This is a genomic window from Streptomyces sp. NPDC043952 (assembly GCF_056435325.1).
In genome coordinates this window covers 280,594-373,846 of sequence record NZ_JBWKES010000004.1, presented here as the reverse complement: position 1 = coordinate 373,846, position 93,253 = coordinate 280,594, and the positions used below count along the sequence as shown (strand labels likewise).

The following is a 93,253-nucleotide window of genomic DNA, read 5'->3' as shown; positions in this document are numbered from 1 at the left end:
GTCAACACCCGGCAGCAAAGGCGCTATCCGCTCCCACGCCGCATCCGTCAGCTCACCACGACCCACCATAAGATCGATTATCAGACAGGTCCTAGGGGGTCGGCGGGCGGACCGTCACAGCTCCGGCCCCTCCCCCGGTTCCTCCTGGTACGAGTAGCGCTGTTCCTTCCACGGGTCGCCCACGTTGTGGTACCCGCGCTCCTCCCAGAAGCCGCGCCGGTCGGCGGTCATGTACTCCACGCCCCGCACCCACTTGGGCCCCTTCCAGGCGTACAGATGGGGCACGATCAGGCGGACCGGGAAGCCGTGCTCGGCGGTCAGCAGTTCGCCGTCCTTGTGGGTGGCGAAGAGGGTGCGGTCGGAGAGGAAGTCCGCGAGGCGCAGGTTGGAGCTGAAGCCGTACTCCGCCCAGACCATCACATGGGTGACGTCCGGGGCCGGCGGTGCCAGCTCCACGATCGCGGCGGCGGGCACCCCGCCCCACTCCGCGCCGAGCATGCTGAACTTGGTCACGCAGTGCAGATCGGCCACCACGGTGGCGTACGGCAGGGCCGTGAACTCCTCGTGGCTCCAGCCGTGCTTGTCGCCGTCGGCGGTGGCGCCGAAGACCCGGAAGTCCCAGCGCTCGGGCCGGAACTTGGGCACGGGTCCGTAGTGCGTGACGGGCCAGCCGCGCTGGAGTCGCTGCCCCGGCGGAAGCTCGGACCCTGCCGCCGCTCCAGACTCTCGCTCCACCGGATGACCCATGTAACCATCCTGACAGACCTCGGGCAGTGCCCTTGACCGCCCCCCTCCGTAACGGGCAAAAGGCATCAAATCCCGGCACACTTACTAAGTACGCACTTACTGGACGATCTTCGCGTCCGGTGCAATCATGCGGCCCACACCCTCCCCCGATATCCGTGCGGGAGACATCCGTGTGGAAGGAGCCGCTGCGATGCAGGGCGACCCCGACGTCATCGAACTGCTCAACGAGCAGTTGACCGCCGAGCTGACGGCGATCAACCAGTACTTCCTGCACTCCAAGATCCAGGACCACCGGGGCTGGTCCAAGCTCGCGGAGTACACCCGGCGCGAGTCGTTCGACGAGATGCGGCACGCGGAGCTCCTGACCGACCGCATCCTGCTGCTCGACGGGCTGCCGAACTACCAGCGGCTCTCCCACATCGAGGTGGGGCAGACGGTGACCGAGATGTTCCGGGCCGACCGGCAGATCGAGGTCGAGGCGATCGACCGGCTGCGCCGGGGCGTACAGATCATGCGCGACAAGGACGACATCACGTCCGCGAACATCTTCGAGGCGATCCTGGCCGACGAGGAGCACCACATCGACTACCTGGACACCCAGCTGGAGCTGGTGGACAAGCTGGGCGAGGCGCTCTACATCTCGACGGTGATCGAGCAGAACCAGCCGGATCCGTCGGGACCGGGCACCGGCAGCTTCTAGCGGCGGGGCCTAGGCGGCGTCGTCCAGCCGGTCGAGGGTGGCCGGGGCGCGCTGTTCGATCAGTTCGCGGCGGGGGCAGGCGCCCCGGCCGAGCAGCGCCTGGATGCGTCGTACGCAGCGGCCGCAGTCCGTGCCCGCCTTGCAGGCGGAGGCGATCTGGCGCGGGGTGCAGGCGCCGTCCTCCGCGTGCTGCTGGACCTGGGCCTCGGTGATGCCGAAGCAGCTGCACACGTACACGCGGACTCACCTCCCGACGGGGTCGCCGTAGCTCTGCCACCCCGTTCCCGGTGAGGCAAACCTAACCTTACCTGTCGCTTCGCGACCGCAAAAGGCCGAGGGGCGCGGATCCCATGTGATCCGCGCCCCAGCGACACCGTCGGCGAACCGGTCGCCTACTGGTCCCGGTACATCTCCGCGACCAGGAACGCCAGGTCCAGGGACTGGCTGCGGTTGAGCCGCGGGTCGCAGGCCGTCTCGTAGCGCTGGTGCAGGTCGTCCACGAAGATCTCGTCGCCGCCGCCCACGCACTCGGTGACGTCGTCGCCGGTCAGCTCCACGTGGATGCCGCCCGGATGGGTGCCGAGGCCCTTGTGCACCTCGAAGAAGCCCTTGACCTCGTCGAGCACGTCGTCGAAGCGGCGGGTCTTGTGCCCGGAGGCCGCCTCGAAGGTGTTGCCGTGCATCGGGTCGGTCACCCAGGCCACCGTGGCGCCGGAGGCCGTGACCTTCTCGACCAGCTCGGGCAGCCGGTCGCGGATCTTGTCGGCGCCCATGCGGACGATGAAGGTCAGCCGGCCCGGCTCCCGGTCGGGGTCGAGGCGGTCGATGTACTTCAGCGCCTCCTCGGCCGTGGTGCTCGGGCCGAGCTTGATGCCGATCGGGTTGCGGATCTTCGAGGCGAACTCGATGTGCGCGTGGTCCAGCTGCCGGGTGCGCTCACCGATCCACACCATGTGCGCGGAGACGTCGTACAGCTTGCCGGTGCGGGAGTCGACGCGGGTCAGGGCCGACTCGTAGTCCAGCAGCAGCGCCTCGTGCGAGGAGAAGAACTCGACGGTCTTGAACTCCTCCGGGTCGGTGCCGCAGGCCCGCATGAAGTTCAGCGCGTTGTCGATCTCCCGCGCGAGCTGCTCGTAGCGCTGGCCGGAGGGGGAGGTCTTCACGAAGTCCTGGTTCCAGGCGTGCACCTGGCGCAGGTCGGCGTAGCCGCCGGTGGTGAAGGCGCGCACCAGGTTCAGCGTGGACGCCGAGGCGTGGTACATCCGCTTCAGCCGCTCGGGGTCCGGGACGCGGGCGGCCTCGGTGAACTCGAAGCCGTTGACGGAGTCGCCCCGGTAGGTCGGCAGCGTCACCCCGTCGCGGGTCTCGGTCGGCTTGGAGCGCGGCTTGGAGTACTGCCCGGCGATCCGGCCGACCTTCACCACGGGCACGGAGGCCGCGTAGGTGAGGACGGCGCCCATCTGGAGCAGCGTCTTGAGCTTCTGCCGGATCTGGTCGGCGGACACCGCGTCGAACGCCTCGGCGCAGTCGCCGCCCTGGAGGAGGAACGCCTCTCCCTTGGCGACGGCCGCCATCCGGGCACGCAGCTGGTCACACTCGCCGGCGAAAACCAGCGGCGGATACGACTCGAGGTCCGCGATCACTGCGCGCAGAGCCTCGGTGTCGGGGTACTCGGGCTGCTGCGCCGCGGGCAGGTCTCGCCAGGTGTTGCCAGCGCTCGCGCTGGACTTAGCGTTCACGGTCACCTCGTACACATTACGGGGTCGTGTCCCGTGTTCCACGAGTCGCCCGGAAAGTGAGACGCGGTGACTGAGTCGTGGACGGTCCGTGGTGCGGTAGGGTCTTTCGCATGTTCGCGCTTTCCAACCGGAACTGGTGGTGGACCGCTTCTTCGGCGGCCCACTGATTCGCGCGCACCCAGACTTCGCGAAGGCCGCCCGAGGGGCGGCCTTCGGCGTTTCCGCGGTCGTTCCTCTCCTTCAGCCGATTCCTCACCTGATCGAGTAGGAGCCCGACCCGTGGACCTCATGGACCTGCTGTCCGACCCCCGCCCCTTCGCGCTGCTGCGCCGCCGGCTGCCGGGCCGTGCCGAGCACCCGGTGGAGGTGCTGATCGGCCCGGTCGGCGGCCGGGACCGGCTCGCCGAGCTGCCGGACGAGGGCCTCGCCCTGGTGCCGTTCCGGCAGCTCCGCGAGCGCGGCTTCGACGTCCGCGACGACGGCACCCCGCTGCTGGTGCTGACGCCCGAGGAGTCGTACGAGATCCCGCTGGACGAGGCGCTGCGGCGGCTCCCGGCGCACGCGGTGCGGGTCGAGGGCGGCGGCTTCGACGTCGGCGACGAGGAGTACGCCGGGATCGTCGGGCGGGTGCTGGAGCGGGAGATCGGCGGGGGCGAGGGCGCGAACTTCGTGATCCGGCGGACGTACGAGGGGCGGATCCCGGAGTTCGGCCGGGCGGACGCGCTGGCGCTGTTCCGGCGGCTGCTGGAGGGCGAGCGCGGGGCGTACTGGACGTTCGTGGTGCACACCGGGGACCGCACCCTGGTCGGCGCCAGCCCCGAGGTGCATGTGCGGATGTCCGGCGGGACGGTCGTGATGAACCCGATCAGCGGCACCTACCGCTATCCCGCCGGGGGGCCGACGCCGGAGCACCTGCTGGACTTCCTCGCCGACGGCAAGGAGATCGAGGAGCTGTCGATGGTGGTCGACGAGGAGCTGAAGATGATGTGCACCGTCGGCGATATGGGCGGGGTCGTCGTCGGGCCGCGGCTGAAGGAGATGGCGCACCTCGCGCACACCGAGTACGAGCTGCGCGGCCGGTCCTCCCTGGACGCCCGCGAGGTGCTGCGGGAGACCATGTTCGCGGCGACGGTCACCGGGTCGCCGGTGCAGAACGCGTGCCGGGTGATCGAGCGGCACGAGGTCGGCGGGCGCGGCTACTACGCGGGTGCGCTGGCCCTGCTCGGGCGGGACGCGGGCGGCGCCCAGACCCTGGACTCCCCCATCCTGATCCGCACCGCCGACATCGGCGCGGACGGGCGGCTGCGGGTGCCGGTCGGGGCCACGCTGGTGCGCGGCTCGGAGCCGGCGGGCGAGGTCGCCGAGACCCATGCGAAGGCGGCGGGCGTGCTCGCGGCGCTCGGGGTGCGGCCCGGCCGGCCGCGCGCGGAGCGGGAGCTGCCCCGGCTGGCCGACGACCCGCGGGTGCGGGCCGCGCTGGACGGGCGGCGGGCCCGGCTCGCCCCGTTCTGGCTGCGGATGCGGCAGCCGTCCGGCGAGGCGCGCGGGCATGCCCTGGTGGTCGACGGCGAGGACACCTTCACCGCGATGCTGGCCCATCTGCTGCGCTCGACCGGCCTGGCGGTGACGGTACGGCGCTACGACGAGCCGGGGCTGCGGGCCGCGGCGCTCGCCCACGAGGGCCCGGTGGTGCTGGGCCCCGGCCCCGGCGACCCCGGCGACCTCACCGATCCCAAGATGCGCTTCCTGCGGGAGCTGACCCGGACCGTCGTGCGGGAGCACCGGCAGGGGGTGCTGGGCGTGTGCCTGGGCCATGAACTGCTCGCCGCGGAGCTGGGGTTGGACATCGTCCGCAAGGAAGTGCCGTACCAGGGGGCGCAGACGGAGATCGAGCTGTTCGGGCGCCGCGAGACGGTCGGTTTCTACAACAGCTTCACCGCCCGCTGCGACGAGGAGGCGGCACGGGAGCTGGCGGCGCACGGGATCGAGGTGAGCCGGTCGGCGGGCGGCGAGGTGCATGCCGTACGGGGGCCCGGTTTTGCGGGGGTGCAGTTCCACCCGGAGTCGGTGCTGACGCTCGACGGGGCGGGGATCGTCGGGAAGTTGATGGGGCGGCTGCGCGGCGCGAGCGCGTTCTGAGGCGGTCGGCCGGGGGCGGTCGGCCGATGACTGCGGGCCGGGGGTCGTGGACCGGTGGCTGTGGGCCGGGGGTCGTGGACCGGTGGCTGTGGGCCGGAGGCGGTCGGCCGGAGGCGGTCGGCCGGAGGCGGTCGGCCGGTGGCTGTGGGCCGGGTCGCGGCCCACAGCCCGGAGTGTCCGCCGGGGCTCTCAGCCGAAGAACACCCCGACCTCCTCGTACAGCTTCGGGTCGACGGTCTTCAGCTTGGCGGTCGCCTCCGCCAGGGGCACGCGGACGACGTCGGTGCCGCGCAGGGCGACCATCTTGCCGAAGTCGCCGTCGCGGACGCAGTCCACGGCGTGCAGTCCGAAGCGGGTGGCGAGCCAGCGGTCGAAGGCGCTGGGGGTGCCGCCGCGCTGGATGTGCCCGAGGACGGTGGTGCGGGCCTCCTTGCCGGTGCGCTTCTCGATCTCCTTGGCCAGCCACTCGCCGACCCCGGAGAGCCGCACATGCCCGAAGGAGTCCAGCGACTGGTCCTTGAGCACCAGCTCGCCGTCCCTGGGCATGGCGCCCTCGGCGACCACCACGATCGGGGCGTACGACGCCTTGAAGCGCGAGGTGATCCAGGCGCACACCTGGTCCAGGTCGAAGCGCTGCTCGGGGATGAGGATGACGTTGGCGCCGCCGGCGAGGCCCGAGTGCAGGGCGATCCAGCCGGCGTGCCGGCCCATCACCTCGCAGACCAGGACCCGCATATGGGACTCGGCGGTGGTGTGCAGCCGGTCGATGGCCTCGGTGGCGATGTTGACGGCGGTGTCGAAGCCGAAGGTGTAGTCGGTGGCGGACAGGTCGTTGTCGATGGTCTTGGGCACGCCGACGCAGGGCACGCCGTACTCGCCGGACAGTCGCGCGGCGACGCCGAGGGTGTCCTCGCCGCCGATCGCGATCAGGGCCTCGACCTCCTGCTTGGCGAGGTTGTCCTTGATCCGGCGGATGCCGTCCTCGATCTTGAGGGGGTTGGTCCTGGAGGAGCCGAGGATGGTGCCGCCGCGCGGCAGGATGCCGCGCACGGCGGGGATGTCGAGGGGGACGGCGCGGCCTTCGAGGGGGCCCCGCCAGCCATCCCGGAAACCGACGAACTGATAGTCGTACTCCTGCACGCCTTTGCGCACGATGCCTCGGATGACGGCGTTGAGTCCGGGGCAGTCGCCGCCTCCGGTCAGTACTCCGACCCGCATGGAAATTTCCCTTCACCCGCAGTGCCTGACGCTTCGTCACGCTAATGGTGATGCGTGTCACATCGGGAGAGGCGGTACGGGTGAATCGGGGGGATTGCGCCGGGAACCGGGGGCACGACCGCGGCACGGCCGCCGGAGCCGGGCAGCTACTCCTCGTCGAGGCCGCGTTCGATCGCGTACCTCACCAGCTCGACGCGGTTGTGGAGTTGCAGCTTGCCGAGGGTGTTCTGGACGTGGTTCTGCACGGTGCGGTGGGAGATGACGAGGCGTTCGGCGATCTGCTTGTAGCTCAGGCCCTTGGCGACCAGCCGCAGCACCTCCGTCTCCCGCTCGGTCAGCCGGGGCGCGCCCGGCCGCCCGGCGTCGGGCGCGGGCGCCGGTTCGGCGGCCAGCCGCCGGTACTCGCCGAGGACGAGGCCGGCGAGGCCCGGCGTGAACACCGCGTCGCCGACGGCCGTGCGGCGCACCGCGTCCAGCAGTTCGGCGGTGGACGCGGACTTCAGCAGATAGCCGGTCGCGCCGGACTTCACCGCCTCCAGGACATCGGCGTGCTCCCCGCTCGCGGACAGCACCAGGACGCGCAACGCCGGGTTGTGCGCGACGAGTTCCTTGCACACCTGGACGCCGGGCCTGGCGGGCAGGTTGAGGTCCAGGACCAGCACATCGGGGGCGGCGGCCTTGGCGCGGCGCACGGCCTGGTCGCCGTCGCCCGCGGTGGCGACCACCTCGAAGCCGGACTCGGCCAGGTCACGGGCGACCGCGTCGCACCACATGGGGTGGTCGTCCACCACCATGACCTTGATCGGGTCCTGCCGCTGTGTCATCGCCGCTCCGCCTTCTTCCCCCGCGCCGCGAGGGCGCCCTTCGGTACCTTCAGTTCGACCTCCGTGCCCTGGCCGGGCACCGAGATCAGCTCGGCGCTGCCGCCGAGGTCGCGCAGTCTGCCCCGGATGGACTGGGCGACGCCGAGCCGCCCCTCGCCCTCCGCCTCGGCGAGCCGGCCCTCGGGGATGCCGGGCCCGTCGTCCCGGACGGTGACGAGGATGTCCTCCGGTTCGTCCTCGACCAGGATCCAGGCCCGCGCCCCCTCGCCGGCGTGCCTGTGCACATTGTCCAGGGCGGCGCCGACGGCCGCGGCCAGCTCGCGGGCGGCGGCCGGAGGCAGCGGCACCGGGGCGCCGGGCTCGGCCAGGCTCACCCGGTCGCGGGCGAACGGGGCGAGGAGGGTGCGCAGATCGACCGGTCCGTCGTCGTCCGCCGCTGACGCCGTCCCGGCGACGGGTACGACGCCGTCCCCGGTGGTCGGGGAAGTCCGGGCGGACGGGTCGGTCGGGGCGGTCCGGGCAGCCGGCAGCAGGCCGCCGGAGACCAGGGTGCGCAGGGCCACCTCCTGCTCCCCGGCCAGCCTGCCCAGCTCGGCCGCCTCGCCGCCGAGGGCGGTGCCGCGCCGCTTCACCATCGCCAGCACCTGGAGCACGCTGTCGTGGATGTCCCGCGCCAGCCGCTCCCGCTCACGGGTCGCAGCCTCGATCTCCAGGGCGCGGGCGAGGGTGCGCTCGGAGGCGCGGGCCACCTCCACCACGTAGCCGATGCCGATGGAGGCCACCCAGACGAGGATCAGGCTGTGCACGGTGTCCCGCGCGAACTGGCCGCGCTCGACCAGGTTGGCGGCGGCCACCGCGGTGGAGGCGACGGCGGCCCAGCGCCAGCCGCCCTTGATCGCGAAGGCGAGGACCGCGCCGCCGGTCCATATCGTCGGCAGGGTGGGGCCGCCCGCGATCCGCTGGTGGCTGTCGGCGAACGCGGTGAGCAGGACGCCGGCGAGGCCGATGGTCAGGTCGGCGGCGAGGAAGCCCCTGGTGCAGTCGGCCGCGCCGCGCACGCGGGGCAGGGTGGCGAGGGTCCAGACGGCGAGGACGGCGTCGTAGCCGACCGCGATCCACGGACGGGTGAAGTGCTCGTACGAGGTGACGCACAGGCCGAGCGCGTACAGCATGGTCAGCACGCGGTAGCCGGCCAGCGCCCGCCACAGCGGCAGCTCCACCGACATCCTCAGCACACGCTCGCGCCCGGCCATCCCCCGTGCCCCCCCCCATGAACCCCGTAAGCCCGCCGCGGTTACTTGCTCTCCGCGTCCTTCGCCTTCTCCGCTTCCTTCTCCGCCTTCTCCGCTTCCTTGGCCGCCTTCGCCGCCTCCGCGATCTGCCGCTTGGCGGCGGTCGCGTACATGTCGACGTACTCCTGGCCGGAGAGCTTCATGATCTCGTACATGACCTCGTCGGTCAGCGCCCGCAGCACGAAGCGGTCGTGCTCCATGCCCTGGTAGCGGCTGAAGTCGAGGGGCTTGCCGATGCGGATGCCGGGCCGCATCAGCTTCGGCATCACCTTGCCGGGCGGCTGGATCTTCTCGGTGTCGATCATCGCCACCGGGATCACCGGGGCACCGGTCGCGAGCGCCACGCGGGCGAGACCGCCGGGCTTGCCCCGGTAGAGCCGGCCGTCGGGCGAGCGGGTGCCCTCCGGGTAGATGCCGAACAGCTCGCCGCGCTCCAGCACCTCGATGCCGCTCTTGATCGCGGCCTCACCGGCGCCGCGCGCGCCCGAGCGGTCCACCGGGAGCTGGCCGACGCCCTTGAAGAACGCGGCGGTGAGCCGGCCCTTCACACCGGGCGTGGTGAAGTACTCGGCCTTGGCGATGAAGGTGACCTTGCGGTCCAGCATCGTCGGCAGGAAGAAGGAGTCCGAGAAGGACAGGTGGTTGCTGGCCAGGATCGCCGGGCCTTCGGCCGGAATGTTCTCCAGCCCCTCCACCCAGGGCCTGAAGGCGAGCTTCAGCGGCCCTCCGATGGCGACCTTCATCGTGCCGTACAACACCCGTGTGCCTCCCGTTTCCGTCGGACAGACCATAACCCGCTGGACCGTCAAAGCACCCGACGGCCCTGGTCGGTGTCCGTGCGGTCGCGTACGGTGAAGCACATCCGCGTGTTCTCCACGCCCCGGCCAAACGGCGGCGGGGCCCTTCCCCAGGAACAGGAGCGTCGAAGGTGCCGGTTCTCCCTGGAGCCGAGCCGTACCGCCACTCCGGCGGCGAGGTGGGCGTCCTCTTCTGTCACGGCTTCACCGGCTCCCCGCAGTCGCTGCGTCCCTGGGCCGAACACCACGCCGCGCACGGCCTGACGGTGTCGCTGCCGCTGCTGCCGGGACACGGCACGCGCTGGCAGGACATGCAGCTCACCGGCTGGCAGGACTGGTACGCGGAGGTGGACCGCGAACTGCGGCTGCTGTCCGAGCGCTGCTCCCGAGTATTCGTCGCGGGCCTGTCGATGGGCGGCGCCCTCGCGCTGCGGCTGGCCGCCCTGCACGGCGAGCGGATCAGCGGCGTGGTCGTCGTCAACCCGGCGAACAAGGTCCACGGACTGTCGGCGTACGCCCTGCCCGTGGCCCGGCACCTGGTGCGCTCCACCCGGGGCATCGCCAGCGACATCGCCAAGGGCGGGGTGGCGGAGACGGGTTACGACCGGGTGCCGCTGCACGCGGCGCACTCGCTGCGCCGGTTCCTGCGCCGGCTGGACGGCGAGCTGCCCCGGATCTCCCAGCCGTTGCTGCTGCTGCGCAGCGCTCAGGATCATGTCGTACCGGCCGTCGACTCGGCGCGGGTGCTGAGCCGGATCTCGTCCGCGGACGTCCGGGAGATCGTGCTGGAACACAGCTACCACGTCGCGACGTTGGACGTGGACGCGGACCGGATCTTCGAGGAGAGCCTCGGTTTCATCGGCCGGCTCGCACCGATTCCGGGCAAGGAAGGGACGGCCGCAGTTGGCTGAGCACGACCCTGGTCCCGAGGGCCGCGAGGACCGGGAGCCGGAGGAGAACGGGCTGCGCTTCGACGAGGACGCCGCCTGGCGGGCCATCGTGGCCGGGTACGGCGAGGAGCCGCCGGACCCGCCGGGCAGCAGGCCCTTCAAGCCGGTGGAGGACCTCGCGCTGCTGGAGAAGGACGCGCTGCTGGAGAAGCTGGAGCAGGACGCGGCGGCGGACGAGGGCGGCGGCAAGAAGGAGGAGCCGCGGCCCGCCCGGCCTCCGCTGGGCAGCTCCGTGTCCTTCGCACCCGGCGTCGGCCCCCGCGACCACCGCCCGCCGGAGCCGTCCGAGGACGACTTCGACGAGGACGACGAGGGCCACTTCGTGCCGCCCGAGCCGCCCCCGCTGGACACCGGCGACACCACGTCGAGGTTCGCCTGGCTGGGCGTGATCGGCGGCCCGGTCCTGCTGCTCCTGGCGGTGCTGCTCGGCTGGGACATGACCTGGTGGCTGACGACCGCCGGCATCGGCGGCTTCCTCGGCGGCTTCGCGACACTGGTGGCGCGGATGCGGACGGACGAGGACGACGACGACGATCCGGGCCGGGGGGCCGTGGTCTAGCCGGCGGCCTGTGGTCTGCACGGCGGCCTGTGGTCTGCACGGCGGCCTCGGGACGGGCGGGGCCGTGGTCCGGTCGGTCGCCTTGAGGCCGGCGGGGCCGTGGTCTAGCGGCGCTGGCCGGGAGCGGGTTCCGCTCCGGTGGCCGGGACGCGCAGGGCGGCCAGGACCGGGCGGTGGTCCGTGGCGGCGGCCAGGTCGGCGCGGGTGACGCCCGGCTGGTCCTCGGGGACCCCGCAGCCGAGGACCTCGATGCCCTTGGTGGCGAACACCGCGTCGATACGGCGCCCCGGCGCGCTGTGCGTCCAGGTCTCCTCGCCGCCCCAGGGGGCCGCCGCCCGGCAGTCCTGGAGGGCGCCGGCGAGCAGGTGGAAGGTGCGGCCGTCGGGGCCCTCGTTCAGATCGCCGCCCACGAGCGCGTGCTCCACACCGAGTCCGTCGAGCCGGTCGAGGAGCAGACCGCCCTGGGCGTAGCGCTCGCTTGCGTCGAGGCTGAGGTGGCAGCTGATCACGCCGAGCCGGGCGCCGCCGAAGCGGACCACCGCGGTGGCCAGACCGCGCCGGTGCAGTCCGGGGGTGAGGGGCAGCAGGACGTCCTCGGTGCGCTCCACGGTGGCGCGCAGCGAGCACAGGATCGCGGGGCCCGCGCTGGTGCCGCCGCCGGTGAGGACGACCAGACCGCAGGCCCCGGCCAGCCGCGCGAGCTTCTTGCGCCAGCGGAAGAACCGGGGCGCCTCCTGGAGGAGGACCAGGTCGGGGGCGCAGGCGGTGATCACCCGGACGACGGCGTCGGTGTCGTCGCGCAGCGAGCGGATGTTGTAGCTCAGGACGCGGAGAACGGCTGAACCATCGGGCTCTGTGTGGGAGTTGGGGAGCGGCGCCATGTGGATCAATGTACGCCGCGCTGTCGGGAGCGGGCGACTGTGCCGGCCGGAGGGGCGCGGGGAACTGCGCGACGAGCCACGCTGGGCGGGCAGCCGCACACGAACCTCGCGCCCCGAGCTGTTCGCGTCCCGCTTACATGATCGGGTCGGGCTCGCGGGCCAGGTCCGCCGCGCCGACCATGCCCGCCTTGTTGCCGAGCTGCGCCGCGATCACGTCGGCGACGGGACGCCAGTTCCCGCCGACCAGCCACCGCTTGTACGACTTGCGGATCGGGTCGAGGACCAGCTCGCCCTCGTCGGAGAGGCCGCCGCCGACGATGAAGGCGGACGGGTCGAAGAGGGAGGCCAGGTCGGCGAGGCCGGCGCCGGCCCAGCGGGCCAGCTCGCGGTAGGAGTCGACGGCGACCGGGTCGCCCTGCCGGGCGGCCATGGAGATGTGCTTGCCCTCGATGCCGTCCGGGGTGCCGTCGCCGAGCGAGAGCAGCAGCTCCGCGTGCTCGGGGGTGGCGTTGGCGCGCTGCTTGGCGTAGCGGACCAGGGCGCGCCCGGAGGCGTACTGCTCCCAGCAGCCCTGCGAGCCGCAGCCGCACAGCAGGCCGTCCGGGACCATCCGGATGTGGCCGAACTCGGCGGCCACGCCGAAGTGTCCGCGGCGCAGTTTGTTGCCGATGATGATGCCGCCGCCGAGGCCGGTGCCGAGGGTGATGCAGATGACGTTGCGGTGGCCCTTGCCGGCGCCGAACTTGTACTCGCCCCAGGCGGCGGCGTTGGCGTCGTTCTCGACCACGACGGGGAGGCCGGTGCGGGCCTCGACCTTGTCCTTGAGCGGCTCGTTGCGCCAGTCGATGTTGGGCGCGAAGTAGACGGTGGAGCGCTGCCGGTTGACGTAACCGGCCGCACCGATGCCCACGCCGACGATCTCGTGCCCGGCACGCGCGCCCTCCACCGCGGAGGCGATGGCGTCCACGATGGCCTCGGGCGTGGTGGGGGTCGGCACCTTGAAGGTCGAGAGGATGTTGCCTTCCTCGTCGACCACGCCGGCCGCGATCTTCGTGCCGCCGATGTCGACGCCGATGGTGAGTCCCATGAATCCCTCAGTTTCGGTCGAGCCCCGCTACGGCCAACCGTACCCGAGGCCCTTGCGGGCGAGGGCTTCAGTCCAGGTCGATGCGCTCTCCCGAGCCGGTGCCCTCGCCCCGGTCGCGCCCCTTGCCGTCGCCCCGCTCCCCCCGCCACTCGTCGGCGACACCGGACGGGCCGGAGGTCCAGCGGCGCTCCTGGGACTGGACGGCCGAGCGGTAGGCGGCGAGCAGTTCGCTCCCGGCGGCGGCGAGGTGGTCGAAGACGCCGGGGTTGCGCTCGATGACGGGCTCGACGGCGGCCCTCGCCTGCTGGACGACCTGCTTGACCATCTGCTGGGCGGCGGGTCCGGCCAGGGTGCCGAGGGGGGACTGGAGGCCGGACAGCTTGTCGGCCACCGTGTCCACGAGCTTCTTCAGTTCCTCGGCGGCGGAGCCGGGGGGCGGGCCGTAGCCGGTGCGGCGGCGGGCCTTCTCGGCCTGAAGGTCCTCGGCGCAGGCCGTGGCCCAGGCGTCGGCGTCGCTCACCCGCGGCTCCTCGTGCGGCTCGGCGGGGCGCTCATCGCTCATGGCGGACTCCTGACTGCGGTACGCCCTTACGCCTACGACGGTACCCGAACGGGAGGGGGCCGTTCACCGTGCGGCGGCGGGCCACAGGCCGGGGTCGGGGGCGAAGCGCACCCGCAGCTCGCCCTCGCGCAGTCCGGCCCCGGAGACGGTGCAGCGGCGCAGGGCGGAGGGCAGGGAGACGATCCGCCGGAAGGAGCTCGCGGTGATCACGAGTTCGTCGCCGCGCCGGATGAGGTCGAGTTCCTCCCGTATGGCGCCGGGCAGCGGGATGTGCCAGACCAGCACCCCGTCCTCGGCGATCCGGTCGGCGACGGGCCACTCGACGGGGCGGGCCGCGTCGGCGACGGCGGGTACGGCGAGGGCGGCGAGGTCGTCCGGGCCGTGCGGGTCGCGGCCGAGGTGCGGCACGGGGTGCACGGCGCACTCCGCGTCGTCCTCCCATTCCCTGAGCGCCTTGCGCTGCTGGGCGGCCAGGGCGGCGAGCCAGGTGTCCGGGGTGGTGTCGGGCAGGACGCGGTTGGCGACGAGGGCCTCGGTGCGCAGACCGCGCAGGGCGAGGCCGAGGCGGGCGGTGCGCAGGGCGTCCACGGCGGCGGGGCCGGGTTCGGCGACGAGGCGCACGGCGGTGTCGCGGTCGGTGAGTACGGCCTCCACGGCGGCCAGCTCCACGTCCCAGCGGCCGGCCGTCTCGTACAGCCAGTCGGCGGGCATGGGGACGCCGGCGAGCCGGCCGAGCACCGGGCGCAGGGCGCGGGCGGCCTGGCGCTCGGGGGGCAGCAGGCGGCGCAGGTAGCGGCGCAGTTCCTCGGGGAGGGAGAGCAGGGCGAGGGCCTGCGGGAGGGGTGGCAGGTCGACGACGAGGAGGTCGTACTCCTCGCAGAGCGCGGCGTCGCGCAGTGCGCGCAGGAACGTCAGCTCCTCGGCGCCGGGCAGCGGGGTGACCTCCTCGGCGTCCAGGCGGGAGGCGCCGAGCAGGTCGAGGACGCCGGCGGCGCGGCGCTGGAACTCGGCGAGGTCCTCGCGGAAACCGGCGGCGGCGTCGGGGCGCCAGGCGGTGAGCCGGGGCGCGACCTCGACGGGCCGGGCCCCGGTGGGCACCCCCAGTACCGTGCCGGGGGTGTCCGCGCGCTCCGCGCTCAGCAACAGGGTCCGGCTGCCCTCACGGGCGGCACGCAGCGCGGTGGCGGCGCCGACGGTCGTCCGCCCGCTGCCACCGGGCCCCGTGATCAGGATGGTCCGCATAGGTCCGAACGGTAACGGACACTCCGTGCGGGGTGCGGCGGCGAGGGTCCGGGGTGGCCGGCGGCCCTGTGGTCCCGCCTCCCGGCCGAGCGAGCCGGGTGGGGAGGCGGGCGAAGGGTGGTCAGGGGGTTTCGACGCGCTTCTTCAGGCCGGCCAGGGCGCGGTCGATGATGACCTTCTCCGCCTTGCGCTTGATCATGCCGAGCATGGGGATCTTGACGTCGACGGTGAGCCGGTACGTGACCTCCGTGCCGCCCGTTCCCGCCGGCCGCAGCAGGTAGGACCCGTCGAGCGAGCGCAGCATCTGGGACTTGACCAGCGTCCAGGAGACCTCGTTGTCGCCGGCCCAGGTGTACGCCAGCGTCTGGTCGTCCTTGATCGCACCGGCGTCCATGACGAGCCGTACCTGCTCGGCACGCCCCCGCTCGTCGGTCTTGAGGACCTCCGCCTCCTTCACCTCGCCGGTCCAGTCCGGGTAGCGCTCGAAGTCGGCGATCACCGCCATGACGTCGGCCGGAGCCGCCTCGATCGTGATGCTCGAACTGGTGTGTTCCGCCATCGCCGTGGCTCCTCCAGATGCGGACCGAAGAGACTCTTGCCGTGCGCGACCTGCGCACGTCTGTGCAGCGTGAAGGCTACCGTGCGGCCGCCTCCCCCCGGCCCCCGCCCCGTCACCACTCCAGCGCCCAGGGCCTCCCGGCGCTCGCGAAGTGCCCCACGTTCACGCACTCGGTCGCCCCGATCCGCATCCTGCGCGCCAGCGGCTGGTGGACATGCCCGAACAGCGCGTACCGGGGCCGGGTGCGCCGGATGGCGTCCAGCAGCGCCCGGCTCCCCCGCTCGAAGCGGCGCGCGACGGTGTCGTACACCAGCTCCGGCACCTCCGGCGGGATGTGGGTGCACAGCACGTCCACCTCGCCCACCGCCTCGACCTTCGCGGCGTACTCCTCGTCGGAGATCTCGTACGGCGTCCGCATGGGCGTGCGCAGTCCCCCGCCGACGAAGCCGAACGTCCAGCCGCCGATCTCCACCCGCTGCGCGTCGAGCACGGTGGTACCGGGACGGGCGTATTCCGGCCACAGCTGCGGCATGTCGACATTGCCGTAGGTGGCGTACGTCGGAGTGGGGAACGCGGCGAAGAGTTCGGCGTACTGCTTGCGCACCGCCTTCTCGATGGCCGTGAACCGGTCGCCCTCGATCCCGCCCCACAGCCCGGCGCCGAACGCGCGGGCCTCCTCGAAGCGCCGGGCGGTGCGCAACTCCACGATGCGGTCGGCGTTCTCCTCGCCGAACAGGTCGGGGAAGATGCCGCGCGAGTGGTCGGCGTAGTCGAGGAACAGCACCAGGTCGCCCAGGCAGATCAGGGCATCGGCACCCTCGCCGGCCCGCGCCAGGTCCCGTGCGTTGCCGTGCACATCACTGACCACATGGACGCGGTGCCGGCTGCTTCGAGGGGGTGTGGATGCCATGGCGATCAAGCGTAGGCGTGTGTGCCGCAGGTGAACAGTCCCGGTCGTGGCCTGCGGTTACTCGCCCGTCGCGAAGGCCGTGGACTACTGTGCGCGAAGGAACGCCATCGCGTGTGACGCAGCGAACATCTGGCCGGGACCCCCTGTCGGGAACCGCATACCGACGGGTAACGTCCGGGCAGTCCAGTCGTGCTCTGGGTTTCAGCCACCGGTAGCCCCGAGCACCAGCCCGAGCCTTGGACCGCACCGTCGCAGCACACAACGTCGTGGCGCCGGCGCCCTATGAGGAGCAGCAGTCTTGCGCGAGTTCAGCCTTCCGGCCTTGTACGAGGTCCCTGCGGACGGAAACCTGACCGACATCGTCCGCAGAAACGCCGCGCAGCATCCCGACGTCGCCGTGATCGCCCGCAAGTCCGGCGGGGTGTGGCAGGACGTGACGGCCCGGCAGTTCCTGGCCGAGGTGCACGCCGCGGCCAAGGGGCTCATCGCCGCCGGGGTGCAGCCGGGCGACCGCGTGGGCCTGATGTCCCGGACGCGCTACGAGTGGACGCTCCTCGACTTCGCCATCTGGAGCGCGGGCGCGGTGACCGTGCCGGTGTACGAGACCAGCTCGCCCGAGCAGGTGCAGTGGATCCTCTCCGACTCGGGCGCGACCGCCTGCGTCGTGGAGCTGGACGCGCACGCGGCCGCGGTGGAGGCCGTGCGCGAGACGCTGCCCGCGCTGAAGCACGTCTGGCAGATCGAGGCCGGCGCCGTGGAGGAGCTGGAGCGGCTCGGGCAGGACGTGTCGGAGGAGACGGTGGACGAGCGGTCCTCGCTCGCCTGCGCCGACGACCCGGCCACCATCGTCTACACCAGCGGCACCACCGGCCGCCCCAAGGGCTGTGTGCTCACCCACCGCAGCTTCTTCGCGGAGTGCGGCAACATCGTGGAGCGGCTGCGTCCGCTGTTCCGCACCGGCGAGTGCTCGGTGCTGCTCTTCCTGCCGCTCGCCCATGTCTTCGGCCGGCTGGTGCAGATCGCGCCGATGATGGCGCCCATCAAGCTGGGCTGCGTCCCGGACATCAAGCACCTCACCGACGAACTGGCCGCGTTCCGGCCGACGTTGATCCTCGGTGTGCCGCGCGTCTTCGAGAAGGTCTACAACTCCGCGCGCGCCAAGGCGCAGGCCGACGGCAAGGGCGCCGTCTTCGACAAGGCGGCCGACACCGCGATCGCCTACAGCAGGGCCCAGGACACCGCGGCGGGACCGTCGCTGGGGCTGAAGATCAGGCACAAGGTCTTCGACAAGCTGGTCTACGGCAAGCTGCGCGCGGTCCTCGGCGGCCGGGGCGAGTACGCCATCTCCGGCGGCGCCCCGCTGGGCGAGCGGCTCGGCCACTTCTTCCGGGGCATCGGCTTCACGGTGCTGGAGGGGTACGGCCTCACCGAGTCCTGCGCGGCGACCGCGTTCAACCCGTGGGACCGGCAGAAGATCGGCACGGTGGGGCAGCCGCTGCCCGGCTCCGTGGTGCGGATCGCGGACGACGGCGAGGTGCTGCTGCACGGCGAGCACCTGTTCAAGGAGTACTGGAACAATCCGGGCGCGACGGCGGAGGCGCTGGCCGACGGGTGGTTCCACACCGGGGACATCGGCACCCTGGACGAGGACGGGTATCTGCGGATCACCGGCCGCAAGAAGGAGATCATCGTCACGGCGGGCGGCAAGAACGTCGCCCCGGCGGTGATCGAGGACCGCATCCGCGCGCACGCGCTGGTCGCGGAGTGCATGGTGGTCGGCGACGGGCGGCCGTTCGTCGGCGCGCTGATCACGCTGGACGAGGAGTTCCTGGCGCGCTGGGCCGCGGAGCACGGCAAGCCGGCGGGTTCCACGGCGTCGTCCCTGCGCGACGACCCGGACCTGAACGCGGCGATCCAGGACGCGGTGAACGACGGCAACGCGGCGGTGTCCAAGGCCGAGTCGGTGCGCAAGTTCCGCATCCTCACGGCCCAGTTCACGGAGGACTCGGGCCACCTCACCCCGTCGCTCAAGCTCAAGCGGAACGTGGTGGCGAAGGACTACGCCGACGACATCGAGGCGATCTACGCCAAGTAGCCCGCCGCGCCTTGCGGCTGACGACGCGTCAGTCGCAAGGCGGCCTTCACAGAAGGTCCTTCAGCCGCTCCGCCAGCAGGTCCCAGCGCCACTTCTCCTCCACCCACCGCCGGCCCCGCTCCCCCATCCGGCGGCGCAGCGCACAGTCGCCGAGCAGTGCGACGACGCGGTCGGCGGTGTCGAGCGCGTCGCCGCCGCGCACCACCCAGCCCGTCTCCCCGTCGAGGACCGCGTCCGGCGCGCCGCCGGAGTCACCCGCGATGACCGGCAGGCCGGTCGCGGACGCCTCCAGGTAGACGATGCCGAGGCCCTCGACGTCGAGGCCGCCGCGGCGGGTGCGGCAGGGCATGGCGAAGACGTCGCCCGCGCCGTAGTGGGCGGGCAGCTCGGACCAGGGGACGGCACCGGTGAAGCGGACCGAGGCGGCGACGCCGCTCTCGCGGGCGAGCCGGCGCAGGTCCTGCTCGTAGGGGCCGCCGCCGACGATCAGCAGCACGGCGTCCGGCTCGGCGGCGAGGATCCGGGGCATGGCCCGGATCAGCGTGTCCTGGCCCTTGCGCGGCACCAGCCGGGAGACGCAGACGACGACCGGGCGGTCGGTGAGGCCGAGCCGGGCGCGCACCTCGTCGCCGCCGGAGGCCGGGTGGAAGGTCTTCTCGTCGACGCCGGGCGGCAGTTGCACCATCCGCGCGGCCGCCTCGGGGGTGAGCGCGCCGGCGATCCGGGAGCGGGTGTACTCGCCCAGGTAGGTGATCGTGTCCGTGGCCTCGCCGATCCGGCGCAGCAGCTGCCGGGCGGCGGGCAGCTGGGCCCAGCCGGCCTCGTGCCCGTGGGTGGTGGCCACCAGGCGCTCGGCACCGGCCCGGCGCAGCGCGGGCGCCATCAGCCCGAGCGGTGCCGCGGCCCCGAACCACACCGAGGTGCAGCCGTGCTCGCGCAGCAGCCCGGCCGCGCGCCGGGTGGCGCCGGGGGTCGGCAGCAGCATGGTCGTACGGTCGCGTACGACGGGGAAGGGCTGCTCGGCGTCGAAGGCGGCCGTCGCCTCGATCCCCTCGCGGCCGCGCTTCCAGGTGGAGGCGTAGACGACCAGCCGGCCGGGGTCCAGGCGCAGCGCCATGTTGTGCAGGAAGGCCTGGATGCCGCCCGGCCGGGGCGGGAAGTCGTTGGTCACGATCAGGGTCTTGTGCATCGCCGCCGACCCTACCGAATCGGCCGCCCGGCGCCGGGCGGCGGCCGGTGCGTTGGCACGGTCCGGGGTGGTCGGGACATCATGGTCCCTCGGCACGGGACTCGGATCGGCATCGAACGGCAGGGGAAGACGTGGAGACCAAGGACGTCCGGCGCTCGCCGGCGTACCTGCTCGCGACCTGGTGCGTCACCCGTGTGGTGTTGCTGCTCTTTGTCCTCGGGGTGTACGTCCTGCCCGGCCCGGACGTCACCACGGACGTCTCGGTGATCTACCACAACTGGTACGAGGTGCTGCGCCAGGGCACGTTCCCGCTGGACGACGTCACCTGGCAGTACCCGCCCGCCGCCGCGCTGCCGATCCTCGCGCCCGCCCTGCTGCCGTTCCTCTCCTACCCGCACGCCTTCTTCGCGCTGGCGTGCTGCGCCGACCTGGCGGTGCTGGTGCTGCTGCTGCGGTCGGCCCGGCACCCCGGCCGGTCGCGGCGCGGGGCGTGGGTGTGGGTGGCGGGCGTCCCGCTGCTCGGGCCGACGGTGTACGCGCGCTACGACGTGATGGTGACCGCGGTGGCCGTGGCCGCGCTGCTCGCGGGGGTCCGGCATCCGCGGGTGATGGGCGCGCTGGCGGCCTTCGGGGCGCTGCTGAAGGTGTGGCCGGCACTGCTGCTGGCCGGGGCGGTGCGGCGCCGGGCCTGGGCGTCGGCTGCGGTGACCGGGGCGGTGCTCGCGGCGGTGTTCACGGCGACGATGCCGGGCGCGTTCGCCTTCCTGACCTTCCAGCGGGAGCGGGGCACGGAGGTGGAGTCGCTGGGCGCCCTGGTCTTCCATGTGGCCCGGCACTTCGGCTGGAGCGGGCAGGTGCTGCTGAACTACGGCTCGCTCGAATTCCTGGGCCCGTACGTGCCCGAGGTGAGCGCGGCGGCGCTGGCGCTGAGCGTGGGCGCCTTCGGCTGGCTGCTGCTGTGGCGGCTGCGGGCCCGCCGCTTCCCCCGGCACACCCTGGCGGACGCGGCGCTGACCGCCGTCCTCCTGTTCACCGTCACCAGCCGCGTGATCAGCCCCCAGTACCTGGTCTGGCTGATCGGCCTGGCCGCCGTCTGCCTCACCCACCGCGCGAGCCGCATGACCGCACCCGCCCTGCTGATCCTGGCCTCCTCCTTCCTGACCGTCCTGGAATTCCCCATCGGCTTCGTCCACGTGGTGACGAGCGACTGGTACGGCATCACCCTGATGCTCCTCCGCAACGCCCTGCTGACCACCGCCACCCTGCTGTCAGCCCACCGCCTGTGGCGTACGACCGTCTCCCGCGAGGGGCCCGTCACCGGCGAACCCGCCGAGCCGGAACTCAGCGCAGCTCGCTCCTGACGTACTTCTGCCAGCGGGTCGTGAAGGAGGCCGGGGTCAGGCCGAGGACCTGGTGGAGGGCGGTGGTGAGGGCGGTGGGGCCGGTGGGGTGGGTGCCGACGGCGCGGTAGAAGGCGGTCAGGCGGGCCGGGCCCCACTGGTCGGCGATCATGCGGCAGGCCAGCCAGCCGCCCTCGTAGGCGCGGGCCAGCTCGGTGGGGTCGCTGGTGAAGCCGAAGTCCTTGTCGGTGGGGAGCGCCGCGGGGACCTGGCCGGCGCCGACGGCGCGGGCCAGTTCGGGTGCGGCCTGGGCCGGGGTGCGGTCGGTGCCCAGGTAGCCGATCCAGTCGGCGTAGCCCTCGGAGAGCCAGAGCGGGGTGGCCGCGGTGGTGTGGGCGCGGGTGGCCACGTGGGTGGTCTCGTGGGTGAGGACGACCTGTTTGCCCATCGCGCCGAGGACCGCGTACGCGTCCGGGTTGATCACCACCCGGTCGGCCGGCGTCTGCCCCGCGCCTCCCCCAGCCTTCGGCCGGGGGGACCCCCAGTTCGCTTCGCTCACCTCCCCGGTGGTCACGGCGGCGATCCCCCGGTAGTTCGCGGCGGGCGAGCCGAGCAGAGCCGCCATGCCGGTCAGGGACTTGGGGACCAGGACGACCACCCGGCGCGTCCAGTCGGTGCCCCACTCCCTGGTCACCGCCGGGACCGCCTCGTCGGCCATCCTGGCGTACGTCCGCAGGTCGGCCGCCGGCTGCCCGGTGCCGAGCACCAGGCTGTGCGCGCCGGGTACGGCGGTCACGGTGCCCTGGTCCCACAGCTGCTGCCCGGACGTCCCGGCCGGCCGGTCCCCGGTGACGTACCAGGTGCCGGAGGTGGTGCGGGCCAGGATGAGGGTGCGCCGGGTGTCGACGGGGGCCCGGTCGTACCCGGCGACCCGGTAGCTGAGCTCGGCCTCGGCGGTGGCCCCCGCGGGGGTGCGGCGCAGGGTGGTGACCCGGTAGGCCCAGGAGGCCAGCGGCAGGGCACGCAGCCTGGTGTACTCGGCGCTCGCGCCCGTCGCGCCGTACGCCTCCGCGTCGTGTCGCAGCAGCGCCGCCGAGCGCAGGTCGAGGAGGTGCTGCACCTCGGCCTTCGCGGAGTCGGCCGCCGACCGCCCGGCGCACCCGGCCAGGGACAGCAGCAGACACAGGGCCATCGCCCCGACGCCTCTCACCCGCCTGCCACCGGCCATCACACGATCGTACGGCGCGCCGCGCGGGCGTCAGGGCCGGGTCACCGAGGAGATCGGCATCATCCCCACCGGGTCGTAGCGCACCGCCGCCCCCGGATGCGGGGCGTGGATGACCTGGCCGTGGCCGACGTACATGGCGACATGGCTGGCGTCGGAGCGGTAGACCACCAGGTCGCCGGGGCGGGCCTGGGAGAGCGGGACGCGCCGCCCGGCGTACCGCTGTTCCTGGGAGGTGCGCGGCAGCTGGATGCCGGCGTGCGCGTACGCCCACTGCATCAGGCCCGAACAGTCGAAGCCGGAGGGCCCGTTGGCGCCCCACACATAGGGGCGGCCGAGCGCGGAGCGGGCGGCGGCCAGGGCGGCGGCGGCGCGCGCGCCGGGGGCGCCGGCCGCGCCGGTCAGGGCGGGCAGGTCGAGGCGGTCGGGGCCGGCCGAGCGGGAGGCCCGGTCGTAGGCGGCGCGGTCGGCCGCGGACAGCGAGTTCAGCAGCTGCCGGGCCCGCGCGAGCTTGCCCTCCACCGTCCGCTTGTGCGCGGCGACCGCCCGGCGGCTGCGGTCCAGCGCGTCGAGTTCGGTGGCCGCCTCCGCCCGCTCCTGGTCCAGCTCGCGCAGCGCGGAGCGCAACTCCCGCAGCCGGCCCGCCTCCTGGGCGCTGATCCGGTCGAGGGTGGCGGCCTTGTCGAGGTAGTCGTCCGGGTCGTCGGAGAACAGCAGCGCGACGGCCGGGTCGATGCCGCCCGAGCGGTACTGCGCCCCGGCCAGCGAGCCCAGCTCCTCGCGCAGCGCGTTGACGTCCTGCTGGCGGCGGGCGACACGGTCCTGGGCGGCGCGGACCTCGCGGCGCAGCGCGTCCGTGCGTTCCTGCGCCTGGTCGTAGGCCTGGGTCGCCTGCTCGGCCTGGGTGTAGAGCCGGTCCACCTCGGCGCGGGCGTCGGGGTGTGGCGCGGCGTGCGCCGGTACCGCGCCGAGGGCCGCGGCGGCGGCCGACAGTGCGCACAGGGCTGCTGCGGCACCCCGGTCGAATCCGGCCGGTGCGCGGTGCTGACCGGACGGTGCAAGGCGGCGATGGGACCCCACGGGTTGCCGAACCCCTTCCACTGGCTGACACGGACGGCGTTCCCCGGCGCCTGGGGACGGGGAGGCCCCGGCGCCGGGGAAACGCGGCAGACAGTAGCCGTGCGGAAGGGCCGCGGCCAAAGACCGCGGCGGCGACAAAGAGTGACGCCCCGCCGCTGACGCAGGTCAACGGCGGGGCGTGGAGTCAGTTTCCGTCCCGTGGATTCGCCCGATCGGACGACCGCCTCCGGGAGCGTCGGGGGTTTAAACCCGGACGCCGAACTGGAAGGGCATGTCGGACATCGCCTCGTAGCGCACCACGGCACCGGTGTGCGGGGCGTGCAGCACCTGGCCGTTGCCCGCGTACAGACCGACGTGGTGGATGTCGCCGTAGAAGAACACCAGGTCGCCGACCTTGAGGTCGCTCTGGTTGTAGATCCGGGTGCCGATGTTGGCCTGCTCCTCGGAGGTGCGCGGGATGGAGACGCCGGCCTGCGCGTAGGCGTAGGAGGTCAGACCCGAGCAGTCGAAGGAGGAGGGGCCGGTGGCGCCGTAGACGTACGGCTTGCCCAGCTCGCCCTGGGCGGCGGCGAAGGCGGCCGCGGCCCTGCCGGAGGCGGGCGGGGCGTCCCCGAGGTTCACACGCTCGCTGGAGGAGCGGTCGGCGCGCTGCTGCTGGGCGGCGAGGTCGGCCTTCTCCTTGGCGGTGAGGCTGTTGAGGATCTTCTGGGCCGCGGCGAGCTTGGCCTGGACTTCCTTCTTCTTGTCGCCCAGTTCGGTGCGGGTGTCCGCAAGGTCCTTGAGCTTCTCGGTGGCCTCGGAGCGCTCCTGGGCCAGCTCGCGCTGCTTGGCCTGGATCTTGCGCAGCGCGTCGACCTGCTGGCTGCTCAGCTGGTCGAGGGTGGACGCCTTGTCGAGGAAGTCGTCCGGGTTGGAGGAGAGGAACAGCTGGACCGAGGGGTCGATACCGCCGGAGCGGTACTGGGCCGTGGCCAGCGAACCCAGGCCGTCGCGCAGCTTGTTGAGGTCTTCCTGACCCCGCGCGACGTTGTCCTGGATGGTGGAGATCTCCTTCTGGAGCTGCTGCTGCTTCTCCTTGGCGCCGTTGTACTTCTCGGTGGCCTGCTCGGCCTGCTCGTACAGCTTGTCGACCTTGGACTTGACCTGGTCCTTGCTGAGCTTCTCGCTCGGCGCGGCGTTCGCGGCGTTCGCGCTGAGCACGACCGCTGCGGCGGCTGCGGTGGTCAGCACGGTCACGCGTGCACGGCTCTGCTGTCTGGGTCGACGGTGGGACGCCACGGAGGACGAACTCCTTCTTGTGAGTGTTCACCCGTTCGGAGGTTCGAGCCCCGACCCTAGTGACCATGTTGTGATCATTCAAATCCTCACGGCAAAAATTCCCGTCACGCAATGCATTCTTTGCACACAAGCCACAAGCAGTGAGGGCCGCTTGACCCTACGTTGCGTGACCAGCTGGCCAATTCGGGCATTACGTATGCCCGTTGGGCCTTCAGGACAGTCGCTTCAGAAGTACCGCAGAGGCCACGGGGCGGGCACCGGCCCGCGCCACGCCGTCGGCCACCTCGCGGTCGGTGGAGGCGACGATGACCGGACGGCCCGGCGGCTCCGCGCGCACCAGCTGGCGGATCAGCTCGTCGGCCGTGACGCCCGGCTTGGAGAACAGCACCCGCACCCCGCGCGGCGGCGCGAGCAGCACCGGCGCGGCCAGCTCGGCGCCGTCGAAGACGCAGGTCACCTCGGCACCGGTCTGCGCGGCGAGCGCGGACAACTGGCCCAGCAGCCGCAGCCGCTGCTTTTCCAGCGGCATCTGCGGATAGCCGGTCTTGGTCACGTTGTAGCCGTCGACGACCAGATGCGCCTGCGGCAGCGCGAGCAACTGGTCGAGGATCGCCGGGTCGTGCTCGGACAGGGCGCGCGCCGCGATGTCCTTCGGTGTCATCCGGCCCGGCTCCACCGCGTCGACCGTCTCGGCCGGCCGCACGGACACCGGCGGCAGCGCCAGCTCGCGCCGCAGGCCCTGGGTGGCGTCCAGCAGGGTGTCCAGCAGCAGCCGCACCCGCATATCCTCCACGCTGCGCCCCTCGCGGGCGGCTCTGCGGGTGGCCTCCAGGGCCGCCTCCGCCTCACCGAGCCGCGTCTTGAGCCGCCGGGACTCGCTCTCCGCGGCCGACACCCGAGCGCCCGCCTCGGCGCGTACGGCGTCCATCTCGCCCTGCGCCTTGCGCAGCGCGGCCTCGCCCCGGCGCACATCGCTCTGCGCCGAGCGCAGCTTCCGGTTCAGCGACTCCAGGCCCCGCTTCGCCGACTCCAGCTCCGCGCGCAGCCGCTCGGTCTCGGCTCTGGTCTGTTCGCGGGCGCGGTCCAGTTCGGCGCGCAGCCGCTCCAGTTCGGCGCGGCTCTCCTCGTCGGCCCGCTCGGCGTCGGCGCGCTGGGCCTCCTCGCCGGCCGCGGTGACCAGCTTCACCCAGCCCGCCGGGCGCAGCACACAGGCCGCCGCCGCCACATCGAGCGGGTCGGCGGCCGCCGGCACCGAGCCGGCTTCCAGGGCGCCGGCCAGCTCCGGCTGCGCGGCGCGGAACTTCTCGCCGATCCGCTGCCGGAACAGCGTGTCGGTCTCCAGCGCCGCGGCCATCGCGTTCCCCGCGAACTTCGCGCGGCGATTCGGGGCGAACCGGGCGTACTGCCGCAGCTGTGCGGGCAGTTCGGCCACGGTCAGCTTGCCGAAGCACTCCGAGACGATCGCGACGACCCTGCGGCGCACCCCGTCGGGCAGCGGACGGTCAAGCACCTCGGCGGTGCCGTCGCCCGGCCCCCCGCTCGCGCTCTCCACCATCCGTCACACCCCACTACCTTGCCGACAATATGCCTCTCCGCGCCCGGCCCCGTCAGGAGCCGGTGCCCGGCCTGTCCACGAGTTCCACCTGGTCCACCGCGTTGCACCAGCGGCAGCGCACCGATTCGATGGTCTCATCGACCACCTCGCGCTCCTCCACCGTCGGCTCGCCCGCGAGGTCGAGGTGGACGTACTCCACGACCTTCGAGGAGCGCGTGACGTCGAAGCGGGTGAGGTTGCCGCACAGGGTGCAGCGCCATCGCGTCGTGGCGGTCGGCTGGGGAACCGTCATCGTGCCCTTCCCAGGGTCGGTCGGAGCGCGCCGGCGGGCCGACGCGTGTGGCTCGTAACCCTACGGCCTGGCGGCCTGTCGCCGCCCGTCCGTTCGCGGCGGCGAGGCGGTCTGTCAGCTTGCGTCCGGTTACGTCATGCTCTGTGTTCATGATCAGCGAGTGGAGCGCGGCGGCCGGCAGGACCTTCAGGACACTCCGGGACGCGCCGATGACGTACGGCCTGATCGCCCTGTGCTGCCTGATCTTCGTACTGGGCCCGGCCTCCGGAATCGTCCCCGGGTACGGCACCGGGTACGTGCTCCAGGACGCGCAGCGGGTGTACTTCCGGACCTGGGGGGTGGTCCCGGCCGAGCTGCTCGCCGCACCCCTGGCGCACGCGCTGACCCCGGTCACGGCGCTGTTCGTGCACGGCAACTGGGTGCATCTGCTCGGCAACATGCTCTTCCTCCTCGTCTTCGGCGTGCTGACCGAGGAGCGGATGGGCCGGGTGGAGTTCACCCTCTTCTACATCGGCTGCGGCTACCTGGCCCTGCTGGGGTACGCCGTCGCCAACGACACCTCCGAACAGTCGCTGGTGGGCGCGTCGGGCGCGATCTCGGCGGTGCTCGGGGCGTTTCTCTTCCTGTTCCCGCGCGCCCGTGTCACCAGTCTCCTGCCGTTCCTCTTCTTCCTGCCGCTGCGCTTTCCCGCGTGGGTCGTGCTGCCGTTCTGGGTGACGCTCCAGTGGCTGGCGGCGGGGCGCTCGGTACAGGGGCCGGGGGTGGCGTATCTGGCGCACCTGGTGGGGTTCGGGGCGGGGTTCGTCTACGCGTGGGTGCGGTACGGCAGGTCGAAGGGCCCGGAGGGCGGCCTTGGAGGGGCGGCGGCGGGAGACGGGCGGGCTAGAGTGAAATGCGCACCCGAACCGGCCCCCGAGGGAGAGAACCAGCCGTGATCACCGCGATCGTCCTCATCAAGACCAGCGTGGACCGGATCCCCGAGATCGCGGAGCGGATCGCCTCGCTGGAGTCGGTGAGCGAGGTCTTCTCCGTCACCGGCACGTACGACCTCATCGCCATGGTGCGGGTGCGGGAGCACGAGGACCTGGCCGATGTGATTCCGGGCCGGATCAGCAAGATTCCGGGCGTGGAGGCGACGGACACGCACGTGGCGTTCCGTACGTACTCGCAGCACGACCTGGAGGCGGCCTTCGCGATCGGCCTGGACTCCTGACCGTCCGCCGAAAGCCGCCCCACCAGCCCGTCCGGCCTTTTACGCCACCGGCACGCAGCGTCCCTCCTGCGTCCGGTACGTCCACTTCGCGCCCTCGGTCACCAGCTGTCGTACGGCCGTGACGAAGCGGTCCACATGCTCGTCCGGGGTGCCCGCGCCGAAGCTCACGCGGATGGCGTTCAGGGACGGGGCGCCGCACTCCGCCGGGGACTCGGGGGCCGTGCCGAGCAGGGTGCGCAGCAGCGGGTGGGCGCAGAAGAGGCCGTCGCGGACGCCGATGCCGTACTCGGCGGAGAGCGCGGCCGCGAAGTGGGAGCTGTTCCAGCCGTCCACCACGAAGGAGAGCACGCCGACCCGCGGGGCGTCGTCCCCGAACAGGGACAGGACCCTGACCTGCGGAATCCCGGCGAGGCCCGAGCGCACCCGGTCGATCAGGTACTGCTCGCGGGCGACCAGCGCGTCCCAGCCGGCCTCGGTGAGGGCCGTGCAAGCGGAGGCGATGGCGTAGGCGCCGATGACGTTCGGGGAGCCCGCCTCGTGCCGGGCGGCGCTCTCGTGCCACTCCACCTCCACTCCCCCGTCCGCGCGCCGGGCGACGCTGCGGCTGGCGCCGCCGCCCGCGAGGTACGGCTCGGCGGCCCGCAGCCAGTCGGCACGCCCGGCCAGCACGCCCGCGCCGAAGGGGGCGTACAGCTTGTGCCCGGAGAAGGCGACCCAGTCGACGTCCAGGTCGGCGAGGGAGACCGGGTGGTGGGGGGCCAGCTGGGCGGCGTCCAGGACGATCCGGGCGCCGTGGGCGTGCGCGGCGGCGGCCAGCTCGCGCACCGGCCACAGCTCCCCGGTGACGTTGGAGGCGCCGGTGACGCAGACCAGGGCCGGCCCGTACGGGTCGCGGTCGGCGAGGGCCCGCTCCAGCGTCTGCACGGCCTGCCGCGGGCTGCGCGGCGCGTCCAGGTAGGTGACCCGGTCGTCCCGCCAGGGCAGCAGCGAGGCGTGGTGCTCGGTCTCGAAGACGAAGACCCGGCAGTCGGCCGGGACCGCGCGGGCCAGCAGGTTCAGCGAGTCGGTGGTGGAGCGGGTGAAGACCACCTGGTCGCCGGCGCGGCAGCCGAGGAACTCCGCGACCGTCCGGCGGGCCTTCTCGAACAGGTCGGTGGAGATCTGGGAGAGGTACCCGGCGCCCCGGTGGACGCTGCCGTAGTACGGCGCGTAGGCGGCGACGTCGTCCCAGACGCGCTGGAGGGCGGGGGCGCTGGCCGCGTAGTCGAGGGCCGCGTAGGTGATGGTGCCGCCGGTGACGAGCGGAACGGTGACATCACGGCCCAGAACGGGCAGCGGGGTGCAGATCGACGGGTCGGCGGCAACGGTGGAGACAGACATGGGGAACTCCCGTGAGAACGCACGCCGCAGGGGGCGTACGGAAGAAAGGTGAAAGGGGTGCGCGGAGGCGGGGCTCGGCGGCCCTAACGCATTCGCTTGCTCACGGGAGGCTCCCTCGACCGACCAGGACCCCTGGCCCGGCGCTACCGAGAGCGCCCGAGGGGTCCGCGCTTGCCGTAGACCTCGCTGCCTACGACCTGGTCCTCACCCGGGGCACCCCGCCACGGACGGAGGGTTGCCGGACAGTCGGCCGGGGCCTCATGACTGTCACTCATGACCTGACAGGGAACGTACGCGAAAAGATCGATGCCCCGCAACCCGTGTCCGGATCGCGGGACGATCAACCATCGGATGGCGCGGTCAGGCGTTGCTGGCGGCCACCCAGCGCTCCAGCGTCCGCTTCGCCGCGCCCGAGTCGATGGAGTGCGCGGCCTTCGCCATCCCGGCCCGCAGCTGCTCGGTGAGCGGCGCGTCGGTCGGCTCCAGGGCCGTCAGCGCGGCGGCCGAGTTCAGCAGTACGGCATCCCGTACGGCGCCCCGCTCGCCGTCCAGCACCCGGCGGGCGACCTCCGCGTTGTACGCCGCGTCCGCGCCGCGCAGGGCCTCCAGGGGGACCGGCTCGATGCCGGCGTCCCGCGGGTCGAAGACCTCCTCGGTGACCTTGCCATCGCGCACCACCCACACCCGCGAGGTGCCGGTGACGGTCAGCTCGTCCAGCCCGTCGTCGCCGCGGAAGACCAGCGCGGAGTTGCCGCGCTCGGCGAAGGCCCCGGCCACCACGGGTGCCATCCGCGGGTCGGCGACGCCCACCGCCTGGGCGCGCACGTTCGCCGGGTTGGTCAGCGGGCCGAGCACATTGAAGGTCGTACGGATGCCCAACTGGCCGCGCGCGGCGGCGACATGACGCAGCGAGGGGTGGAACTTCACCGCGAAGCAGATGGTGATCCCGGCCTCCTCGGCGACCTCGGCGACCCGCTTCGGGGTCAGCTGAAGGTTGACGCCCAGCTTCTCCAGGACGTCGGAGGAGCCGGAGGCGGAGGAGGCGGCGCGGTTGCCGTGCTTGACGACCCTGGCGCCGGTGCCCGCGACCACGATCGAGGACATGGTGGAGATGTTCACCGTCTTGGCGCCGTCGCCGCCGGTGCCGACGATGTCCACGGCCGGGCCCGGCACCTCGATCACGTTCGCATGCGCGTACATGGTGCGCACGAGACCGGAGATCTCCTCGACGGTCTCGCCCTTGGCGCGCAGCGCGACCATGAAGCCGGCGATCTGGGCGTCGGTCGCCTCGCCCCGCATGATCAGGTCCATCGCCCAGGCGGTGTCGTCCGCGGACAGGTTCTGGCCGGTCAGCAGGCCGTTCAGCAGGGCGGGCCAGGAACGGCCCGCCGCGGTGTCGCCTCCAGCGGGGGTCACAGCGCTCATCAGCCGCTCCTCGGGAAAAGTCGTACTCGGTGGTGCTCAGCGGGGGAAACCCGTACCCACCCTATCGAGCCCCCGGCACGGCGAAGGGCCCCGTCCGGCTCGCGGACGGGGCCCCTCTGTGGCGTGGCGACGCGGGGATCAGTGGTGGCCGTGGCCGCTCGTGATCTCCTTGTACTCCTCGGAGGTCGGCTTCGGGATCTGGTTGTCCTCGCCGTAGTAGGCGTTGGACAGCTTCACCCGCAGCTTCTCGGACGCCTTCACCTTGCGCTCGACGCCGTTCTCGTCGACCGCGGGGCCGATCTCGGCCGGGGCGTACTGCGTGTGCGCGGTGAGCGTGTGCAGCTGCTCCTGGCTGAGCGGCTCGTGCACCTCGATGAACTCACCGTGCGGCAGCCGCTTGATGATGCCGGTCTCGCGGCCGTGCAGCACCTTGTCGCGGTCGCGGCGCTGGAGGCCGAGGCAGATCCGCTTGGTGGCGATGAACGCGATGACCGGGCCGACGAAGAAGAAGATCCGGACGAACCAGGTCACGGAGTTGATCGACAGGTGGAAGTGGGTGGCCCACAGGTCGTTGCCACCACCGACCAGCGTGATCATGTACATCGTCACCCAGGCGACACCGAGACCGGTACGGGTCGGGGCGTTGCGCGGGCGGTCCAGGATGTGGTGCTCGCTCTTGTCGCCGGTGATCCAGGACTCGATGAACGGGTAGACCGCCATCGCGCCGAGCACCACGCCGAACAGCACCAGCGGGATGAAGACGCCCAGGACCAGGGTGTGGCCCCAGAAGTTGATCTCCCAGCCCGGCATGAAGCGGATCAGACCCTCGGCGAAGCCCATGTACCAGTCGGGCTGGGCGCCGGTGGACACCTGGTCCGGACGGTAGGGGCCCATGGCCCAGATCGGGTTGATCTGCGCGACCGCGGCGATGGCCGCGATGACACCGAAGACCAGGAAGAAGAAGCCTCCGGCCTTGGCCATGTAGACCGGCAGCAGCGGCATGCCGACGACGTTGTTGTTGGTCTTGCCCGGACCCGCGAACTGCGTGTGCTTGTGGTAGAAGACCAGGATCAGGTGCGCCACCATCAGGCCGAGCATGATGCCCGGCAGCAGCAGGATGTGGATCGAGTAGAACCGGGCGACGAAGTCGTGGCCGGGGAACTGACCGCCGAAGAGGAAGTACGAGATGTACGTGCCGACGATCGGCATGGACAGGATCGCGCCCTCGGTGAAGCGCACACCGGTGCCGGAGAGCAGGTCGTCCGGGAGCGAGTAACCGGTGAAACCGGTGAACATGCCGAGGACGAACAGCAGGAAGCCGAACAGCCAGTTGATCTCACGCGGCTTGCGGAACGCGCCGGTGAAGAACACGCGCATCATGTGCACGAACATGCCGGCGAGGAAGATCAGCGCGGCCCAGTGGTGGATCTGCCGGACCAGCAGACCACCGCGCACGTCGAAGGAGATGTGCAGGGTCGAGTTGAAGGCCTCCGACATCATCTGCCCCTGGAGCGGGACATAGCTGCCGTGGTACACGACCTCGTTCATCGACGGGTGGAAGAACAGCGTCAGATAGACACCCGTCAGGATGATGATGATGAAGCTGTACATGCACACTTCGCCCAACATGAACGACCAGTGGTCGGGGAAGATCTTGCGCATGTTGGCCTTGGCCAGGGAGTAGATCCCCAGCCGGCCGTCGGCCCAGTCGGCGATCCGCTCGCCGGCCGGTGCCTTCCCGCGCGCGCGGGAGGTCTCGTTCGCTGTAGTACTCATCCGCGCTCCCAGAATGCAGGACCGACGGGCTCCTCGAAGTCGCCGAGCGCCTGGAGGTAACCCTCACTGTCCACACCGATGCGCAGCTGCGGCAGGGCGTGGCCGGCGGGGCCGAAGATCACTCGGGCGCCGTCGGAGAGGTCGAAGGTGGACTGGTGGCACGGGCACAGCACGTGGTGCGTCTGCTGCTCGTACAGCGAGATCGGGCAGCCGACGTGGGTGCAGATCTTGGAGAACGCGACGACGCCCTCGTGCGACCAGTCGAGCTCGCGCTTGTCCTTGATGTTGTCCGGCTGGAGCCGGACGATCATCAGGGCCGCCTTGGCCAGCTCGTCCTGGAACTCCTCGTCCGTCTCCTCCAGGCCGTCCGGCTTGGCGAAGGTGAGCGAGCCGACGGCGATGTCCTCGGGACGCAGCGGCTGGTTGGTGTTCATGTTGACCAGGCGCTTGCCCTTGGCCCACAGGGTGTGCCGCAGCGAGGTGCCGGGCAGCGGGCCGAGGTCGCGCAGCAGCATGACGCCGGAGAGCGGCACCAGGGCCAGCGCGCCGAACATCGTGTTGCGGATCAGCTTGCGGCGGCCGAGCGCCGACTCCTTGGCGCCCTGGCGGAAGTCCGCGTGGACCTTCGCCCGGACCTCCTCGGGGGCCGCGATCGCGTGCCGCTCGTCGGCGACCTCGACGTCGGACATCAGGGTGCGGGCCCAGTGGACCGCGCCCGCGCCGATGCAGAACAGCGCCACGCCGAGGGTCAGGCCCAGCGCGAAGTTCAGCGCGCTGATGTGACCGATCGGGAAGACGAAGATGTTCTTGTCGTGCGGGATCGTCACGTACGAGACGATGAAGCCGACGGTGGCCAGCATCGAGATCGTGAACAGCAGGGCGACCATACGCTCGGACCGCTTGGCGGCCCGCTCGTCGATGTCCTGGATGCGGTGCTCGTGGGGCGGCAGCCCCGGATCGGCGAACGGGTTCTCCTCGTCCGCGATCCCTACCGCGCCGCGCGCGTGGTCCTGCTCAGCGGGCAGGTTCTCTTCTGGAATGTCTTGGCTACTCATGACTTCTTGGCCTTTGCGGTCCGAGCGGCGACCCAGACGGCGACGGCGATCAGCGCGCCGAGACCGAAGATCCAGGCGAACAGGCCCTCACTGACCGGCCCGAGGCCGCCCAGCTCCAGACCGCCCGGGTTCGTCGTCTCGCTGCTGTCGATCGCGTGCAGGTACGCGATGATGTCCTTCTTGTTCTGGGAGGACATCGTGGTGTCCGGGAAGGACGGCATGTTCTGCGGGCCGGTCTGCATGGCCTCGTAGATGTGCTTCGGGTCGACACCCTCCAGCGTGGGCGCGAACTTGCCCTCGGTGAGGGCACCGCCCTTGCCGGTGAAGTTGTGGCACTGCGCGCAGTTGGTGCGGAACAGCTCGCCACCCTTGGCGACGTCCGCGCCGTCCGGACCGTACTGCTGCTTGGTCGGCACCACCGGACCGGCGCCCAGCGACGCGACGTACGCGGCGAGCTGGTCGATCTGGGTCTGGTTGTACACGGCCTTCTTGCGCGGGACCTGGGCGCCCTGCGAGGTCGCGGCCGGCATACGGCCGGTACCGACCTGGAAGTCGACGGCCGCGGCGCCCACGCCGACCAGGCTCGGCCCGTCGGAGGAGCCCTGCCCACCGGTGCCGTGGCAGCTGGCGCAGCCGACCTCGAAGAGCTTCCTACCCTCCTTGATGGTCAGGGACTGGGAGCCTGCGTCGGCCTGCGCCTTGCCCGCGGGCGCGAACGCGGCGTACAGCCCCCCCGTGGCCGCCAGCGCGAGGAGTAGGACGACGACCGCCGCCAGCGGATGGCGTCGTCGTGCGGAGAGCTTTTTCACGGATTACCCCGGTGTCAGGATCTTCTGCGTCGGTGCTTCTGGACTTAGCGGGAGCGGTCCCGGCTACTTGATCAAATAGATCGTGGCGAAGAGGCCGATCCAGACGACATCGACGAAGTGCCAGTAGTAGGACACGACGATGGCGGCCGTCGCCTGCTCGTGGGTGAACCTCTTGGCCATGTAGGTGCGGCCGAGGACCAGCAGGAAGGCGATGAGACCGCCCGTCACATGCAGGCCATGGAAGCCGGTGGTCAGGTAGAACACCGAGCCGTACGGGTCGGAGGAGAGCGAGAGGCCGTCCTCCTTCACCAGGCTCGTGTACTCGTAGATCTGACCGCCGATGAAGATCGCACCCATGATGAAGGTGAGGATGAACCAGCCACGGAGCTTCTTCACGTCGCCCCGCTCGGCCGCGAACACGCCGAGCTGACAGGTGAGCGACGAGAGCACCAGGATCGTGGTGTTCGTCGCGGAGAAAGGCACATTGAGGCTTGAAGCCATGTGCTTCCAGTGAGCCGGTCCGGTCACCGACCGGAGGGTGAAGTACATCGCGAAGAGGGCCGCGAAGAACATCAGCTCGGAACTCAGCCAGATGATGGTTCCGACGCTGGTGAGGTTCGGCCGGTTGACCGACGGGTGCGCGTGCCCGGTTTCTACTGTCGTTGCTGTCGCCACGACCGACATTATGTCGGTCGCTTATCTCGCCCTCACTCCGGGGGGTGCCGTTCGGAGTGTTGCTGCCCTCCGAAGCGGTGTTGACGTGGTGTTCATGGGAGTAACATCCGCCCAAACGGCCCCGTCCGTCCTGTCCGTACGACGCCGACGTCGACCCGGAGGAACAATGCAGCCGACCGCCACCGTGCTGGTCTACAGCGACGACTCCAACACCCGCGAGCAAGTACGGCTGGCCACCGGGCGGCGCCCCGCCCCCGACGTGCCCCCGGTGGAGTTCGTGGAGTGCGCCACGCCCGCGGCGGTGCTGCGCGAGCTGGACCGCGGGGGCATCGACGCCTGCGTGCTCGACGGCGAGGCCGTCCCGATGGGCGGCATGGGGATGTGCCGGCAGATCAAGGACGAGGTGTTCCAGTGCCCGCCCGTGCTGCTGCTCATCGGGCGCCCCCAGGACGCCTGGCTGGCCACCTGGAGCCGCGCGGACGCCGCGGTGACCCTGCCGGTGGACCCGGTGGAGTTCGCCGCCTCGCTGGCCGCCCTGCTGCGGAGCAAGAGGCTGGTGAGCGCCTAGCGCGAGGGGGCGCGGGCCGTGCGCCGGCACGGACCCGCGCCCCCTCGGGGCGCTGCTCACACGGCCGCTGGCTGGAGGCGGACCGTGTCCGCGGAGGACTGGCCGTTGGTCTGGGTGCCGGTCAGGGCGGAGCCCGTGCGCCACTTCTTCCAGGTGACGTTCCAGTCGCCGAAACCGTTGCCGAAGGGTTCCATCGGCCGGCCGTTGGAGTTGACGACCCGGACGATGTCCCCCGGATGGATGGTGTCGAAGAACCAGCGCGCGTTGGACGTACTCATGCCGGTGCAGCCGTGGCTGACGTTGGCGTACCCCTGTGAGCCGACCGACCAGGGCGCCGCGTGCACGTACTCGCCGGACCAGGTCACCCGAGTGGCGTAGTACACGGGCAGGTCGTAGTTGTCCCGGCTGCCCTCGGCGATGCCGACGGTGATGCCGCGCATGCGTACGAAGTACTGCTTCTCCAGGACCACCTTGACGCCGTTGCGGGTCTCGTAGCCGGGCTTGCCGGTGGTGACCGGGATGCTGTTGATCACAGCACCGTTCTTGAGCACCGTCATCTCGTGCGCGGAGGCGTCCGTGAGGGCCTCGATGCGGTCGCCCGTGGTCAGCTTCACCGGCTTCGACTTGCCGCCCCACAGCCGGTCGCCGATCTTCACGCCGTCCAGGTTGCTGTGCACCAGGATCGTGGCGTGGGCGGGCCAGTAGTCCTTGGGCCGGTAGTGGAGTTCCTTGTCGCTCACCCAGTACCAGGAGCCGGGCACGGCGGGCACGGAGTCCACCCGCAGGCCGCGCTCCACGACGGCCCGCTGCGCCTTGTCCTTGACCTCCTGGCCGAGTTGGGCGGTGATGATCTGCCCGACGCCGTACTGGCCCGTGTCCGGCCCGAAGGTGACGCCCAGCTGCTTCTTGGCGGTGGGCTGGGTGGTGTCGAAGCTGAGGACCTTGCGGCCGGGCGCCCCGTCCTCGTCCTCGGTGCTCACCGTGACCGTGTAGTGGGCGCTCGCGGCCAGCGGGGAGGTGCTGTGCCAGCGACTGCCGTCGGCGGTGAGTTCGCCCGCCACATAGCGCCCTGTGGAGTCCTGGGCGGTCACGTCGGTGATGCGCCCCTCGTCCTTGACGGTGACCTCCAGGGGCTTGTCCGGGTCGGCCCGCTTGCCCGCCTCGCTGGGCGCGTTGAAGGAGATCAGGCCCGCCGCGTCGTACGGCGTGGCGGACAGGGGATCGCCGTGCGAACCGCAGGCGGTGCTGCCCGCGCCCAGGGCGGTCACCAGCACGGCACAGCTGACGACGGTACGGGTCCGCGGAATGTGGTTCATACGATCACGCTATGAGATGGAGACCCTACTGGCGCGGTAGGTAACCCATACGAGGGAACGACACTCCCGCATCCGAGGGCGCCCCATTCGGACGCCCGAAAAGCCGGGAGCCCGGACCCTCCTGACGGGGGGTCCGGGCTCCCGGAGTGGAACTCGATGTCCTACTGGGTGCGGTTCTCACCGTGGTAGTACTCGAACACCCAGCCGAACAGACCGATCACGATGAACGGCGCGGAGAAGTAGATCAGCCACCAGCCGACCGCGATGCTGAGGAACGCGATCGCACCGCCGAAGCCCAGCATGAGCGGCTGCCAGCTGTGCGGGCTGAAGAAGCCCAGCTCGCCCGCGTCGTCCGCGACATCGGCCTCCTTGTCGTCCTGCGCACCGGCGTCCACCCGGCGGGCGGTGAAGCCCAGGTAGAAGCCGATCATGATCGACAGGCCGAAGGCCAGGAAGAGTGCCGTGGTACCGGCCGGCTCCTTCGACCACACGCCGTACACGACGGCCATGATCAGGATGAAGAAGCTCAGCCAGATGAACATCCGGCCCTGGATCTTCACTTGCCGGCCTCCTTGCTGTCCGCGACGGCAGGCGCGTGACCGGCGTACTCGAGCTGTTCGAGCGCGGCGATCTCGGGGTGGTGCAGGTCGAACGCCGGGGATTCACTGCGGATCCGCGGCAGGGTGGTGAAGTTGTGCCGCGGCGGCGGGCAGGAGGTCGCCCACTCCAGCGAGCGGCCGTAGCCCCACGGGTCGTCCACGTTGACCGGCTTGCCGTACTTGGCCGTCTTCCAGACGTTGTAGAGGAACGGCAGGATCGACAGGCCGAGCACGAACGAACCGATGGTGGAGACCGTGTTCAGCGCGGTGAAGCCGTCGGCCGCCAGGTAGTCGGCGTACCGCCGCGGCATGCCCTCGGCGCCCAGCCAGTGCTGGACGAGGAAGGTGGTGTGGAAGCCGATGAACAGCGTCCAGAAGGTGATCTTGCCGAGGCGTTCGTCCAGCATCTTGCCGGTGAACTTCGGCCACCAGAAGTGGAAGCCGGCGAACATGGCGAACACGACCGTGCCGAAGACCACGTAGTGGAAGTGGGCCACCACGAAGTACGAGTCGGACACGTGGAAGTCCAGCGGCGGCGCGGCCAGGATGACACCGGTCAGACCACCGAACGTGAAGGTGATCAGGAAGCCGGTCGCCCAGAGCATCGGCGTCTCGAAGGACAGCGAGCCCTTCCACATGGTGCCGATCCAGTTGAAGAACTTCACACCGGTCGGCACCGCGATCAGGAAGGTCATGAAGGAGAAGAACGGCAGCAGCACACCGCCGGTGACGTACATGTGGTGCGCCCACACGGTCACGGACAGACCGGCGATGGAGATGGTCGCGGCGATCAGGCCCATGTAGCCGAACATCGGCTTGCGGGAGAAGACCGGGATGATCTCGGAGATGATGCCGAAGAACGGCAGGGCGATGATGTACACCTCTGGGTGGCCGAAGAACCAGAAGAGGTGTTGCCACAGCAACGCGCCGCCATTTGCCGCGTCGAAGACATGCGCACCGAATTTGCGGTCCGCCTCCAGGGCGAACAGCGCGGCGGCCAGCACCGGGAAGGCCAGCAGGACCAGCACACCGGTCAGCAGCACGTTCCACACGAAGATCGGCATGCGGAACATCGTCATGCCCGGAGCGCGCATGCAGATGATCGTGGTGATGAAGTTGACCGAGCCGAGGATGGTACCGAAGCCGGACAGGGCCAGACCCATGATCCACATGTCGGCGCCGGCGCCCGGCGAGCGGACCGCGTCCGACAGCGGGGAGTAGGCGAACCAGCCGAAGTCGGCCGCGCCCTCGGGGGTGAGGAAGCCACCCACCGCGATCGTCGAGCCGAACAGGTACAGCCAGTAGGCGAACATGTTCAGCCGCGGGAACGCCACGTCCGGCGCGCCGATCTGGAGCGGCATGATCCAGTTCGCGAAACCCGCGAACAGCGGCGTCGCGAACATCAGCAGCATGATCGTGCCGTGCATCGTGAACGCCTGGTTGAACTGCTCGTTCGTCATGATCTGCAGGCCCGGACGGGCCAGCTCGGCGCGCATGAGCAGCGCCATGACGCCGCCGATCAGGAAGAACGCGAACGACGTGACGAGGTACATCGTCCCGATCGTCTTGTGGTCGGTGGTCGTCAGCCACTTCACCGCGGAACTGCCGGGCTGCTTGCGCCGAACCGGCTGCTCGTCCACATACGAGCCTTCAGCGGCCGCGGCACCCTGGGGTTCGTTGAGGATGCTCACAGGTTGTTCGTCTCCCGGTTCTTCTCGTGGCTCGTCTGCGCGATGCCGGCGGGAATGTAACCGGTCTGCCCCTTCTTGGCGAGGTCCTTGAGGTGCTGCTCGTACGCCGCCGGGGAGACGACCTTCACGTTGAACAGCATCCGGGAGTGGTCGACGCCGCAGAGCTCGGCGCACTTGCCGAGGAAGGTGCCCTCCTTGTCGGGGGTCACCTGGAAGGCATTGGTGTGGCCCGGAATGACGTCCTGCTTCATGAGGAACGGCACCACCCAGAAGGAGTGGATGACGTCACGCGAGGTCAGGACGAAGCGGACCGTCTTGCCCTTGGGGAGCCAGAGCGTCGGACCAGGGTTGCCGGTCTGCGGGTTGCGCGTGCCCGGAGTGCCGACGTCGTAGACGCCGCCGGCGTGCGCCGGGAAGGCGGCCTTGAACCGGTCGGGGATCGCGGACAGGTTGGTGTCCGTCTTCGCGTCGCCCGAGACACCGGGGACGTTCTCGATGTAGTTGAAGCCCCAGCTCCACTGGAAGCCGACCACGTTGACCGTGACGTCCGGCTTCTTGTCGAGGCTCATGAGCTTCGTCTCGTCCCGTGCCGTGAAGTAGAACAGCACCGAGATGATGATGATCGGGACCACCGTGTACAGGGCCTCGATCGGCATGTTGTACCGGGTCTGCGGAGGTACCTCGACCTTGGTGCGGCTGCGCCGGTGGAACATGGCGCTCCACAGGATCAGGCCCCACACCAGCACGCCGACGGCGAGCGCGGCAGCCCAGGATCCCTGCCACAGGGAGAGGATCCGCGGAGCCTCTTCCGTGGTCGGGGTGGGCATGCCAAGGCGGGGGAAGTCCTTGTATGTGCAACCGGTTGCGGTCGCCAGGACCAGGCCCGCGGTCAGTGCCTGCAGCAGCTTCCGCCGCATCGGGCGCCGCGGCGAGCGGTCGGAGCCGTTGGGACTCACGTAGCGCCTTCCCGAGAGTCTCGCCCGCGCGGTCGGCTGCGGCCTTCTCGCTGGTCGGTCGCCGCCCTGCGTCGGGCAGGGGTTTGGATGTTTATGCGGACCAAACCCTAGCCGACGCCCTCCGGGGGTTCGCGGGGAGGGGGGCATACGCGTCGCGCCTCACTCAGTTGGGGTGTGGATGGGCGCCCAATAGCTCGGGTTGTGGGGGTTTGGGGGGCGGGCGCGGGTGGGCCGCCCCGCGGCGGAGCCGCCCTCGGACGCAGCCCCGCGCCCCCCGGGTGAGGTCGGCTCACCAGCGCTTTAACGTTGGACTGTGGCCTATTTCGACGCGGCTTCCGCCGCTCCCCTCCATCCTGTCGCCCGTCAGGCCCTGTTGGCCGCCCTCGACGACGGGTGGGCGGACCCCGCGCGGCTGTACCGGGAGGGGCGCAAGGCGCGGATGCTGCTGGACGCGGCGCGGGAGGCGGCGGCGGAAGCGGTCGGGTGCCGGGCGGACGAACTGGTCTTCACCTCCTCGGGGACACGGGCCGTACATACGGGCGTCGCGGGGGCGTTGGCCGGAAGGCGGCGGGTGGGACGCCACCTGATCGTGTCAGCGGTCGAACACTCCTCTGTCCTCCATTCGGCGGAACTGTTCGAGGCGGAGGGCGGGTCGGTGAGCCGGGTGCCGGTGCACCGGACGGGCGCCGTCTCCCCCTCGGGCTACACGGACGCGCTGCGCGCCGACACCGCGCTCGCCGTGCTCCAGTCGGCCAACCACGAGGTGGGGACCGCCCAGCCGGTGGCCGAGGTGGCCGAGGTCTGCCGGGCGGCCGGGGTGCCGCTGCTGGTGGACGCGGCGCAGTCGCTGGGGTGGGGGCCGGTCGGGGGCGACTGGTCGCTGCTCGCGGCCAGCGCGCACAAGTGGGGCGGCCCTTCGGGGGTCGGACTGCTCGTCGTGCGCAAGGGGGTGCGGTTCGCCGCCCAAGGCCCGGCGGACGAGCGGGAGTCGGGGCGCGCGCCGGGATTCGAGAACATCCCGGCCGTCGTGGCGGCGGTCGCGTCCCTGCGCGCCGTACGGGCCGAGGCGGCGCGGGAGTCGGTACGGCTGCGGGAGCTGACGGAGCGGATCCGGGCGCGGGTGCCGCGGCTGGTGCCGGACGTGGAGGTGGTGGGCGACCCGGAACGGCGGCTGCCGGGGATCGTCACCTTCTCGTGTCTCTATGTCGACGGGGAGACCTTGCTGCACGAGCTGGACCGCGAGGGCTTCGCCGTCTCGTCCGGCTCCTCCTGCACCAGCAGCACCCTGACCCCGAGCCACGTCCTGAAGGCCATGGGCGTGCTCAGCGAGGGCAACGTCCGTGTGTCGCTGCCGCCGGGCACGGCGGAGGAGGACGTGGAGCGCTTCCTGGCCGTGCTGCCGGGTGTGGTCGCCGGGGTACGGGACAAGCTGGGCGCGCCCGCACCGGGCGCGGTCGCCGAGCCGGGCGCCCTGGTCGTGGACGCCCTCGGCAAGCGCTGCCCCATCCCGGTCATCGAGCTGGCCAGGGTGTTCCCCGGCGTCCCCGTGGGCGGCACCGTCCGCGTCCTCTCGGACGACGAGGCGGCCCGCCTGGACATCCCGGCGTGGTGCGAGATGAGGGGACAGGAGTACGCGGGCGAGGAACCGGCGGAGAAGGGTACGGCGTACCTGGTCCGCCGGCTCAGCTGAACGGCGTCGTCAGCGCAGGTGCTGACGGACCTCGTCGCCCGCCTCGTCGCCGTACGCCTTCACGAACCGCTCCATGAAGTGGCCGCGGCGCAGCTGGTACTCCTGCGTGCCCACGGTCTCGATGACCAGCGTCGCCAGCATGCAGCCCACCTGGGCGGCGCGCTCCAGCGAGACGCCCCAGGCGAGGCCCGACAGGAATCCGGCGCGGAAGGCGTCGCCGACACCGGTGGGGTCGGCCTTGCGCTCCTCCTCCGCGCAGCCGACCTCGATCGGGTCCGCGCCGGCCTGCTCGATGCGCACGCCCCGCGAGCCGAGCGTGGTCACCCGGTGGCCGACCTTCGCGAGGATCTCCTCGTCGGTGAGGCCGGTCTTGGTCTGGATGAGGCCCTTCTCGTACTCGTTCGAGAACAGGTACGTGGCGCCCTCCAGCAGTATCCGGATCTCCTCGCCCTCCATGCGGGCGATCTGCTGCGAGAAGTCGGCGGCGAACGGGATCGAACGGGACCGGCACTCCTCCGTGTGGCGGAGCATCGCCTCGGGGTCGTCGGCGCCGATCAGCACCAGGTCGAGGCCGCCCACCCGGTCGGCGACCGTCTTGAGCTCGATCAGCCGGGCCTCGCTCATCGCGCCCGTGTAGAAGGAGCCGATCTGGTTGTGGTCGGCGTCGGTGGTGCACACGAAGCGCGCGGTGTGCAGGGTGTCGGAGATGCGCACCGACTCGGTGTCGACGCCGTGCCGGTCGAGCCAGGCCCGGTACTCGTCGAAGTCGAAGCCGGCCGCGCCCACCAGGATCGGCCGGGTGCCGAGCTGGCCCATGCCGAAGGCGATGTTGGCGGCGACACCGCCGCGGCGCACGTCGAGGTTGTCGACGAGGAAGGAGAGCGAAACCGTGTGCAGCTGGTCCGCGACGAGCTGGTCGGCGAACCGGCCGGGGAAGGTCATGAGGTGGTCGGTGGCGATGGAGCCGGTGACTGCGATGCGCACGACGGGGATTCTCCTGCGGAATAAGAAGGTGCGCGCGAGAGCGCTCGTGGGAAGGGCGGCGGTAAGAGACAGAGGGCTTCGATGACAGTTCACGCTACCCGGTAAGGAGCGGGCGCTGTAGTTGACGAAACTACCCGATAGTAGATCTTTCTTCGCGACCTCGACCGTGCCTACGGTGCCCTCATGACGAACCTCAAGGGCTCCTCGTCCGCCGGCTCCGGCACTCCCGTCTCCCCCGCTCCCGGTGATCTCGAAGGCGGCCTCGACACCCTGCGCGGCGACTGCGCCCGGATGGCCGAGCGCTGGCCGGCGCCCGCACGCACCGCGCCCCGGCCGGTGCCGCCGTCCCGCATCCGCAAGGTCTCCGTGTCGCAGCGCTCCGTCCGGCTGCTCGACGGCATGTCCGACTACGGCGACTGACCCCCGAGCGATCCCGCTCACCCGAACGGCGTAAGCGCGGGAACCTCCCGCTCCCCTCCCTCGTCCCACCGTCGTCCCCTCACGCGGGGCACGCGGGACACGGACCGGCGAGGAGCGATGCGGTGAACACGGAGCGACCTGAGACCGAGGCACGGGACGGGCAAGAGGCGGTGCGGTCCGGGCGGCGGCGCTCGCGTGCCGTCGTCCTCTCCGTCGCGGCCGCAGTCCTGCTGGTCGGGGGCGGTGGCGCGTACGTCGCGGCGAGCGATGCCCCGAGCGGTCGTACGACCCCCACCGCGGCGGACTCCAGCACTCCCCCGCCGCTCGCCGTGGACGACCTCTCGGACCCGTACGGCGCCCACTACACCGCGTCCGGCGCGCTGCCGAAGGGGCCCGGCTCGGCAGCGGTGTACGGAGCGGGGGCGGGGGTCCGGGAGGAGCAGGTGGTCCGGCTGGCGAGGGCGCTCGGGGTGAGCGGGACGCCGGTGGCCGAGGGGTACGGCTGGCGGATCGGCGGCAAGGACGGCTCCGGGCCGAGTCTCCAGGTGAACCGGGACGCGCCGGGCAGCTGGACCTTCAGCCGGTACGCGCCGGGGACCGACGACTGCGGGAAGGGCCCCCTGTGCGCGCCCGGACCGGTGGGTCCGACCGGGGCGCCGGTGAGCGTGGCGGCGGCCGAGAAGGCGGCGGCGCCCGTGCTGCGGGCGGCCGGGCTGGACGGCGCGCGGACCGACGCGAGCCAGGTGATGGGCAAGCAGCGGGTGGTGACCGCCGATCCGGTGGTGGGCGGGCTGCCCACCACCGGCTGGGCGACGGGGCTGACGATCAGCAGGCAGGGCGAGGTGGTCGGCGGCCATGGCCTGCTGTCGACGCCGGTGAGGGGGGCGTCGTACCCCGTCCTGGACGCGGAGCGGACCCTCGCGCTGATGAACGCGGCACCGAAGGGCGACCACCGGATGGGGCCCGGCGGCTGTCCGGGCCCGGCGCGGTTCGCGACGCGGCTGGAGGGGCCGTGCCAGGCGGCGTCCCCGGCGTCCGGGGCCACGGTCACGGTGGACAAGGCGGTGTTCGGACTGGCCGCGCACCCGGTCGCCGGCCGGCCGGCCCTGGTGCCGTCCTGGCTGTTCGGGACGCGGGGGTCGGGGATGGTGTCGTACCCGGCGATCGACCCCCGCTACCTGACCCCGGCGTCGGCCGGGAACCCGGTCAAGATCACCGGGTACACGGCCGACGGCCGGAACCTCACCGTGAGCTTCTACGGCGGTCTGTGCGCCGACTACACGGCGGCGGCACGGGAGAGCGCCGACCGGGTGACGGTCACGGTCACCGAGCACCGGCAGGAGGGCAGGATCTGCCCGCTGATCGCCAAGGAGTTCAGCCGGACCGTGCGCCTGAAGGCGCCGGTGGACGGCCGGACGGTGGTCGGCGCGGACGGCGCGCGGATCCCGCAGGCCGAGCCGGGCGCGCTGCGGCCGTCGCCGTCCTCCTGAGGCCGCGGTCTCCGACCCGCCGGGTTCCGGCACCGGGCGCGTAGCACTGACGCGTACGACGAAGGCGGCGAGCCCCGCTCACGGGGGCTCGCCGCCTCATGTCTTCTGTTCTTGCTCTCTCCGCTTGAGCGACGGCTCAGCTGAAGGAGTCACCGCAGGCGCAGGAGCCGGTCGCGTTCGGGTTGTCGATCGTGAAGCCCTGCTTCTCGATCGTGTCCACGAAGTCGACGGTGGCGCCGCCCAGGTACGGGGCGCTCATGCGGTCGGTGACGACCTTGACCCCGCCGAAGTCCTTCTCCACGTCGCCGTCGAGCGAGCGCTCGTCGAAGAACAGCTGGTACCGCAGACCGGAGCAGCCGCCGGGCTGAACGGCGACGCGCAGCGCGAGGTCGTCACGGCCTTCCTGGTCGAGCAGGGCCTTGACCTTGGCCGCGGCGGCGTCGGTCAGGATGATGCCGTCGCTGACGGTTGTGGTCTCGTCCGATACGGACATCTACATCTCTCCCGGGTTGTACGGAGACTGCTTGCCGACGAGTGCAACCGGCGCTTCCGCGGATTCATTCCGGGCCGGGCGTCACGTGGTCGCGATTTTGCCTTCTGCCCCTTCATGCTCGCATACGCGCGCGAAGGCGCACAGCGTCCCCGTGGGGGATCCGTGGGGGATCCGTGACCCGTACGGCGGTTCGGGATTCACGTCACATGGACACTATGGCCATCGTCAAACTGACGTGAAGCGTTTATGATAGATAACGTCAGATAGACGAGAAATAGAAAGGGTGCGTGCCGTGACCACCGCCCAGACCCCGGAGCTCGACGTCCAGCCGACTCCGCTCGCCCTGTTGCTGCTCGGCCGCGAGGCCGATCCCAAGAGTGAGCGGGGTGTCGAGTGCCCCGGCGATCTGCCCTCGCCGTCCGACCCCGCCCTGGTCGAGCGCGCCCGCGCCGCCAAGGAGAAGCTCGGCGACAAGGTGTTCGTGCTCGGTCACCACTACCAGCGTGACGAGGTGATCCAGTTCGCCGACGTCACGGGCGACTCCTTCAAGCTGGCCCGCGACGCGGCCGCGCGCCCGGAGGCCGAGTACATCGTGTTCTGCGGTGTGCACTTCATGGCCGAGTCGGCGGACATCCTCACCTCCGACGACCAGAAGGTCGTCCTGCCCGACCTGGCGGCCGGCTGCTCCATGGCCGACATGGCGACGGCGGAGCAGGTCGCGGAGTGCTGGGACGTGCTGACCGAGGCCGGGATATCCGAGCAGGTCGTCCCGGTGTCGTACATGAACTCCTCGGCCGACATCAAGGCGTTCACCGGCAAGCACGGCGGCACCATCTGCACGTCCTCCAACGCCAAGCGCGCGCTGGACTGGGCGTTCGAGCAGGGCGAGAAGGTCCTCTTCCTGCCCGACCAGCACCTCGGCCGCAACACCGCGGTGCGGGACATGGGCATGTCCCTTCAGGACTGCGTCGTCTACAACCCGCACAAGCCGAACGGCGGCCTGACGGCGGACGAGCTGCGCGCCGCGAAGATGATCCTGTGGCGCGGCCACTGCTCGGTGCACGGCCGCTTCAGCCTCGACTCGGTCAACGATGTGCGCGCCCGCATCCCCGGTGTGAACGTGCTGGTCCACCCGGAGTGCAAGCACGAGGTCGTGGCCGCGGCGGACTACGTCGGCTCGACCGAGTACATCATCAAGGCGCTGGAGGCGGCCCCCGCCGGCTCCAAGTGGGCGATCGGCACGGAGCTGAACCTGGTCCGCCGCCTCGCCAACCGCTTCGCCCCCGAGGGCAAGGAGATCGTCTTCCTCGACCGCACGGTCTGCTTCTGCTCCACCATGAACCGCATCGACCTCCCCCACCTGGTCTGGACCCTGGAATCCCTCGCCGAGGGCAACCTGGTCAACCACATCCAGGTCGACAAGGAGACGGAATCCTTCGCGAAGCTGGCACTGGAACGGATGCTGGCGCTGCCGTAGCCGCTGACGGTACGACGCCCTGCGCCTGGTCTCGGCACCGGGGGTGGGGCGTCGCGGGGGGGGCGCTTGTCCGGGCCGGCTTGTTCGGTTGGGCTCGTTCGGTCCGGAGATCACGCGACTGAGGAGCTGCACTTCGGCGGCAGCGCGGCGCGGGGCCGTGACGGGCGGGCGGCGATCTGGTGTTGCAGTCAGTCCCTTTCGTCCGCGGCGACTGACTCCGGTCGACTGGACGCCTGGAACTGGCCTGTACGACTCGAAGTCTACGGGGTATGGCAACGCCGCTGGTCACGGAGCTCACGGCGAACGCGGCGCGGCACGGGCAGCGGCCGACGACACAAAAAGCGTGTCGTGCGAGCTCCTGCTCAAGCGACGCCGGCTGCGGCGCCGACTCGAACGCGTGGCGGCATACGGCGAGGGGGACGTCGGGCCTTCGCGGGGGATGAGGATGTCCCACACGACACCCAGCACGATGCTTCACTGCGCCCACGGACTCCACCGCAGCCTGACCGACCGACCAGTGCGGGGACTCCAACGCTGTGCGCCGGTACCTGCGGTACGACGCCCCCCAGTAACTGGACGCGATGGAACGGCTGTTGAGATGCGCCCTGCTCCCGACACGAACCAGGTCTAGCATCTACACAACACTGACCAAGCAACCCCGAAAAACCCGAAATGCCCCCTTCTCAAGAAGCAAACAATTCCCCCTCCCCCACCCACTAAAACCCCAGCTCACGCCCGTGCTCCCCGCGCCTGCGGGGGTGGTCCCTCGGCCCTCGCGCGCACCCTCGCGGGGCACGAGTGCTCCCCGCGCCTGCGGGGGTGGTCCCGACACCCAGAGGTCCCTGCGCGCCGGGCACCTGTGCTCCCCGCGCGTGCGGGGGTGGTTCCTTGCCCTCCCCGCGCAGGGCGGGGCCGCCCCGGTGCTCCCCGCGCGTGCGTGGGTGATCCCTGGTAGACGACACGGCGGGCCTGAAGACGATGTGGTCCCCGCGCCTACGGGACCCCGTAGTTCCGCAGATTCGCCCAAGTAGGCATGTCGCGCACGCCCCCACCCGCTAATTTCGGGTTTTGAGGAATGGCTGCACACCCTCCGAACGGCGTTGTAGCGTGGGGTCGTTCGGTCAAAACGTGGGGGTGGACGGGCCGGAGTGGTGCGTGTTCACAAATAGAACATAGGCCCGGCGCTTGCCAAGGACGGATACGGTCAGGGCAGGGACATCCTCATCTCACCAGTGAGTACGAAGAAAAGCCGCCGCTTCCCTGTCCCGACCGTAATCGGCAGCCGCTCGGTTCGCTCTGGCGGCTGCGGGAAACACCGGCCCGTACAGCCCCGCCTCGTACACACCCTGGGCTCGGCTCGGTGTCGTACTGATTGCGCTGGTCGGCCTGGCTGTATGCAAAAGCCGCCCCGACTAAGAGCCGACGCGCCAAATCCTCGGGCAATAGTTCGGCGTAGTTCGGCCATTCCACACAGGCAGGGAGAGCATGACCAACGCGGAATTCACTCCGCCCAGGGCGGAAATCGTATTCACCAGCGGTCAGTTATCCGCGCCCGCCCGATCCGCCTGGGCGAAACACGATCAGAAGTCCGGTGGTTGGCTTCCCCTGTGGCGGCACATGGCGGACAGCGCGGCTGTTGCCGGGCGGTTGTGGGAGCAGTGGGTGCCGCGGTCGATCAAGGAGTTGGTGGGGGAGGCGCTGCCCGCGGGGGACGCGGACGCGCGCAGGCTTGTGACGTTCCTCGCCGGTGTGCACGACGTCGGCAAGGCCACCCCGGCCTTCGCCTGTCAGGTCGAGGCCCTGGCCGGGCGGATGCGCGACGAGGGGCTCGACATGCCGACCGCCCGTGAGTTCGGGCAGGATCGGCGGATCGCGCCGCACGGGCTGGCCAGCCAGTTGCTGGTGCAGGAGTGGATGGCCGAGCGGTACGGGCTCCGCAGCCGGGTCTCCGGGCAGTTCGCGGTCGTCGTCGGCGGCCACCACGGCACGTACCCCGATCACCCGCACATCCACGATCTGCAACTGCGCCCGCATCTGCTGCGGCACCACGGCCCGAGCGAATCGGTCTGGCGCAAGGTCCAGTCCGAGTTGATGGATCTCTGTGCCGCCTCGGCGGGGGTGACGGACCGGCTGCCGCAGTGGGCCGGGGTCCGGCTGCCCCAGCCGGCGCAGGTCGCGCTGACGGCCGTCGTGATCCTCTCCGACTGGATCGCCAGCTCCGCCGAGTTGTTCCCCTACGATCCCGAGACCTGGCAGCCTCTCGGCCCGCGGGGCGAGCGGCGCCGGCTCACCGCGGCCTGGGCCGGGCTCGACCTGCCCCGGCCCTGGTCACCCCGTGAACCGGAAGGAACCGCCGAGGAGTTGTTCCAGCAGCGGTTCGCGGGACTGGAGGACGCGGTGATCCGGCCGGTCCAGAGCGAGGCCGTGCGGATGGCCCGCTCCATGCCCGCGCCGGGCATGCTGGTGATCGAGGCGCCCATGGGCGAGGGCAAGACCGAGGCGGCACTGGCCGCGGCAGAGATCCTGGCCGCCCGGTCGGGCGCCGGTGGTGTGCTTCTGGCGTTGCCCACACGGGCGACGGGGGACGCCATGTTCCCCCGGTTCCTGGACTGGCTGGAGCATCTGCCCGAGGGGGAAGAAGGCGGAGACGGCCGGCGTTCCGTCGTACTCGCGCATGCCAAAGCGGCTCTCAACCACGTCTGGGCGGGGCTGCTGCGGGAGGGGCGGCGGGCCATCGTCGCCGTCGAGCCCGACGGGCGTGAGGGAGAGGGAAGGGAGAGGGCCGGCGTCCGGGGGGACAAGGAGGCCGGGTTTCATGCTCACCAGTGGCTGCGGGGGCGCAAGAAGCAGCTGCTGGCCTCCTTCGCGGTAGGGACCATCGACCAAGTGCTGTTCGCCGGGCTGAAAAGCCGTCACCTGGCGCTGCGGCACCTCGCGGTGGCGGGCAAGGTCGTCGTGATCGACGAAGTGCACGCGTATGACGCGTACATGGGGCGGTACCTGGACCGAGTGCTGGAGTGGCTGGCGGCCTACCGGGTTCCGGTCGTCCTGCTGTCCGCGACGCTGCCGGCCGACCGCAGGCGCGCACTGGTGACCGCGTACGCCGGTGCCGCGGACGCCGGTGCCGCGGACGCCGGTGTCCCCGTCCCCGGTGCCCCGGACTCCGGCTCCCCCCACGGGGATTCCCCCACGAGCGACGACGGCTATCCCCTGATCACCGCCGCGGCCCCCGGCCACCCGGTACGTACCGCCTGCCCTCCCGCCGCCTCGGGCAGGCAGGTGGCGGTGGCCCTGGAGCGGATGGACGACGACGTGACCGCATTGGCCGACTGGCTGGATCGCGAACTGGCGGACGGTGGCTGCGCGTTGGTCGTGCGCAACACGGTGGACCGGGTACTGGAAGCCGCCGACGCGCTGCGCGCGCGGCTGGGCGGCGAGGTCACCGTCGCGCACTCCCGCTTCCTCGCCGCCGACCGCGCGGCCCTGGACGCGGACCTGGTACGGCGGTTCGGTCCCGACGGCGGTCGACGGCCGCACCGGCACGTCGTGGTCGCCAGTCAGGTGGCGGAGCAGTCGCTCGACATCGACTTCGATCTGCTGGTCACGGATCTGGCCCCGGTCGACCTCGTGTTGCAGCGGATGGGCCGCCTGCACCGGCACCCGCGGAGCCGGCCCGCCCACCTGACGCGGGCGCGCTGTCTCATCACCGGGGTGGAGTGGGGTTCGAATCCGCCACGTCCCGGTGACGGCACCCGCGCGGTCTACCGCAGTGAGTACATGCTGCTGCGCTCGCTGGCCGTGCTCGGCCCGTACCTCGACGGCCGGACGCTGGAGCTGCCCGGCGCCATCAGCTCACTGGTCCAAGCCGCCTACGGGCACGAGCCGGTCGGTCCGGTCGAGTGGGCAGCGCAGTTCGACACGGCGCGCGCCGAGCACGACCATCTGCTGGACCAGAAGCGGCACAAGGCGGAGGCCTTTCTGCTCGGCCCGGCCCGGCGCGCCGGGCGGCCGGTGTACGGGTGGCTCGCGGCTGGGGCCGGTGATGCGGACGACAGCCCGGCGGGGCGCGCGCAGGTGCGTGACGGCGAGGAGACGCTGGAGGTGCTGGTCGTCCAGCGGCAGACCGACGGCCGTCTGACGACCGTGCCCTGGCTGGACGACGGCCCGGACGGCCGGCGGGGCGGCCTGGACCTGCCGGTCGACTTCGTGCCCGGTCGCCGGGCCTGTGAGGCGGTGGCGGCGAGCGCACTCACGCTGCCGGGCCGTTTCAGCAAGCCGTGGACGATCGACCGGACCAAGTCGCACATGATCGACCGGACCATTGCCGAACTTGAGCAGTTCATGGTCCCTGCGTGGCAGGTAAAGGAATGTCCTTGGCTGGCTGGTGAGCTGATCCTCGTTCTGGACCCGAATTGTCAGACCCGTCTGGCAGGCTTCGTACTCACCTACAGCCGTGCCGACGGGCTGCGGGTCACGTCTGCTGACGCGCCCGCGCCCGCCCGGAGCGGCGAGGGGCGGCCGGCGATCGGTTCGGACGCGGGGCGTTCGGGCGCGGAACGTTCGGGCGCGGAACGTTCGGGTGCGGAACGTTCGGGTGCGGAACGTTCGGGTGCGGAACGTTCGGGCGCGGGACGTTCGGGTGCGGAACGTTCGGGCGCGGGACGGAGTTCCGGCGGGGGCCGGAAGGGGGAAGGGGGCGGCCAGGATGAGCGTGGTGGGCGGTCGGCCGGGGCGGTCGCGGTGGTGAGCGAGGAGACCACGGCGAGGCCGGGGCCGCCGTCGTTCGACCTGGTCGCCGAGCCGTGGCTCCCGGTGCAGCGCGGTGACGGCACGACCGGCGTGGTCTCCCTGCTCGGACTCTTCGAGCAGGCGGACTCCCTGCGGGGGCTGGTCGGTGATGTGCCCACCCAGGAGATGGCGCTGTTACGGCTGCTCCTCGCGATCCTGTACGACGCCCTGGACGGCCCGGCGGAGGTGGAGGACTGGGAGGATCTGTGGCTGTCGGCCGATCCCTTCGCCGCCGTGCCCGAGTACCTCGCGCGGTACCGGGACCGCTTCGACCTGTTCGCCGCGGACCGGCCCTTCTACCAGGTCGCGGGCCTGCGGACGGCGAAGGACGAGATCGCTCCGCTGAGCCGGATCGTCGCGGACGTCCCGGTGGGCGAGCCCCTGTTCGCGATGCGCCGTCCCGGTGTCGGCTCCCTGTCGTACGCGGAGGCCGCCCGGTGGCTGGTGCACGCGCACGCCTTCGACACCTCCGGCATCAAACCGGCCCTGCTGGGCGACGACCGGGGCAAGGCGGGAAAGGTCTACCCGCTGGGGGTGGGCTCGCTGGGCAGCCTCGGCGGGGTGTTCGCCGAGGGCGCCACGCTCCGGGAGACCCTGCTGCTCAACCTGATCGCCCTGGAAGAGGTGGAGGGCTGGGGGGCGGACGGCCCGGCCGGCCGGGACGTGCCGGTATGGCGGCGCGAGCACGCCCCCGGCGCCGGACCGCGCGAGGACGGCGGCAAAACCGCCTGCCCGCAAGGGCTCCGGGACCTGTACACCTGGCAGTCGCGCCGGATCCGGCTGCACGCGGAGAACGGCGCCGTGACGGGCGTGGTCCTCGGCTACGGCGACCCGCTCGCGATGAGCGCCCCCTGGAAGACCGAGCCGATGTCCAGTTGGCGGCGCAGTGAGACACAGGAGAAGAAGCAGGGCCGCGTCCCCGTCTACACGCCGCAGCGGCACCAGCCGGACAGAGCGGCCTGGCGGGGGCTGGCCGCCCTGCTCCCGGCCCGGCGGCAGTCCTCGGACGGGGAAAGGCGCGGCGAGCCCGAGCGCGAGCTGCCCTCCGGCATCGCCCGCTGGTTCACGCACATGATCACCGTCGGCGAGTTGCCCCTGGGAGCCCTGGTACGGCTGCGTCTCGTGGGCGCGGTGTACGGCACCCAGCAGTCGGTGGTGGACGAGATCGTGGACGACTCCGTGGTCCTGCCCGTGATCACCCTGCACGCGGCGAACCCGGTCTTCGGCGCGGCGGCGGTCGACGCCGTCGAGGACGCGGAGGGCGCCGTCAAAGCTCTCGGCGGTCTGGCCGGTGATCTGGCCCGCGCCGCCGGCACGGATCCCGCCACGCCGGTGTCCGCCGCCCGTGACCTGGGTTTCGGTGCCTTGGACGGACCGTACCGGGCCTGGCTGAAGGGTCTGCTGTCCTTCCCCGACCTGGAGACGGCACGGCGTGCGTGGCGGACCACGGTGCGCCGCCAACTGCTCAGGCTCGGCCGGCAGGTGCTCGACGACGCGGGTCCGGCCGCGGACGAGGGCCGTCCGATCACCGTTCCGGGCGGCGGTACGCGGCTGATGGACGCCGGTCGCGCCGAGCAGATCTTCCTCATCCGGCTCGACAGGGTGCTGGGGCCACCGAGGGAAGCGGGCACCGCCACGGCCGCGCGTCCGCTTCCGGCGGGCATGGGAGCCGACGGCCACGACCTCACCGGGAGCACATCATGACCAGCGGAACCGCAGGTACCGACCGCCCCGCGGGGCAGCGCGAGCAGCACGCCCCTTCTCTTGTCCGGTCGGCCACCGCACGCACGGTCAACCGTCTTCAGGGCGGTTACCGCAAGGACAGCCCGGCGGCCGTGGCCGCGGTGGCGCGGTTGCGGCGCGAGGCCGGCCGGGACGTCCACGCCTCGCCCACCGGCTGGGGGCTCGATCATCTGGAAGCGCTCACCGAGCTCCGCATGCGCAAGACCGCGGAGGGCGACGACCTTGCGCCTCATCTGGTGGCGGGAGGGACGCGGCACCAGGAGGCGCGCGAGGACCGTGAGGATCGCGCGGTCCATCTCGCCGTGACGCTCTGGGCGGTGCACCAGCAGTCGCTGCGGGACGAGCCGATGCACGTACCGGGCTGGTCGCTGGGCCGGGCCGTACGACGGCTGGCGGAGGCGAAGTCCTCGGGGGCCGGCCTGCCCGCACAACGAGCGGATGGCGAGGAGGGGCAGGGAGGCGCCGGGCACATCCCGGTCGAGGAGGTGAGTGCCGCCGTTCGCCAGCGGTTCGTGCGGATCGGCACGTCGTCCGATCTGGAGACGCTGGGCCGCCGGTTGCGCGAGATGGTGCTGCTGCTGCGCGACGCCCGCATTCCGCTGGACTACGGCGACCTCGCCGACCAGATCCACCGCTGGCAGTACGAGTCGGGCCGGGCCGAGGTCAGGCGTCGCTGGGGCCGGGACTTCCACCGGGTGCACCGGAGCGGCCGGCGTGCGGCGGAAGCCACCGGACCGGGCGACGGGGCGAGCCAGTCCGCCGACTCTTCCTTCTCCGTCCCCGAGTCCCCGGCCGTGGACGCGGACTGACCGCCCGCGCACCGCACCGCACACGCTTCGCCCGAGAAGATCGGAATCACCATGACCCGAACCATCCTCGACATCCATGTCCTTCAGGTCGTCCCGCCGAGCAATCTCAACCGCGACGACACGGGGACTCCCAAATCGGCCTACTACGGCGGCGTGCGGCGTGCGCGGGTGTCCAGTCAGGCCTGGAAGCGGGCCACGCGCACCGCGTTCGGGAAGCTGCTGCCGCCGGAGGCACTCGGCGTCCGCACCAAGAGGATCGCCGAGGCGCTGGCCGACCGCATCGTCGACCGGCGTGAGTCGCTGGCGCCCGTCGCGGTCCAGTTGGCCGCCGAGACGCTGAAGGTGGCGGCGGGGATCAAGGTCGAGGTGCCGAAGCGAAGGGCGAAGAACGAAGACGAAGAATCGGCCGCGCCCGAGTCGTCGTACCTGATGTTCCTGAGCAGCAGGCAGCTGGACGCCCTCGCCGAGGTGGCGATCGAGGGCAGCGGCCCCGAGGGGGATCCCAAGGTCTTGCAGACCTATCTGAAGGACAAGGAGAACAAGGCCAGGGCACGGCAGGCGGTGGACTCCCGGCACTCGGTGGACATCGCCCTCTTCGGACGCATGGTCGCCGACGCCGCCGACCTCAATGTGGAGGCGGCCGCGCAGGTGGCTCACGCGATCAGCGTGCACAAGTCGGAGATCGAGTCCGATTACTACACCGCCGTGGACGACCTCAGCGGCCCGGAGGAACCCGGCGCCGGCATGATCGGGACCATCGACTTCAACTCGGCGACTCTCTACCGCTACGCCGCCGTGGACGTGGACGAGCTGACCCGCAATCTGGGGCTCGGGCTGCGGGCGGACGACTCGCCCAGCGCCCCGGTGGAGAAGGCGGTCGCGGCCTTCCTCGACGCCTTCGTCACCTCCCTTCCCACCGGGAAGATCAACACCTTCGGGAACCACACCCTGCCCTCCGCGGTGATCGTGCGGCTGCGCGACCGCCGACCGGTGAGCTTCGTCGGCGCGTTCGAGAAGCCTGTGCCGCAGGGGCCGGAGGGCGGGTATCTCCAGGAGAGCTGCCGCAGGCTCGCCGCGTATGTGCCCGAACTGGAGGAGCAGTACGGCATCGAGGCGCCCGAGCACAGCTGGGTGTTCCGCGTGGGCGACGAGACGGAGGTGCTCGAACCGCTGGGCCGCCGGGTGTCGTTGGACGCCCTCGTGCGGGAGGTGCAGGAGGCGGTGGCGGCGCGGGTGACCGCCGGAGCGGGCGTATGACGGTGTTGCTGCTGCGGCTCGCCGGTCCGTTGCAGGCCTGGGGTTCGGCCGCCCGCTTCGCCCGCCGCAGCACGGAGAACGCCCCCACCAAGAGCGGTGTGCTCGGGCTGCTCGCCGCCGCCGAGGGCCGCCCTCGCGGTGCGGACCTCACCGACCTGGCCGCCCTGCGGTTCGGCGTGCGCGTCGACCAACCCGGCTCCCGGCTACGGGACTTCCACACCGCCCACCACGGGGACTCCGGCAAGTCGATGCCGTTGTCCGAGCGGTTCTATCTCGCCGACGCGGTCTTCGTCGCGGGGGTCGAGGGGGACCCCGCGCTGCTGGACCGCCTGTACGAGGCCGTGCGCGCCCCGCGTTTCCTGCCGTACCTCGGCCGGCGCTCCTGTCCCCCGGCCCGGCCACTCGACATGGGCCGGCCGTTGCCGGGGCCGGGCCTGGAGGAGGCGCTGCGCGGCGCGCCCTGGCAGGCGGCGCCCTGGTACCGCGAGCGCATCGGGCAGGCCACGCAGGAGCGCGGGCGGGCCGGGTGCGCAGTGCAGGACCCGGACGGTCCCCCGCCCCCGGTGGCCGTGGATCTCCTGCTCGACTGTCCGCCGGGCGAGGTCCCGCATCTGTCGCTCCGGGACACCCCGTTGAGCTTCGACCCCCGCCACCGGCGGTACGGGCCCCGCGGGGTGGTCACCTCCCTCACCGATCCGCGGGGGCGCCCCGCCGACGGCGCTCCCGTCCCCGAGCACGACCCGACCGTCCTCCTCCGCTCCCTCGATCCCACCGCGAGTACCAGCACGGCAGAGCACCGTCCGAGGAACCGCTGATGTACCTGACCCGCTTCCGTATCAACACCGCCCGGCCCGGCGCTCGTCGGCTGCTGGGGTCACCGCACTTCATGCACGGAGCCGTGAACATGTCCTTCCCGGAGGTTCCGCCTCGCGGCGAAGGCGGGCCACGGGTCCTGTGGCGCGTGGACCCGGCCGCCGGCGGACGCGCCGACCTGTTCATCGTCAGCCCGAGCCGGCCCGACCTCACGCACCTCGTGGAACAGGCGGGGTGGCCGCACGCCGGGGAACCGGGCTGGACGACCTTCGACTACCGGGGACTGCTCGACCGTCTCACCGTCGGCAGCACCTGGGCGTTCCGGCTCACCGCGAATCCGGTGCACTCCATCCGCAGGCCGCAGGACGCCAGGGAGACACCAACGAAAAGAGCCGCGCACGTCACCCCGCGTCACCAGATCGGCTGGCTGCTCGGCCGGCAGCAACGGGCCGGTTTCGAGGTGCTGCGCACGCCCGTCGGACGCCGGCTGACCGAACACGGCGACGAACACGAAGTCGTCGTGCACGACAAGACGCCCACTCGGTTCGGCAAGTCCGACGGTACGGCGCACGGCGGGCGGCGTCAGGTCGACTTCACCCGCGTCACCTTCGACGGCCGGCTGCGCGTCACGGACGCCGAGGTGTTCCGCCGTACGCTCACGCACGGGCTGGGCAAGGCCAAGGCGTACGGCTGCGGGCTGATGACCCTCGCGCCGGTGCGGGCGTCATGACCACCGTCAGCCGCCGCGGCGCGTCCACTCCACGGGAGCTCACCCGCGCCGGTGACCGGATCTCCTTCATCTACCTGGAGCGCTGCACGGTCCACCGGGAGGACAACGCGATCACCGCGACGGACGCGGACGGGGTCACCCACATCCCGTCCGCGACCATCGGGACGCTTCTCCTCGGCCCCGGCACCCGGCTGACCCATCAGGCGATGTCCGTGCTCGGGGAGTGCGGGGCCGGGGTGGTGTGGGTCGGCGAGCAGGGAGTGCGTTTCTACGCCGGCGGGCGGGCCCTCACCCGCTCCTCCCACCTCGTCGAGGCACAGGCGACGGCCTGGGCGAATCGCCGTACGCGGCTCGATGTCGCGCGGGCCATGTACCGGATGCGCTTCCCCGAGGACGATCCGTCCGGTCACACCCGGCAGGAACTCCTCAGCATGGAGGGGCGGCGGGTGAAGGAGTGTTACCGCCGCGAGTCGGCCCGTACGGGGGTGCCGTGGCGGCGGCGTGACTACCACCACGGGGACTTCGCGGCGGGCGATGCGGCCAATCAGGCCGTGACCGCGTCCGCGCAGTGCATGTACGGAGTGGCCCATGCCGTGGTGGCTGCGCTCGGCTGCGCACCGGGGCTGGGGTTCGTGCACTCCGGGCATGAGCGCTCGTTCGTCCTGGACATCGCCGATCTCTACAAGACGGAGATCGGGATTCCGGCCGCGTTCGACGCGGCGGCCGAGGGCGAGGAGGACGTGGCGACGCGCACCCGGCGGGCGCTGCGCGACCGCATCAACTCCGCGGGCCTGCTCGACCGTTGCGTACGGGATGTCAAGGACCTCCTCCTCGGTCAGACCGGCCTCTGCGAGCCCGAGGGGGCGGCCGACCGGGTGTGCCTCCAGTCGGACGGGGGCCGGCTGGTCGAGGCCGGCCGCAACTACGACGGTCCCGCCGGCGCCGGTGAGGAGCCCATCTGGTGACGGTCATCGTCCTCGCCAACTGCCCGGCAGGCCTGCGGGGTTTTCTGACCCGGTGGCTGCTGGAGGTCTCTCCCGGCGTCTTCCTTGGCTCACCCTCGGCGCGGGTGCGGGACATCCTGTGGGACGAGGTGCGCGAGTACCGGGGCAAGGGCCGCGCTCTGCTCGCGTACCAGACGGACAACGAACAGGGCTTCACCTTCGCGACCCACGAACACGCCTGGCACCCCACCGACCACGAAGGCCTCACCCTCCTCAAACGCCCCTCACCCCACTCCCCGACCACCGGCAACCCATCACCGCGCCAAGGCTGGAGCAAAGCCGCCAAAAGACGCCGCTTCGGAAACCCCTGACCGAAATGCCCGTTTCCCCAAAACCGAGGAACACGGCTCACCCCACCAACTAAACGCCCAGCTCACGAACTGTGATCCCCGCGCGTGCGGGGGTGGTCCCGTGATCGTGGCGTGGATTTTCCAACTGACCAGGTGATCCCCGCGCGTGCGGGGGTGGTCCCCAGCTGAGTGCGGACTCTGCTGGGGATGGGGTGTGATCCCCGCGCGTGCGGGGGTGGTCCCAGGGTCCCCGTGGCCAGTGCCACGGTGAGGCTGTGATCCCCGCGCGTGCGGGGGTGGTCCCTGATCCAGGTAAGGAGGTCGGCGCGGGTGGAGGTGATCCCCGCGCGTGCGGGGGTGGTCCTCCTGCGCGCCCTCTCCGTCGGCCTGTCCCTCCGTGATCCCCGCGCGTGCGGGGGTGGTCCCGCCAGCGCCCGAACCGTTCGGACGAAACTCCGGTGATCCCCGCGCGTGCGGGGGTGGTCCCTCCCAGCTCGTACAGGAGGCCAGGCAGGTGTGGTGATCCCCGCGCGTGCGGGGGTGGTCCCGACGCAGGCGGTGACGATCCGGTTCCGCTCCGGTGGTGGTCGCGCCGGGCGGGAGTGGTCCGCGTGGCTGCGGGGGCCAGGTGATGGATTCTTCGGTGGTGGGGCCGGGGGTCGTACTGTTCCTCTCGTGGGCACTCTCGAACGCGCTCGTTGCGAGCTCAAGGCGCACCCGCTCGCGCTCGACGCGGCGCTCGCCGCGGCCGTTCTCGTCTGTATGGTCGCCGGGTCCTTCGCCGCTCCGCAGGATGGTGACGGCGTCAGCTGGGGGGTCCGGGCGCCCGCTGCACTCAGTCTGCTGCTCATGCTGCTCGCCGCCGTCGCGCTCGTCTTCCGGCGCCGTGCCCCCCGTACCGTGCTCGCCCTCACCGGCACCCTCTCCGTCGTGGAGTGCGTCACCGGGGATCCGCGTGCGCCCGTCACGATGTCCGCCGTCGTCGCCCTCTACACCGTCGCCGCCACCACCGACCGCACCACCACCTTCCGCGTCGGCCTGCTCACCATGACCGTGCTGACCGGCGCCGCGATGCTCGCCGGCCCGCTGCCCTGGTACGCGCAGGAGAACCTGGGCGTCCTCGCCTGGACCGGCATCGGTGCCACCGCGGGGGACGCGGTCCGCAGTCGCAGAGCCGTCGTACGGGCCATCCGGGAACGCGCCGAACGCGCCGAGCGCACACGGGAGGAGGAGGCCCGTCGCCGGGTCGCCGAGGAGCGCCTGCGCATCGCCCGCGACCTGCACGACGTCGTCGCCCACCACATCGCCCTGGTCAATGTGCAGGCCGGCGTCGCCGCGCACGTCATGGACAAGCGCCCCGACCAGGCCAAGGAGGCCCTCGCCCACGTCCGCGAGGCCAGCCGCAGCGCGCTCAACGAGTTGCGCGCCACCGTCGGCCTGCTGCGTCAGTCCGGCGACCCGGAGGCGCCCACCGAACCCGCCCCCGGCCTCAGCCTCCTCGACGAGTTGGCCGGCACCTTCCGCAGCGCCGGGCTGCCCGTGCAGGTCGCCCGTGCCGACCAGGGGACCCGGCTCCCGGCGGCCGTGGACCTCGCGGCCTACCGGATCGTCCAGGAGGCGCTGACCAACGTCCGCAAACACGCGGGCGCGGACGCGCGGGCCGAGGTGAGCGTCGTACGCGTGGGAGGAGACATCGAGATCACGGTCGTGGACGACGGCACCGGCAGCCACGCCGAGAACCGCGAGCGCGCCCCCGAGTCCGGCGGTGGGCACGGACTCCTCGGCATGCGCGAGCGCGTCAGCGCCCTCGGCGGCACCCTCACCACCGGCCCCCGCTACGGCGGCGGCTTCCGCGTCCATGCGATCCTGCCGGTCAGCACCACCGACACCCGCATCGACGGCCGTACGACGGCACCGGGGGAGCCCGTATGACGATCCGTGTCCTGCTCGCCGACGACCAGGCCCTGCTGCGCAGCGCGTTCCGGGTGCTGGTCGACTCCGAGCCGGACATGGAGGTGGTGGGCGAGGCGTCCGACGGCGCGCAGGCGGTCCTGCTGGCCAGGGAGCGGCGCCCCGACGTCGTCCTCATGGACATCCGCATGCCCGGCACCGACGGGCTCGCCGCCACCCGGCTGATCAGCGAGGACGCCGAGCTGACGCACGTCCGCGTGGTCATCCTGACCACCTTCGAGGTGGACGACTACGTCGTCCAGTCGCTGCGCGCCGGCGCCTCCGGCTTCCTCGGCAAGGGCAGCGAACCCGAGGAACTGCTCAGCGCCATCCGGATCGCCGCGGCCGGCGACGCCCTGCTCTCCCCGGCCGCAACCAAGGGCCTGATCGCCCGCTTCCTCGCCCAGGGCGACGGCGACGACGGCCGCGCGCCCGTCGGCTCCGAGCGGCTCGGCACGCTCACCGTCCGCGAGCGCGAGGTCCTCGTCCAGGTCGCCGGCGGGCACTCCAACGACGAGATCGCCGAACGCCTCGCGGTCAGCCCGCTGACGGTGAAGACGCACGTCAACCGGGCCATGGCGAAGCTCGGCGCCCGCGACCGGGCCCAGCTCGTGGTCATCGCGTACGAGTCCGGGCTGGTCCGGCCGCGGGTGGACTGATCTCCACCCGCACACCCGCACGTCTCCACCCGCGCCCCCGTACGTCTCCACCCGCCTGTACTGCGCGCGGAGTAGGAGCCGGGTAAGGAAACGGGACCTGCGGCCTACGGACCGGGCCTCCCCGATGGCCGAGGGTGGTGGTGGGGTGGACGCCCACGGGCGTCCCGCCCTCGCTGTCCTGCCGCTTCCTTTGTGTCCTCCGTGAACGGAAGCGCTTCTGCCGCTCACAGAAGAGAGACCCACACCCATGTCCTGGCTGTCCAGATTCAGCCTCGCCCAGCGGGCCCTCATCGGCCTGGTCTCGATCGTCGCCCTGGTCTTCGGCGCGATCGCGATACCCCAGATCAAACAGCAGCTGCTGCCCACCATCGACCTGCCCATGGTGTCGGTGATCGCGCCGTACCAGGGTGCCGCGCCCGACGCGGTCGAGAAGCAGGTGGTCGAGCCGATCGAGGACGGCCTCCAGGGCGTCGACGGCGTCACCTCGGTCACCTCCACCGCGGGCGAGGGCAACGCCGTGATCATGGCGTCCTTCGACTACGGCAACGACACCAAGCAGATCGTCGCCGATGTGCAGCAGGCCGTGAACCGGGCCCGCAACCAGCTGCCGGCCGGGGTCGATCCGCAGGTGATCTCCGGTTCCACCGACGACATGCCGACCGTGGTGCTCGCCGCCACCTCCGACAAGGACCAGCAGGCGCTCGCCGACCAGCTCGACAAGACGGTCGTACCGGCGCTGAAGGACATCGACGGCGTCGGCCGCGTCCAGGTCACCGGCGTCCGCGACCTCCAGGTCACCGTCACCCCCGACAACGCCGAGCTGGCGCAGGCCGGCCTCACCCCCGCCGCCCTCGCCCAGGCGCTCCAGGCGGGCGGCGCGAGCGTCCCGGCCGGCTCCTTCGACGAGAACGGCGCCAACCGCACCGTCCAGGTCGGCGGCGGCTTCACCACGCTGGCGCAGATCAGGGACCTCCCCGTCACCGGCGCGGCCGGGCACAAGGCCGTACGCGTCGGTGAGGTGGCCACCGTGAAGGAGCAGCCGGCCCCGGCCGACTCCCTCACCCGCACCGACGGCAGGCCCAGCCTCGCCGTCAACGTGACCATGGACCACGACGGCAGCGCCGTGACCATCTCCAAGGCGGTCAAGGACAAGCTGCCCGGACTGCGCGCGCAGCTCGGCACCGGCGCGAAGCTGACCGTCGTCAGCGATCAGGGTCCGGCCGTCTCCAAGTCCATCAAGGGCCTGACCACCGAGGGCGCGCTCGGCCTGCTTTTCGCGGTGCTGGTCATCCTCCTCTTCCTGGCGTCGCTGCGCTCGACGCTGGTGACCGCGGTCTCCATCCCGCTGTCCGTCGTCCTCGCGCTGATCGTGCTGTGGGTCGGCGGCCTGTCCCTGAACATGCTCACGCTCGGCGCGCTGACCATCGCCATCGGCCGGGTCGTGGACGACTCGATCGTGGTCCTGGAGAACATCAAGCGGCATCTGGGCTACGGCGAGGAGCGCCGGTCGGCGATCATCGAGGCGGTGCGCGAGGTGGCCGGCGCGGTCACCTCCTCCACCCTGACCACGGTCGCGGTGTTCCTGCCGATCGGCCTGGTCGGCGGCATGGTGGGCGCGCTGTTCGGCTCGTTCAGCATCACGGTCACAGCGGCCCTGCTGGCCTCGCTGCTGGTCTCGCTGACCGTCGTACCGGTCCTGTCCTACTGGTTCCTGCGCGCCCCCAAGGGCACCCCCGAGGACGCGGCTCAGGCGCGCCGCAAGGCAGAGGAGAAGGAGAGCAACAGCCGTCTCCAGCGCGCCTATGTGCCCGTGCTGCGGTTCGCGACGCGCCGCCGGCTCACCAGTGTGCTGATCGCGATCGTCGTCCTGGTCGTCACGTTCGGCATGTCCGGACTGCTCAAGACGAACTTCTTCGACCAGGGCGAGCAGGAGGTCATCACGATCAAGCAGGAGCTGAAGCCCGGCACCAGCCTGGCGGCGACCGACGCGCAGGCGAAGCGGGTGGAGAAGCTCCTCGCCTCCACCGAGGGCGTCAAGGATTACCAGGTCACCGTCGGTTCCTCCGGCTTCATGGCGGCCTTCGGCGGCGGCACGGACACCAACCAGGCGTCGTACCAGGTGATGCTGAAGGACTCGAAGTCGTACGACAGTGTGCAGCGGCACCTGGAGAGCGGCCTGAAGGACCTCAAGGGCATCGGGACGACCACGGTGTCGGCCGGTGACGGCTTCGGCAGCCAGAACCTCAGCGTCGTGGTGAAGGCCGCGGACCCGGCGGCCCTGCGTACGGCGGCCGAGCGGGTCCGCTCCACGGTGGCCGGTCTGGACGGCGTCACCGACGTCACCAGCGACCTGTCCACCAGCGTGCCGCGGATCTCGGTGACGGCCAACGCCAGGGCGGCCGCGGCCGGTTTCGACAACCAGAAGCTCGGCGCGGCGGTGGCGCAGGCGGTGCGCGGTACGACGGCGGCGAAGGCGACGCTCGACGACACCGAGCGCGATGTCGTCATCAAGTCGGCCAAGCCCGCGACGACGGTGGCGCAGCTGAAGAACCTGCGGCTCGGGCCGGTCAGGCTCGGGGACATCGCCACGGTGAAGCTGGTGGACGGGCCGGTCTCGCTGACCCGGATCGACGGCCGGCGGGCCGCGACGATCACGGCGAAGCCGACCGGGGACAACACGGGTGCGGTCAGCACCCGGCTCCAGTCGAAGATCAAGGCCCTGAAGCTGCCGGCGGGTGCCGAGGCGCAGATCGGCGGGGTGACGTCCGACCAGAACGACGCCTTCAAGAACCTCGGCCTCGCGATGCTGGCCGCGATCGCGATCGTCTTCATGCTGCTGGTCGCGACGTTCCGCTCGCTGGCCCAGCCGCTGATCCTGCTGGTGTCCATCCCGTTCGCGGCGACGGGCGCGCTCGGGCTGCTGGTCGTCACGGGGACGCCGATGGGTGTCCCGGCCATGATCGGCATGCTGATGCTGATCGGCATCGTGGTGACGAATGCGATCGTGCTGATCGACCTGATCAACCAGTACCGGGCTCAGGGGTACGGCGTGGTCGAGGCCGTGATCGAGGGTGGCCGGCACCGGCTGCGTCCCATCCTGATGACGGCCCTGGCCACGATCTTCGCGCTGCTGCCGATGGCTCTGGGCGTCACGGGCGAGGGCGGCTTCATCGCCCAGCCGTTGGCGGTCGTGGTGATCGGTGGCCTGATCACGTCCACGCTGCTGACGCTCCTGCTGGTGCCGACCCTCTACGCGATGCTGGAGCTCCGCAAGGAACGCCGCGCGAAGAAGAAGTCGGCCAAGCACCAGCCCCCGACCCCGGCCGAACCGGACCTGGCCCGCGTCTGACAGGGTCCGCATCCCGAGAGGGGCATCTCCGAGTCGGGGAGGTGCCCCTCCGGACTTTCTCCGGCTCGCGGGGCCGGTCGCCTCGCGTTCCGGCCGGCCGCAATCCGCTTGTCCCGGCGAACCGCGTCGCCCTAAGGTGAGCTCACTTCACGAGACGTTCCCCGGAAGCACGCCGCAGAGCGGGCACGTCCCACCTCGCCGAGGTGCCGGAGGGGCGGCAGCCGTCTTTGTCGACCCTTCCCTTCGGAGGTCTCCGCCATGAACGTCGGTATCGGCCTGCCCATCGCCGACCCCGCCACCTTGCTCACCTGGGCGCAGCGCGCCGACGACGGGCCGTTCAGCACGGTCGGCCTGCTCGACCGGCTTGTCTACGACAACCCCGAACCCCTGGTCGCGCTCGCCGTCCTCGCGGGTGCCACCTCCCGCGTCCGCCTCCAGACCGAGGTGCTGCTCGCTCCCCTGCGCGACACCGCCCTCCTCGCCAAGCAGGCCGCCACCCTGGACCGGATGACCGGAGGCCGCCTGGTCCTCGGTCTGGGGGTCGGCGGCCGGGACGACGATCACCAGGCCGCGGGCGTCGACAAGCGCACCCGAGGCCGGCGCCTCGACGAGCAGATGGCGGTCATGCGCCGCCTGTGGTCCGGCGAGCCGTACGGAGACGGCGTCGGTCCGATCGGTCCCGCGCCGGCCCGGCCTGGCGGTCCCGAGGTGCTTTTCGGCGGCTTCAAGCCCGCCGCGATCGAACGCGTCGGGCGTTGGGGTGACGGCTTCCTCGCCGCCGCGGCGCCCTCCCGGGCGGGCGGCCTGTTCGACACCGCCCGCGGGTTCTGGAAGGAGTACGGCCGCGCCGGCGAACCGCGCATCGTCGCGCAGGTCAACGTCGCGCTCGGCCCCGCGGAGGTGGTCGACGACGCCCGAGCCGCCATGCACGCGTACTACGCGTTCACCGGCATGGCCGACCGGATGGTGGCCGGGATGCTCACCACGCCGGCCGGGATCCGCGAGGCGATCGCCGGCTTCGCGGACCTCGGTGCCGACGAGGTCATGCTCTACTGCCACGGCCTCGACCCCGACCAGGTGGACCGCCTCGCCGACGTCCTGTGACGGGGGCCCCGTCGGGGCCCCGTTCAGTCCGGGATCAGGCCGTCTTCGCCGAGTAGGGCGCGGACCTCGGGGAGGGAGGCGTCCGGGGAGGGGAGGATCAGGTCGGAGGGCTGGAGTTCGTCGTTTGCGAGCGGGGTGCCGAGGCGGCGGACCGCGGCGAGGAGGGCGCCCAGGGTGCGCCGGAAGCCCTCCTCGTCACCGCTCTCCGTCTCGGCCAGCAGTTCGTCGTCCAGCCTGTTCAGCTCGGCGAAGTGGGAGTCGTCCAGCCTGACCTGGCCCTCCCCCATGATCCGTACGATCACGTCGGCCTCCTCGGCTCGTCTCCCGGCGGCACCCCGCCACCGCCTGCTACTGCTTGTCGAAGCGCGGGGTGTCCTGCGGCTGCTGCTGGGGCTGCCCCTGTCCGGTGCCGCCCTCGATGGCCTGCTGCTGGCTGCCCCCGGCCAGCTCGGCCTTCATGCGCTGAAGCTCCAGCTCTACATCACTACCACCGGAGAGCCGGTCCAGCTCGGCCGCGATGTCGTCCTTGGCCATGCCGCTCGGGTCGTCCAGGGCACCGGAGGCGAGCAGCTCGTCGATCGCGCCGGCGCGCGCCTGGAGCTGCTGCGTCTTGTCCTCGGCCCGCTGGATCGCGAGGCCGACGTCGCCCATCTCCTCGGAGATGCCGGAGAAGGCCTCGCCGATGCGGGTCTGGGCCTGGGCGGCGGTGTAGGTGGCCTTGATGGTCTCCTTCTTCGTACGGAAGGCGTCCACCTTGGCCTGGAGGCGCTGGGCCGCCAGGGTGAGTTTTTCCTCCTCGCCCTGGAGGGTGGCGTGCTGGGTCTCCAGGTCGGTCACCTGCTGCTGGAGCGCGGCGCGCCGGGACAGCGCCTCGCGGGCCAGGTCCTCGCGGCCCAGCGCGAGCGCCTTGCGGCCCTGGTCCTCCAGCTTCCCGGACTGCTGCTGGAGCTGGTTGAGCTGGAGCTCCAGGCGCTTGCGGCTGGTCGCCACGTCGGCGACCCCGCGGCGCACCTTCTGGAGCAGCTCCAGCTGCTTCTGGTACGAGTAATCGAGGGTCTCGCGCGGGTCCTCGGCCCGGTCAAGGGCCTTGTTCGCTTTCGCGCGGAAGATCATCCCCATACGCTTCATGACACCGCTCATGGGCTTCGCGCGCCCCCTTCTGACGGACTCCAGCTCACCGATCCTGCGACAAGACCCACAGTACGGGCCCTGCCTCCATTACCGCACTGTCCGGGGCGTGATGCGCTCATCCCCGAGAACGACTGCGGAGAGTACCGCTCCGGCGCAGGGAGGAGGCCGCCCCTCACCTCGACCCGTGAGAACGCCCCCTCTGCGTCGTACAGACGCGCGGCGTTGCCGGATCGTTCCCGGCCGGGCGGCGGTCCATGCCCCGGATGCCCTTACCCTTGGTCTTTGTGTTCCGTAGCCGTGCCAAGGAAGAGAAGTCCCAGGCCGACAAGCCGGTGAACTTCTCCAAGCAGCCCCGTGACCCGCAGGCCCCCAAGGGCAGGCCCACGCCCAAGCGCAGTGAGGCCCAGTCCCAGCGCCGCAGCGTCGCCAATACCCCGACGACGCGCAAGGACGCCACCAAGCGCCAGCGCGAGGAGCGCCGCCTCGCGCTCCAGAGGCAGCGCGAGGCGCTGGCCAGCGGTGACGAGCGCTATCTGCCGGCCCGCGACAAGGGCCCGGTCCGCAGGTTCGCCCGTGACTGGGTGGACTCGCGGTTCAACGTGGCGGAGTTCTTCCTGCCGCTGGCGATCGTGATCCTCGTGCTCAGCGTGGTGCGGGTGCCCTCGATCCAGAACATCGCGCTGCTGCTGTGGGCCCTGGTGATCGTCCTGATCGTGGTGGACGCCGCGGTCAGCGGTCTGCGGCTGAAGAAGCGGCTCAAGGAGCGCTTCCCGGACGGCAACACGCGCGGCGCGGTGGCCTACGCGCTGATGCGCTCGCTCCAGATGCGCCGGCTCCGGCTGCCGAAGCCGCAGGTCAAGCGCGGAGAGCGGCCCTGAGCGCAGACGCTTTCGCCGGGGGTGCGGCGCACTCCTGGCTGGACAAGGTGGGCGGGCTCCGGAATGTCGTACGCCAGGAACTGGTGGCGCGGCAGCTCGACGAGCAGATAGCCGGGCGGTTCCCGGTCGGGCAGCGGCTGCGGGTGCTCGACGTGGGGATCGGGCAGGGCACCCAGGCCCTGCGCCTGGCCCGCCTCGGCCATCAGGTGACCGGGGTCGAGCAGGACCCGGTGATGGTCGCGGCGGCGCGCGAGGCGCTGGACCGGGAGCCGGTGGGCATCCGGGAGCGGGTGCGGCTGGTGCAGGGCGACGCACGGGACACCGGGGTGCACTTCCTGCCCGGCAGCTTCGACCTGGTGCTCTGCCACGGCGTGCTGATGTACGTCGCCGAGCCCGATCCGCTGGTGGCGGGGCTCGCGCGGGTGCTGGCGCCGGGCGGGCTGCTCTCGCTGCTGGTGCGCAACGGCGACGCGCTCGCCATGCGGCCCGGTCTCGCCGGTGACGCGGCGGGCGCGCTGACCGCCTTCGACACCACCGCCTACACCAACCGCCTCGGCCTGAACGTGCGGGCCGACCGGCTGTCCGAGCTGACCGCCACCCTCGCCGGCATCGCCGCCCCGCTGCACGCCTGGTACGGCGTGCGGGTCTTCACGGACCTGGCGGCCGACGACGCGCCGCTGCCGTACGACCTGGAGACGCTGCTCGCGGCCGAGGAGCGGGCGGGCCGCACGGACCCCTACCGGGGCGTCGCGGCGCTGCTGCATCTGTGCGGGGTACGGGGCTGAATCCGGGGGCGGGCGGCGCCGAGCCCGATCGGGGCGACCATCCCGTGGGCGTACGGCCCGGAGCCCGATCGGGGCAACACGGCGGGCCCGCCGATCGGCGCGCGGCCAGACTCGGTACATGGCCGCTTCCGCTCCCCGCACCCCCGTCCCGCGCCGCCTCCCGATGTTCCCGTGCCGCCTCCTGACGGCCGTCGTCCTGCTGTGCTGCGCGGTGCTCACCGCGGGCTGCGAGGGCCCCGGCGTCCCGAGCGCGGGGCGGCCGGACGCGGCGACGGCGAGCCCGGTGACCGTGCCGATGGCGGCGGGCGATCTCCAGAGCGCGTACCAGCGGGTGATCAGGCAGGTGCTGCCCTCGGTGGTGCAGATCGAGGCGAGCCGTGATCTGGGCTCCGGGATCGTGTACGACGACCGGGGGCACATCGTCACCAACGCGCACGTGGTCGGCGACGAGAAGACCTTCCGGGTGACCACGGCGGGCAACGAGGAGCCGCTCACCGCGAGCCTGGTCTACTCCTACCCCCAGCAGGACCTCGCCGTGATCAAGCTGGACCGGGTGCCGGACGGGCTGAAGCCCGCGGTGTTCGGGGACTCCGAGAAGGTGGAGGTCGGCCAGATCGTGCTGGCGATGGGTTCGCCGCTCGGGCTGTCGTCCAGCGTCACCCAGGGGATCGTCTCGGCGACCGGACGGACCGTCAGCGAGGGCAGCAGCGGCGGCGGCACGGGCGCCACCATCGCCAACATGGTGCAGACCTCGGCGGCCATCAATCCGGGCAACAGCGGCGGCGCCCTGGTCAACCTGGACGGGCAGGTCGTCGGCATCCCGACGCTGGCCGCGGCCGACCCCAACCTGGGCAGCGCGGCGGCCGGGATCGGCTTCGCCATCCCCGCGTCCATGGCGCGGACCATCGCCGGTCAGATCGTGCGCGAGGGCCGGGTCGTGGACTCGGGCCGGGCCGCGCTCGGCATCACCGGGCGGACCGTGGTGGACGACCGCCTCCAGCCGGCCGGGGTCGCCCTCGCGAGCGTCCACAGCGGGGGCCCCGCGGCGCGGGCCGGGCTGCGCACCGGCGACATCATCACCAGGGTCGGCGACCAGCCCATCACCACCATCACCTCGCTCCAGGAGGCCCTGGCCGCGGACAAGCCGGGCCAGCGGACGACGGTGACGTATCTGCGCGACGGGGCGCGGCGGACGGCGCAGGTGACGCTGGGCGAGCAGTGAGGGGGTGAGGAGGGGTACGGCCTTCCGGAGTACGCCTTCGGGGGTACGGCCGTCCAGGTGCCTCCGGGCCCCGGAGCGCGCCCCTCCTCACCGGGGGTCAGGAGGCGTCGGCGTGCAGGCTCATCGGGCCGTAGATCTCGGTGGTCTCCTCGAACAGCCGTACCTGGTCCGCGCCGCCCTCCAGCAGCGCCCGCCAGTGCTCCCCCACCCAGGACTCGGCGTCCCCCTGGGTGCTGAACTCCTCGGGCTGGACGGCCGGCTGGACCTCCGTGCCGTCGGCCTTCTCGAACCGCCACGTCCATGCCGTCATGTGGGCCTCCTAGTGATCCGACACCTGCTGGAAGAGTAGACGGAAGCGCAATACCCGATCGGACAGGCGAAAATCGTTCCGTGGAAGTGACTCTGCTCGGTACCGGCGCCCCCGCCGGCCTGCCCCGCCCCGACTGCCCCTGTGCCGCCTGCGCGACGGCGCTGGGTCCCGACGCGCGGGCGGCCACCGCGCTGCTGGTGGACGGCGTGCTGCTGCTCGACCTCACGCCGGGCGCGGCCTTCGCGGCGGCGCGGGCCGGGCACTCGCTCGGCGGGGTGCGCCAGGTGCTGCTGTCCCACCCGCACGACGGGCCGCCGGTGGAGGTGCCGGCCGGGCTGCCGCATCCGGTGCGGGTGCCGGACGGGCGGGAGCTGACGCTGCTGACGGGGCATCGGGTGCGGGCGGTGGCGATGGACGCGGGCGGCACAGGGTACGCGGTGACCGGTCCGGACGGGCAGCGGCTGCTGTATCTGCCGCCGGGCGGGGCGCCGGCGGGCCTGGAGGCGGCGACGGCGGAGTCGTACCACATGGTCCTCGCGGACGTCGTGGGCCGGCCCGACGCGCTGGCCCGGCTGCGGGCGGTGGGTTCGCTCGGGCCGACGACGGATGTGCTCGCGGTCCATCTCGACCACGATGTGCCGCCCGGCCGTGAGCTGCGGCGGCGGCTCGCGGCGGCGGGGGCGCGGGCGGTGCCCGACGGTACGACGCTGGTGGTCGGCGCGTACGAGGACGTACCGGACGTGCCGCGGCGCACGCTGGTGCTCGGCGGGGCGCGCTCCGGGAAATCGGTCGAGGCGGAGCGGCGGCTGGAGTCCTTCCCCGAGGTGCTGTACGTGGCGACGGGCGGGACGCGGGGCGGGGACACGGAGTGGGCGGCGCGGGTGGCGACGCACCGGGAGCGGCGGCCGGGGTCGTGGCGTACGTCCGAGACGACGGATCTGGTGCCGGTGCTCGCGGCGGACGGGCCGCCGGTGCTGATCGACTGTCTGTCGCTGTGGCTGACGGACGCGATGGACGCGGTGGGGGCGTGGGACGACGCGGAGTGGGCGGGCGGGGGTGAGAAGGCGCTGCGGGAGCGGGTGCGGGAGTTGGCACAGGCGGTGCGGTGTACGCGGCGAACGGTGGTGGCCGTGTCGAACGAGGTGGGCTCGGGGATCGTGCCGGCGACGGCGTCGGGGCGGCGCTACCGGGACGAACTGGGGCGGCTGAACGCGGCGTTCGCGGGGGAATGCGAGGAGGTACTGCTGGTGGTGGCGGGGCAGGCGGTGGTGTTGCGGGGGTGAGGGGCGCCGCCGCGCCCCGAAGGGGCGCGGGGAACTGCGCGGCCGGCCACGACGTGGCCGCGGCTAGACGACGTCCTTGCGGGCCACGATTCTGTGGTGGGAGAGGAACGGGATCCGGTGGATGCCGGTCAGCAGCGTGCGAGGCGGGATCTCCGCGGCGGTCGGTGACCAGCCCGCGCCCAGGACGATGTGGCCGCCGGGCCGCAGGACCAGGTACGCGCAGCGGAGGTCGGCCGGGTCGGTCGGCGGGCCGAGGAGGCTCACCACGTCGTAGCGGGAGTGCAGGCGGGGCGCCACGTCCGGCAGGCCGCCCCGGTACGCCTCCTCCACCCGGCCCTCCGCCAGCGCCCGCTCCACCCGGTCCGTGGGGTCGACGCCGTCGAAGCTCGTGTAGGGGAAGAACCGCTTCGCCGCCTCGGGGAAGCGGCCCTCCCCCGTGCCCACGTCCAGCCAGCTCTCCGGTTCGGGGAGCCGTGCCAGCGCGCGGGCCGTGAGGTGGTGCCGGATCCGGGCCAACTGGTGTTCGTAGAAGCCTCGTTGGAGGTCAGGCTCCAGCGTGCGGGGCGAGGGCGGCATGGACGGCGGCTCCCTGTGCGACATTTCGCTGCAAAACGGAACGTATGGGATGCCGATCTTGGACGCAATGACATCGCCGGGTCGTGGTGGCGATGTGGCGCGGAACCGTTCGCCCGCTGGCGGTACTGTTCGGCGAATGAGCAGGATTGATCTGGACGACTTCACCGAACTGATCGAGCGCCCGGACGGGGGCGTGCGCCGTGACGCCGAGGCCCGGCGGGAGCGCCAGATCGTGCCGCCCGGGGCGCTCGGGCGGCTCGACGAACTGGGCGAGTGGCTGGCCGCCGCGCAGGGCGCGGTACCGGTGCGGACCGTCGAACGGCCGCGGCTGATCCTCTTCGCCGGCGATCACGGCATCGCCGCGCGGGACGTCTCCGCGCGGCCCGCGGGCTCCACGCGGGAGCTGGTGCGGGACGTGCTGGAGGGCGTGAGCCCCGCCGCGGTGCTGGCGCGCCGGCTCCAGGTGCCGGTCCGGGTCGTGGACATGGCCGTGGACTGCGATCCGGCCGACTTCCCCGAGGAGGTCGGGCGGTACCGGGTGCGGCGCGGCAGCGGTCGTATCGACATCGAGGACGCGCTCACCGAGGAGGAGGCGGACGCCGCGCTGCGGGCCGGTATCGCGGTGGCCGACGAGGAGGCCGACTCGGGTACGGACCTGGTGGTGCTCGGCGACCTCAGCGTGGGCGGCACCACCGTGGCCGCGGTGCTGATCGCGGCGCTGTGCGGGACCGACGCGTCGGTGGTGACCGGGCGGGGCGGCGTCGCGATCGACGACCTCGCCTGGATGCGCAAGTGCGCGGCGATCCGGGACGCGCTGCGGCGGGCGCGGCCGGTGCTCGGCGACCAGGCGGAGCTGCTGGCGACGGTCGGCGGCGCGGACCTCGCGGCGATGACCGGGTTCCTGCTCCAGTGCGCGGTGCGCAAGCTGCCGGTGATCCTGGACGGCGTGGTGGGCGCGGCGTGCGCGCTGGTGGCGCAGCGGGTCGCGTTCCGGGCGCCGGACTGGTGGCTGGCGGCGCACGACAGCGGGGAGCCGGGGCAGACGAAGGCGCTGGACCGGATGGCCCTGGAGCCGCTGCTCCGGCAGGGCGTGAAGGCCGGCGAGGGCCTGGGCGGACTGCTGGCCCTCCCCCTGGTCCAGGCCGCGGCGGCACTGGCCGCACAGATGCCGGAACGCCCGGAGCCCGAGAAGGAACCGGAGGCCGAGACGGCACCGGAGACCGGGGAAGGACCGGAGACCGCGGAGGGGTGACCCCGACGGGAAACAGCCGGCCCAAAGGGCTGATAAGTGCTGTTCGTTCGGGCAACCCCCATATGATCCATCACCATGGGAGATGCCCGGATTGCCGTTCCGTCGCGGGTCGAGGCGGGGCGGGGAGGTGAGGTCGGGCGGCGGTCGGGCGGGGTGTCCTCCAGGGCCGCCGCCTTCGCCGTCTGGTATCTGCGGGTCATCGCGTTCGTCAACTTCCTCAGCGCGGTGTGGGTCTCGCTGTACCAGGACGTGCGCCGGCACAACCAGGACGACTTCTTCACCCCGTACCTGCTGACCGCCGGCTTCGCCTCCGGTGTGTTCACCGCGTTCCTGGCGATCACGATGCGGCGCCGCAAGCGCGCGGCCTGGATCCTCAACCTCGTGCTCAGCGGCGTCTTCCTCGCGCTGTTCGCGTTCGCCATGGCGTTCCCGGAGATCCACCGGTACGCGCAGAACTGGGTGTCGCTGGTGCTGACGGCCGCGTTCGTCGGAGCGCTGCTGGTGGGGCGGCGGGAGTTCTACGCGAAGGGCGACCGCGCCAACCCCCGGCTCGCGGCCACCGTCGCAGCCGGCGGCGGGCTGGCCGCCAGCCTGCTGGCCGGGCTGCTGGTGACGGTCACCAACCAGGCGCCGGACGCGGCCCGTTCGACGTTCTGGGAGCGCTGGCACTACGGCACCCTGCGCCTGATCTCGGTCTCCGCCGACGAGCGCCACTTCCCCGGCATCGCCCCGCCCACCTGGGCCGACGTCACCGTCAACGTGCTCAGCACGGCCCTGGTCCTCGCCGTGTTCTACGCCGCGTTCCGCTCCCGGCGCGCCGTCGACCCGCTCACCGCGGACGACGAGAAGCGGCTGCGGGAGCTGCTGGACCGGCACGGCGAGCGGGACTCGCTCGGCTACTTCGCGCTGCGCCGGGAGAAGAGCGTCATCTGGTCGCCGACCGGCAAGGCGGCCGTCGCCTACCGCGTGATCGGCGGGGTGAGCCTCGCCTCCGGGGATCCGCTCGGCGACCCGGAGGCCTGGCCCGGCGCGATCGTGCCGTGGCTGGAGGAGGCGCGGGCGCACGGCTGGATCCCGGCGGTGATGGGGGCGAGCGAGGAGGCGGGCACCGTCTACCGCCGGCACGGCCTGGACGCGCTGGAGCTCGGGGACGAGGCGATCGTGGAGGTCGCCGACTTCACCCTGGAGGGGCGGGCGATGCGCACCGTACGGCAGGCGTACAACCGGGTGCGGCGGGCCGGGTACCAGGTGCGGGTGCGGCGCCACGAGGACATCCCGGCGGCCGAGATGGCGCTGCTGGTGCAGCGCGCGCACGACTGGCGGGACGGGGCGACCGAGCGCGGGTTCAGCATGGCGCTGGGGCGGCTCGGGGACCCGCAGGACGGCCGGTGCGTGATGCTGGAGTGCACGGACGCCGACGGCCGGCCGCGCGCGCTGCTGTCCTTCGTGCCGTGGGGCCCCGGCGGGCTCTCGCTGGACCTGATGCGGCGCGACCGCGACGCCGAGAACGGGCTGATGGAGTTCATGGTCATCGAACTGCTGCGGCGCGCCGGGGAGATCGGGATCACACAGGTGTCGCTGAACTTCGCGATGTTCCGCTCGGTCTTCGAACGCGGGGCGCGGCTCGGCGCCGGACCGGTGCTGCGGCTGTGGCGCTCGCTGCTCAGCTTCTTCTCCCGCTGGTGGCAGATCGAGTCGCTGTACCGCGCCAACGCCAAGTACCGGCCCATCTGGGAGCCGCGGTTCCTGTGCTTCGAGAAAAGCGCAGACCTGCCGCGCATCGGCCTCGCCTCGGCCCGCGCGGAGGGCTTCCTGGAAGTGCCGGGACTGCCCGGGTGGCTGCACCGAGGACGGCTCGGCGCGCGCCGCTGACCGTACCGAGGTAGGGAATGTCGTATGGGATCGCTCGCCCGCTGGGCCCGTGCCGAGTGGGGGCCGCTGTACGGCACCGTGCGCGCAGCCCTGCGCGGACCGCGCCCGTGGGCGATGCCGGTGACCGCGCTGCCGATGACCGCGGTGGCGGTGCTCCTGACCGCGCTGCTCCAGTTCGCGCAGAACCGGCCGTGGGGCTTCCGGCTGGTGCAGGGCCTCGGCGCGGTCCGGGCCGAGGACCCGCTGTGGCTGAGCCTGCTGCGCACTCCCCTGTCGCTGTTCGTGCCCGCCCTCGACCTGCCGGTGTGGGGGGCGCTGGCGCAGATCCTGCTGGTGTTCGGGATCGCCGAGCTGTGCCTGGGCTGGCGGCGGGCGCTCGGCATCGCGTATCTCGCCACGCTCGCCGGGACCCTGTACGCGCGCCTGGGCATCACCCTCGGCGCGCACGCCCCCTTCGGGCTGCCCTGGACGGACGCGCAGGTGGTGGACACCGGTCCGTCGGCCGCCGTGGTGGGTCTCGCGGTGTTCGTGGCCTGGCGGCACGGGGCGTACGCCACGGCGGGCGCGGTGACCGTCGCGATGGTCGCGGAGGTGCTGGTCAAGGAGAACCTGGCGGGCAAGGAGCATCTGGCCGCGCTGATGGCGGTGGGCTCGCTGTGCCTGGCGGTGGCGGTACGGCACCACCCCCAGCGTCTGCTTCAGCGGCGGCCGTCGGGCAACCGGGCCGGGCCGGGGTCGGGCCTGCCGCCGATCCAGTCCTGAAGGGCGCGGCTGCGGGGGGTCCAGCGGCGGTCGTGGCGGTAGGCGCGCAGGGTGGCCCGCGCGCGGGCGCGGGGGCGGCGGCCGTAGAAGCGGCGGGCCCAGAAGGAGTCGGGGCGGGCCAGCCGGAGCGCGCCGACCAGCGCGACCAGCGGCACGATCGCGCCGAACACCGCGGTGCGGATCTTGCCCTTGCTCAGGGCGACCAGGGAGAGCAGGAAGTTGGCGGCGATGTTGGCGATGACGGTGCCGCGGTCGGCGAGTTCCCCCTGGCTCAGGTCGTTGACGCCGAACGGCGCGAATCCGGAGAGCAGCAGCCCCACCAGGGCGGCGGTGAGCACGACGGCCTCGACGCTCTTGCGGCCCTCCTCGGTCCAGTAGACGTCGTTCAGGTGCAGGATCAGCGCGAACTCGTCCAGGACCAGGCCCGCGCCGATCCCGAACACCACGGCGGCCACCGCCCCGCCGGTGCCGTGCCGGTCGCTGGCGACCGCGCCGAAGCCGCCGACGACGGTGAGCACCACTCCGGGGACCACGTGGTGGATGTGCAGCCCGCCCGCGCTGACATTGCGGAACGGGCCCTTGCCGGCCCGGATCAGACGGGTGATCACCCGCGTGACGACGAACGTCAGCAGGAAGGCGGCGAGGGCGAGCAGCAGCGGAAGCTTGCCCGGTTCGATGATGTTCCGCACCCACCAGTGCCCCATGTGCGCACTTTATCCCCGGCGCCCGGCCCGCGGCGGGCCCCGGTCGCGGGCAGCCCGCGGCGGGCCCCCGGTCGCCCGGTACCCTGCGCCGATGCGCACGTCCTCGCCGCCCACCGCCCTCGACGGCCTCCGGTTCGCCTTCGGCACGCTCACCGTGCTGCCCGTACGGGTGCGCCGCTGGGACCGCGGGGCCGCGCGCGGGGGCATGCTCGCCGCCGTCCTCGTGGGCCTGGTCGCCGGCGCCCTCGCGGCCGCCCTCGGGCTGCTCCTGCTCCTGCTGGGCGCGGGCCCGCCGCTCGCCGCCGTCGGCTCGGTCGCCGTACCCGCCGTCCTCACCCGCGGGCTGCACCTGGACGGGCTCGCCGACACCGCCGACGGGCTGGGCAGCGGCAAGCCGGCCGAGGAGGCGCTGCGCATCATGAAGCGCTCGGACATCGGCCCGTTCGGGGTGCTCACCCTGGTGCTCGCGCTGCTGGCCCAGGTGGCGGTGCTGGCGCAGTCGTACGGCGACTCGTGGTCGCGCGGCGCCGCGGCGGCGGTGATCTCCGCGGTGACCGCCCGGCTCGCGCTCACCCTGGCCGCCCGTACCGGGGTGCCGGCCGCGCGGCCCGAGGGGCTCGGCGCGGCCGTCGCCGGGGTGGTGCCGGTGCCGGCCGCGCTCGCCGTCACCGCGCTGTGCGCGGCGGGCGCTGCCTTCTGGGGCTCGGAGTGGGGCCCGCCCGGCGCGCTGCGCGCCGCGGTCGCCGTGCTGTTCGCGCTCACCGCCGCCGAACTCCTGCTGCGCCGCTGCCTGCGCCGCTTCGGCGGGGTGACCGGGGACGTGTTCGGCGCGCTCGCGGAGACGGCCGCGACGGCGTCCCTGGTGGTGCTGGCCTTCGGCCGCTGACGAACCGGGCGTCAACTCCCGTGCCCGAAGGGGTGCTTGACCACGAAAGGGGCGTCCCGCCGGGGGGCGGTGGCCGCCGCGCCACGTACGGGTGAACACCGCGGGCATGAGCGCGGGCGGGCGCGAGCGTACCCTCGTCCCGGGTGTTCGCCCACCAGGCGGGGACCCCGGTTGCCACCTGCCCCCGGACCTGGACCCAGGGTCGGCTGTCGGGCCCGGTCGACCCACCCCACCGCAACTTCACACCGGAAGCGAGAATTCACCACCGTGACTGCTCTGACTCTCAGCACCGCCGCGGCGCCCGGCCTGCGGGCCGACGCGATCGTGATCGGTGTCGCCAAGGGCGCCAAGGGCCCCGTCGTCGCGCCGGGCGCCGAGGCCGTGGACAAGGCGTACGACGGCAGGCTGGCCGGCGTCCTGGAGACCCTCGGCGCCTCGGGTGCCGAGGGCGAGCTGACGAAGCTGCCCGCTCCGGCGGGCTTCAAGGCCCCGCTCGTGGTAGCGGTGGGCCTGGGCGCGGAGCCCGGCACCGAGGACGGCTTCGACGCCGAGGCGCTGCGCAAGGCCGCGGGTACGGCGGCGCGGACGCTCGCCGGCGCCAGGAAGGCTGCGTTCGCGCTGCCCGTGGACGGCCCCGGCGCGCTGGAGGCGATCGGCGAGGGCGCGCTCCTCGGCGCGTACTCCTTCGACGTCTACAAGGAGGACAACGCCAAGGCCAAGGGCGCCCGCGCGAAGAACGGCAAGGCCCCGCTGGGCGAGGCCGTGCTGCTCGGCGGCAAGCCGCGCGACGCCGCCCACAAGGGTGCCCTCGCCCGCGCCGTCGCGGTCGGCGAGGAGCTGAACCGCGCCCGCGACCTGGTCAACACCCCGCCGAACGACCTCACCCCCGAGGTCTTCGCGGGCATCGTGCAGGCCGCGGCCAAGGAGCACGGCCTCAAGGTGCAGGTGCTCGACGAGAAGGCGCTGGTCAAGGGCGGCTACGGCGGCATCCTCGGCGTCGGCGGCGGTTCGGCCGCGGCCCCCCGCCTGGTCAAGATCGCGTACACGCACCCCAAGGCCGAGCGGAGCCTCGCCTTCGTCGGCAAGGGCATCACCTACGACTCGGGCGGCATCTCGCTGAAGCCGGCCGGTCACAACGAGACGATGAAGTGCGACATGGCCGGTGCCGCCGCCGTGTTCGCGGCCGTCGTCGCCGCGGCCCGGCTCGGCCTGGAGGCGAACGTCACCGGCTGGCTGGCGCTGGCCGAGAACATGCCGTCCGGCTCGGCGGTGCGTCCGGGTGACGTGCTGCGCATGTACAGCGGCAAGACGGTGGAGGTGCTCAATACCGACGCCGAGGGCCGGCTGGTGCTGGCCGACGCGCTGTGGGCGGCCTCGCAGGAGGAGCCGGACGCGATCGTGGACGTCGCGACGCTGACCGGCGCGATGATGGTGGCGCTGGGCAGCCGGACGCTGGGTGTCATCGCCAACGACGACGCGTTCCGCACCGCGGTGTACGAGGCGGCGGAGGAGACCGGCGAGCCGGCGTGGCCGATGCCGATGCCGGAGCACCTGGCCAAGGGCCTGGAGTCCCAGGTCGCCGACATGACCAACGTCGGCGAGCGGTGGGGCGGCGGGCTGCTGGCCGGCCTCTTCCTGCGCGAGTTCGTGGGCGAGGGCATCCCCTGGGCGCACCTCGACATCGCGGGCCCCGCCTTCAACGAGGGCGGCCCCTTCGGGTACACGCCCAAGGGCGGCACCGGCACGGCGGTGCGGACGCTGGTCCGCCTCGTGGAGCTGACCGCCGAGGGCGAGCTGGGCTGACGCCCGTCCACCGGCTCGGGCCGGGCGGTCCGTGGCGCGTCCTCAGGGGCGCGGGTGCTGCTCACGCAGTTCCCCGCGCCCCTTCGGGGTGCTTGCGGCGCCTTGAGTGGGACGTCTCACACACCAGCCCGGCGTCTCGTCCGCCTCCAACAAGTGCAAAGATGGAGCCCGGCAGGACAGGGCCCCCACCGAAGGGCCGAAGCATCAAGCGGCCGGACACCAGCCGCCCGCCGGTCATCGGAGATCGGCGCAAGGCGCACATGCATGGAGGACGTGACGTGGCGAACGACGCCAGCACCGTTTTCGACCTAGTGATCCTCGGCGGTGGTAGCGGTGGTTACGCCGCGGCCCTGCGCGGGGCGCAGCTGGGCCTGGACGTCGCCCTGATCGAGAAGGACAAGGTCGGCGGCACCTGCCTGCACCGGGGCTGCATCCCCACCAAGGCCCTGCTGCACGCGGGCGAGATCGCCGACCAGGCCCGCGAGAGCGAGCAGTTCGGCGTCAAGGCCACCTTCGAGGGCATCGACGTACCGGCCGTGCACAAGTACAAGGACGGCGTGATCGCCGGCCTGTACAAGGGCCTCCAGGGTCTGATCGCGTCCCGCAAGGTGACGTACATCGAGGGCGAGGGCCGGCTGTCCTCCCCCACCTCCGTCGATGTGAACGGTCAGCGCATCCAGGGCCGCCACGTCCTGCTGGCGACCGGCTCCGTGCCGAAGTCGCTGCCGGGCCTGGAGATCGACGGCAACCGGATCATCTCCTCCGACCACGCCCTCGTCCTGGACCGCGTGCCCAAGTCCGCGATCATCCTCGGCGGCGGTGTCATCGGCGTCGAGTTCGCCTCCGCGTGGAAGTCCTTCGGCTCCGACGTGACCGTGATCGAGGGCCTCAAGCACCTCGTGCCGGTCGAGGACGAGAACTCCTCGAAGCTGCTGGAGCGCGCCTTCCGCAAGCGCGGCATCAAGTTCAACCTCGGCACCTTCTTCCAGAAGGCCGAGTACACCCAGGACGGCGTCAAGGTCACCCTCGCCGACGGCAAGGAGTTCGAGGCCGAGGTCCTCCTCGTCGCCGTCGGCCGCGGCCCGGTCTCCCAGGGCCTCGGCTACGAGGAGCAGGGTGTCGCCATGGACCGTGGCTACGTCCTGGTCGACGAGTACATGCGGACCAACGTCCCGACCATCTCCGCCGTCGGCGACCTGGTCCCGACCCTCCAGCTCGCGCACGTCGGCTTCGCCGAGGGCATCCTGGTGGCGGAGCGTCTGGCCGGTCTGAAGGTCGTCCCGATCGACTACGACGGTGTCCCGCGGGTGACGTACTGCCACCCGGAGGTCGCCTCCGTCGGCATCACCGAGGCCAAGGCCAAGGAGATCTACGGCGCGGACAAGGTCGTCGCTCTGAAGTACAACCTGGCGGGCAACGGCAAGAGCAAGATCCTGAACACCGCGGGCGAGATCAAGCTCGTCCAGGTGAAGGACGGTGCCGTGGTCGGCGTCCACATGGTCGGCGACCGCATGGGCGAGCAGGTCGGCGAGGCCCAGCTGATCTACAACTGGGAGGCGCTGCCGGCCGAGGTGGCCCAGCTCATCCACGCCCACCCGACGCAGAACGAGGCGATGGGCGAGGCCCACCTGGCCCTGGCCGGCAAGCCGCTGCACTCCCACGACTGAGCCCTCGGTCACGGGCGCGACGACACAGACTTCCGCAATTCGTAAGGAGCAACCGAAACCATGGCGGTTTCCGTAACCCTTCCGGCGCTCGGTGAGAGCGTCACCGAGGGCACCGTCACCCGTTGGCTGAAGGCCGAGGGTGAGCGCGTCGAGGCCGACGAGCCGCTGCTCGAAGTCTCGACCGACAAGGTCGACACCGAGATCCCCTCGCCCGTCTCCGGCGTCCTGGCGTCCATCAAGGTCGCCGAGGACGAGACCGTCGAGGTCGGTGCCGAGCTGGCCCTGATCGACGACGGCAGCGGCGCCCCCGCCGCCGCCCCGGCCCCGGCCGCCGCCGAGGCCACCGCCCCCGTGGCCGAGCCCGCCCCGGCCCCGGCCGCCGAGGCCCCCGCCGCGCCGGCTCCGGCCGCCGAGGCCGCCGCCCCCGCCGGTGGCGCCCAGGGCACCGACGTGGTCCTGCCCGCGCTCGGCGAGTCCGTCACCGAGGGCACCGTCACCCGCTGGCTGAAGTCGGTCGGCGACTCCGTCGAGGCCGACGAGCCGCTGCTCGAGGTCTCCACGGACAAGGTCGACACCGAGATCCCGGCGCCCGCCTCCGGCGTGCTGCTGGAGATCGTGGTCGGCGAGGACGAGACCGCCGAGGTCGGCGCCAAGCTCGCCGTCATCGGCGCGCCGGGCGCGGCTCCGGCCGCCGCTCCGGCCCCCGCCGCCCCGGCTCCGGCTCCGGCTCCGGCCGCCGAGCCCACCCCGGCTCCCGCCCCGGCCGCTCCGGCTGCCCCGGCCCCGGCCGCCGCCCCGGCTCCGGCTCCCGCCGCCCCGGCGCAGCCCGCCGCTCCGGCCCCGGCTCCGGCGCCCGCCCCGGCTCCGGTCACCCCGGCCACCGCGCCGACCTCCCCGACCGCCACCCAGGCGACGGACGAGGGCGCGTACGTGACCCCGCTGGTGCGCAAGCTCGCCGCCGAGAACGGCGTCGACCTGGCCACCGTCAAGGGCACCGGCGTCGGCGGCCGTATCCGCAAGCAGGACGTCATCGCCGCCGCCGAGGCCGCGAAGGCGCCCGCCGCCGCTCCGGCTCCGGCCGCCCCCGCCGCCCCGGCCGCCAAGAAGGCCCCGGCGCTGGAGGTCTCCCCGCTGCGCGGCCAGACCGTCAAGATGACCCGCATCCGCAAGGTCATCGGCGACAACATGGTCAAGGCGCTGCACGAGCAGGCCCAGCTGTCCTCGGTCGTCGAGGTCGACGTGACGCGCCTGATGCGGCTGCGCGCCAGGGCGAAGGACTCCTTCGCGGCGCGCGAGGGCGTCAAGCTCTCCCCGATGCCGTTCTTCGTCAAGGCCGCCGCGCAGGCGCTGAAGGCCCACCCGGTCATCAACGCCAAGATCAACGAGGCCGAGGGCACGATCACCTACTTCGACACCGAGAACGTCGGTATCGCGGTGGACTCCGAGAAGGGCCTGATGACCCCGGTCATCAAGCACGCCGGCGACCTCAACATCGCGGGCATCGCCAAGGCCACGGCGGAGCTGGCCGGCAAGGTCCGCGCCAACAAGATCACCCCGGACGAGCTGTCCGGTGCGACCTTCACCATCTCCAACACCGGTTCGCGCGGTGCCCTGTTCGACACGATCATCGTGCCGCCGGGCCAGGTCGCGATCCTCGGCATCGGTGCCACGGTCAAGCGTCCGGCCGTCATCGAGACCGAGGAGGGCACGGTCATCGGCGTCCGCGACATGACCTACCTGACCCTCTCCTACGACCACCGCCTGGTGGACGGCGCCGACGCGGCCCGCTACCTGACGGCGGTCAAGGCGATCCTGGAGGCCGGCGAGTTCGAGGTCGAGCTCGGCCTCTGACCCCGATCGGGGCTTTTGGCCTGATCAAGCGGTACGACACCCCGTCCGGAACGTTCCGGGCGGGGTGTTCGTGTTTGTCGTCATGCCTGCCGTGTAAGCCTCGTCTCACCTGCACTGAAGCGCCCTCCGTACACGCTCCCGCCGACCGAACCCGCCGTATTGTCTAAAGGTCAGCCCCCTGGGAGGAGCCCTCATGACCGCGCCCGTAGTCCACTCGCTGCGCGAACAGATCCGCGAGCACATCGTGGAGGGGATCGTCAGCGGGCGCTGGCAGCCGGGCGAGCGCATCGTGGAGCGCCGTATCGCCACCGAGCTGGAGGTCAGCCAGACCCCGGTGCGCGAGGCGCTGCGGGAGCTGGAGACGCTGCGGCTGATCGAGTCCGCGCCGAACAAGGGCGTCCGGGTCCGCAACCTCACGGCGGCCGACCTGGAGGAGAGCTACCCCGTCCGGGCCGGCCTGGAGGCCATCGCGGCCGAGCTGGCCGCCGACCGCCTGTCCACCGACTGCTCGGCCCTGGAACCCCATGTGCTGGCCCTGTACGAGGCCGACCGGGCCGCCGACGGCACCGCGCAGGTGCGGCACACCGTCGGCTTCCACCGCGAACTCGTGCGCGCCGCCGACAACTCGGTGCTGCTGCACACCTGGGAGGGCCTGGGCATCGAGGTCTTCACCGCCCTGTCGATCCGCTGGCTGGGCACCGTGCAGCAGTCGTACGCGGAGGAGCACGAGGAGCTGGTGCAGGCGTTCAAGCGCCGGGACCCGCGGATCGCGGAGCTGGTGAAGGCGCATGTGCTCGGCTGCGCCCCGCGCGCCTGACGTCCGCCTGATGCCCGACTGACGCGACGCACCCGAGCACACCCCCGCTCACCTGCGAATTCCCTGATCAAAGTCGGCACCGGGTGCCCGGTTCCAAGGCACCGGGTGCCGACTTTCTTGGAATCGAGAGGTTTTGCCGCTCAACCCTTTGATCGATCATCGATCAGGGGGTTACAGTCACCGACGGACTTCCACCCGAGGTCCGCCTGCCCTGTCCTGCCAAAGACCAAGGGCACCCCCGAACCCTTACCGATGAGGGAACCCCCTTCGACTGAGGAAGGCGGCGACATGACCGACCCCCACGCCATCCAGCCGAGCGAGCTCGACCAGCTCCCGGACCGCGACCCCGAGGAGACCGCCGAATGGCAGGCCTCCCTGGACGCCGTGGCCAGGGAGGCAGGCCCGCATCGCGCCGCGTACCTGATGCGGCGCACGCTGGAGCGCGCCGAGGCGGGCGGCATCGCGCTGCCGAAGCTGCTGGAGACGGACTACGTCAACACCATCCCCACCTCCGCGGAACCGGCCCTGCCCGGCGACCCGGAGATGGAGGCCCGGATCACCGCCTGGAACCGCTGGAACGCGGCCGCGATGGTCACCCGCGGCAGCAAGCACGGCGTCGGCGGCCACATCGCCACCTTCGCCTCCGCGGCCTGGCTCTACGAGACCGGGTTCAACCACTTCTTCAAGGGCAAGGACACCGGGGAAGCCGCCGGGTCCGGCGACCAGCTGTACATCCAGGGCCACGCCTCCCCCGGCATCTACGCCCGCGCCTTCCTGGACGGCCGCCTGAGCGAGGCGCAGCTGGACAACTTCCGCCAGGAGGCGGGCGGCGACGGTCTGCCGTCGTACCCGCACCCGCGCCGGCTGCCCTGGCTGTGGGAGTTCCCGACCGTCTCCATGGGCCTCGGCCCGCTGTCGGCGATCTACCAGGCGCGCTTCAACCGCTACCTCACCAACCGCGGCATCAAGGACGTCTCGGCCTCGCACGTATGGGCGTTCCTCGGCGACGGCGAGATGGACGAGCCGGAGTCCACGGCGGCCCTGGCGCTCGCCTCCCGCGAGGGTCTGGACAACCTGACCTTCGTCATCAACTGCAACCTGCAGCGCCTGGACGGCCCGGTCCGCGCCAACTTCAAGATCGTGCAGGAGCTGGAGGCCCAGTTCCGCGGCGCCGGCTGGAACGTCGTCAAGACGCTGTGGGGCACCGCCTGGGACGAGCTGTTCGCGCTCGACACCACGGGCGCGCTGGTCCGCCGGCTGCGCCAGGTGCCGGACGCGCAGGTGCAGACGTACCAGACCCGCGACGCCGCCTACATCCGCCAGGACTTCTTCGGCGCCGACCCGGCGCTGGTGGAGATGGCGAAGCTGCTCAGCGACGACAAGATCCTGGAGTGCTTCCACCTCTCGCGCGGCGGTCACGAGGCGCGCAAGGTGTACGCCGCGTACAAGGCGGCCGTCGAGCACAAGGGCGCGCCGACCGTGATCCTGGCCCAGACGGTCAAGGGCCACACCCTGGGCGACGGCTTCGCGTCGAAGAACGCCAACCACCAGATGAAGAAGCTGACGGTGGACGAGTTCAAGACGATGCGGGACCTGCTCGGCCTGCCGATCAAGGACAGCGACTTCGTGGACGGCGTGGTGCCCTACGGCCACCCCGGCGCCGACTCCCCCGAGGTCCGCTACCTCCAGGAGCGCCGCGCGGCCCTCGGCGGCCCGGCCCCGGCCCGTCGTACGCACCCGCTGGCCCCGCTGCCCGCCCCGGCCGAGAAGGCGTTCACCTCCTTCGACAAGGGTTCCGGTTCGCAGAACGTGGCGACCACGATGGCCTTCGTCCGCCTCGTCAAGGACCTGGTCCGCGACAAGGAGACGGGCAAGCGGTGGGTGCCGATCGTCCCGGACGAGGCGCGCACCTTCGGCATGGAGTCGCTGTTCCCCTCGCTCGGGATCTACTCCCCCAAGGGCCAGACGTACGAGCCGGTCGACCGCGACCAGCTGATGTACTACAAGGAGGCCGAGAACGGCCAGATCCTCAACGAGGGGATCACCGAGGCCGGTTCGATGGCCGACTTCATCGCCGCGTCCACCGCGTACGCGACGCACGGCGAGGCGATGATCCCGTTCTACATCTTCTACTCGATGTTCGGCTGGCAGCGCACCGCCGACCAGATGTGGCAGCTCGGCGACCAGCTCGGCCGTGGCTTCCTCGTCGGCGCGACGGCCGGCCGTACGACGCTGACGGGCGAGGGCCTCCAGCACGCCGACGGCCACTCGCCGGTGATCGCCGCGACCAACCCGGCCGCGCTGTCGTACGACCCCGCGTTCGCCTACGAGATCGCGGTGATCGTCCGCGAGGGCCTGCGCCGGATGTACGGCGAGGCCAAGCCGGGCGAGGACCAGAACGTCTTCTACTACCTCACCGTCTACAACGAGCCGCTGCCGCAGCCCGCGAAGCCCGGTGTCCCCGGCGTCGACGAGGGCATCGTCAAGGGCCTGTACCGCTTCAACACCGCGGAGTCCGCGGGTGTGACGGTCCCGGCGAACGCGCCGCGCATCCAGCTGCTGGGTTCCGGCACGGCGATCCACTGGGCGCTGGACGCGCAGCGCCTGCTGGCCGAGGAGTGGGGCATCGCGGCCGACGTCTGGTCGGCGACGTCCTGGACCGAGCTGCGCCGTGACGCGCTGGAGGCCGACGCGGCCCTGCTGCGCGGCGAGGAGCGCGTGCCGTTCGTCCGCCAGGCGCTCCAGGGCGCCGAGGGCCCGGTCCTCGCGGTCTCCGACTACATGCGCCAGGTCCCGGACCAGATCGCGCAGTGGGTCGAGCAGGACTGGTCCTCGCTCGGCACCGACGGCTTCGGCCTCTCGGACACCCGTCCGGCCGCCCGCCGGCACTTCGGCGTGGACGCCGAGTCCATCGTGGTCGCCGCCCTCGCCCAGCTCGCCAAGCGCGGCGAGGTCAAGGCGACGGCGGTGAAGGAGGCGCGGGAGAAGTACGGCCTGTAAGCACCGCGGCGGGTCGGGGGAAGGGGTACGGCAGGCTGCCGTACCCCTTCTCTGTCAGTGCCCCCCGGCATCATGGGGGCCATGCGTGCGGCCCGGCTCATCAAGATGGTGCTCCTCCTCCAGGCGCGGTCCTGTATGACCGCCGGCGAGCTGGCGCGGGAGCTGGAGGTGTCGGAGCGGACGGTGATGCGGGACGCGCAGGCGCTGTCGGAGGCGGGCGTGCCGGTGTACGCGGACCGGGGGCGCTCGGGCGGGTACCGGCTGGTCGGCGGGTACCGGACGCGGCTGACGGGGCTGGCGCGCGGCGAGGCGGAGGCGCTGTTCCTCAGCGGGGTGCCGGGGGCGCTGCGGGAGATGGGGCTGGCGGACGCGGCGTCGGCGGCCCGGCTGAAGGTGGCGGCGGCGCTGCTGCCCGCCCTCCAGGACGCCCCCCGCACCGCGGCCCAGCGCTTCCATCTGGACGCGCCCGCCTGGTTCCGCGCGCCCGAGACGCCCGCGCTGCTGCCCGCGCTCGCCGAGGCGGTGTGGGACGACCGGTGCGTCACGGCCCGGTACCGGCGCGGGGACGGCGAGGTGGAGCGGCTGCTGGAGCCGTACGGGCTGGTGCTGAAGGCGGGCGCCTGGTACCTGTGCGCGCGGGTGCCGGACGCGGGGGCCTTCCGCACCTACCGCGTCGACCGGTTTGCCGCCGTGGACACGGCGGACCTCCGTTTCCGGCGCGACGAGGACTTCGACCTCCCCGGTTACTGGGCCGCCCAGGCCGAGCGGTTCGCGCGCTCGCTGCTGCGCGCCGAGGCCGTCGTACGGCTCTCCCCCGAGGGGGTGCGCCGGCTGCCGGAAGCCGTCGGCGCGCCGGCCGCGCGGGAGGGGCTGGCCGGTGCCGGGGAGCCGGACGGGTCGGGGTGGGTGACGGCGACGCTGCCGGTGGAGTCGGAGGAGGTGGCGTACGCCCAGCTGACCGGGCTCGGGCCCGAGGTGGAGGTGCTGGCGCCGGGGAGCCTGCGGGAGCGGTTCGCGCGGGACGCGGCGCGGCTCGCGGAGCTGTACGGCGCGGGGTGACGCGGCCGTCGTACTCCCGCGTGCGCCCCACCGGCGCAGGCCCGATGCTGGAGCGGTGATGGACGAGACGGAGTTCTGGGAGCTGGTCGACAGCACGCGCGAGGCCGCCGGGGGCGATCCCGAGGACCAGGCCGAGCTGCTGGTGGACCGGCTCGTCCAGCTGGACCCGGAGCAGGTCCTGGACTTCGCCCGTCACTTCGAGGCCCGCTACAACCGCGCCTACCGCTGGGACCTGTGGGGCGCCGCCGCGGTGCTCCTGGACGGGGCCGGCGACGACGCGTTCGACTTCTTCCGGTGCTGGCTGATCGGCCAGGGCCGGGAGGTGTTCGAGGGCGCCCTGCACGACCCGGACGCGCTGGCCGGGCTGCTGGACGACTTCGACGAGGAGGTCGACGGCGACGCCGAGGAGCTGGGGTACGCGGCCGACGAGGCGTACGAGCAGCTCACCGGCACCGTGGCCGCCGACCTCGGCCTCCCGCCGGCCCCCGCGGAACCGGCGGGCACGCCGCTCGACCTGGAGGACGACGCGCTGCTCGCCCGCCTCTACCCCAGGCTCTGGGAACGCTTCAGGGGCTGAGGGGCGGTCGGGACGACGCCGGGGCGGGGCGGCGGCTCGGCGGGTGCGTGGTGGCGAGCGGATGCGTGGTGGGCGGGGGCGTGGTGGGTGCGTTCGGCTGGTGCGTGGCGGGCGGGCGCGTGCCCGGTGATGGGGTGATGGGTGCGGGCGTGCCCGGCGCGTGCGTGGCGGGTCGGGTCGGCGTAGGAGTCCGGTGCCGGAGGCGGGTGCGGCCCTGGAGGCGGGCCGCCGTCTCCCTGATCTCGGGCAGCCGGGCGGCGAGGGCGGCGCCGGGGCAGTTGGTCATGAACCCGTCGTTGTGACCGGCGATGGCGGGCAGCGTGACCGCGGTGCCCGCGCGGAAGCGGCTGTGCCCGTTGCTGGAGACCAGCCGTACCCACGCGCGCGGATCGATGTCGGCCAGGCCCAGTTTCCAGGCGGCGAGGGCCGCGATGGCGTCGGTCATGGCCCGCGGCACCGGCACCCCCGCGGTGAAGGTGCCGATCGCGGCGATCCCGGCGGTGCGGTGGTTGAAGCCCTGCGCGTGGGCGCCGGTGACGGCCCGGTCGACGCCGCCCGCGCGGCCCTCGTAGATCGTGCCGCAGCGGTCCACGAGGAAGTTGTAGCCGATGTCGTCCCACCGCCGGGCGCCGGTCTGACCGGCGTACAGGCGGCGGATGATCTCGGGGGTGTCCGCGCACCGGTAGCCGTTGGGCGAGTCGGTGTGGTGCACGAAGACGGCGATCACCCTGTCGTCGTAACGCGGCGGCGGCTGGGCGTGCCCGGTTGCGCGGTCCAGCCAGGCGGAGCGCGGCACGATCAGGGGCCGCCCGGCGAGGTGGGCGCTCCCGGTCCCCGGCGCGGCGGAGCGCAGGTCCAGCGCGGCGGGCCGGTCGGGCGGGATCAGGGCGGCCCGCTCGGCGCCGCGCGCGTACAGGGCGAGCGCGAGGACGGCCAGCAGTCCGGGCAGGGAGCCCAGCAGCACCAGCAGCGGGCCGGGGACGATCCTCCTGGCCCTTCGGACGACGGACATGGTCCCACTCTTGAGCCGGCCGTCCCTGCCCGCGATGTGCGCTGTGCCACCTGGCGGAACCAACGTCCCGGTCCGGGACGTTTCTGTGGGTAGCGGCACACGTGGCCGGTTCGCCGTCGGCGCCCGATCATGTACCTGTGACCCTTCAGCGGGCCCGACCCGCCCGTGTGCGGGGTCCGAAGAGAAAGGCGGCTCCGTGGACCTCCTCGATCTGCTGCTGGTGCTGGTGATCCTCCTGTACGCCGCGTCCGGATACCGGCGCGGCCTGGTGGCCGGGTGCGTCTCGCTGGCCGGGTTCGTCGGCGGCGCGGTCGTCGGCGTATGGGCGCTGCCGTGGGTGACCGGCCAGGTGGAGCGGGGCACGGCGACCGCGACGGTGCTCGCGGTGCTGACCGTGCTGGTGCCCGCCGCGGTGGGCCATGAGCTGGCGGGCCGGCTCGCGCTGCGGCTGCGCGGCGGACTGGACCGGGGCCCGCTGCGCGTGGTGGACGGCGTCGGGGGCGCGGCGGCCAACGCGGTCGCGGTGCTGATCGTGGCCTGGGTGGCGGCGAGCGTGCTCAGCGCGGCCCCCTCGCCGGCCCTGACCACGGCGATCCGGGACTCCTCGCTGCTCGGCGCCGTGCAGCGGACGATGCCGGACACCACGCCCGCCTGGTTCTCGCGGGCCACCTCGGCGCTGACGGACGCGGGCTTCCCGCAGGTCTTCAACCCGTTCGAGAACGAGTCGACGGCGCAGGTGCCGCGCCCCACCGGGGACAGCGTGACGGTGGCCGCGACGAACGCCGCCAAGGCGAGCACCGTCAAGATCGAGGGTGTCTCGGGCAGCGAGGGCCGGGAGGGCAGCGGGTTCGTGTACGCGCCGGGGCGGGTGATGACCAACGCGCACGTGGTGGCGGGCATCGCCCGGCCGAGCGTGCGGGTGGGCGGGGTCGGCCCGGTGTACCCGGCGCGGGTGGTGCTGTTCGATCCCGACCGGGATGTGGCGGTGCTGTACGTGCCGGGGCTCGACGCGCCGGTGCTGCGCTTCGACACCGGGGCCTCGCGCGGGGACTCGGCGGTGGTGGCGGGCTATCCGCAGGACGGCGGCCTGAACCTCCAGGCGGCGACCGTGGGGAACCTGGTGCGGGCGACCGGGCAGAACATCTACAGCGACGGCGCGGTCACCCGCCGGATCTACTCGATCCGCTCCACGGTCCGGCCCGGCAACTCCGGCGGGCCGCTGCTGACGACGGACGGGCGGGTGTTCGGGGTGGTGTTCGCCCGCTCCACCTCGGACGCCGAGACGGGGTACGTGCTGACGGCCTCCGAGGTGGCGTCGGACGCCCGGCGGGGGGCGACGGCGACGGCGGCGGTGGACACAGGTGCGCTGGTGGGCTGAGCGGGCGGTGCGGTTGCCCTGTTACAGGGCGCGGCCCATGCAGATGTCGTCGACGTAGGCGCCGTCGAGGAGGAACTCGCCCGGCAGGACGCCCTCGACGGCGAAGCCCTCGGCCTCGTAGAGCTTCCTGGCCGGGGTGTTGTGGCCGAGCACGCGCAGGGTGAGGCGGCGGGCGCCGCGCGCGCGGGCCTCGGCGACGGCGGCCCGGATCAGCGCCCGCCCCAGGCCCCGGCCGCGGGCCTCCTCGGCGACCACGAAGCCCTGGATCGTGAGGACGTGGGCGTGCGCGGGGAGCGGGATCATCTGGGCGAGGCGGACGTAGCCGGCGACGCGGCCGTCCAGCTCGGCGAGGAGGAAGTCGCCGGGGTGGTGGCGCTCGTCGAAGACCGGCGGGTACGGCGGCTCGGGGCGGGGCATCACCGCGTGCAGGGTGGACCAGGTGTCCCGTTCGAGGCGGGCGAGGGGTTCCTCGTCGGCGGGCGTGGCGGGGCGTATGTGCGGCTCGGGCATGGGGGTCACCTTAAGCGGGCGGGTGCGGGGGGCCCAGCGGGTTTCCGCGCCGCGTGCCCACCCCCCGCGCCCCTTGTCCCGCGCCCGTTGTCCCGTGCCCCGCTCCCCACGCCCCGCGCTCCGCGCTCCGGGCGCGCGCGGGCGCTTCGTCGTGGCGCGCGAGGGCGCCGTGCGGCGCACGGAACGGATGTGACCGTATGCGACCTCCATGCGACCGTGCCCTGTCGATGCGCGACTCCTTACGACCGATCACGGCACTGATACTCGACGCGAACTCGCGTATCCCTGAAGCCGGTTGGGGGCACAACGTCTCCACCGACCGCTCAGCGCAACCACAGGAGGGGCCTCGTGCTTGAGCCCGCGAACCAGGTGGACGTCGTCATCGTGGGGGCCGGCATCGCCGGTCTCTCGGCGGCCCACCGGCTCACCAGCGCAGGAGTAACGACCGCGGTCCTGGAGGCCGCCTCGTGTGTCGGCGGCCGCATGTCGACGGAGAAGGTCGACGGTTTCCGGCTCGACCGTATCGGACAGCTGCTGTCCACCGCGTATCCCGAGCTCCGGCTGACACCGGGGCTGGACTCCCTGGTCCTGCGGTCCTTCGCGCCGGGCGTGCTGCTGCACCGCGACGGGCGCACCCACCGGGCGGGCGCGCCGGCGAGCGGGGGAAGCGCGAGGGGCGCACTCCATGCGGTGCGCGCCCTGGCGAGCGCCCCCAGGGGCGCGGCGGCGCCGCCCGGCAGGGGCGCCCCGGTGGGCGGCGCGATGGACCAGGCGCGGCTGGGCGCGGCGCTGAACCGGATCGCCACGATGCCGGTCGAGCGGCTTCTCGCCCGCCCGGAGCTGCCCGCCGCGCAGGCCCTCGCGGCCCGCGGGGTGCCGGCCCGCACGGTCGAGGGGTTCCTGCGGCCGCTGCTCGCCGCGCTGCTGTGCGACCCGGAGCTGACGACGTCCAGCAGGTGCGCCGACCTGGCGCTGCGGGCGTTCGCGGGCGGGCGGCTGTGCGTGCCGGAGGGCGGCGCGGACATGCTGCCGGAGCTGCTGGCGCGGGCACTGCCGCCGGGCACCGTGCACACCGGGGTGCGGGCCACCTCGGTGTCCACCACGTCGGTGACCACGGCGGAACACGGGGAGATCCGCTGCCGTGCGGTGCTGCTGGCGACCGACGCGCGCTCGGCGGCGGAGCTGCTGCCGGGGCTCAGGGTGCCCCGGTTCCATCCGGTGACGGTGGTCCACCACACGACGGACGAGCCGGCGGCGGCGTTCTCCACCGGCGCCTCGCTGCTGCTGGACGCGGACCGGGGCGGGCCGGTGGCGCACACGTCGGTGCTCAGCAACGTCGACCCGAGCCGGGCGCCGGCCGGCCGGGTGCTGATCTCCTCGACGGTGCTCGGCACCCCGCCGGAGGGGGTGGACACCGCGGTCCGCATCCACCTCTCCCGCCTCTACGGCACCTCCACGCGCCGCTGGGAGACGCTGGCCGTGCACCACACCCCGGAGGCGGTCCCGGTCATGCGCCCCCCGCACGACCTCCGCCGCCCGGTGCGCCTCCTCGCCGGCCTGTACGTCTGCGGCGACCACCGCGGCACCAGCACCCTCCAGGGCGCCCTGCACTCCGCCCACCGCGCCGCCCGGTCCATCCTCTCGGACCTCGGCGCCACGGGTTCCCTGCACAGCGCCGACCCGGCCCCGACGATGCCGAGGGCCGCCTGACACCTCCGCCGGCGCCGTCGCGGCGGCGCGCTCCGAATCGACCGCCTCCCTGATCCCGCCGCGACGGCGAGCAACCACGACGGCGCTTCCCTGCGGTGCCGAACCCTGCCCGGCCCGACGACCGGCCGAGGCCGGCCCGGCACCGCCGACCACCACCGCCGTGGCCGGGCGCCGTCGCGGCGGACGTGGAACCGACCGGCACCAGATCGGATCCGGCCCACTTCAGTTCAGGTCCGGCCGGCCTCAGTTCAGGGCCGCCACCTTCTCGTGGTAGGTCCGGGCCGGGGCCGCGTCCTTGTAGGGCTCCAGGCGGCGTTCGAAGTCGCGGATGTACTCGATGGCCCGCGCGCTGCGCATGTCCGCCGCCTGGACCGCGGCCTCGGCGGCCAGCGCGCACGCCTGGTCGAGTTCGCCGAGGCCGAGGCGGGCCGTGGCGAGGACGACCCGGCAGAACAGCCGGCTGCGGGCGTACGCGGGCGCGCGCAACTGGAGGGAACGCTCCGCGTGTTGCGCGGCGGCCCGGAACTGCTGGAGGTCCCGGTGGCAGTGCCCCAGCTCGTCCGCGAGCTGCGCCTCGTCGAAGAACCGCGCCCAGTACGGCACTTCGTCCCCCGGCCGGGCCGCCTCCAGCGCCCGCTCGGCCCGCACCAGCGCGGCCGTGCACGCCCGCACCTCCCCCAGCACGCCGTGCGCCCGCGCCTCCGCCGCGTGCAGCAGCGACTGCACGGCCGGCGGTCCCCCGGTGCCGATCCCCTGCTGGGCAACCCGCGCGAGCTGCACCGCCTCCCGGCCGTGCCCGAGGTACACCGCCTGCCTGCTCATCGTGACCAGCACGAAGGAGCCGTACGGCCGGTCGCCCGCCGCCTGCGCGAGCCGCAGCGCCTGCACGAAGTACCGCTGGGCCAGCCCGTGCGCCGCGATGTCGTACGACGTCCAGCCCGCCAGCCGGGTCAGGTCCGCCGCCGCCGAGAACAGCCGGCGCCCGGTGTGCTCGTCGTAGCTGCCGCGCAGCATCGGCTCGCACTCGTGCTCCAGGTACCGCACCAGCGCCTGCCGCGCGTGTCCGCCGCCGAAGCGGTCGTCCAGGGTGCGGAACAGCTCGCCCACCGAGCGCAGCGCGGCGATGTCGCCCGCGCCGACCCGGTGTCCGGGGACCCGCTCCAGGGGTCCGCGCGTCCGGGGCCGGGCGGCCGGGGGCCGCGGCACGCCCGGCCGGCCCTGCGCGGGCACCCGCGGCGCCGGCTCCCTGGCCACCCGTTCGTCGGGCTTGCCGATCAGCCAGTCCCGGCTGGGCACCACGAGCCCCGCCGGGGTGAACGCGATCTTGCGCAGCTCGGCGTGGCTGCCGGAGTCCTTGCGCCACAGCCCGCTGACGATGTCCACGGCCTCCTCCGGGGTGGCCGCGAACTCCAGCCCGGCGTACACCGGCGCGCAC

The 93,253-nt window shown here is 72.3% G+C and carries 80 protein-coding genes, 1 pseudogene, 1 CRISPR repeat array and 1 riboswitch (1 of these 83 cut by a window edge); of the genes and pseudogenes, 42 read left to right on the top strand and 39 right to left on the bottom strand.

The features are described from left to right. Positions 1 to 114 precede the first annotated feature (114 nt). Complete coding sequence (locus AC069R_RS07260; protein ID WP_478765281.1) at positions 115 to 747, bottom strand: sulfite oxidase-like oxidoreductase; 633 nt, start codon at positions 745 to 747, stop codon at positions 115 to 117. Positions 748 to 937: 190 nt separating this feature from the next. On the opposite strand from AC069R_RS07260, the gene bfr reads away from it, so the two are divergent. After that, positions 938 to 1,447, top strand: coding sequence for a bacterioferritin (bfr, locus tag AC069R_RS07255; protein WP_478765280.1), 510 nt, complete (start codon positions 938 to 940; stop codon positions 1,445 to 1,447). Positions 1,448 to 1,456: 9 nt separating this feature from the next. Here bfr and AC069R_RS07250 read toward each other — a convergent pair whose 3' ends face one another. Both AC069R_RS07250 and AC069R_RS07245 read right to left on the bottom strand, forming a co-directional pair. After that, positions 1,457 to 1,684, bottom strand: a complete 228-nt coding sequence (locus AC069R_RS07250; RefSeq protein ID WP_478765279.1) for a (2Fe-2S)-binding protein — start codon at positions 1,682 to 1,684, stop codon at positions 1,457 to 1,459. Between the two features lie 155 nt (positions 1,685 to 1,839). Beyond that, positions 1,840 to 3,192: a class II 3-deoxy-7-phosphoheptulonate synthase gene (locus AC069R_RS07245; protein ID WP_478765278.1), complete on the bottom strand. Its 1,353-nt coding sequence runs from the start codon at positions 3,190 to 3,192 to the stop codon at positions 1,840 to 1,842. 104 nt (positions 3,193 to 3,296) lie between these two features. On the opposite strand from AC069R_RS07245, the gene AC069R_RS07240 reads away from it, so the two are divergent. Together AC069R_RS07240 and AC069R_RS07235 are read left to right on the top strand one after the other, a co-directional pair. Continuing rightward, positions 3,297 to 3,353: a trp operon leader peptide gene (locus AC069R_RS07240; protein WP_471059784.1), complete on the top strand. Its 57-nt coding sequence runs from the start codon at positions 3,297 to 3,299 to the stop codon at positions 3,351 to 3,353. Positions 3,354 to 3,465: 112 nt separating this feature from the next. Then, a complete protein-coding gene (locus tag AC069R_RS07235; protein ID WP_478765277.1) occupies positions 3,466 to 5,325 on the top strand; it encodes an anthranilate synthase family protein in 1,860 nt (619 codons plus the stop codon). Between the two features lie 189 nt (positions 5,326 to 5,514). Here the strand turns inward: AC069R_RS07235 and AC069R_RS07230 are convergent, their stop codons facing one another. From AC069R_RS07230 to AC069R_RS07215, 4 genes are all read right to left on the bottom strand, one after another. Continuing rightward, a complete protein-coding gene (locus AC069R_RS07230; protein WP_478765276.1) occupies positions 5,515 to 6,543 on the bottom strand; it encodes a 6-phosphofructokinase in 1,029 nt (342 codons plus the stop codon). Between the two features lie 146 nt (positions 6,544 to 6,689). Next, positions 6,690 to 7,367, bottom strand: coding sequence for a response regulator (locus tag AC069R_RS07225; protein ID WP_478765275.1), 678 nt, complete (start codon positions 7,365 to 7,367; stop codon positions 6,690 to 6,692). Continuing rightward, positions 7,364 to 8,620 (bottom strand): MacS family sensor histidine kinase, encoded by a 1,257-nt coding sequence (macS, locus tag AC069R_RS07220; RefSeq protein ID WP_478765274.1) that lies wholly within the window; start codon positions 8,618 to 8,620, stop codon positions 7,364 to 7,366. Before macS ends, AC069R_RS07225 begins: the two co-directional genes overlap by 4 nt. 41 nt (positions 8,621 to 8,661) lie before the next feature. Further along, positions 8,662 to 9,414: a lysophospholipid acyltransferase family protein gene (locus AC069R_RS07215; protein WP_478765296.1), complete on the bottom strand. Its 753-nt coding sequence runs from the start codon at positions 9,412 to 9,414 to the stop codon at positions 8,662 to 8,664. A 173-nt stretch (positions 9,415 to 9,587) separates the two neighbouring features. Between AC069R_RS07215 and AC069R_RS07210 the strand changes: the two genes are divergently transcribed. Next, positions 9,588 to 10,367, top strand: coding sequence for an alpha/beta hydrolase (locus tag AC069R_RS07210; RefSeq protein WP_478765272.1), 780 nt, complete (start codon positions 9,588 to 9,590; stop codon positions 10,365 to 10,367). Beyond that, positions 10,360 to 10,965, top strand: a complete 606-nt coding sequence (locus AC069R_RS07205; protein WP_478765271.1) for a hypothetical protein — start codon at positions 10,360 to 10,362, stop codon at positions 10,963 to 10,965. Before AC069R_RS07210 ends, AC069R_RS07205 begins: the two co-directional genes overlap by 8 nt. A gap of 104 nt (positions 10,966 to 11,069) precedes the next feature. On the opposite strand, the gene AC069R_RS07200 is transcribed toward AC069R_RS07205, so the two are convergent. The 6 genes from AC069R_RS07200 to AC069R_RS07175 all read right to left on the bottom strand — a co-directional run bounded on the left by AC069R_RS07200 (position 11,070) and on the right by AC069R_RS07175 (position 16,206). Next, the gene (locus AC069R_RS07200; RefSeq protein ID WP_478765269.1) at positions 11,070 to 11,846 is read right to left on the bottom strand and encodes an endonuclease/exonuclease/phosphatase family protein; all 777 of its coding nucleotides are present in this window, start codon (positions 11,844 to 11,846) and stop codon (positions 11,070 to 11,072) included. 133 nt (positions 11,847 to 11,979) lie between these two features. Next, positions 11,980 to 12,933, bottom strand: coding sequence for an ROK family glucokinase (locus tag AC069R_RS07195; RefSeq protein WP_478765267.1), 954 nt, complete (start codon positions 12,931 to 12,933; stop codon positions 11,980 to 11,982). 67 nt (positions 12,934 to 13,000) lie between these two features. Beyond that, positions 13,001 to 13,495 carry a DUF5304 domain-containing protein gene (locus AC069R_RS07190; protein WP_478765266.1) on the bottom strand — a complete coding sequence of 165 codons (495 nt, stop codon included), beginning with the start codon at positions 13,493 to 13,495 and terminating at the stop codon, positions 13,001 to 13,003. A gap of 63 nt (positions 13,496 to 13,558) precedes the next feature. After that, the gene (locus AC069R_RS07185; RefSeq protein WP_478765264.1) at positions 13,559 to 14,737 is read right to left on the bottom strand and encodes an ArsA family ATPase; all 1,179 of its coding nucleotides are present in this window, start codon (positions 14,735 to 14,737) and stop codon (positions 13,559 to 13,561) included. A 121-nt stretch (positions 14,738 to 14,858) separates the two neighbouring features. After that, complete coding sequence (locus AC069R_RS07180) at positions 14,859 to 15,296, bottom strand: SRPBCC family protein (RefSeq protein ID WP_478765262.1); 438 nt, start codon at positions 15,294 to 15,296, stop codon at positions 14,859 to 14,861. Positions 15,297 to 15,408: 112 nt separating this feature from the next. Further along, a complete protein-coding gene (locus tag AC069R_RS07175; protein WP_478765260.1) occupies positions 15,409 to 16,206 on the bottom strand; it encodes a metallophosphoesterase family protein in 798 nt (265 codons plus the stop codon). A gap of 298 nt (positions 16,207 to 16,504) precedes the next feature. On the opposite strand from AC069R_RS07175, the gene AC069R_RS07170 reads away from it, so the two are divergent. Beyond that, the gene (locus AC069R_RS07170) at positions 16,505 to 18,301 is read left to right on the top strand and encodes an AMP-dependent synthetase/ligase (RefSeq protein WP_478765258.1); all 1,797 of its coding nucleotides are present in this window, start codon (positions 16,505 to 16,507) and stop codon (positions 18,299 to 18,301) included. Between the two features lie 46 nt (positions 18,302 to 18,347). On the opposite strand, the gene AC069R_RS07165 is transcribed toward AC069R_RS07170, so the two are convergent. Beyond that, positions 18,348 to 19,490, bottom strand: coding sequence for a glycosyltransferase family 4 protein (locus AC069R_RS07165; RefSeq protein ID WP_478765256.1), 1,143 nt, complete (start codon positions 19,488 to 19,490; stop codon positions 18,348 to 18,350). 131 nt (positions 19,491 to 19,621) lie between these two features. Between AC069R_RS07165 and AC069R_RS07160 the strand changes: the two genes are divergently transcribed. Next, complete coding sequence (locus AC069R_RS07160; RefSeq protein ID WP_478765255.1) at positions 19,622 to 20,851, top strand: glycosyltransferase 87 family protein; 1,230 nt, start codon at positions 19,622 to 19,624, stop codon at positions 20,849 to 20,851. Here AC069R_RS07160 and AC069R_RS07155 read toward each other — a convergent pair. The 5 genes from AC069R_RS07155 to AC069R_RS07135 all read right to left on the bottom strand — a co-directional run bounded on the left by AC069R_RS07155 (position 20,832) and on the right by AC069R_RS07135 (position 26,260). Further along, the gene (locus AC069R_RS07155) at positions 20,832 to 22,058 is read right to left on the bottom strand and encodes a hypothetical protein (protein ID WP_478765253.1); all 1,227 of its coding nucleotides are present in this window, start codon (positions 22,056 to 22,058) and stop codon (positions 20,832 to 20,834) included. The two genes, AC069R_RS07160 and AC069R_RS07155, sit on opposite strands and share 20 nt — an antisense overlap. A gap of 30 nt (positions 22,059 to 22,088) precedes the next feature. Continuing rightward, entirely contained in the window at positions 22,089 to 23,135 is a 1,047-nt protein-coding gene (locus AC069R_RS07150) for a C40 family peptidase (RefSeq protein ID WP_478765252.1), read from the bottom strand. A gap of 243 nt (positions 23,136 to 23,378) precedes the next feature. Further along, positions 23,379 to 24,413, bottom strand: coding sequence for a C40 family peptidase (locus AC069R_RS07145; RefSeq protein ID WP_478765250.1), 1,035 nt, complete (start codon positions 24,411 to 24,413; stop codon positions 23,379 to 23,381). A gap of 211 nt (positions 24,414 to 24,624) precedes the next feature. After that, positions 24,625 to 25,968: an NYN domain-containing protein gene (locus tag AC069R_RS07140; protein WP_478765248.1), complete on the bottom strand. Its 1,344-nt coding sequence runs from the start codon at positions 25,966 to 25,968 to the stop codon at positions 24,625 to 24,627. Between the two features lie 52 nt (positions 25,969 to 26,020). Further along, positions 26,021 to 26,260 (bottom strand): hypothetical protein, encoded by a 240-nt coding sequence (locus AC069R_RS07135; RefSeq protein ID WP_478765246.1) that lies wholly within the window; start codon positions 26,258 to 26,260, stop codon positions 26,021 to 26,023. A 149-nt stretch (positions 26,261 to 26,409) separates the two neighbouring features. Between AC069R_RS07135 and AC069R_RS07130 the strand changes: the two genes are divergently transcribed. Together AC069R_RS07130 and AC069R_RS07125 are read left to right on the top strand one after the other, a co-directional pair. Continuing rightward, the gene (locus AC069R_RS07130; protein ID WP_478765244.1) at positions 26,410 to 27,195 is read left to right on the top strand and encodes a rhomboid family intramembrane serine protease; all 786 of its coding nucleotides are present in this window, start codon (positions 26,410 to 26,412) and stop codon (positions 27,193 to 27,195) included. Further along, positions 27,192 to 27,473, top strand: coding sequence for an Lrp/AsnC family transcriptional regulator (locus AC069R_RS07125; protein ID WP_391648182.1), 282 nt, complete (start codon positions 27,192 to 27,194; stop codon positions 27,471 to 27,473). The genes AC069R_RS07130 and AC069R_RS07125 overlap by 4 nt, the downstream gene beginning before the upstream one ends. A 39-nt stretch (positions 27,474 to 27,512) precedes the next feature. Here the strand turns inward: AC069R_RS07125 and AC069R_RS07120 are convergent, their stop codons facing one another. The 6 genes from AC069R_RS07120 to ctaE all read right to left on the bottom strand — a co-directional run bounded on the left by AC069R_RS07120 (position 27,513) and on the right by ctaE (position 34,602). Next, positions 27,513 to 28,853: an aminotransferase class V-fold PLP-dependent enzyme gene (locus AC069R_RS07120; protein WP_478765242.1), complete on the bottom strand. Its 1,341-nt coding sequence runs from the start codon at positions 28,851 to 28,853 to the stop codon at positions 27,513 to 27,515. 162 nt (positions 28,854 to 29,015) lie between these two features. Next, positions 29,016 to 29,132: riboswitch (SAM riboswitch) on the bottom strand. 81 nt (positions 29,133 to 29,213) lie between these two features. Continuing rightward, complete coding sequence (trpD, locus tag AC069R_RS07115; RefSeq protein WP_478765241.1) at positions 29,214 to 30,278, bottom strand: anthranilate phosphoribosyltransferase; 1,065 nt, start codon at positions 30,276 to 30,278, stop codon at positions 29,214 to 29,216. Between the two features lie 138 nt (positions 30,279 to 30,416). After that, entirely contained in the window at positions 30,417 to 32,054 is a 1,638-nt protein-coding gene (gene qcrB, locus AC069R_RS07110; RefSeq protein WP_478765239.1) for a cytochrome bc1 complex cytochrome b subunit, read from the bottom strand. Continuing rightward, the gene (gene qcrA, locus AC069R_RS07105) at positions 32,051 to 33,109 is read right to left on the bottom strand and encodes a cytochrome bc1 complex Rieske iron-sulfur subunit (RefSeq protein ID WP_478765237.1); all 1,059 of its coding nucleotides are present in this window, start codon (positions 33,107 to 33,109) and stop codon (positions 32,051 to 32,053) included. The genes qcrB and qcrA overlap by 4 nt, the downstream gene beginning before the upstream one ends. Next, complete coding sequence (gene qcrC, locus AC069R_RS07100; RefSeq protein ID WP_478765236.1) at positions 33,106 to 33,918, bottom strand: cytochrome bc1 complex diheme cytochrome c subunit; 813 nt, start codon at positions 33,916 to 33,918, stop codon at positions 33,106 to 33,108. Before qcrC ends, qcrA begins: the two co-directional genes overlap by 4 nt. A 63-nt stretch (positions 33,919 to 33,981) precedes the next feature. Then, positions 33,982 to 34,602, bottom strand: coding sequence for an aa3-type cytochrome oxidase subunit III (gene ctaE, locus AC069R_RS07095; RefSeq protein ID WP_111582346.1), 621 nt, complete (start codon positions 34,600 to 34,602; stop codon positions 33,982 to 33,984). 157 nt (positions 34,603 to 34,759) lie between these two features. Between ctaE and AC069R_RS07090 the strand changes: the two genes are divergently transcribed. Next, positions 34,760 to 35,161, top strand: a complete 402-nt coding sequence (locus AC069R_RS07090; protein ID WP_478765234.1) for a response regulator — start codon at positions 34,760 to 34,762, stop codon at positions 35,159 to 35,161. A 56-nt stretch (positions 35,162 to 35,217) separates the two neighbouring features. Here AC069R_RS07090 and AC069R_RS07085 read toward each other — a convergent pair whose 3' ends face one another. From AC069R_RS07085 to ctaC, 4 genes are all read right to left on the bottom strand, one after another. Continuing rightward, positions 35,218 to 36,477 carry a L,D-transpeptidase gene (locus AC069R_RS07085; protein WP_478765232.1) on the bottom strand — a complete coding sequence of 420 codons (1,260 nt, stop codon included), beginning with the start codon at positions 36,475 to 36,477 and terminating at the stop codon, positions 35,218 to 35,220. Positions 36,478 to 36,638: 161 nt separating this feature from the next. After that, positions 36,639 to 37,037, bottom strand: coding sequence for a cytochrome c oxidase subunit 4 (locus AC069R_RS07080; RefSeq protein WP_046421283.1), 399 nt, complete (start codon positions 37,035 to 37,037; stop codon positions 36,639 to 36,641). Next, positions 37,034 to 38,767 (bottom strand): aa3-type cytochrome oxidase subunit I, encoded by a 1,734-nt coding sequence (gene ctaD / locus AC069R_RS07075; protein ID WP_397986338.1) that lies wholly within the window; start codon positions 38,765 to 38,767, stop codon positions 37,034 to 37,036. Before ctaD ends, AC069R_RS07080 begins: the two co-directional genes overlap by 4 nt. After that, positions 38,764 to 39,723 carry an aa3-type cytochrome oxidase subunit II gene (ctaC, locus tag AC069R_RS07070; protein WP_478765230.1) on the bottom strand — a complete coding sequence of 320 codons (960 nt, stop codon included), beginning with the start codon at positions 39,721 to 39,723 and terminating at the stop codon, positions 38,764 to 38,766. The genes ctaD and ctaC overlap by 4 nt, the downstream gene beginning before the upstream one ends. A 313-nt stretch (positions 39,724 to 40,036) precedes the next feature. Here ctaC and AC069R_RS07065 point away from each other — a divergent pair, with 313 nt between their 5' ends. Continuing rightward, the gene (locus AC069R_RS07065; protein ID WP_478765228.1) at positions 40,037 to 41,413 is read left to right on the top strand and encodes an aminotransferase class V-fold PLP-dependent enzyme; all 1,377 of its coding nucleotides are present in this window, start codon (positions 40,037 to 40,039) and stop codon (positions 41,411 to 41,413) included. Positions 41,414 to 41,422: 9 nt separating this feature from the next. Here AC069R_RS07065 and AC069R_RS07060 read toward each other — a convergent pair whose 3' ends face one another. Next, a complete protein-coding gene (locus AC069R_RS07060; protein WP_397986335.1) occupies positions 41,423 to 42,397 on the bottom strand; it encodes a carbohydrate kinase family protein in 975 nt (324 codons plus the stop codon). 183 nt (positions 42,398 to 42,580) lie between these two features. On the opposite strand from AC069R_RS07060, the gene AC069R_RS07055 reads away from it, so the two are divergent. Both AC069R_RS07055 and AC069R_RS07050 read left to right on the top strand, forming a co-directional pair. Next, positions 42,581 to 42,817 (top strand): hypothetical protein, encoded by a 237-nt coding sequence (locus tag AC069R_RS07055; RefSeq protein WP_478765226.1) that lies wholly within the window; start codon positions 42,581 to 42,583, stop codon positions 42,815 to 42,817. A 122-nt stretch (positions 42,818 to 42,939) separates the two neighbouring features. Next, a complete protein-coding gene (locus tag AC069R_RS07050) occupies positions 42,940 to 44,307 on the top strand; it encodes a hypothetical protein (protein WP_478765225.1) in 1,368 nt (455 codons plus the stop codon). Positions 44,308 to 44,443: 136 nt separating this feature from the next. Here AC069R_RS07050 and AC069R_RS07045 read toward each other — a convergent pair whose 3' ends face one another. After that, the gene (locus AC069R_RS07045; protein ID WP_046421274.1) at positions 44,444 to 44,800 is read right to left on the bottom strand and encodes an iron-sulfur cluster assembly accessory protein; all 357 of its coding nucleotides are present in this window, start codon (positions 44,798 to 44,800) and stop codon (positions 44,444 to 44,446) included. 292 nt (positions 44,801 to 45,092) lie between these two features. Between AC069R_RS07045 and nadA the strand changes: the two genes are divergently transcribed. From nadA to AC069R_RS06985, 12 genes are all read left to right on the top strand, one after another. Continuing rightward, positions 45,093 to 46,277, top strand: a complete 1,185-nt coding sequence (gene nadA, locus AC069R_RS07040; protein WP_478765222.1) for a quinolinate synthase NadA — start codon at positions 45,093 to 45,095, stop codon at positions 46,275 to 46,277. 1,485 nt (positions 46,278 to 47,762) lie between these two features. After that, positions 47,763 to 52,769 carry a type I-E CRISPR-associated protein Cse1/CasA gene (gene casA, locus AC069R_RS07035; protein WP_478765221.1) on the top strand — a complete coding sequence of 1,669 codons (5,007 nt, stop codon included), beginning with the start codon at positions 47,763 to 47,765 and terminating at the stop codon, positions 52,767 to 52,769. Then, entirely contained in the window at positions 52,766 to 53,617 is an 852-nt protein-coding gene (casB, locus tag AC069R_RS07030; protein ID WP_478765219.1) for a type I-E CRISPR-associated protein Cse2/CasB, read from the top strand. Before casA ends, casB begins: the two co-directional genes overlap by 4 nt. A gap of 51 nt (positions 53,618 to 53,668) precedes the next feature. Beyond that, complete coding sequence (cas7e, locus tag AC069R_RS07025; RefSeq protein ID WP_478765218.1) at positions 53,669 to 54,874, top strand: type I-E CRISPR-associated protein Cas7/Cse4/CasC; 1,206 nt, start codon at positions 53,669 to 53,671, stop codon at positions 54,872 to 54,874. Beyond that, entirely contained in the window at positions 54,871 to 55,689 is an 819-nt protein-coding gene (gene cas5e / locus AC069R_RS07020; RefSeq protein ID WP_478765217.1) for a type I-E CRISPR-associated protein Cas5/CasD, read from the top strand. Before cas7e ends, cas5e begins: the two co-directional genes overlap by 4 nt. Further along, positions 55,689 to 56,417, top strand: a complete 729-nt coding sequence (gene cas6e / locus AC069R_RS07015) for a type I-E CRISPR-associated protein Cas6/Cse3/CasE (RefSeq protein WP_478765216.1) — start codon at positions 55,689 to 55,691, stop codon at positions 56,415 to 56,417. The genes cas5e and cas6e overlap by 1 nt, the downstream gene beginning before the upstream one ends. Further along, positions 56,414 to 57,382, top strand: a complete 969-nt coding sequence (gene cas1e, locus AC069R_RS07010; protein WP_478765215.1) for a type I-E CRISPR-associated endonuclease Cas1e — start codon at positions 56,414 to 56,416, stop codon at positions 57,380 to 57,382. Before cas6e ends, cas1e begins: the two co-directional genes overlap by 4 nt. After that, entirely contained in the window at positions 57,379 to 57,732 is a 354-nt protein-coding gene (gene cas2e, locus AC069R_RS07005) for a type I-E CRISPR-associated endoribonuclease Cas2e (RefSeq protein ID WP_478765213.1), read from the top strand. Before cas1e ends, cas2e begins: the two co-directional genes overlap by 4 nt. 71 nt (positions 57,733 to 57,803) lie before the next feature. Beyond that, a CRISPR array of direct repeats spans positions 57,804 to 58,259; the repeat unit is 29 nt; unit sequence GTGATCCCCGCGCGTGCGGGGGTGGTCCC. 127 nt (positions 58,260 to 58,386) lie between these two features. After that, positions 58,387 to 59,643 carry a sensor histidine kinase gene (locus AC069R_RS07000; RefSeq protein WP_478765211.1) on the top strand — a complete coding sequence of 419 codons (1,257 nt, stop codon included), beginning with the start codon at positions 58,387 to 58,389 and terminating at the stop codon, positions 59,641 to 59,643. Next, entirely contained in the window at positions 59,640 to 60,320 is a 681-nt protein-coding gene (locus AC069R_RS06995) for a response regulator (protein WP_478765209.1), read from the top strand. Before AC069R_RS07000 ends, AC069R_RS06995 begins: the two co-directional genes overlap by 4 nt. A gap of 247 nt (positions 60,321 to 60,567) precedes the next feature. Continuing rightward, positions 60,568 to 63,669, top strand: coding sequence for an efflux RND transporter permease subunit (locus AC069R_RS06990; RefSeq protein ID WP_478765207.1), 3,102 nt, complete (start codon positions 60,568 to 60,570; stop codon positions 63,667 to 63,669). 258 nt (positions 63,670 to 63,927) lie between these two features. Next, positions 63,928 to 64,773 (top strand): LLM class flavin-dependent oxidoreductase, encoded by an 846-nt coding sequence (locus AC069R_RS06985; RefSeq protein ID WP_478765206.1) that lies wholly within the window; start codon positions 63,928 to 63,930, stop codon positions 64,771 to 64,773. Between the two features lie 23 nt (positions 64,774 to 64,796). On the opposite strand, the gene pspAA is transcribed toward AC069R_RS06985, so the two are convergent. Further along, on the bottom strand, positions 64,797 to 65,075 hold the full coding sequence (gene pspAA / locus AC069R_RS06980; protein ID WP_478765204.1) for a PspA-associated protein PspAA: 279 nt from the start codon (positions 65,073 to 65,075) through the stop codon (positions 64,797 to 64,799). Positions 65,076 to 65,121: 46 nt separating this feature from the next. Further along, a complete protein-coding gene (locus AC069R_RS06975; RefSeq protein WP_471059307.1) occupies positions 65,122 to 65,913 on the bottom strand; it encodes a PspA/IM30 family protein in 792 nt (263 codons plus the stop codon). Between the two features lie 245 nt (positions 65,914 to 66,158). Between AC069R_RS06975 and AC069R_RS06970 the strand changes: the two genes are divergently transcribed. From AC069R_RS06970 to AC069R_RS06960, 3 genes are all read left to right on the top strand, one after another. Then, positions 66,159 to 66,782, top strand: coding sequence for a DUF3043 domain-containing protein (locus AC069R_RS06970; RefSeq protein ID WP_478765203.1), 624 nt, complete (start codon positions 66,159 to 66,161; stop codon positions 66,780 to 66,782). 83 nt (positions 66,783 to 66,865) lie between these two features. Next, entirely contained in the window at positions 66,866 to 67,567 is a 702-nt protein-coding gene (locus AC069R_RS06965; protein ID WP_478765295.1) for a class I SAM-dependent methyltransferase, read from the top strand. A 163-nt stretch (positions 67,568 to 67,730) separates the two neighbouring features. Next, a complete protein-coding gene (locus AC069R_RS06960) occupies positions 67,731 to 68,789 on the top strand; it encodes a S1C family serine protease (RefSeq protein WP_478765294.1) in 1,059 nt (352 codons plus the stop codon). 97 nt (positions 68,790 to 68,886) lie between these two features. Here the strand turns inward: AC069R_RS06960 and AC069R_RS06955 are convergent, their stop codons facing one another. Continuing rightward, positions 68,887 to 69,099 carry a hypothetical protein gene (locus tag AC069R_RS06955; RefSeq protein ID WP_285554065.1) on the bottom strand — a complete coding sequence of 71 codons (213 nt, stop codon included), beginning with the start codon at positions 69,097 to 69,099 and terminating at the stop codon, positions 68,887 to 68,889. 80 nt (positions 69,100 to 69,179) lie between these two features. Between AC069R_RS06955 and AC069R_RS06950 the strand changes: the two genes are divergently transcribed. Beyond that, the gene (locus AC069R_RS06950; RefSeq protein WP_478765201.1) at positions 69,180 to 70,382 is read left to right on the top strand and encodes a bifunctional adenosylcobinamide kinase/adenosylcobinamide-phosphate guanylyltransferase; all 1,203 of its coding nucleotides are present in this window, start codon (positions 69,180 to 69,182) and stop codon (positions 70,380 to 70,382) included. Positions 70,383 to 70,445: 63 nt separating this feature from the next. Here AC069R_RS06950 and AC069R_RS06945 read toward each other — a convergent pair whose 3' ends face one another. Then, on the bottom strand, positions 70,446 to 70,958 hold the full coding sequence (locus AC069R_RS06945) for a methyltransferase domain-containing protein (protein WP_478765199.1): 513 nt from the start codon (positions 70,956 to 70,958) through the stop codon (positions 70,446 to 70,448). Between the two features lie 136 nt (positions 70,959 to 71,094). Between AC069R_RS06945 and cobT the strand changes: the two genes are divergently transcribed. The 3 genes from cobT (at position 71,095) to AC069R_RS06930 (ending at position 74,844) form a co-directional block, all read left to right on the top strand. Beyond that, positions 71,095 to 72,210 (top strand): nicotinate-nucleotide--dimethylbenzimidazole phosphoribosyltransferase, encoded by a 1,116-nt coding sequence (gene cobT / locus AC069R_RS06940; protein WP_478765197.1) that lies wholly within the window; start codon positions 71,095 to 71,097, stop codon positions 72,208 to 72,210. Positions 72,211 to 72,285: 75 nt separating this feature from the next. Beyond that, on the top strand, positions 72,286 to 74,082 hold the full coding sequence (locus tag AC069R_RS06935; protein ID WP_478765195.1) for a phosphatidylglycerol lysyltransferase domain-containing protein: 1,797 nt from the start codon (positions 72,286 to 72,288) through the stop codon (positions 74,080 to 74,082). A 24-nt stretch (positions 74,083 to 74,106) separates the two neighbouring features. Then, a complete protein-coding gene (locus AC069R_RS06930) occupies positions 74,107 to 74,844 on the top strand; it encodes a hypothetical protein (RefSeq protein WP_478765193.1) in 738 nt (245 codons plus the stop codon). On the opposite strand, the gene AC069R_RS06925 is transcribed toward AC069R_RS06930, so the two are convergent. Then, positions 74,781 to 75,548, bottom strand: a complete 768-nt coding sequence (locus AC069R_RS06925; protein ID WP_478765192.1) for a hypothetical protein — start codon at positions 75,546 to 75,548, stop codon at positions 74,781 to 74,783. The two genes, AC069R_RS06930 and AC069R_RS06925, sit on opposite strands and share 64 nt — an antisense overlap. A 91-nt stretch (positions 75,549 to 75,639) precedes the next feature. Here AC069R_RS06925 and AC069R_RS06920 point away from each other — a divergent pair, with 91 nt between their 5' ends. From AC069R_RS06920 to AC069R_RS06885, 8 genes are all read left to right on the top strand, one after another. Beyond that, on the top strand, positions 75,640 to 76,434 hold the full coding sequence (locus AC069R_RS06920) for an adenosylcobinamide-GDP ribazoletransferase (protein ID WP_478765190.1): 795 nt from the start codon (positions 75,640 to 75,642) through the stop codon (positions 76,432 to 76,434). 267 nt (positions 76,435 to 76,701) lie between these two features. After that, complete coding sequence (locus AC069R_RS06915; RefSeq protein WP_478765189.1) at positions 76,702 to 78,237, top strand: leucyl aminopeptidase; 1,536 nt, start codon at positions 76,702 to 76,704, stop codon at positions 78,235 to 78,237. A gap of 278 nt (positions 78,238 to 78,515) precedes the next feature. Continuing rightward, positions 78,516 to 79,904 (top strand): dihydrolipoyl dehydrogenase, encoded by a 1,389-nt coding sequence (gene lpdA / locus AC069R_RS06910; RefSeq protein ID WP_471059285.1) that lies wholly within the window; start codon positions 78,516 to 78,518, stop codon positions 79,902 to 79,904. Positions 79,905 to 79,964: 60 nt separating this feature from the next. Then, positions 79,965 to 81,755, top strand: a complete 1,791-nt coding sequence (sucB, locus tag AC069R_RS06905) for a 2-oxoglutarate dehydrogenase, E2 component, dihydrolipoamide succinyltransferase (RefSeq protein ID WP_478765188.1) — start codon at positions 79,965 to 79,967, stop codon at positions 81,753 to 81,755. A 193-nt stretch (positions 81,756 to 81,948) separates the two neighbouring features. Beyond that, on the top strand, positions 81,949 to 82,572 hold the full coding sequence (locus AC069R_RS06900) for a GntR family transcriptional regulator (RefSeq protein WP_046421248.1): 624 nt from the start codon (positions 81,949 to 81,951) through the stop codon (positions 82,570 to 82,572). 288 nt (positions 82,573 to 82,860) lie between these two features. Next, on the top strand, positions 82,861 to 85,572 hold the full coding sequence (gene aceE, locus AC069R_RS06895) for a pyruvate dehydrogenase (acetyl-transferring), homodimeric type (protein WP_478765187.1): 2,712 nt from the start codon (positions 82,861 to 82,863) through the stop codon (positions 85,570 to 85,572). An 81-nt stretch (positions 85,573 to 85,653) separates the two neighbouring features. Beyond that, complete coding sequence (locus tag AC069R_RS06890) at positions 85,654 to 86,631, top strand: helix-turn-helix transcriptional regulator (RefSeq protein ID WP_478765185.1); 978 nt, start codon at positions 85,654 to 85,656, stop codon at positions 86,629 to 86,631. A gap of 58 nt (positions 86,632 to 86,689) precedes the next feature. After that, entirely contained in the window at positions 86,690 to 87,208 is a 519-nt protein-coding gene (locus AC069R_RS06885) for a DUF4240 domain-containing protein (protein WP_478765183.1), read from the top strand. Between the two features lie 208 nt (positions 87,209 to 87,416). Here the strand turns inward: AC069R_RS06885 and AC069R_RS06880 are convergent. After that, a pseudogene (locus AC069R_RS06880) lies at positions 87,417 to 88,220 on the bottom strand (peptidoglycan recognition protein family protein); the annotation flags it as partial. Positions 88,221 to 88,416: 196 nt separating this feature from the next. Here AC069R_RS06880 and AC069R_RS06875 point away from each other — a divergent pair. Further along, the gene (locus AC069R_RS06875) at positions 88,417 to 89,598 is read left to right on the top strand and encodes a MarP family serine protease (RefSeq protein ID WP_478765181.1); all 1,182 of its coding nucleotides are present in this window, start codon (positions 88,417 to 88,419) and stop codon (positions 89,596 to 89,598) included. A gap of 21 nt (positions 89,599 to 89,619) precedes the next feature. Here the strand turns inward: AC069R_RS06875 and AC069R_RS06870 are convergent, their stop codons facing one another. Then, the gene (locus AC069R_RS06870) at positions 89,620 to 90,108 is read right to left on the bottom strand and encodes an N-acetyltransferase family protein (RefSeq protein ID WP_478765179.1); all 489 of its coding nucleotides are present in this window, start codon (positions 90,106 to 90,108) and stop codon (positions 89,620 to 89,622) included. Positions 90,109 to 90,456: 348 nt separating this feature from the next. On the opposite strand from AC069R_RS06870, the gene AC069R_RS06865 reads away from it, so the two are divergent. After that, entirely contained in the window at positions 90,457 to 91,818 is a 1,362-nt protein-coding gene (locus AC069R_RS06865; RefSeq protein WP_478765178.1) for an NAD(P)/FAD-dependent oxidoreductase, read from the top strand. Between the two features lie 243 nt (positions 91,819 to 92,061). Here the strand turns inward: AC069R_RS06865 and AC069R_RS06860 are convergent, their stop codons facing one another. Then, on the bottom strand, positions 92,062 to 93,253 hold the 3' portion of the coding sequence (locus AC069R_RS06860) for a tetratricopeptide repeat protein (protein WP_478765177.1). Its footprint extends 263 nt past the window's final position; the window shows 1,192 of its 1,455 coding nt (coding positions 264-1,455); the start codon falls outside the window, past its right edge; its stop codon occupies positions 92,062 to 92,064.

What these genes read in the sequence shown, in the direction of transcription:
- AC069R_RS07260 (WP_478765281.1), bottom strand. Translation starts at nt 747, where the DNA reads ATGGGTCATCCGGTGGAGCGAGAGTCTGGAGCGGCGGCAGGGTCCGAG.
- bfr (WP_478765280.1), top strand. Translation starts at nt 938, where the DNA reads ATGCAGGGCGACCCCGACGTCATCGAACTGCTCAACGAGCAGTTGACC.
- AC069R_RS07230 (WP_478765276.1), bottom strand. Translation starts at nt 6,543, where the DNA reads ATGCGGGTCGGAGTACTGACCGGAGGCGGCGACTGCCCCGGACTCAAC.
- AC069R_RS07225 (WP_478765275.1), bottom strand. Translation starts at nt 7,367, where the DNA reads ATGACACAGCGGCAGGACCCGATCAAGGTCATGGTGGTGGACGACCAC.
- macS (WP_478765274.1), bottom strand. Translation starts at nt 8,620, where the DNA reads ATGGCCGGGCGCGAGCGTGTGCTGAGGATGTCGGTGGAGCTGCCGCTG.
- AC069R_RS07200 (WP_478765269.1), bottom strand. Translation starts at nt 11,846, where the DNA reads ATGGCGCCGCTCCCCAACTCCCACACAGAGCCCGATGGTTCAGCCGTT.
- AC069R_RS07195 (WP_478765267.1), bottom strand. Translation starts at nt 12,933, where the DNA reads ATGGGACTCACCATCGGCGTCGACATCGGCGGCACGAAGATCGCGGCC.
- AC069R_RS07190 (WP_478765266.1), bottom strand. Translation starts at nt 13,495, where the DNA reads ATGAGCGATGAGCGCCCCGCCGAGCCGCACGAGGAGCCGCGGGTGAGC.
- AC069R_RS07185 (WP_478765264.1), bottom strand. Translation starts at nt 14,737, where the DNA reads ATGCGGACCATCCTGATCACGGGGCCCGGTGGCAGCGGGCGGACGACC.
- AC069R_RS07180 (WP_478765262.1), bottom strand. Translation starts at nt 15,296, where the DNA reads ATGGCGGAACACACCAGTTCGAGCATCACGATCGAGGCGGCTCCGGCC.
- AC069R_RS07175 (WP_478765260.1), bottom strand. Translation starts at nt 16,206, where the DNA reads ATGGCATCCACACCCCCTCGAAGCAGCCGGCACCGCGTCCATGTGGTC.
- AC069R_RS07165 (WP_478765256.1), bottom strand. Translation starts at nt 19,490, where the DNA reads ATGCACAAGACCCTGATCGTGACCAACGACTTCCCGCCCCGGCCGGGC.
- AC069R_RS07155 (WP_478765253.1), bottom strand. Translation starts at nt 22,058, where the DNA reads ATGGCCGGTGGCAGGCGGGTGAGAGGCGTCGGGGCGATGGCCCTGTGT.
- AC069R_RS07140 (WP_478765248.1), bottom strand. Translation starts at nt 25,968, where the DNA reads ATGGTGGAGAGCGCGAGCGGGGGGCCGGGCGACGGCACCGCCGAGGTG.
- AC069R_RS07135 (WP_478765246.1), bottom strand. Translation starts at nt 26,260, where the DNA reads ATGACGGTTCCCCAGCCGACCGCCACGACGCGATGGCGCTGCACCCTG.
- AC069R_RS07130 (WP_478765244.1), top strand. Translation starts at nt 26,410, where the DNA reads ATGATCAGCGAGTGGAGCGCGGCGGCCGGCAGGACCTTCAGGACACTC.
- AC069R_RS07120 (WP_478765242.1), bottom strand. Translation starts at nt 28,853, where the DNA reads ATGTCTGTCTCCACCGTTGCCGCCGACCCGTCGATCTGCACCCCGCTG.
- trpD (WP_478765241.1), bottom strand. Translation starts at nt 30,278, where the DNA reads ATGAGCGCTGTGACCCCCGCTGGAGGCGACACCGCGGCGGGCCGTTCC.
- qcrB (WP_478765239.1), bottom strand. Translation starts at nt 32,054, where the DNA reads ATGAGTACTACAGCGAACGAGACCTCCCGCGCGCGCGGGAAGGCACCG.
- qcrA (WP_478765237.1), bottom strand. Translation starts at nt 33,109, where the DNA reads ATGAGTAGCCAAGACATTCCAGAAGAGAACCTGCCCGCTGAGCAGGAC.
- ctaE (WP_111582346.1), bottom strand. Translation starts at nt 34,602, where the DNA reads ATGTCGGTCGTGGCGACAGCAACGACAGTAGAAACCGGGCACGCGCAC.
- AC069R_RS07090 (WP_478765234.1), top strand. Translation starts at nt 34,760, where the DNA reads ATGCAGCCGACCGCCACCGTGCTGGTCTACAGCGACGACTCCAACACC.
- AC069R_RS07085 (WP_478765232.1), bottom strand. Translation starts at nt 36,477, where the DNA reads ATGAACCACATTCCGCGGACCCGTACCGTCGTCAGCTGTGCCGTGCTG.
- AC069R_RS07055 (WP_478765226.1), top strand. Translation starts at nt 42,581, where the DNA reads ATGACGAACCTCAAGGGCTCCTCGTCCGCCGGCTCCGGCACTCCCGTC.
- AC069R_RS07045 (WP_046421274.1), bottom strand. Translation starts at nt 44,800, where the DNA reads ATGTCCGTATCGGACGAGACCACAACCGTCAGCGACGGCATCATCCTG.
- casA (WP_478765221.1), top strand. Translation starts at nt 47,763, where the DNA reads ATGACCAACGCGGAATTCACTCCGCCCAGGGCGGAAATCGTATTCACC.
- casB (WP_478765219.1), top strand. Translation starts at nt 52,766, where the DNA reads ATGACCAGCGGAACCGCAGGTACCGACCGCCCCGCGGGGCAGCGCGAG.
- cas7e (WP_478765218.1), top strand. Translation starts at nt 53,669, where the DNA reads ATGACCCGAACCATCCTCGACATCCATGTCCTTCAGGTCGTCCCGCCG.
- cas5e (WP_478765217.1), top strand. Translation starts at nt 54,871, where the DNA reads ATGACGGTGTTGCTGCTGCGGCTCGCCGGTCCGTTGCAGGCCTGGGGT.
- cas6e (WP_478765216.1), top strand. Translation starts at nt 55,689, where the DNA reads ATGTACCTGACCCGCTTCCGTATCAACACCGCCCGGCCCGGCGCTCGT.
- cas1e (WP_478765215.1), top strand. Translation starts at nt 56,414, where the DNA reads ATGACCACCGTCAGCCGCCGCGGCGCGTCCACTCCACGGGAGCTCACC.
- AC069R_RS06995 (WP_478765209.1), top strand. Translation starts at nt 59,640, where the DNA reads ATGACGATCCGTGTCCTGCTCGCCGACGACCAGGCCCTGCTGCGCAGC.
- AC069R_RS06990 (WP_478765207.1), top strand. Translation starts at nt 60,568, where the DNA reads ATGTCCTGGCTGTCCAGATTCAGCCTCGCCCAGCGGGCCCTCATCGGC.
- AC069R_RS06985 (WP_478765206.1), top strand. Translation starts at nt 63,928, where the DNA reads ATGAACGTCGGTATCGGCCTGCCCATCGCCGACCCCGCCACCTTGCTC.
- AC069R_RS06975 (WP_471059307.1), bottom strand. Translation starts at nt 65,913, where the DNA reads ATGAGCGGTGTCATGAAGCGTATGGGGATGATCTTCCGCGCGAAAGCG.
- AC069R_RS06970 (WP_478765203.1), top strand. Translation starts at nt 66,159, where the DNA reads ATGCCCCGGATGCCCTTACCCTTGGTCTTTGTGTTCCGTAGCCGTGCC.
- AC069R_RS06960 (WP_478765294.1), top strand. Translation starts at nt 67,731, where the DNA reads ATGTTCCCGTGCCGCCTCCTGACGGCCGTCGTCCTGCTGTGCTGCGCG.
- AC069R_RS06955 (WP_285554065.1), bottom strand. Translation starts at nt 69,099, where the DNA reads ATGACGGCATGGACGTGGCGGTTCGAGAAGGCCGACGGCACGGAGGTC.
- AC069R_RS06945 (WP_478765199.1), bottom strand. Translation starts at nt 70,958, where the DNA reads ATGCCGCCCTCGCCCCGCACGCTGGAGCCTGACCTCCAACGAGGCTTC.
- cobT (WP_478765197.1), top strand. Translation starts at nt 71,095, where the DNA reads ATGAGCAGGATTGATCTGGACGACTTCACCGAACTGATCGAGCGCCCG.
- AC069R_RS06935 (WP_478765195.1), top strand. Translation starts at nt 72,286, where the DNA reads ATGGGAGATGCCCGGATTGCCGTTCCGTCGCGGGTCGAGGCGGGGCGG.
- AC069R_RS06930 (WP_478765193.1), top strand. Translation starts at nt 74,107, where the DNA reads ATGGGATCGCTCGCCCGCTGGGCCCGTGCCGAGTGGGGGCCGCTGTAC.
- AC069R_RS06925 (WP_478765192.1), bottom strand. Translation starts at nt 75,548, where the DNA reads ATGGGGCACTGGTGGGTGCGGAACATCATCGAACCGGGCAAGCTTCCG.
- AC069R_RS06920 (WP_478765190.1), top strand. Translation starts at nt 75,640, where the DNA reads ATGCGCACGTCCTCGCCGCCCACCGCCCTCGACGGCCTCCGGTTCGCC.
- sucB (WP_478765188.1), top strand. Translation starts at nt 79,965, where the DNA reads ATGGCGGTTTCCGTAACCCTTCCGGCGCTCGGTGAGAGCGTCACCGAG.
- AC069R_RS06900 (WP_046421248.1), top strand. Translation starts at nt 81,949, where the DNA reads ATGACCGCGCCCGTAGTCCACTCGCTGCGCGAACAGATCCGCGAGCAC.
- aceE (WP_478765187.1), top strand. Translation starts at nt 82,861, where the DNA reads ATGACCGACCCCCACGCCATCCAGCCGAGCGAGCTCGACCAGCTCCCG.
- AC069R_RS06890 (WP_478765185.1), top strand. Translation starts at nt 85,654, where the DNA reads ATGCGTGCGGCCCGGCTCATCAAGATGGTGCTCCTCCTCCAGGCGCGG.
- AC069R_RS06885 (WP_478765183.1), top strand. Translation starts at nt 86,690, where the DNA reads ATGGACGAGACGGAGTTCTGGGAGCTGGTCGACAGCACGCGCGAGGCC.
- AC069R_RS06870 (WP_478765179.1), bottom strand. Translation starts at nt 90,108, where the DNA reads ATGCCCGAGCCGCACATACGCCCCGCCACGCCCGCCGACGAGGAACCC.